Consider the following 112,002-nt stretch of genomic DNA (forward strand, 5'->3'; position numbering starts at 1 on the left):
TACAGAAGCAGGTTCCCGGCGAGAGGATGCCGCAAAAAGGGATTGACTAACCAAGGCCCGTTACAGAAGCCCGGATGGAGCGAAGCGTAATCCGGGGCCGCTATCGCTTGGGGCAAGACCCGGATTGCGCTGCGCTCCACCCGGGCTACGAAGCGGGCTAGAATACTGCCAGATATTTCAGCAGCGAGACGATGCCGATGATGATGACGACCACCCGCGCGATCTGCTTGGCGCGGCCGTCCATCGGCAGCATGTTGATGAGGTAAAGTACGAGAATGACGACGAGAAAGGTGACGAGGACGCCGACCAACATTGCTAGGACCCCCCTTTTAGGCAGTTGCTGACGCTCTCTTAACGCACAACTCTCGTGCCGGTTCCATTGAGGCAACCCTCTGCAACTTCTAGTAATTCCGTACTTCTACCGTCAGTCGGCCTGCCTAAAACTTTACCCTTTTCCTTTCAGATGCAGTCGCCGTTTGGGCCCTGAGCCACAAACGGCATGCGATTGCCTGGTCTTGCGTGCCCCTTTTTCCGATGTTGCCGGGGGCGACTTCACGAACTTTTTAATGGGAATTGGGGACTTCGATGCTGAATCGTCTGACCGTATCCGCGCTGCTGAAGGCGGTGATCGCGATCACATCGATCTGCGTGGTGATCGCACTCTCGCTCACCGCCTACGAGTCCTGGGATCGCCTGAAGACCGCCAACCGCATCTCGCAGATCGCCGTCACATCCGCCGATCTGTTCAAGGCGATGCACAATCTGCGCACCGATCGCTCGACCACGGTCCGCCTCCTGAACGCGACCGAGCCGATGGACGGCGAGATCGAGAAATATCTGCGCGCCCTGCGCGATGCCCAAATGCCTGCCATGGCGCGCGCGATCGAGCTGCTGCCGGCCATGGACTTTCCGCAATCGGGTACGCTGGTGCCGGAGCTCGCGCGTCTATTCAAATTGCTGACCGAAGAGCAGAAGCAGTTCTGGGAGGATGTGGCCAAGCCGAAGGACCAGCGCCGCGCCGGCCTGCCCAAGGAATACATGGAGACGACGCAGGGCCTGCTCGACACGCTCGACAAGCTCTCGAACACGTTGGCAGCCACGGTCAATCACCTGGACGCCACGATCGACCAGCTCCTGTCGATCAAGCAGAATGCCTGGCTGCTCCGCAATACCGCAGGCGAGGCGTCGCTGATCGTCTCGACCGGGCTTGCCGCCGGCAAGGTCACGCCGGAAGGCCGCTACGCCTATACCCAGCATGTCGGCGGCACGAGCGCAATGTGGAAGGCGCTGGAGTTGTCGACGTCCGGCATGCAGTTGCCGGCGGGGCTCGCCTCCGCGATGGCCTCCGCCAAGACCTCCTATTTCGAGCCGCAATATCTGGCCTTGCGCGACCGTCTCGCGGACGCGCTGGTCAAGGGTGAAAAGCCCGAGATGACGGCGAACCAATGGAGCCCGCTCACGGTCGGCCGCATGGCGAGTGCGGTCGCAGTGGCAGAAGGTGCGCTCGATGCTGCCAAGATCCACACGCAGGAGCAGCGCGGCACCGCACAGCGCGCACTGATCGTGCAGCTGACGCTGCTGGCGCTCGCCGTGGGGCTTGCCGTCGGCGCGATCATGCTGGTCAGCCGCCGCGTCATCACTCCGCTCAACACCATTCGGGACGCCATGCTGAAGGTCGCTGGCGGCGACCTTGCCGTCGACAGCGGCTATCTCGATCGCAACGACGAGATCGGCGCGCTTGCCGGCGCGCTGGAGACCTTCAAGCAGCAGGCCAACGAGAAGCTCACGATCGAGGCGCAGGAGCGCGAACGCAATGCGGGCGCCTCCGCGCGCCAGCGCGCGGTCGAGACCTATGTCGGCGAGTTCGAGGGCGCGGTGCGCAAGACGCTCGGCGAATTGAGCGAAGCCTCCGGCGAAATGCGCAAGACCTCGGGCGATCTCTCCGCGGTGTCGCGGCAGACCAACGACCGCGTGCAGGTCGCAGGCAAGGCCTCCAATGACGCCTCTATGAGCGTCGACAGCGTCGCCGCCGCCGCGGAAGAGCTCAGCGCCTCGATCAACGACATCAGCCAGCAGGCCGCGCATGCCGCAGGCATCGCCAGCCGCGCCGTGACCCAGGCGCGCGAGACCGACGGCACGGTGCAGGGACTTCAGAAATCGGCCGGCCGCATCGGCGAGGTCGTCGGTCTGATCAACACCATTGCGCAGCAGACCAATTTGCTCGCGCTCAACGCCACGATCGAGGCGGCCCGCGCCGGCGAAGCCGGTCGCGGCTTTGCCGTGGTCGCCTCCGAGGTGAAGTCGCTGGCGAGCCAGACGGCCAAGGCGACCGAGGAGATCTCCGAGCAGATCGCCGACATCCAGAAGGTCGCGGGCGACGCCATCAGCGCGATCCAGACCATCGGCGGCATCATCGGCGAAGTGAACGAGGTCGCAACCGCAATTGCCGCCGCCGTGCAGGAGCAGGGAGCGGCCACGCAAGAAATCACCCGCAGCACCCAGTTTGCGGCGCAGGGCACCAAGAACGTCTCGGACAACATCACCGGCGTCAAATCCGATGCGGACGCTGCTGCCGCTGCCGCCGACAACGTGAAGCACGCCTCCGAGATGCTGGAGAACCAAAGCCGCCAGCTCGGCCATGAGGTCAGCGACTTCCTCGGCAAGATCCGCGCGGCATAGGGCGGGTATCTAGAGCCACACAGGCTTCGGTGTCGTCCTGGCGAAAGCCAGGACCCATAGCCACCGCACTCTGCAAGGGGCAGGCCGGTGGTTAGCCGTGTGGGGGCAAGATCGGCATTTGGGGCAATGGGTCCTGGCTTCCGCCAGGACGACGTTGACGCTACTCCTTCGCCACCACCGGCACCTGGCGGAATCTTGCGCGCACCGAATCGGGCAGCGGGGAGAAATTCATCGCGACGCCGCGGCGGTCGTTGGCACTGCGGCTGGCGACCACCAAGCCGTCGGCGCCCGCAACGATGTCCCCCTTGCGCAAGGTGGGATCGTCGTCGACCTTGACCTGAGCGAGCCCGACCGGATCCTTGCCGTTGCAGGTGCAGCCTGCGACAATCTCATTGCGATAGCGGAACGCGTTCGGCAGGTCGGAATAGGATTTCCCCTTGTCCGTCGTCGCGTCGTCGATGTTGCCACCGTAGACCAGGGAGGTCTCCGAGGCCGGGCAGAAGCTCTTGCAGGATTGCGCCTTGCTCTCGGAATCGTTTCCCTGCGCCGGGAAATACCGTCCGTCGCAGCCGCGCACGCAATAGGCCGTGCCGCCGCCATAGGAGGCCCGCTGGCGCGGCGTGTCATAGCGCGGCGTGTCGTAGCGCGGCGCGTCATCGGTCTGGAACGGCATGCGGATCTCGGGCGCCGCCCGCCCGCGGAAGCCGCCGAACAGGGCCGAGAAAAAGTCCTCCGCATGGGCAGATGGCGTAAGCGCGAGGCCGAAGGAGGCAACGGCGACGAATGCCGCCACGCCACCGGCGAGTTTGCCGATCGAACGTCTCTTCATGTGACCTCACTCAACTTAGTTCACGGCGGAATTCGAAATGTTCAGCGCCTGCCGGCCCGAGGGCAGCGCCGTCACAGCCGGACGCTTGCGCACGGAATCCCCGCCTTTTGCCATCAGCGGCGCGTTCTTCGGCAGCACAACGACCTTTGCACCGACATTGACGCGGTTGAACAGGTCGGTGACGTCCTCATTGGTCATGCGGATGCAGCCGGACGAAACGAACTTGCCGATCGTCGTGGGATCGTTGGTGCCATGGATGCGGTATTCGCTCGATCCGAGATACATCGCACGCGCGCCGAGCGGATTGCCGGGGCCACCAGCGACGAAGCGAGGCAGATAGGGTTGGCGCGCGATCATCTGGGCCGGCGGATGCCAGTCCGGCCACTCCGCCTTGCGGCTGACGCTCTGCACACCCGACCAGGTGAAACCTTCGCGCCCGACGCCGACGCCATAACGGATGGCGCGGCCTTGGCCGAGTACGTAGTAGAGATAAGTATTGTTGGTATCGATGACGATGGTACCGGCCGGCTCGCTGCGGTCGAAACTGACAATCTGCTTGCGCAGGCGATCGGGTAGCGCGGCATCCTCGTCGGCGGCCTGCGCGTTTTGGCTTGCGTAGCCTTGGTTCGCATAGCCTGGGCTCGCATAGCCCTGCGAATAGCCCTGGCCCTGCGGGTAGGTCTGATCCTGCGGATAGGTGTAGCCCAGCGTCTGTGCGCTTGCGGCGCCAAACGGCACTGCCAGCAAAGCGGTTGCGAAGGCGAATGCGGTGATGCGGCGCGGCGATAAGCGGCGTCGGACTGCAGAGAACTTTGTCATGTGCTGCCCCGTTGAATGCCCGCATCTGGGTGATGCGCTGTGTCGATCAACGCGGCCGAGCCGATACAAGTTCCGCGCAGCGATGCAGCAGCGACGTCACAGTCAAGCGAGCATTTCTTCACGAAGCCGCGATGGAACCCGGAGGGTGCTTGGACGTTCTCCCCTCGTCATGGGCGCGCGGACCGAAGACTCCGTGCCGGAGAGGTATTGTGCGCGTCCTTCCCAGTGAACGTATGACTTCCGGCAACGGCGAAGGCACTCCGCTTCCCGAGAGCCACGGCGAACTTCCGCCGGTGATCCGCCGCACCGAACTCGTCGCCCTCTCGCTCGCCGGACTGCTCCTCATCGCCATCGTCGCGGTGCTCTATGTCGGCAAGGCGTTCTTCCTGCCGGTCGTGATGGCGTTCGTCACCGGCACGATGCTCTCGCCGGCAGCGACCTTCCTGGAGAAACGGAAAGTGCCGCGGAGCCTCGCGGCCGCGCTGATCGTGTTCGCGGTGACCGCCGTAGTCGGGTTCATCGTAGCGCTCATTGCTTCGCCAGCGATGGAATGGAGCTCGCGCCTGCCCGAACTCGGCGCGCAGTTGAAAGACAAAGTCCACGTGTTCGACCGGCCGCTGGCGCTGTGGCGAGAGCTGCAGATGATGCTCGGCGGCTCGGAGGGATTGCCAAGCTTCCAGATGCCGAAGTTCGACTGGGTGCAGCCGACGATCGAATTCCTGTCACCGACCTTTACCGAATTCCTGCTGTTCTTCGTCACCCTGATCCTGTTCATCGCCAGCTGGCGAGACCTGCGACGGGCGATGATCATGACCTTCAGCGATCATGAGGCACGGCTGCGCACCCTTCGCATCCTCAACGAGATCGAGGTCCATCTCGGCAACTATCTCTTGACCGTGACCCTCATCAATGTCGGCGTCGGCGTCGCCGCCGGCCTCGTTTGCGCCCTCACCGGAATGCCCAATCCGGCTGGCCTCGGCGCGCTCGCGGCCACCCTCAATTTCATTCCGATCATCGGACCGGTCGCCATGTTCGCCATTCTGGTCGTGGTGGGACTGGTCACCTTCCCGACCGTCAGCGGCGGCCTGATGGCGGCGCTCGCCTTTGGCGGCATCACCTTCCTGGAGGGACATTTCGTTACGCCCACCATCATCGGCCGGCGGCTGGCGCTCAATGCGCTGGCGGTGCTGCTGGCGCTGGCGTTCTGGACCTGGCTGTGGGGCCCGATGGGCGCGTTCCTGTCGTCGCCGCTGCTGATCGTCGCCCTGATCCTGAAGGAGCATCTGTTGCCGCAGGATTCGCCGCAGCTCCCGCAGGACTGAGCGGTTTCCGTGAACGGAACTTACCCGACGACGAAACGTTTCCCGGCTGTCTCAACCGTCAACAGCTCGGAGCCCCTGATGTCCACCACCAACGCCGAAGCCGGGATGAGAGACTGGACCGACAAAGCCACCCGAGAACGCCTCGAGAAGGATGTAGCAGCCGTGAAAAGCGATATCGCCGCCCTCACCGATCAGATCACCGACGCGCTCAATACTTTTGCCAACTCCTCCGGCAAGCAGGCCCGCCGCGGCTATCGCCAGGCGCGCGAGAACGTGGATTCCGCGATCGACGACATGTCGGAGCGCGGCAGCGCGATGATGGACGCCGCACAGGAGGCCTACGGCTCGATCGAGGAGACGCTGGAGGACGCGATCAGCCAGCGGCCGCTCGCGACCGTCGGGCTCGCGCTCGGCATCGGCTTCCTGATCGGCGCGGCCTGGCGCCGCTGAGGTCGCGAACTTGTATCGAGACGGTGGCGCAGCGGCGCCGCCGGTGCCGGCTTGTGGGGATCTGAGGAGCAAGACCATGTTTCAGCGCATCATCGACGGGATCAGTGCATCCACCGGCACCACCGTGCGGCTGACCTCGCTGGCAGCAGGCGCGGCGTTCGCGCTCTTCATCACCACCTGCTTCCTGTGCGCGGCGGCATTCATTTCGGTGCTCAACAAATATGGTCCGGTGCAGGCCTGCCTCGCCGGTGCAGGCATTTTCTTTCTGCTGACCCTGACCGCGGCGGTAAGCTATTGGGTCTACAAACGGCAGCTGCGCAAGCAAGCTCATATCGTAGCCGAGCGCGCCACGAAGTCGGCGGCCTCGAACATGCTCGCGGACCCCATGCTGCTCGCCACCGGACTCCAGATCGTTCGCGCCGTCGGGATCAAGCGGCTGTTGCCGATCCTGGCGATCGGCGGCGTCGCGCTCGGAATCATGGCGAGCCGCGCCGGCGCACCCGACGAGGCCTCGGCCGAACCTGCCGAGTAGCAGCTACCGCGGGTTAGAATATTTCGTCAGAAGTCGCGCGAACGCATCTATCGAATAGGTACCGGCGGCCCGGCGTCAGATTTGGCGCCGTCCGGCCGTTTGCCTGCGCCATCACGCAAACGCTACTCGGACAGGCAGGCGGTTGCCGCTAAAAGCAGCGCCCCTGATTCCAAAAGCCATTTTCTCGATGAAACCGTCCGTCCAGGCGAACCTCGCCGCATTCCATCATGACCCCCGGCTCTATTTGACGCTCGGTATCGCCAACTGGTCGGTTTTCGTCGACCACATCCCGAACAACGTCGTCAATTTGCTGACGCTGCGCAACTTCGGCTTCAGCGGCGCCGCAGACTTGTTCGTGTTCGTGGTGGGCTATGGCGTCGCGATTATTCACGGCAGGATCGCACTGGAGCGCGGCTACGTCGTCGCGGCGACGCGCATCTTTCGCCGCGTCTGGCGGCTGTATGCCGCCTATGTCGTGCTGTTCGTGATCTATATCGACACCATCGCCTATGTCGCCTCGCAATCGATGGCGCCCGAGATCATCCACGAATACAACATATCGGGAATTCTCGAGCACCCGCTGCGCATCCTGGTGCGTGGCCTCGTGCTCCAGGAGGAGCCGCTGAATCTCGACCTGTTGCAGCTGATGATCCCGCTGATGGCCTTCTTTCCGTTCGCGCTGTGGGGGCTGTTGCGGCGGCCGAACCTGACGCTTGCGGCATCGGTCGCGCTCTACGTTGCGGCGCGCTGGTTCGACTGGAATTTCCGGGTCTATCCGGACCAGGAGTGGACCTTCAACCCGTTCTGCTGGCAGATGCTGATGGTGCTGGGCGGCTGGTTTGCCGTGACGGGTGCGTCGGGCCGCGCGCTGCACGGCTTGTCCTGGCTGCGCGTGCTTGCGGGCGCCTATCTCGTATTCGCACTGGCGATCACGCTAATGCGCCACTCGCCGGCGCTTGCCGCCTACCTGCCGGACATCGTGCTGGACAATATCACGCCGACCGACAAGGAAAACCTCGCACCCTATCGCGTGGTCCACTTCCTCGCGCTCGCTTTCATCGCTACACATCTCGTCCCGGCCGATCATCCCGGCCTGCAATGGAGATCGCTACGGGCGGTCATCCGATGCGGCGAGGAGTGGCTCGCGGTGTTCTGCGTCGGCGTGTTCCTGTCACTTGCTGGCCATCTCATCCTGATTACCGGCGCGAATCTGGTGGTGATGCAGATCGCCGTGAGTCTGGCGGGCTTCGCGGCGATGGCCGCGGTCGCATATTACATCGCCTGGTCGAAGCGGCAGGACCTGCCCGCGGCCTTGCGGCAGCAGGCCTAACCCCGCACCTTCCGATTCCGCTAGGCCGGCCATCACGGCTGGGCTATGCGGAGCGGCAGCGGATTGCGCGAGGAGGCCGGGCGTGGTGATGGCGAATGGCGGGAGTGAGGGAGCCGACAGCGCGCCCCGGCGCGGCCGGCCAAGGTCGATCGAGACCACCAACGCCATTCTCCAAAGCGCCTATGCGCTGATGGCCACCACCGGGCTTGCCGCCACCACCATCGACGCGATCGCACGCCACTCCAGCGTCTCCAAGATGACGATCTACAAATGGTGGCCGTCCCGCGAAGCCTTGCTGATCGACGCCTTCCTTCACCATGCCGCGCAGATGCTGCCGCTGCCGCCTGCAAGCTCGGGCAGCCCCGCCGCGCGCGCACGCCGCCATGCCGCGGCCTATGCCGAAGCGCTCCAGGGCGAGTTCGGCAAAGTCCAGCTCGCCGTCATCTCCGAATGCATCTCCAAGACCGGCTCGGCGGAGCTGTTCTACGCCCGTTATCTGCAATTCCGGCGCGACGCGCTGATCGAGATGATCGCCGCGGGCCAGAGCGACGGCAGCATTCTGGCGGAAGCTCCGCCCCAGGATCTCTACGACGCGATCTATGGCGGCCTGTTCTACCGCTACGTCTTCGGCATCGCGCCGATCACGCCGGCTTACGCGCGGACTCTGGTTGACCTCGTGCTGCGGCCGAAGAGCTAGGCGTTTTCGAGCGAACTCCAGCCTCGAATTACCGCGCCGGCCGGATCGGTGCTGACAGCTTGTCGGTACGGTCGCGCTCGGTCATGTCCTCTACCGTCTCCATCGGCGCGGTCAGCTCGTAGACATAGGAGACGTCGGTGAAATAGCGCTTGGCGGTGCCGCCGAGCGCCTCGGGCGCGACGCGGTCGAGCAGGATCAGGCCGAAATCGGAATCGGGGCGGCGCGTCGCTTCGCTGGTGTTGAACTCCTCCCAGCGGAAATAGAAGACCTCGCCGGCCCCCTCGTTGGTCACCGTCCAATTGGCAGTGATGTGCGGATGCTTGCCGACCAGCGATAGGCCCTCGTCGGAGTGCGAGGCGAGCTCGAAGAACAGCAGCGACAGGCTCTGCGCCGCGCGCGCGCTGACTGCGATGTCAGGACCGGTAACGGCGATGCGGTCGGCATGCGGGATGGCGCGCGCCTCGAACAGGCCCTTCAGCTTGACGCCCTGCCACTGGCTCTCGCTGAGCAGCGAGACGACGTTGGACATGGCATGGATGCGGCCGATCAGGAGCTCGCGCGCGACATCGATGTCGGAGCCATGGCGCAGCGTACGGGTCACGATCGACTGGATCACCGCCAGGATGTTTTTGACCCGGTGGTTGAGCTCGTCGATGACAGCCGTCAGCCGGCGCTCGAAGCCGATTCTGACCTGGATTTCCCGGCTGAGCCGCAAATTGTTGTAGGCGACATAGCCGAACAGGCCGCACACCATCGCGGTGATCGCAAGGCCGATTGCCGCCACGATGATCGCAGTCTGCTCGGCGCGGCGCGCCGAATTGGTCTTGGCGTAATAGCCGAGCTGCCAGTCGCGACCACCGAAGCTCACCGTGCGCGTCGCCGACGGGGCCGGCCCATCGGCCGCCGTCGTGCGGGCCGAGACCACGCCTTGATCGTTGGCGACGAGCTCACCACCCTCGCGGCGCGGATCCTTCAACGCGACCGCGAACAACGACATGTCGTCGTTGGTCAGCATCAGGGAGGAAAGCTCGTAGGAAAATGTGATGAAGCCCGCCGGCTCCGTCGCGCCCTCTGGGATGACGGGAGCGGCCACAATGATGCCGATCGGGCCGCCGCTACGCAGGAGGGCAACCGGTTCCGAGGCAACCGACCTCTTCTCCACTCTGGCGCGCGCCAGCATGGCGCCGCGCACTTGGTCCTGGTCGTAACTGCGGCCGGGCAGCCCTTTGGTCTCGTTGCTGCGCGGCTCGAGATCCATCAGCACGTCGATCGGCTGGGTAACACCTGCCGGATCGATCGGCTTGTCGTCATAGCTGCGGATTCGCGGATTGGGAAAGCCGGCGCTCGCGATGGCGGCCTGCGCTGCGGCAAGCTCGTTCGGCTTCAGGCGGGCGACCCAGCCCGCCACCACGAAATCGGTCTTGAAGGCGTAGATGGCCGAGCGCAGCGGCTCGAGCATGTTAGGCTTGAGCACCGACGGCGCCCGGAACAGGCCGGAGGCAACCCGCGCGAGCAGTTCGCGCTCGGTGAGCCGGTCCTGGACCAGGCTTGCATGGACATCGATCGCGCGCGCCAGCGCGATCCGGTCCAGCGCCAGCTCCTGGTCGTGGACGCGATAAGCCGCGAGCCCGGAGAGCAGGGCTCCGAGAAGAGCAATGAAGCCGATGATGAAACCCAGCCGGACCACGCGACTACTCAGGCGAAAGCTGGAGGTCGGCAATAAACACGGAGCATATGGACGCCGCTCGAACGGGCACGTGCCGAAACAGGGTGGACCCCAATGGCCGGGATAATGAAGGAGGAGGCATCGGTACGCAACTTGGTCGCCTGAGAAGCTTAAATCGGCCCGCCGATGGTCGGGCCGGGTGGATTTGCTCCGGGCACCGGAGGTAATCAATTGCCGTGACCGAAATTTGTTCCGCGGACACGGCTCTGCCCAACGCGTTAACGGGGGAAACGCCTGCGTTAGGTCGTCGCGCCGGTCAGCCGGCCCGTTTCAAGCCGCCTTTGGCCTCAATGAAGCCGATGATGTGGTCCAGCCCCTGGCTCTTCTTCAGGTTGGTCATGACGAACGGCCGCTCGCCCCGCATGCGCCTGGCGTCCGTCTCCATCTTTTCCAGGGAGGCGCCGACATAGGGCGCCAGGTCGATCTTGTTGATCACAAGGAGGTCGGACCGGGTGATGCCTGGCCCGCCCTTGGACGGGATCTTGTCGCCGGCCGCCACGTCGATGACGTAAACGGTGAGATCGGCGAGCTCCGGGGAAAAAGTGGCAGCGAGGTTATCACCGCCGGATTCGATCAGCACGAGATCGAGCCCCGGAAACTTGGCGCGCATATCCGCCACCGCGGCGAGATTCATCGAGGCGTCCTCGCGGATCGCGGTGTGCGGGCAGCCGCCGGTCTCGACTCCGGCAATGCGATCCGGCGTCAGCGAGCCCGAGCGCACGAGGAATTCCGCATCCCATTTGGTGTAGATGTCGTTGGTGATCGCGGCGATGTCGTAGCGCTCGCGCATGGTCTTGCAGAGCAGGTCCATCAGCGCGGTCTTGCCCGATCCGACCGGACCGCCGATGCCGACACGCAAGGGGCCGTGAGAAGTAGGCATTGAGTCTTTCCTATCGTCGTCCTGGCGAAAGCCAGGACCCATTACCACTGAACCCGATTGTCACGGTACGCTGCAGCCACATCTGTGCACAGCCACGCGCACTCGTGGTTATGGGTCCTGGCTTTCGCCAGGACGACGGCGGAAAGCAGCTCACCCTGCTCATGACCGAAACAGCCGCGTATATTGCGTCTCGTGCCGCAGGCTGGCGAGGTCGGCGCGAAACGTCGCGCCACCGAGATGGTCCAACATCGCACCCAGCGCACGATTCGCCGTCGCGGCAACCGCGGCTTCCAGCCTCACCAGCACGCGCTGGCTGTCGGTCTGGCCGAGCGGAATGAGCCGGCTGGCCGCGGAGATCCAGTTCGAGACAAGCGCATGCAGGAAGGCGTGCAGCGTCGGCCCCAGCGGCACGCCGTGCACCGCGGCGACCACGCCAACGGCAACGGGATAGACCAGCGGCGTGCGGCATGCCGCAACCATGCCGTCCAGCCCGTCGGCATCCCATGCGGCGCGGGCGATATCGATAAAGGCACGGCCCTGCGACGTCGTCTCCAGCTGCCGCTCGCGCGACGGCACGAAGGCCGCGGCGAGCTCGGCGATATCGCTCAAGGTGTCGCCCTCGCCCGCTTCAGTGGCGCGATAGGCGTGGACCAGAAACGTCGCATCGCAGAAGCCGGAGCCATCGCGAAGCATCGCGTCGAGCCAGTCCGCCAGCGACGCGGTCTCGGTGATGTCGCCGGCCTCGACCGCCCATTCGATGCCGCTGGAGTAGGAAAAGCCGCCGACGGGAAACGCGGGTGACAGCCAGGTCATCAGCCGGTACAGCGCCGCCGCCTCGCGCTCCGCGAGGTCGCGGGCCGCGACCGGCTCATTTGTGGTCATGAGCATGCTTGTGGCCATGGTGATGGTCGGGGTGATCGCAATGCTCGTCGTGGTGATGGTGATCGTGACCGTCGCCATGTGCGGCATGATCATGGTGGTGATCATGACCATGATGATCATGATGATCATCATGGTCATGATCGTGATGCGCGTGGTCGTCATGTCCATGCGCACGACCGGCATCGGCATAGGCGCCGCCCTCGGGATCGAACGGCGCCTCGATCTCGATCACGCGCGCGCCGAGGCCCTTCACCATGGCTGCGATGACGTGGTCGCGGCGGATGCGCAGGCCCTTGGCCATGATCTGCGTCGGCAGGTGGCGATTGCCGAGATGCCAGCCGACGCGAATAAGGTGGTGCGGATCGTGGCCGCGGATCTCGAGCAGCGGCTCGGGCGCTGCGACCACCTCGACCAGCCGGCCGTCCTCCAACACCAGCGCATCGCCGCCGCGCAGTGCGACGGCATTCTCCAGGTCGAGCAGGAACTCGAGCCCCCGCGTTCCCGTCATCGCCATGCGGCGGCGGTGTCGATCGTCGAAATCGAGCACGACCGTATCCGCCGGCGCTTCCGCGAAACGGTGTTGTCCCCTGACCTGCGTCGCCCGGATCATGCGCTTTTTACCCCGTTACCGTGTCTCGACCTTCTCGGGCGTGATCACTTCGATCTTTGGCGGCGCCGTAAAACACTTCACCGCAACGCGGCCGAACGTCTTCATGTGCTCCATGGCGCGATGCGGCACCAGCGCCTCGGCATTCTCCCACTGCTCCACGAACACCATCTTGGCGGGATCGGTGACGCTCTCATGCAGATCATAGGCGATATTGCCGGGCTCTTTCCGCGTCTCCTTGATGCAGGCGGTGGCGGCTGCAATGAATTCGGCGCGCGTTTCAGGCTTGATGGTCAAGGTGGCGACGACATAGATCACGAGAAATCCTCCCGGCTTTTCTTCTGGGCTTCAGATACCCGGCGGGACCTTAGACCAGGCGGGATCGAACGCAAAACCGGAAAAGCTGTCTCCGATATGCGACCACGACATGGTCCTGGGACATGCGTTGAGGCGCTATTTCAGTACATGAAATATCGCTGCGCCATCGGCAGCACCTCGGCGGGGGCGCAGGTCAAAAGCTCGCCGTCGGCACGGACCTCATAGGTCTCCGGATCGACCTCGATATTGGGCGTGGCGTCGTTGTGGATCATGCTCTTCTTCGAGATCCTGCCGCGGGTGTTCTGGACCGCATAGAGCTTCTTGTCGATGCCGAGCTTGCGCGCGAGGCCGCCGGTGATCGCGGCCTTCGAGGTGAACACCACGGAGGACGCGGTCATCGCCTTGCCGAAGGCGCCGAACATCGGCTGGTAATGCACCGGCTGCGGGGTCGGGATCGAGGCGTTGGGATCGCCCATGGGAGCCGCGACGATCATGCCGCCCTTGACGACGCAGTCCGGCTTGACACCGAAGAAGGCCGGCGACCACAGCACGAGATCGGCGAGCTTGCCCTTCTCGACCGAGCCGATCAGCTTCGAAACGCCATGCGCGATCGCGGGATTGATCGTGTATTTGGCAATGTAGCGCTTGACGCGGAAATTGTCGTTGTCCTTGCCCTTGTCCTGCGGCAGCGACCCGCGCTGCTTCTTCATCTTGTCGGCGGTCTGCCAGGTCCGGATGATGACCTCGCCGAGGCGGCCCATGGCCTGGGAGTCCGAGGAGATCATGGAGAGCGCGCCGAGATCATGCAGGATGTCCTCGGCCGCGATGGTCTCCTTGCGGATGCGGCTTTCGGCGAACGCCAGATCTTCCGCGATCGAGGGATCGAGGTGGTGGCACACCATCAGCATGTCCAGATGCTCGTCGATGGTGTTGCGCGTGAAGGGCCGCGTCGGGTTGGTCGAGGACGGCAGCACGTTCTTCAGCCCTGCGACCTTGATGATATCAGGGGCATGACCGCCGCCGGCGCCCTCGGTGTGGAAGGCGTGGATCGTGCGGCCTTTGAACGCCTTGATCGTATCCTCGACGAAGCCGGATTCGTTGAGCGTGTCGGTGTGGATCATCACCTGGATGTCGTAGTCGTCGGCGACCGACAGGCAGGTGTCGATCGCAGCCGGCGTGGTGCCCCAGTCCTCGTGCAGCTTCAGCGCACAGGCGCCGGCCTTGATCATCTCGACCAGCGCGGCGGGCCGCGAGGCGTTGCCCTTGCCGGAGATGCCGAGATTGACCGGGAAGGCGTCGAACGACTGGATCATCCGCCCCATGTGCCAAGGCCCCGGCGTGCAGGTGGTGGCGAACGTACCATGCGAGGGACCGGTGCCGCCCCCCAGCATCGAGGTGACGCCCGACATCAGCGCGTGCTCGATCTGCTGCGGGCAGATGAAATGGATGTGGCTGTCGAAGCCGCCGGCGGTGAGGATCTTGCCTTCACCCGCGATCACGTCGGTGCCGGGGCCGATGATGATGGTGACACCCGGCTGGATGTCGGGATTGCCGGCCTTGCCGATCCCGGCGATCATGCCGTCCTTGATCGCGACGTCGGCCTTCACGATGCCCCAATGATCGACGATCAGCGCATTGGTGATGACGGTGTCGGCCGCGCCCTGCTTGTTGGTGACCTGCGACTGCCCCATGCCGTCGCGGATCACCTTGCCGCCGCCGAACTTCACTTCCTCGCCGTAGGTGGTGAAATCCTTCTCGACCTCGATGATGAGGTCGGTGTCGGCCAGCCGCACCTTGTCGCCGGTGGTCGGGCCGAACATGTCGGCATAGACGGAACGCTTTATTTTGACGGACATCACAAGCCCCGTTTGCGTTTGAATTCTGGATCGGTGTTCACAGCGAGGTCCTCGCTGTGAGCACCATGTCGTCGAATGTCGTATCGAGCCAAGAGTTGCCGCCGCGGCAACCGGCGACAACCTGCTCGGCCCAGTCGGTGTAATCGACCAGGTCGTCACGTTCCTCGGCCGTCGGATCGGAATGCACGCGCGCGCCGATATTGCTGATCTTGTCGGCGATCTTGATCAGCCTGGCGCCAGCCGATTTTTCCGGTGCGTCGAGCACCTGGCGCCGCCGCCGCTCCGGCTTCGGCAGGCTCATATCGTCGGTGCATTCCTCGACAAGCGACGCGACACGGTCGGAGAATTTTTGCACGAGCTCCTCGCGCGTGGTGTCGGTGTCCTCGATCGCATCATGCAGCCAGCCGGCGGCAACGAGTTCGGCGTCGGCGCCGTCGGTCGCGATCGCAAGCAGGTTCGCGACCTCGGCGAGGTGGTTGATGTAAGGCTCATGACCGCGGCCCTTGCGCGCCATGCCGTTGTGGCGGCGCGCGGCGAGTTCGGCGGCTTCGGAGACGAGGCGGACAGGTGACAGCATGGCAAAGTCCTCCGTTTTCGCCTCAACCGTGGCGCGCCACGCTCGTTCCTGTGGATTTCACAGCTTCCCCATCACGTCGCCGCGGAAGCCGTAGATGGTCTTCTTGCCGGCCACCGCGACGAGCTGGACGTCGCGGGTCTGGCCCGGCTCGAAGCGGACCGCGGTGCCGGCGGCGATGTCGAGGCGCATGCCGCGGGCTTTCTTGCGATCGAACTTCAGCGCCGGGTTGGTCTCGAAGAAATGATAGTGCGAGCCGACCTGGATCGGGCGGTCGCCGGTGTTGGCGACCGTCAGCGTCACGGTCTTGCGGCCGGCATTGAGCTCGATCTCGCCGTCCTGGATGAAGAGTTCGCCGGGGATCATGCTTCTCTCCTACCTGATCGGCTCGTGCACAGTGACGAGCTTGGTCCCGTCCGGAAAGGTCGCCTCGACCTGGATGTCGTGGATCATCTCGGGAATGCCCGGCATCACCTGCTCGCGGGTGAGAACCTGCGCACCCGATTGCATCAACTCGGCGACGGTGCGGCCGTCCCGTGCGCCTTCGAGGATGAAATCGGAGATGAGCGCGATCGCCTCCGGATGGTTGAGCTTGACGCCGCGATCCAGCCGGCGGCGGGCCACGATCGCCGCCATCGAGATCAGAAGCTTGTCCTTTTCGCGCGGAGACAGGTTCATACGAAATCTCTTCCGTTCACTTCGTCAATTCAGCCAGAGCCGCGGCAGCGCCGCACCGGTGCGCGCCAATACGGCCATCATGTCGCCGCGCAACCGCGCCGCATCTTGGGCACAGAACCGCGCCATTGCAAAGCCATTCCAGGCGGATATCCCGACCTCGCCGGCGAAGGATTCCGAGACCTCGCGGAGACGCTCGATCAGGGCCTCGTCGCCGGGCACGATCAGCGCCGTGCCGATCGCAGCGCCGCCCTTGGCCACCGCCGATCGCGCAAGCTTTGCGCCGATATTGCCGTCGAGCCTGACGGTCTCGGCGAATACTAGCTTGCCCCCGCGACGCAGCCGCCAGCGGTCGACGAACTCGCCCTGCTCCATCCGTTCGCCCATCGCGGTACGGCCGAACACCACGATCTCGCACAGCAGGAGCGAGGCAGTCGCATCGAGGTCTATGTCGAAGCGGCGCTGCACGCGCGCCCGGTTGAACAGGATCGTCTCCTGCGGCAGCCAGCCGAGATGCGCGCCTGCAGCAACCTTCAGCGCTATATTGAGCTCCGCCGCCTGCCCTGGCGCGCGGTAGACCTTTTCCGCGGCCGCCGTGGTCAGCGTCAGCTTCGCACGATCCGCGGCCGCGATCTCGATGTCGAAGCGATCGCCGCCGGCGACACCGCCGGCGGTGTTGACGAACACGCCGGAGAGCCCTTCGTCCTCCGGCGAAGGGAAGCGTACGCGCAGGGAGCCGGACTCATGCAAGATCCCGCGACGCGTCACACCGTCGCGCGCGTGGACCTCGAAGCGCACCGCGCCGCGGGCCCGGTTGGCGTCGAACACTGAAGATGTCGCTGAAACGTCGCTGCGCATCCGCCTCCCCAGCCGGTCGCGGCAGAATGGCCTACAGCGCCATCTGGCGGCTGATTTCGCTCGCGTCGAGATTGGAGCGGTCGCAGGTGAACTTCACCGCGCCGCGATCCATCACCGCAAAACTGTCGCCGAGTTCGCAGGCAAAGTCGAGATATTGTTCGACCAGCACGATGGCGATGTTGCCGAGGTTGCGCAGGTACGAGATGGCTCGGCCGATGTCCTTGATGATCGAGGGCTGGATGCCCTCCGTCGGCTCGTCGAGCAGCAGCAGCTTTGGTCGCATCACCAGCGCGCGCCCGATCGCGAGCTGTTGCTGCTGACCGCCGGAGAGGTCGCCGCCGCGCCGGCCGAGCATGGATTGCAGCACCGGGAACAGTGAGTACACGTCGTCCGGAATGTGCTTGTCCTCGCGCCTGAGCGGGCCGAAGCCGGTCTTGAGATTTTCCTCGACGGTCAGAAGCGGAAATATCTCGCGCCCCTGCGGCACGAAGCCGATGCCCTTGCGCGCACGCTCATAGGGCTTCAGGCCGGTGATATCGCTGCCGTCGAGCACGATCGCGCCCGAGGAAATCGGGTACTGCCCGACCATGGCGCGCAGGAGCGAGGTCTTGCCGACGCCGTTGCGCCCGAGCACACAGGTGACCTTGCCGGGCTCGGCCGCGATCGACACGCCGCGCAGCGCCTGCGCCGCGCCGTAGAACAGGTTGATGTCCTTGACCTCAAGCATCGCTCACCGCCCCAAATACACTTCGATGACCCGCTCGTTGGACGAGACCTGGTCGATGGTGCCTTCAGCGAGCACGGTACCCTCGTGCAGGCAAGTGACCTTGACGCCGAGCTCGCGCACGAACGTCATGTCGTGCTCGACCACCATCACGGTGTGGGTCTTGTTGATTTCCTTGAGCAGCTCGGCGGTGAGATGCGTCTCGACGTCGGTCATGCCAGCAACGGGCTCGTCGACGAGGAGCAGTTTCGGATCCTGCGCCAGCAGCATTCCGATCTCGAGCCACTGCTTCTGGCCGTGGCTGAGGCTGCCGGCGAGACGGTGGCGGGCATCGGTGAGGCGGATCGTCTCCAGCACCTTGTCGATCTGTTCGGATTCCGCCCGGCTGCCGCGCCAGAACAGCGTACCCTTGACGCTGTGGTCGACATTGAGCGCGAGCAGCAAATTGTCCTGCACGGTCTGGCTCTCGAACACGGTCGGCTTCTGGAATTTGCGGCCGATGCCGAGCTCGGCGATACGGGTTTCGTCCAGCCGCGTCAGATCGGTGACGCCGTCGAACAGCACGGTGCCTTCATCGGGCTTGGTCTTGCCGGTGATGATGTCCATCATCGTGGTCTTGCCGGCGCCGTTCGGGCCGATGATGGCGCGCATCTCGCCGGGCTCGAGCGTCAGCGAGAGGTTGTTGATGGCGTGGAAGCCGTCGAACGAGACGTGCACGCCGTCGAGATACAGCATTGCGGAGGTCGCGCGGGTGTCCATGACGTTCATTGCACCTCCTCCGCCATTTTGGGTTCGGCGACGCCGTCTTCGGCCGCGGCACTCGCAACGGTCGCGGCGTCGCGCCTTTCCTTCGACGAGTCCCACCAGGCGTTGAAAGTGCCCACGATGCCCTTGGGCAGCAGCAGCGTTACCAGGATGAACATGGCACCCAACATGAACAGCCAGTAGGGCGCGAGCATGCCGGAGGTGAAGAACGTCTTTGCGTAGTTGACGACGACGGCACCGAGCGCAGCGCCGACCAGCGTACCGCGGCCGCCGACCGCTACCCAGATTACCGCCTCGATCGAATTGCCCGGTGCGAATTCGCTCGGGTTGATGATGCCGACCTGCGGCACATAGAGCGCGCCGGCGACGCCGGCCATGCAGGCCGACACCGTGAACACGAACAGCTTGTAGGATTCGACGCGGTAGCCGAGGAAGCGCGTGCGCGATTCCGCATCGCGCACCGCGATCAGCACCTTGCCGAGCTTGGACGAGACGATGGCGCGGCAGATCAGGAAGCCGGCGATCAGCGCCAGGCAGCTCAGCGCGAACAGCGCAGCACGCGTGCCCTCGGCCTGCACGTTGAACCCCAAAATGTCCTTGAAGTCGGTCATGCCGTTGTTGCCGCCGAAGCCGAAATCGTTGCGGAAGAAGGCAAGCAGCAGTGCATAGGTCATCGCCTGGGTGATGATCGACAGATACACTCCCGTGACGCGGGAGCGGAAGGCGAGCCAGCCGAAGCAGAAGGCGAGCAGCCCCGGCACGATCAGCACCATCAGCGCGGCAAACCAGAACATGTCGAAGCCGTACCAGTACCAGGGCAGCTTCGAATAGTTCAGGAACACCATGAAGTCGGGCAGGATCGGGTTGCCGTAGACGCCGCGGCTGCCGATCTGCCGCATCAGGTACATGCCCATCGCGTAGCCACCGAGCGCGAAGAAGGCACCGTGGCCGAGCGAGAGGATGCCGCAATAGCCCCAGATCAGGTCGATCGAGAGCGCCAGGATGGCGTAGCAGACATATTTGCCCCAGAGCGCGACGAGATAGGTCGGCACCTGCAGGAACGAGCCCGCGGGCAGCAGCAGGTTGGAGAGCGGGATGAGGATGCCGCAGGCCACGACGACGGCAAGGAAGATCGTGGCGCCGCGGTCCAGCGATCGCGTCAGCATGTGAGGGGTCATGCTTCCACCGCACGGCCCTTGAGCGCGAACAGGCCGCGCGGCCGCTTTTGAATGAACAGGATGATGAGAACGAGGATGGCGATCTTGCCGAGCACGGCGCCGGCGACCGGCTCCAGGAATTTATTGGCGATGCCGAGCGTGAAGGCGCCGACCAGCGTGCCCCAGAGATTGCCGACGCCGCCGAACACCACGACCATGAAGCTGTCGATGATGTAGCTCTGGCCGAGATTGGGGCTGACATTGTCGATCTGCGACAGCGCCACACCGGCGATGCCGGCAATGCCCGAGCCGAGGCCGAAGGTGAGCGCGTCGACGCGCGAAGTCGCGATGCCCATCGAGGCCGCCATGCGGCGGTTCTGCGTCACCGCGCGCATCTCCAGCCCGAGCGCCGTGTAGCGCAGCATCGCGAGCAGAATGACGAACACCGCGAGCGTGAAGACCAGGATCCAGAGCCGGTTATAGGTAATGGTGATCTGGCCGAGCTCGAACGCGCCGCTCATCCAGGAGGGGTTGCCGACCTCGCGGTTGGTCGGGCCGAACATGGTGCGCACCGCCTGCTGGAGCACCAGCGACAGGCCCCAGGTCGCCAGCAGCGTCTCCAGCGGACGGCCATAGAGAAAGCGGATGATGCTGCGCTCGATCACGACGCCGAGCGCGCCCGCCACCAGGAAGGCAAGCGGCACCGCGATCAGCAGCGAATAGTCGAACAGGCCGGGATAACGGGTGCGGATCACCTCCTGCACCACGAAGGTGGTGTAGGCCCCGATCATCACCATCTCGCCATGGGCCATGTTGATGACGCCCATCACGCCGAAAGTGATGGCAAGGCCGATTGCGGCAAGCAGCAGCACCGAACCGAGCGAAAGGCCATACCAGGCATTCTGCACCATCGACCAGACCGCGAGCGAACTCTGGATCGAGCCGATTGCGCTCGCAGCAGCCTTGGTCACCGAGGCCGGCTGGTCGCCCATGCCCGTCAGCAGCGCCATCGCCTCCTGGTCACCGCGCGCCTTGATGGTGGCAACGGCTTCGAGCTTCTCGATCTCGGTGGCATCAGGCTTGAACAACAGGATCGCCGCGCGGGCGTCGCCCAGCGCAGCCTTGACGGATCGGTTGGTTTCCTTGGCGAGCGCGCCATCGACGGCTTCGAGCGATGTCTCCTCATGCGACTTGAAGACGGATTGCGCGGCCTGAAGACGTGCTCCGATATCGGGTGACTGCAGCGTCAGGCTGCCGATCGCGGCATCGACGCTGCGGCGCAGGCGGTTGTTGAGGCGGACCGCGCTCGCACTGTCGGGCACGCTGGCCACGGCCTGACCGGTCGCGGCATCGATCGACTTGCCGTCGGTGCCGGTGACGTAAACCTTCTTGCTGTCAGGATCGGCCATGAGGCGGCCGTCCTGGAGCGCGCTGATGATCGGAAAGGCCAGCGTATTGCCGCTGCTTGCGACCACGCCGATCGCCTCTTCCGTGTCGGAATAATCGTCGTTGGCGAATTTTGCGACCGCATCCTCGAACGGGCCGGCCAAGGCCGGCATTGCGAACGCGATCAGGAACAACGAGAGCACGAGCGAACAAAGGCGGGCGGACAAATTGGCTGGCACTGTGAAAGACCCCGGCAGAAAAGGGTGGAGAAGGCGGCGGGATCGCCGCCTTCTCCGATCGTGCAATGGAGCGTCAGATCCGGATCAGGAGCCCGAACCGAGGCACTTGTTGGTCTTGGTGTTGAAGTTACCGCACTTCTTGCCGACCCAGTCGCCGACCAGGTCCTTGGAACCGTCGAGCTCCTTCGACCAGGCGTCGCCCGCGACAAGACCCGGGGTCTTCCACACCACGTCGAACTGGCCGTTGGCTTTGATTTCGCCAATGAACACCGGCTTGGTGATGTGATGGTTCGGAAGCATCTTGGAGGTGCCGCCGGTCAGGTTCTTGGCTTCGATGCCCGGGAGCGCATCGATCACCTTGTCCGGATCGGTCGACTTCACCTTCTCGACCGCCTTGACCCACATGTCGAAGCCGATCACGTGCGCTTCCATCGGATCGTTGGTCACGCGCTTCGGATTCTTGGTGTAGGTCTGCCACGCCTTGATGAACTTCTCGTTCTCCGGCGACTTGATCGACTGGAAGTAGTTCCAGGCGGCGAGATGGCCGAGCAGCGGCTTGGTGTCGATGCCGGCGAGTTCTTCCTCACCCACCGAGAACGCGACGACCGGAATGTCCTTCGCCTTGATGCCCTGGTTGCCGAGCTCCTTGTAGAAGGGAACGTTGGCGTCGCCGTTGATGGTCGAGACCACTGCGGTCTTCTTGCCGGCCGAGCCGAACTTCTTGATGTCGGCCACGATCGTCTGCCAATCGGAATGACCGAACGGCGTGTAGTTGATCATGATGTCTTCCTGGGCGACACCTTTGGACTTCAGATAGGCTTCCAGGATCTTGTTGGTGGTGCGCGGATAGACGTAGTCAGTGCCCGCGAGCACCCAGCGCTTCACCTTCTCGTCCTTCATCAGATAGTCGACGGCGGGGATCGCCTGCTGGTTCGGCGCGGCGCCGGTGTAGAACACGTTGCGCTCGCTCTCCTCGCCCTCGTACTGCACGGGGTAGAACAGGATACTGTTCAGCTCCTTGAACACCGGGAGCACCGACTTGCGTGACACCGAGGTCCAGCAGCCGAACACGACCGAAACCTTGTCCTTGGTGATGAGCTCGCGCGCCTTCTCGGCGAACAGCGGCCAGTTGGAAGCGGGATCGACGACGACGGCTTCGAGCTTCTTGCCGTTGACGCCGCCCTTCTTGTTCTGCTCGTCGATCAGGAAGAGGATAGTGTCCTTCAGCGTGGTCTCGCTGATGGCCATGGTGCCGGAGAGGGAATGAAGTACGCCGACCTTGATGGTGTCGTCCGCGGCCTTCGCACCAGAAATGGAAGCCAGACCAAGCATCAGTCCGGCGGTCGCGGCGAGAACGCCACGGCGGCTAAATGGCGCCGCTATATCGTGAGTGGATTTGCTATGCATGAGTGTCTCATCTCCCTGACGCAGACGTGAAAAACGCTGCGAAACGGCCCCAACGGCCGCCTGCGATTAACGGATTCGCAAGAACCGTGCCATGGATTTGACACCTACTAAGCACTTGAGTGTGTTGAAGAAATAGACGGAAAACGAAGTGTCGCCACGACGGTACCGCCTAAACATTGAGCAATTCAAATGTATGCGAATGCGGCAGGCAGGTTATTTTCTGAGCAAATTTCTCCCTCTGGCTAAATTTCCGGCATAACTATTTCTGCACCGCGATCGCCGTTTGTGTGGGGCGTGCCTTGAAAGCGCCGCCTCAATGTTCCATATGGGGGCTGAGGTCTCTTGCGAATCAGGCGACCGTTGCGAGCCGCGTGTTCTTAAGCCCTTACGGGCGTCTGGCTTGCCCCATCCCATCAAGCCATCCGACACCCCAAACACGCAGGTGTCCCTCTCGACACCCTTTTGCGCGCGCCGCGCCGAATGCGCCGGGCGCCCGCTTTTGACATGGAAAGAACCCATCTTTTGACTTCGTTTCAGGATTTCGGCCTCGCCGAGCCCATCGCCCGTGCTCTCACCGAAGAGAACTACGTCACCCCCACCCCCATCCAGGCCCAGACGATTCCGACCGCGCTGACCGGCCGCGACGTCGTCGGCATCGCCCAAACCGGAACCGGCAAGACTGCGTCCTTCGCGCTGCCGATCCTGCACCGCCTGCTCGAGAATCGCATCAAGCCGCAGCCGAAGACGGCCCGCGTCCTGGTGCTGTCGCCGACCCGCGAGCTGTCCGGCCAGATCCTCGACAGCTTCAACGCCTATGGCCGCCACATCCGCCTGTCCTCGACCCTCGCCATCGGCGGCGTGCCGATGGGCCGTCAGGTCCGCTCGCTGATGCAGGGCGTCGAGGTGCTGGTCGCCACCCCCGGCCGTTTGCTCGACCTCGTGCAGAGCAACGGACTGAAGCTTGGCAGCGTCGAATTCCTCGTGCTCGACGAAGCCGACCGCATGCTCGACATGGGCTTCATCAACGACATCCGCAAAATCGTCGCCAAGCTGCCGATCAAGCGGCAGACGCTGTTCTTCTCGGCCACCATGCCGAAGGACATCGCCGAGCTGGCCGACGCCATGCTGCGCGACCCCGCCCGCGTCGCAGTAACCCCGGTCTCCTCGACCGTGGAGCGCATCCAGCAGCGGATCATTCAGGTCGATTTCTCCGCCAAGCCGGCGTTCCTCGCCCAGCTGTTGAAGCAGGAGCAGGTCAATCGCGCACTGGTTTTCACCCGCACGAAGCACGGCGCAGACAAAGTGGTGAAGACGCTCGAGAAGGCCGGCATACCCGCCAGCGCCATCCACGGCAACAAGTCGCAGAACCATCGCGAACGGACGCTTGCCCAGTTCCGCACCGGTGAAATCCGCACGCTGGTCGCCACCGATATCGCCGCGCGCGGCATCGATGTCGACGGCATCACCCATGTCATCAATTTCGACCTGCCCAACGTGCCGGAGACCTATGTGCATCGCATCGGCCGCACCGCGCGCGCGGGTGCCGAGGGCACCGCGATCTCGCTGGTCGCAGGCGGCGAGGAACTCAGCTATCTCCGCGACATCGAGCGGCTGATCAAAGTGGCGCTGCCGCGTGAGGATCGCCGCACCGACGCCGGGCGCCGCGATGCGGGCCCTCCCCCGCAGCAGCAACGACAGGGTCGGCCGGGCCGTCCGGGCCAGCGTCAGCAAGGCGCAAGGCATGGTGAGGGACGCCACGGTGACGCTCGACGTGCCGACGAAAGGCATGCGGACGGGCGCCACCACAGTGCCGCCAAGCAGGGCGACGGAAGGCCCGGCAGCGGCCCGAAGGCAGCTCCTCGCGGCCGCTCCGGAGGCAAGGCGCATTCTTCGCCAAACGGCCGTCCGGAACAGCGTTCCGCGCATAGCGCCGGAGCGTCTGATGGGATACAAGGCGTTGCCTTTTTACGCCGCGAGAGTCGGCCGAATGGCCAACCGAACCGCAAACCCCATTCGCACTAGCCGTCCACGACCTGGAGAAATTCATGGCTAAGGAAGAGCTGATCCAGTTCGAAGGACTGGTCACCGAAATCCTCCCCGACGCGCGCTACCGCGTGCAGCTCGACGCCGGACACGAGATCGTCGCCTACACCGCCGGCAAGATGAAGAAGAACCGCATCAAGACTCTGGCGGGCGACCGCGTGACGGTGGAGATGTCGCCCTATGACCTCGAAAAGGGCCGACTGATTTTCCGCCACAAGGACGAACGTCCGAGCGGGATGGGCGGACCTCCGCGTCCCGGGCAGCGTGGCGGGCAGTTCCGCCGCCGCTAGTCGGGGCTCAGCGCGCGAGCGCAGACCCGAAATTCCGACCTGTATGCTGATCCGCCGTGAGCATCACGGCGGATCAAAAAATCGTGCACGTCAGCATTGTTTTGGGGGTCTGTTTCCAATAAAATGAATTAATCGATTTTCGGCCGGACGACATTAGCATCCACCGGTACAGCCGGTTCAGACACGCTGACGACCCTTCCAAAAATTCGATCTAACCTGTCCGCGCAAGCGGGCTCTGACATTGTGTTATCTGAGAAGGGACTACCCCCATGAGCATGGGAACCGTGAAGTGGTTTAACGCGACCAAAGGCTTCGGCTTCATCCAGCCCGACGATGGCGGCCAAGACGTGTTCGTTCACATCAGTGCTGTGGAGCGTGCAGGCCTCGGCACGCTGCGCGAAGGTCAGAAGATCTCGTACGAGATCGTGGCCGACCGCCGTTCCGGCAAGTCGGCAGCGGACAACCTTCGCTCCGCCGGCTGAGCCTACCGCTTACGGGCCCCGATCGGCTCGAGCGAACAAATAACAAAAAGGCCGGGCGCGATGCCCGGCCTTTTTCATTCCGCTATTTGCTCGCAGATCTCAACACGCTGCATTGTTGTAACGAACGCAGGTGACCTGGCGCGGCCGCGTGTAGGAGACATCGCTCAGCGTGATGCCCGACTTCAGGACGAACTTGACAGAAGGTGTGTACACGTAGCTCGCCTGGCTGAAAATGAGGTAGGTGGACGCGATCAAGAGCGTTGGCGGAATCATCGAGGTGACCGTGGTACCAGGTGTCAGAGTCGGAGGCGGAGCCGTCAGCGTGGCCTGCGTCGCCCCGTTCGCAATGGTGGCGGACTTGCTCCATTGAATCTTGGCGACTTTGCTTGAGTCGATTTGGATCTGAAGGACCGTGCCGTTCACGAGCGTGGCGTCGTACGGCATGATCATCGATATGCTTGCCGTGAACGTGTCCTGCATGGCAGGATCGTCGACCCCCGTCGACTGCGACGTCAAATCGGACAGAGTCCGTGCAATCATTGTGACTTTGCGATTGATCGCGACGGCCGATGAAAACTCGACGGTCCCGAAGAACATCACCAGCATTAGCGGCACGATGACCGCGAACTCGGTCGCCGCGATCGCACGCCTGTCGGCGACGAAGTCGCGCACGGAGCTACGGGCATTCCTCCAGATATTCGCGATCGCCTGCATCTGTCCACTCGGGTCCATCTGTCTCAGAAGGGTTCATTCTTGAAGGCCGCGGTCGCAATCAGCAGCCGCTTGTTGCCGCAGCCCATGTTGAAGCCAAGGCCAGTGACGAAGAGCGGCCACTGATAGAACAGCCGCACCACGACGACCTGGTTAGCGGCCCCGGCACTGTACTGCACGCCGGTTGGATTGAAGTTGCAGGAATTGCCATAATTGGTGAGGCTTAGCGCTCCGAACGAGTTTGTACTCACGACGTCGACGTAGAGCTTGCTGCAATCAAACAGAGCCGGGATCTGGCTGCAGACGTAAGCCTTGAACGTGGTTTGCGAGCAGGGTGTGCTGACGCCGGAGACCGCGCAAGCCGTTAGCGTGCCGCCTTGCGCCTGCCCGGTCAGCAGCACGCGCGCAGAATTCTGCGAGGCACTCTCGAGCACCTGGCTCGCCAAGAACATCAGCGCCGACTCGATGATGGCGAACAGCAACGCGAAGAACATCGGCGCGACGAGCGCGAACTCGACGGCTGCGGAGCCGCGGCGGCTGACGCGAAACCGACGCAGCATGGCGAGGAGCGTGAATCTCGTAGGTGCAGGCGAAGGCATCAAATTCCCCAGCAGCAGCAGCAATCATCTGCCATGTTCAATAGCGGAAACTGATTGTTTAAGTGTTTCAGGCGATCCGCACCCGGCGGCCCGGGCCGTTAAGGGCGGGTTAACCGCAAACGACCCAGGCCATGGCGGCGAGGACATGCAGACGAGGGCATGGAGACGAGGACACGGAGAGTGAGACTCGCGCGCGTGCGCCGGGTGGGGACGATCCTTGTCCCGCCAAACCCGCAAATCAAACTCGCTGGCTGGTCTTGGTCAGTTCGTCTTGGTCAATTCGTCTTGGCACCCGCACCGGCACTGCCGCTGGCCGAGCTGCTCAACGAACCGGCCTGGCTCATCGCGCTGTTGAAGTAGGTGTCGCTGTCGCCGAGCGTCACGCGGCGCTGGCAAAGCGGCGCGCAGCTATAGGACTCGCGCTCGATGCCGCGATAGACGGTAACGAGCCGATCGGTCGGACCTTCGACCTGGATCTGGCGGTCGACCAGGATCTCGCCGCCCCGGTCGAGCGCGATGAAATTGGTGGCGCCATAGCCCTTTCCGGTGACGACGATCATGCCGCCGGGCTGGAGCGTGACGTCGGCGATCAGGGGATTGCCGACCACGATAGTTGCCACCTTGCCAGGCAACCGCACCAGCTTGGCCTGGTCGACATTGACGGCGATGGTATCGGCGGACTCGGCAACGACGGCAGCCGGCGATGCCAGCACCGCGGCTGCAACCAGAAGACAGACGCGCGCATGACGGCGCAGCAATTGTTTACGCATACTCTTACCCCCGGGACGTCACAAACCGGCAGAAGCGATCAGATAACAGCCGAGCCGGTGCCCGACCCGGCTAACCTGCCCGCAATTCGTGAACGTTCCGCAAATTCGCCGACTATTGTTTGAACGGACTGGCGTTTCGCGGCCCTCGAGAACCTAGCGGCGGAACGGATAGGCAAGCTGCCCTCCGATTTCCTTCGGCATGGTGGCTTCATCCTTGCCGTAATCCTGCGGCAGTTGCCCCTCGGGCATGCGGAAAGTGCCGAACAGCAAGTCCCAGATCGGGAACGTGCCGGCAAAATTGGTGTCGCCGCCCTCTGCTAGCGCGGTGTGGTGCCAACGGTGGAACACCGGCGTCGCCAGCACATATTTGAACGGCCCGAAGGTCCAGTTCAGGTTGGCGTGCACGAAGGCCGAATGGAAGGTCGTGAACGGGGCGAGCCAGACCATGGCGTTCGGCGAAATGCCGGCCATCAGAAGCACGACGTCAACCGCGATGGTACCGAGCACGAGATTGACGGGATGGAAGCGGGCCGCAGAAATCCAGCTGATCTCCTCCGAGGAGTGATGGATCGCGTGGTATTTCCAGAACCCGCCGCCGTGGAACAGCCGGTGCAGCCAGTACAGCATGAAATCAGACAGCACCAGGAACAGCATGGCCTGGACCCAGAGGGGCAATAGCGCCAGCGGGCCGTGGCCATTGTCGTAGAAGGCGATGAGCCCGTCGGCATCATGGATGTTGAAGACGAAGCTCGCACCGACGATCAGAAGGCTGATCCGCATGACGCGTGCGAACACCGGAACGACAAACCAGTAGCAGATGTCCGTGACGATCTCCCGCTTGCGCCACCAGGGCACGCCGGGATTGCAGGCCCAGACATGCTCGAGCACGGTGAAGACCACCGCGAGCGCGAAGGTCGTGGGGATCACCTTCGCGATGGTCTCGCCGAGCATCAGGGCGATTTCCATGGGCAGGCTCGACATTGTCGCCTCTCTTGCGAATTGCTGGTCCCGCCTACGCGTACTCCCCCAAATTTAAGGGACGGTGAAGCCGGTGCTGAGCCTGCTGCACATCCGGAACCGGAACAAATTGCAGCTGGCTGCCTTAAGGCGAAATTCACTCTGGCCGGCGGCAAGCGGGTTTGCCCGATCGAATTAACTCTCCCGAAAGAGCTCGGATCTCATGGTCGTTGCGTCAAGCACACGCCGAACGAGGCGATCCCACCCCAGATGGAGTTTTGTTCATGAAGAACCTGATTGCGCGTTTCGCGAAAGATGAATCCGGCGCCACCGCCATCGAATACGGTCTGATCGCCGCCGGCATCGCGCTGGCCATCATCACCGTCGTCAACAATCTCGGCACCACGCTGAACGCCAAGTTCACCTCGATCAGCAGCTCGCTGAAGTAAGCCATCGACGAACGACGGCAAAAGCCCCGGGTCTCCGGGGCCTTTGTTTTTCAGACGGCGAGTTCCAGTGGCGTTCAGCAAGTACAGAACCGATGCCGCAGTCGCGGCAAACGCGGCGGAGGCCGCGCAGACCGGCTCGCCGGCTTACTGGGTCTGTCTGGCCCTGCTGCTTGCAACGGTCGCGCTCGCCGCACGCATCGCGTTCCTCTGGTGAGCACGCCTTCGGCTGGTTCCGCCCATCGGGACCGCTGCCGCCGTTTTCGGTTTGTTTAGCACTGCCGGCTAGAATCCGGCGACGCCAGCTCCGCGGCAAACCTCAAGACGCAGCCCATGATCCTCGACCTTGCGCGCCTTCTGCTCTTCCCGGCCCTGATGGCGTTTGCCGCCGCGAGCGATCTCTTCACGATGACAATCTCGAACCGCGTATCGCTGGCGCTGGTCGCCGGCTTTTTCGCGCTCGCTCTCGCCGGTGGCATGGCACCTTACGACATGCTGAGCCATGTCGGGGCCGGCGCGCTCGTCCTGGTCGTGGCCTTCACCTGTTTTGCGATGGGCTGGGTTGGCGGCGGCGATGCCAAGGTAGCGGCCTCCGTCGCACTCTGGCTCGGGTTCCCACAGCTGATGAACTTCCTGCTCTACGCCTCGCTGATTGGCGGGGCGCTGACGCTGCTCCTGCTCCAGTTCCGGCAGTGGCCGCTGCCTTACGGTCTGGCCGGCCAGACCTGGCTGGCGCGACTGCACGCCAAGGAGAGCGGCATTCCCTACGGCATCGCGCTCGCACTGAGCGCGCTGATGGTCTACCCGGAGACCGAATGGGTGAAGGCGATCGATCTCGCTCACCTCGCATTGCGCTGAACGCATCGGGTCAACCCGGCGTTAAGGCGATTTAGATACGCCTCATTAACCATGCTTTGACGAATAGCTGGTCAACTGCCGATTACGGCGGCGTCAGCGTCGCGGCGTTTGTTGGAAAGTGAAGCGTATGAATAGGGCACGCATTGTCGTCCTGACGGTCGCCATCTGCGCCGGCGGTGTCGCCGCGTATCTGGCGAGCGGTTCGGACAATTCTGCACCGCCTCCGGCTCCAGTCGCGCAGCTTCCCACCGTCGACGTCCTGGTCGCCAAGAACGACATCGGCCTCGGCCAGACAGTCAAGCCGGAAGACGTGCAATGGCAGACTTGGCCGTCCGCGACCGCCAGCACCACCTTCATCCGCCGCAACGAGCGCCCCGAGGGGGTAACCCAGGTCACCGGCTCGATCGCACGATCCCCCTTCATCCAGGGTGAGCCGATCCGTGACCAGAAGCTGGTCAAGGCCGAAGGCTCCGGCTTCATGGCGGCAATCCTGCCCACCGGCATGCGGGCGATCTCGACCGAGATCTCGCCAGAAACCGGCGCAGGCGGCTTCATCCTCCCCAACGATCGCGTCGACGTGCTTCTGACGCGCCGTCTCAAGAACCCGGACCAGAGCAGCGGCGCTCCTGATGTCATCACGTCCGAGATCATCCTGGCCAATATCCGCGTCCTGGCCATCGACCAGGCTCCCAAGGAGAAGGACGGCCAGAACGCGGTGGTTGGCAAGACCGTCACCCTCGAGCTCAATCCCGCGCAGACTGCGACGCTCTCCTCCGCACGTCAGAGCGGCACGCTGTCGCTCGCGTTGCGCAGCATCGTCGACGTCAAGCTGAGCGAGATCACGCTCGATGATTCCACGCAGAAGCGCGATGGCATCTCGATCATTCGGTACGGTATCCCAAGCTCGACGGCGAAGGCACGATGAGGACTGTCGACATGAAATGCAGGGCGAATTTGGCGACGATGCGAACCCCTGTGGTCCGCGCCCTGTCGTTTTCGGCCGCCGTCGCGCTCGCGCTCAACCCGGTGCTGACCCCTGTGGTCGCCGCCGACTATCGCCCGGTGGCGCAGGCTGCGGCCGACGGTCAGATGAACGCGCGATTCCTCTCGCTCGGCATCGGCAAGTCGATCGTGATCGACCTTCCGCGCGACATCAAGGACGTGCTTGTCGCCGATCCTAAGATCGCCAATGCAGTCGTCCGCTCGGCGCAGCGCGCCTACATCATCGGCGCCTCGATCGGGCAGACCAACATCGTGTTCTTCGATTCCGCCGGCCAGCAGATCGCGGCCTATGACATCGCGGTCAAGCGCGACCTCAACGGCGTGCGGGCCGCGCTGAAACAGGTCCTGCCGAACTCGGACATCCAGATCGACGGGCTAGGCGACGGTATCATCTTGACCGGCTCGGCCGCGAATCCAGCCGAAGCCCAGCAGGCCAACGACCTCGCCGTGCGCCTCGCGGGCGGCCCCGAGAAGGTCGTGAACTCGATCGTGGTCCGCGGCCGCGACCAGGTCATGCTCAAGGTGACTGTCGCCGAAGTGCAGCGCAGCATCGTCAAGCAGCTCGGAATCGACCTCACCGCCAACCTCAGCTACGGCACCTCGGTCGTCAGCTTCAGCAACTCCAATCCGTTCACGGCTCTCGGCCACAACCTCGTCGACGGCAATAACCTGACCACGAAGTTCGGCGGGGCCCCGTCGGTGCAGGCCACGCTGCGTGCGATGGAGACCGCGGGCGTGATCCGAACGCTGGCCGAACCGAACCTGACCGCGATCTCCGGTGAATCGGCAACGTTCATCGCCGGCGGTGAATTCCCGGTGCCTGCGGGCTATGCGTGCGACCCCACCACGCACGTCTGTACCACCCAGATCAGCTTCAAGAAGTTCGGCATCTCGCTCAACTTCACCCCCGTCGTTCTCACCGAAGGCAAGATCAGCCTGCGGGTGATGACCGAGGTGTCCGAGCTCTCGAACGAAAACGCGATCACGCTGTCCCAGGCCGTGACCTCGACCTCGGTCAACTCGCTCACGGTGCCCTCGATCAAGACCCGCCGCGCAGAAACGTCGCTGGAAATTCCCTCAGGCGGCGCGATGGCGATGGCCGGCCTGATCCAGCAGCAGACCAAGCAGGCGGTCAGCGGACTGCCGGGTCTGATGCAGCTCCCGGTCCTCGGCACGCTGTTCCGTAGCCGCGACTTCGTCAACAACGCGAGCGAGCTGGTCGTGATCGTGACGCCCTACATCGTTCGCGCAGTTGCACAAAAGGATCTGTCGCGGCCGGATGATGGCTTCTCCGCGCCCGCGGATCCGCAGGCCGAGCTGCTCGGCAACATCAACCGCATCTACGGCGTGCCCGGCCGGACCGAACCGACCAAGAACTACCGCGGCACCTACGGCTTCATCACCGACTGAGGCGGAACGGGGACTTCATGAAGATCACTAGACCACCCCAGATTCGCAGACGCGCCATCCACCTCGGCGGCGCGCTCGTCGGCATGGCGCTCGCCCTTGGCGGTTGCCAGCACGACGAAGCGGTCACGGCCTCCATTCCCGACGACTACAAGCAGCGCCATCCGATCGCGATCGAGGAGCAGAATCGCTCCATCGTCGTCTTCGTCGGCCATACCCGCGGCGGCTTGACCGCGGCCCAGCGCGCCGACGTGATGGGCGTCGCGTCGGCCTGGATGCACGAAGGCACCGGCGCGATCCGGATCGACGTACCGTCCGGCACGCCCAACGCGCGTCCGGTCGCGGACACCATGCGCGAAATCCAGGCAATGCTGTCGGCGGCGGGCGTTCCGCCGCGCGGTATCAGCGCCCGCTCTTACCAACCGGAAGACAAGCGATTCCTGCCGCCGATCCGGCTCACCTATTCCAAGATCGCCGCGGTCGCGGGTCCCTGCGGCCTGTGGCCGGAAGACATCGGCCCTTCGATGAAGAACAAGAGCTGGTTCGAGAACAAGGACTATTACAATTACGGCTGCGCTTATCAGCGCAACCTTGCGGCGATGGTCGACAATCCGTCGGATCTCGAGCAGCCGCGGCCCGAAACGCCGTCCTACACGCCGCGGCGCACCGCCGCGTTCGAGAAGTATCGCAAGGGAATGCCGACGGCGGTCGCCTATCCTGAGGCCGACAGGGCCAAACTCAGCGACACCGGCAAATGATCAGCTACGCTCGCCAGCCCCAAGAAGAACAGTCCGAGGCATCGCTCCCGCCGGTCGAGGAGCATATTGCGCCTGCGCCCCGCGTTTCCGTCCAGGCTTTCTGCGAGACCGTGGAAACGGCGGCCGCCGTGCAGTCGGCCGGCGAAGATCGCCGTCTCGGCAAGGCCCATCTGAAGATCCAGATGGGCGGTATGGCGGCTGCGGTGGAAGCCTACCGCTCGGCACCCACGCCGAACGTGATCGTGCTCGAAAGCGACGGCCGCAACGACCTCCTGGGCGGGCTCGACCATCTCGCGACCGTCTGCGACGCCGGCACCCGCGTGGTCGTGATCGGCCGCATCAACGACGTCATGCTCTACCGCGAGCTGGTGCGCCGCGGCGTCAGCGACTACGTGCTCGCGCCGGTCGGCGCGATCGACGTCGTGCGCTCGATCTGCAACCTGTTCTCGGCGCCGGAAGCCAAGGCCGTCGGCCGTATCATCGCCGTGGTCGGCGCCAAGGGCGGCGTCGGCGCGTCAACCATTTCCCACAACGTCGCATGGGCGATCGCCCGCGATCTCGCGATGGACGCGGTCGTCGCCGACCTCGACCTCGCCTTCGGCACTGCCGGGCTCGACTATAACCAGGATCCGCCACAGGGTATTGCCGATGCCGTGTTCTCGCCGGATCGCGTCGATACCGCCTTCATCGACCGCCTGCTGTCGAAATGCACCGACCACCTCAGCCTGCTGGCGGCGCCGGCGACGCTCGACCGGGTCTATGATTTCGGCGCCGATGCCTTCGATGCCGTGTTCGACACGCTGCGCTCCACCATGCCCTGCATCGTGCTCGACGTTCCGCACCAATGGTCGGGCTGGACAAAACGCGCCCTGATCGGAGCGGACGACATCCTGATCGTGGCGGCGCCCGACCTCGCCAATTTGCGCAACACCAAGAACATGTTCGATCTCCTGAAGGCCGCGCGCCCCAACGACCGGCCGCCGCTCTACTGCCTGAACCAGGTCGGCGTGCCGAAACGGCCCGAAATCGCCGCGGCGGAGTTCGCCAAGGCGATCGAGAGCCAGCCGGTCGTCTCGATCCCGTTCGAGCCGCAGATCTTCGGCTCGGCGGCCAATAACGGCCAGATGATCGCGGAGATCTCGGCCAACCATAAGTCGATCGAGATGTTCCTTCAGATCGCCCAGCGCCTGACCGGCCGCAGCGAAACGAAGAAGCAAAAGTCGTCTCTGCTTTCACCCCTGATTGACAAGTTGCGGGGAAAATAGGTCGCCGCATGGAGTTTTTAAGTGTTCGGTAAGCGTAGCGGAACAGACGCCGACACCCGGGCCCCAAAGCCCGGTGCCGTGTCGCCAGAGCCTGCCCAGGCTCCGGCGCCCGCCGTGTCGCGCGTGCCGCCGCCGCCGGCAGTCTCCTCGCCGCCGCTCGCCCCGGCGAGGCCTGCGCCGACCATGGAAGCCCGCCGCTCGGACAATTATTACGAGGTCAAGGCGACCATCTTCGGCGCGCTGATCGAGGCCATCGATCTCGCCCAGCTCGCCAAGCTCGATTCGGAGTCCGCGCGCGAGGAAATCCGGGACATCGTCAACGAGATCATCGCGATCAAGAACATCGTGATGTCGATCGCCGAGCAGGAAGAGCTGCTCGACGACATCTGCAACGACGTCCTCGGCTACGGTCCGCTGGAGCCGCTGTTGTCGCGCGACGATATTGCCGACATCATGGTCAACGGCGCCGACACCGTCTATATCGAGGTTGCCGGCAAGATCCAACGCACCGGTATCCGCTTCCGCGACAATCAGCAGCTCCTCAACATCTGCCAGCGTATCGTCAGCCAGGTCGGCCGACGCGTCGACGAATCCTCGCCGATCTGCGACGCGCGCCTGGCCGACGGCTCCCGCGTCAATGCCATCGTGCCGCCGCTGTCGATCGACGGCCCCACGCTCACGATCCGCAAGTTCAAGAAGGACAAGCTGACGCTCGATCAGCTCGTCAAGTTCGGCGCAATCTCGCCGGAGGGCGCGGAAATCCTCCAGATCATCGGCCGCGTTCGCTGCAACGTGCTGATCTCCGGTGGTACCGGCTCGGGCAAGACCACGTTGCTCAACTGCCTGACCAACTACATCGAACACGACGAGCGCGTCATCACCTGCGAAGACGCCGCCGAACTCCAGCTCCAGCAGCCGCACGTGGTGCGACTGGAAACCCGCCCGCCCAACATCGAGGGCGAGGGCCAGGTCACCATGCGCGAGCTGGTGCGCAACTGCCTGCGTATGCGTCCCGAGCGCATCATCGTCGGCGAAGTCCGCGGACCCGAGGCGTTCGACCTGCTCCAGGCCATGAATACCGGCCATGACGGGTCGATGGGCACGCTGCACGCCAACAATCCCCGCGAGGCGCTATCGCGCTGCGAATCCATGATCACGATGGGCGGCTTCTCCCTGCCTTCACGCACCATCCGCGAGATGATCTGCGCCTCGATCGACGTCATCGTCCAGGCCGCACGCCTGCGCGACGGTTCACGCCGCATCACCCACATCACCGAAGTGATGGGCATGGAAGGCGACACCATTATCACCCAGGACGTCTTCCTCTACGACATGGTCGGCGAGGACGCCAACGGCAAGATCATCGGCCGGCACCGGTCGACCGGAATCGGCCGCCCGAAATTCTGGGAACGCGCCCGCTATTACGGCGAAGAGAAGCGCCTTGCCGCGGCGCTAGACGCCGCGGAAGTGGCGCCCCCGACGTGAGCAGGTCAGCGCAGCCATGAACATGCAAGTCCTTGCCCTCGCCTTCCTTGCCACCGCCACCGTCGGCGGCCTCGCCTGGGTCTTCCTTTATCCAATGCTGTCCGGGGAACGGAAGGCCGAGAGCCGCCGCGCCTCGATCTCGCGGGCCGAGGCGCCCACGGCCCGCGCGGCCGAGAAGACGCAGCGCTCGCGGCGCGAGCAGGTCGAAACCTCGCTCAAGGATCTCGAGGCGCGGCGCCAGCAGGAGAAGAGCGTACCGCTCAGTGTTCGCCTGTCGCAGGCCGGCCTCGACTGGACGCCGCAGAAATTCTGGATCGTGTCCGCCGTCGTGGCGGGCGTGCTGTTTGCAGTCGCCTTGTTCGTCGGCGGTGGCCTGCTCGGTGCCGCCGGCTTCGCCTTTGCCGGCGGCTTGGGTCTGCCCCGCTGGGCGCTCGGGTTCCTGAAGAAGCGCCGCGAGGCCAAATTCCTGAAGGCGCTGCCCGACGCTGTCGACGTGATCGTCCGCGGCATCAAGGCGGGCCTGCCGCTGTTCGAATCGATCAAGGTCGTCGCCGCCGACGCGCCAGAGCCGCTGCGCTCCGAATTTCTGTCCATCATCGAGACGCAGGCGATCGGCATGCCGCTCGGCGAGGCCTGCACGCGACTCTACGATCGCATGCCGCTGCCCGAGGCCAATTTCTTCGGCATCGTCATCTCGATCCAGCAGAAATCGGGCGGCAACCTCTCCGAAGCGCTCGGTAACCTCTCCAAAGTGCTGCGCGACCGCAAGAAGATGAAAGAGAAGATCCAGGCGATGTCGATGGAAGCCAAGGCCTCGGCCGGCATCATCGGCTCGCTGCCGCCGATCGTGATGTTCCTCGTCTACCTCACGACGCCGGGATACATCTCGACGCTTTGGACTCATCCCACCGGCCAGCTCATGCTGGTCGGCTGCGTCGTCTGGATGTCGATCGGCATCATGGTGATGAAGAAGATGATCAATTTCGACTTCTGATGGTGCCTCAATGGTAGAGTTCCTCGTTGCGAAACTTCACGACGTCCACTTCATGACGATGCTGCTGGCGGCCATTGCCGCCAGTGCCACCGTCTATACACTGGTGATGCCGCTGTTCGCCGGCGAAGGCCTTTCCAAGCGCATGAAGGCGGTGGCGAACGAACGTGAGCGCATTCGGCAGCGCGAGCGCGAGCGCCTCCACAAGAGTGAAAAAGTCTCGCTGCGTCAGACGCCGAAGCAGCTCGTCTCGAAGGTCGTCGATGACTTCAACCTGACCAAATGGCTCGCGCAGGAAGCTGCGCGGGACAAGCTCATCATGGCGGGCTATCGAGGCCAGGCGCCCTACATCACCTTCCTGTTTGCCCGCCTGGTTGCCCCGATCGTGCTGTTCGTCGGTTCGGTCGTCTACGTGTTCCTGATCGCGCATATGCAGCAGTCGATGCCGATCAAGATCGGCATCTGCGTCGGTGCGGCCTATCTCGGACTTCAGGCCCCTATGCTGTTCCTCAGGAACGCGATCTCCAAGCGCCAACTCTCGATCAAGCGCGCCTTTCCCGATGCGCTCGACCTGCTCCTGATCTGCATCGAATCCGGCATGTCAGTCGAAATGGCGTTCCGGAAGGTCGCGGTCGAAATCGTGAGCCAGTCGATCGCGCTGTCCGAGGAGTTCACCCTGACCACGGCCGAGCTGTCCTATTTGCAGGATCGCAAGGTCGCCTACGAGAACCTCGCGCGGCGCACCGGACTCGAGGGCGTCAAGTCGGTATGTCTCGCGCTCCAGCAGGCGGAGCGTTACGGCACCCCGCTCGGCCACTCCTTGCGGGTGATGGCGCAGGAAAACCGCGACATGCGCATGAACGAAGCCGAGAAGAAGGCAGCTGCACTGCCGCCGAAGCTGACGGTACCGATGATCCTGTTCTTCCTGCCGGTGCTGTTCGTCGTCATTCTCGGACCGACCGGCATCAAGGTCACCGAGATGCAATGACATTAGACGTGGACCGCATACGGTCCGCGGCTGCCCTCAAGATTGGACGATCACGTCTGATCAGTCGGACTGGCCGAGCGAGGCGACCGGGGTCCGCTTCGGCGCACCCCGCCTGACGTCGCTGCGGGTCAGCATTTCCTTGAGATAGGCGACATTGGCCGCAGCCTGGTCGGGCGGTAGGTCCGCCTTCACGATGGTCTCGGCTTCGGCGAAGCGGCCCTGGAGACCGACGACCAGACCGAGATTCTGCCGCACCCGCGCGCTTGCGTGCGGCGAGGCATAGGCTTGCCGCAGCGCGTCTTCGGCCTTCGGCAGATCTCTCGACAACATGTAGGACAGGCCGAGATTGGAGAGCACGCCGGGATCGCCAGGCGCGATCTTGAGGGCACTCGCATAATAGGAGCGCGCTTCCTCGTGACGGCCCATCTGATCGAGCGCGGTACCCTGCACCGAGAGCAGGCGCCAATCCGGGTTATCGGGCGAATGCGCCTTCGACAGCACGTCGAAGGCTTGCTGGAAATTGCCGTTGTCGGAGAGCGCGCGGCCGTATTGGGCCATCAGCGCCTTGTTGCCGGGATTGGCGATGGTCGCCTGCTCGAGCACGGCGGCGGCTTGGGCGCGCTGGCCGTTGGCGCGTAGCGCTTGGCCGTAGGCGAGCGCCGCGTCGGCGTCCTTGGGATTGGCACGATAGCGCTCGCCATAGACTTCGGCAGCCCGCGCGGGATCGGTGGGAGCGGCTTCCGCCCGCGGCCCGACCGAGCCGGTAACGTCGGAGAGTTTCGACATCGCCGTGCAGCCGCCGAGGCCCATGGCCACCGCCGCCACCAGCGACGTGGACGCAAGAAGCCGTCCAAGGCTGAGCCTTCCAAGGCTGAGCCGTCCAAGACTGAACCGTTCACGACTGAACCGTTGACGCATGACGCTTTGACTCTCGAGCCGATTGATCGAGCCGAACGCGCCAGCAATAGACTGTTAACCCTAACGGCCGGTTAATGCTCCCGACCCGCGCCCGTCACTGCGGCGTCTGCGGCGGCATCTCGCCGCCGAGACCCGGATCGAGGCCGAGCGCCTTCGCCTGCTCGTTGAGGTCCCGCAGCAATTGCAGTCGTTGCCGCGTCTCGATCTCGACATCGATGCCCGGGCGCACGACCCTCGGCAATTCGCGCAGAAGATCGTCCCGATTGACCAGACGCCTCGCGCGGAGCTCGTCGATCTGAAACTCGTCGTGCATATCTCGAGAACTTGCTTTCGAGATCCTCCCAGGCGTGAGAGGTCGCGACGTGGAGCAAATCGGCCCAATCCACCTCGCCATCGGCATAGAAGGCGCCGCGCAGCAGGAGCCGGCGGGCGAATGCCGCGACCTGATCCCGTTTCAGCGTCGTGCATACGTCGATCTCGATGCCCGACTGGATGGCCGGATCTCGGGAAAGATCCCGCCCGGCCGGCAGCCCGACGACGCCGTGCGACAGGTTTGAATCGAGCGGCCTGAAGACACCATCCTTGCGCGGACGTGAGTAGCGGGCGATCGCGAAGCGAAACTCGGTGCGGCGCCATGGGACATCAGGTGGGACATCGGTCCGAAAATGGATGACGTTGAAGCCGGCGTCGTCACCGGCCTGCCCGGTCGATGACGGACAGGACAAGACGTAGATCGTGCGCCAGAATGCTTCATCGCTCTCGCTCGATGTGGCGCGCGGGTCGGGAATCGAATAGCGCGTCAGCCCTTCAACATGCCGGTGTCCGTGCAGAACCAGATCGACGTTGAGCGATGTCGCCGCTTCGAGGAAGGTCGCGGGCGCGGCGAGCTACATCAGCGGCTCGTCGGGTACGCCGAGAAACCGGTTTCCTTCTCCGGTCGCCTGCGGCAGTGGATGATGGTGCAGCGCCAGAACGCGCACGAGGTTTTCCGCCGGTTCGGCATAATCGGCGCGGCCGCCCGACCCGAGGCTGCCCGCGAGTTCGACGCTCAGCCGCGCGGAATCCGAAACCATGGCGCTATAGGCGCTCCGGTCGACGTTGCCGCTCGCGAGCGTCGTGAGGCTCGCGCGGTTCGAATCCAGCAGCACCAGATCGAGGCCGGCCTGACGGTAGTAGACGCTCTTCGAGGTCTGCGGCAAATGCAGGTAATCATAGACGTCGTGGCGGCCTGCACGCTGGCTCGGTCGCTTGACGTCGTGATTGTCGGCAATTGCCTGGATGTCGGTGAACAGCCCGGTCTGCCGGAAGGACGCAATGACGGCGAGCGCTTCCTCGAGCGCAGGCGGCGTCGGGTCGTCCACGATATCGCCGGTGATCAGCAGGATGCGATCGGGAATGCCCGCGAAGTCCGCCATCCTCTCGCGAATTGCGGCATTGAGCGTCTCGATCGTCGCAAGCAGCCGACCCGACCCGTCCAGATGCAGGTCGGGAATCTGTACGATGACGAACGATCTATCCATTTTGCGTCGCTTATTTGCGAATGCCGCGCCGCGCAAACGATGAGAGAAATGCCTTCGACGATAAGGTTCAGACCGGTATCAGCCCGCGACGAGATGAGCTGGGGTAAGAATAGACTCTCGCCACGTGCAGAACCGCACGACACAATCTAAAATATTGGCCAATAATGCCACAACCGCAACGCTAGAAAAGCCCTGCGGCTGCTCGCGTGAACGGCAGCTCTCAGCATGAGATACGGAGCCTTCCCGATGATGGTTTCGCTCACCCGATCAATATTCGATGGCGAGCCGCTTGCGGATTTCGTCAATGCGCTTGTCTAAAGCATCGAACCGCGCGTGAACGGAGCGGTCGTGGAGATAGAAGACGTAACCACCGGCAAGGAACGCGAATATCCAATGATGATGCTCGACATAGCCAAAAATCGCCTCCACCGCCTGGCCGATGAATGTGACCACGCTCCACACAAATTCCATTGCATTTCCTCCCAGCCGGCTTTGTCGTCGGAGATCTTCGCACCGACGGCCGTCGCCGGAACCTAGCATGGCCCCTTTGCTGCGAGTAGCGGATCACTGAACGATGGCAGCAAAGCGGATTGCAGCGGCGGCAAAACTCTGCGAAATCTCGTCCGTTCGTATGACCCGCTCGATCTGACGATCCGGACCCGCCAATGCCTTCTGTCTTCGAGACGTCGACTACCGCCATTCCGATCACCTTCGTCACCAAGTCGAGCTGGGATCAGGTCGCCGGGCGGCTACCCGCGGTGCAACGCCAGTTCGCCACTGCGAGCGCCTTTACCGCAAAGCCGGGCGGCTATCTCGCGCTGCCCGCGCCCGATGGCGCGATCGCGCAAGTGCTGTTCGGACTCGAGGACGAGGGTGCAAGATCGCGCGACCTGTTCCGACCGGGCGCCCTGCCCGGCCTGCTGCCGCCGGGCATTTATCGCTTCGCCAATGCGCCGCACGATGCACGGCTCGCCGCACTCGCCTTCGCGCTCGGCAGCTACCGCTTCGCCCGGTACCGCAAGGCCGATCGCCCCGAGGTCCGGCTCGTGCCGCCCGACGGCGTCGACGCGACCGAGATCAACCGCATCGCGGACGCCGCGATGCTGGCGCGCGACCTCATCAACACGCCGGCCAACGACATGGGGCCGGAGGAGCTGGCCGCAACCGCGAAGGATCTCGCCGCCGAATTCGGCGCAAGCTTTGCCTGCACCATCGGTGACGACTTGAAGACGAATTTTCCGCTGATCCACGCCGTCGGGATGGCCTCGGACCGCGCGCCGCGGCTGATCGACATGGGCTGGGGCGACCCGGCTCATCCCAAGGTGACGCTGGTCGGCAAGGGCGTCTGCTTCGACACCGGTGGGCTCGACCTGAAGCCGTCGAGCGGCATGCTGATCATGAAGAAGGACATGGGAGGCGCCGCCAACGTGCTGGCGCTGGCGCGCATGGTGATGGATGCGAAGCTGAAGGTGCGACTGCGTGTGCTGATACCGGCCGTGGAGAACGCGGTCGCGGGCAATGCCTTCCGCCCGCTCGACATCTTCACCTCGCGCAAGGGCATCACGGTCGAGATCGGCAATACGGACGCGGAGGGGCGGCTGGTGCTCGCCGACGCGCTGGCGCTTGCGGACGAGGAAAAGCCGGACCTGCTGATCGATCTCGGCACGTTGACGGGAGCGGCACGCGTCGCGCTGGGGCCGGATTTACCGCCGTTTTACACCAGTGATGAGACGCTTGCCGCCGACGTCGCACGATGCGCGGTGAGCGAGAACGATCCGTTGTGGCGCATGCCGCTGTGGCCGCCTTACGATGCGTGGCTGGACTCCAAGACGGCCACCATCACCAACGCACCATCCGGCGGCTTTGCCGGCTCGATCATCTGCGCGCTGTTCCTGCAACGCTTCGTCGAGCACGCCAGGAGCTGGCTGCATGTCGACATCTACGGCTGGACGCCGTCGGCGAAGCCCGCACGCCCCGAGGGCGGCGAGTGCCAGGCCGCGCGCGCGATCTACACATTGCTGAGCGAGCGCTATGCGTGATCCGGGACTCGATTCGAGGCTGACACCGGCGCGCGGCGACCTTGCCGCAAAGTATCTCGAAGGCAAGGTGCAGGCGGATCGCTTCGTCACGGGCGAGGAATTCGAGATAATCGAGGCGATCGCGCCCGTGCGCGAACAGCCGTCGCCGAATGCGATGCTGATGACGCAAGCGTTGTGCGGCGAGCGCGTCACGATCTACGACCGCAACGGCGAAGGCTGGGCGTGGGGTCAGCTCTCCCTTGACGGCTATGTCGGCTGGCTGCCGGATGCAGCGCTGATGAAGCCCGCGGCCGCGCCGACCCACATGGTCAGTGCGCTACGAACCTTTGCCTTCCCCGGTCCCTCGATCAAGCTGCCGCCGGCAGACGCGCTGGTGATGGGATCGAAGGTCGCGGTTGCACGCGAGGACGGCAGCTTCGCCGTGACACGCGACGGACAATATCTGCCCAAGGCCCATCTCACCCCGCTTGGTCATCGCGAGTCGGATTTCGTCGCAGTCGCCGAGCGTTTCGTCGGCACGCCCTATCTCTGGGGTGGCAAGAGCAGCCTCGGCGTCGATTGCTCCGGCCTCGTCCAGGTCTCGCTGACATCAGCGGGCATCGGCTGCCCGCGCGACAGCGACATGCAGCAGGCCGGCCTCGGTCGCGCGCTGGAGCCGCATGAGCAGACTAGCTTGCTGCGCGGCGATCTCATTTTCTGGAAGGGGCATGTCGCCATCGTCCGCAATGGCAGCACCATGGTTCACGCCAATGCGCATCACATGGCGACGGTGGTCGAGCCGATCGAGCCGGCGATTGCACGGATTAAGCAAGCCGGCAGCGAGGTCACCGCGATCAAGCGACTCTGACGGAGGCTACGTCGCCGCCGACCCGTTCCCCGCCGTCTCCAGCCGGAACGCCGCCGCAAACAGCGCGCGCGTGTAATCCGTCTTCGGGTTCTTGAAGAGCTCGGCGGCCTGGCCTTCTTCAACCACCTTGCCGCCACGCATCACGATCAGATGGCTGGCAAGCGAGGCGACGACGCGCAGATCGTGCGAGATGAACATGTAGGTGAGATCGCGGCGGCGCTGCAGTTCACGCAGCAGATCGACCATTTGCGCCTGAATCAGCATGTCGAGCGCACTGGTCGGCTCGTCAAGCACGACGAAATCCGGCTCCAGCACCACCGCCCGCGCGATGCTGATGCGCTGGCGCTGGCCGCCGGAGAATTCATGCGGATAACGGTGGCGGGTATCCGGCTTCAGTCCGACGTCCTCGAGCGCCTTGACGACGCGCTCCTCACGCTCGCCGCGCGAGAGCTGCGGCTGATGCACGGTGAGGCCTTCGGCGACGATGTCGGCGACCGACATGCGCGGGCTGAGCGAGCCGAACGGATCCTGGAACACGATCTGCATGTCGCGCCGGAACGGCCGCATCTCCTTGAAGCGCAGGCCCTGGATATCCTTTCCCAGGAACACGATGCGTCCGTTCGAGGAGATCAATCGCAGCAATGCGAGCCCCAGCGTGGTCTTGCCCGAGCCGGACTCGCCGACGACGCCGAGCGTCTCGCCCTTGCGCACGGCGATGCTGACACCGTCGACCGCCTTGATGTGGCCGACCGTCTTGCGCATCAACCCGCGCTTGATCGGGAACCAGACTTTCAGGTCGTCGGCCGACATCACCACCGGCGCATCCGGCTGCGGCGGCGCTGGATCGGGCTTCGGTTCCGCGGCGAGCAGGTCGCGCGTATAGGGATGCTTCGGGCTCTTGAAGACCTGCTCGACCGGCCCCTGCTCGACGATCTCGCCGCCTTTCATGACACAGACCTGGTCGGCGATGCGACGCACGATGCCGAGATCGTGGGTGATGAAGAGCAGGCTCATGCCGAGCCGGCCGCGGATCTCCGCAAGCAGCGTCAGAATCTGCGCCTGCACGGTGACGTCGAGCGCCGTCGTCGGCTCGTCCGCGATCAGCAGGTCCGGCTCGTTGGCGAGCGCCATCGCGATCATCACGCGCTGGCGCTGGCCGCCGGAGAGCTGGTGCGGATAGCTCTTCAGCCGCGTTTCAGGCTCGGGAATGCCGACCTGCGTCAGCAGTTCCAGGGTCCGCCTGCGCGCCTCGGCATTGCTGGTCGGATTGTGCAGCTGGATGATTTCGCCGATCTGCGCCTCGATCGTGTGCAGGGGGTTGAGCGAGGTCATCGGCTCCTGGAAGATGATGGAGATGTCGCTGCCGCGAATCACCCGCATCTCCTGCTCCGACCGGTCGATCAGTTCCTGTCCCTTGAAGCGGATGCTGCCCGAGGGATGCGAGGCGTTCGGATAGGGCAAGAGCTTGAGGATCGAGAGCGCGCTGACCGACTTGCCGGAGCCGGACTCGCCGACCAGCGACACGCACTCGCCGCGCCTGATCTGGAACGAGACCTTGTCGACCGCGAGCGTGGTGGCGCCACCCTGGTGGAAGGCCACCGAGAGCTCGCGCACGCTGAGCAGGGGTTGGTTGATCGCGTCCATTGGCTTACCTGAACGTCTTGCGCGGATCGAACGCGTCGCGCACGGCCTCGCCGATGAAAATCAAGAGCGAAAGCATGATTGCGACCGAGAAGAAGCCTGAGAAGCCGAGCCAGGGCGCCTGCACGTTGGACTTGCCCTGCGACAGCAGCTCGCCGAGCGACGGCGAGCCGGGCGGCAGTCCGAACCCGAGGAAATCGAGCGCCGTCAGCGTCATCACCGAACTCGACACGATGAACGGCAGGAACGTCATCGTCGCGACCATCGCGTTCGGCAACAGATGCCGGAACATGATGACCTTGTTCGACACGCCGAGCGCCCGCGCCGCCTGGATATACTCGAAATTGCGCCCACGCAGAAATTCCGCGCGCACGAGTCCGACCAGCGACACCCAGGAAAACAGCAGCAGGATGCCGAGAAGCACGAAGAAGCCGGGCACGAGCACCGAGGACAGGATCAGCAGCAGATAGAGCGAAGGGATCGCAGTCCATATCTCGATGAAACGCTGGAATAACAGGTCGATCCAGCCGCCGAAATAGCCCTGCACCGCGCCGGCCGCGATGCCGACGACGGAGGAGACGATGGTCAGGCAGAGGCCGAACAGCACCGAGATGCGGAAGCCGTAGATCAGCCGCGCCACCACGTCGCGGCCCTGATCGTCGGTGCCGAGCCAGTTGTATTCGAGATCGCGGCAGCTCTTGAGGCCTTTCTTTTCGACGACAGGCTTGCATTGCGCTTCCGTCAGCATCCAGGTCGGCTTCGACGGCGCCGGCGTCGGAAGATCGAGATTGTGGGTATCGTAGGAATAGCGGATCAGCGGCCAGACGATGCTGCCGCCCTTGTCCCTGATCAACTTCTGCAGATAGGGATCGCGATAGTCGGCTGCCGTTTCGAAGTCGCCGCCGAAAGTGGTTTCCGAATAGGTGACGACGGACGGCCAATAGAGGTGGCCATCATATTTGATCAGGAATGGCCTATCATTGGCGATCAGCTCGGCGAACAGCGACACCACAAACAGGATCAGGAAGATCCAGAACGACCAATAGCCGCGCCGGTTCGCCTTGAAATTCTGCCAGCGGCGCCTGTTGAGCGGCGATGGCACGAACGGTTTGCGCGTGATCGGCACGGCATTGCCGAGCGGCGACTTCGCAGTGGTTTCGATCGGCGTGGTGGGGGCGGCCAGCGTCATCAGACCTCCCGCGCCTCGAAATCGATCCGCGGATCGATCCACATATAGGTCAGGTCAGAGATCAGGTTGATCACGAGGCCGACGAGCGAAAAGATGAAGAGCGTGCCGAACACCACGGGGTAGTCGCGGTTGAGAACGCTCTCGAAACTGAGCAGCCCCAGCCCGTCCAGCGAGAAGATGGTCTCGATCAGAAGCGAGCCCGAGAAGAAGGCGTGAATGAAGGTGCTGGGAAAGCCGGCGATGACGATCAGCATCGCGTTGCGGAAGACGTGACCATAGAGCACCCGATTCTCGCTGCAGCCCTTCGCGCGCGCGGTCATCACGTATTGCTTGCGGATCTCGTCCAAAAACGAGTTCTTGGTCAGGAACGTCATGGTGGTGAACGCGCCAAGCCCCATGGCAATCAGCGGCAGCGCCAAATGCCAGAAGTAATCGATGATCTTCCAGTACCACGGAAACTGCGACCAGCCGTCTGATGTCAGTCCGCGTAGCGGGAACCAGTTGAAGAACGAACCGCCGGCAAACAGGATGATCAGGAGGATCGCGAACAGGAAGCCGGGTATGGCATAGCCGAGCACGAGCACGCTCGACGTCCAGGTGTCGAAGCGCGTCCCGTCCCTGACCGCCTTGCGGATGCCGAGCGGAATTGAGATCAGGTAGGTGAGCAGCGTCAGCCAGATGCCGAGCGAGATCGAGACCGGCAACTTCTCCTTGACGAGCTGCAGGACGCTGACGTCGCGAAAATAGCTCTTGCCGAAATCGAAGCGGGCGAAATTCCAGACCATCAGCGCGAAGCGCTCCGGGGCCGGCTTGTCGAAGCCGAACTGCACTTCCAGCTTCTTGATGAAATCGGGATCGAGGCCTTGCGCGCCGCGATATTTCGAGTTGATGGCATCACCACCGGCCCCTAGCTGCCCAGGGGCGCGCTGCGCAAAGTCGCTGCCGCCCGAGATGCGCGAGGTCCCGCCGGTATCGGCGCCCGAGAGCTGCGCGATCACGCGCTCGACCGGCCCGCCCGGCGCGAACTGTACGACGATGAAGGAGACGAAGAGGATCCCGAGCAAGGTCGGGATCATCAGCAGGATGCGGCGGGCGATATAGGCGCTCATGGCTGTTTCGCCTGCTCGAGCTTGGCGGCCTTGCCGCCATCGTACCACCAGATGTCGGGGGCGCCGACGCCGTTGGCATAACGCGGCAGCTTCTGCGGACGGCCGAATTGGTCCCAATAAGCAAGCCGGTGCGTCTTGTTATACCATTGCGGCACCCAATAACGGCCGGCGCGGAACAGGCGATCGAAGGCGCGGCAGGCGACGGTCAAATCCTCGCGGTTGTCGGCCGCCATGATCTTCTCGATCATGGCATCGATCGCCGGGCTGGCGACGCCCGCGAGATTGTACGAGCCCTTCGTTGCCGCGACCTGCGAGGAAAAGAACGCGCGCATGGCGTCGCCCGGCGTTGCCGACATGCTGAAGCGCTGGATCGTGATGTCGAAGTCGAAATCTTCCTGGCGCGCCTTGTGTTGCACGGCATCGACGAGGCGCACGCTCGCTTCGATGCCGAGCGTCGCGAGATTCTTGATGTAGGGCGCATGGTGGGGCTGAAACGAAGGCTCGTCCAGCAGGAACTCGATCCTGAATATCTCACCGTTCGGCAGCACCCGCTTGCCGTCCTTGATCGGCAGGCCGGCGTCGCTGAGCAGTTGCTGCGCCTTGCGCAACAGGCTGCGGTCCTGCCCGGAGCCGTCCGAGACCGGCGGCGTGAACGGCGCGACGAACACCTCGTTGGGAACCTGGCCGCGAAACGGCTCCAGCAGCTTCAGCTCTTCCGGCGGCGGAGGCCCGTCGCTCGCCATGAGGTCCGAGTTCTGAAATGGCGACACCGTGCGGGCATAAGCACCGTACATGATGGTCTTGTTGGTCCACTCGAAGTCGAAGGCGTCGATCAGTGCCTCACGCACGCGAGGATCCCTGAACTTGTCGCGCCGCGTGTTGATGAACCACCCTTGCGCGCCAGACGGCGTGTCGTCGGGCACGACTTCCATCTTGACGCGACCGTCCTTCACCGCAGGGAAGTCATATCGCGTCGCCCAGATGCGAGAGGTGAACTCCTCGCGGTAGAGATAGTTCTTGCCGGTAAAACCTTCGAAGGCGACATCCCGGTCGCGGTAGAATTCGTAGCGCACGACGTCGAAATTGTAGCTGCCACGACAGGGGGGCAGATCGGCAGCCCACCAGTCCTTCACCCGCTCGAACTCGATGTAGCGGTTGACCTCGAACTTTCCGACCTTGTACGGGCCCGAACCCAACGGAATATCAAGCGACGTTTCATCGAACGGACGGGAGGCATAGTAGGCTTTCGAGAAGATCGGCAGGCTCGCCACATAGAGCGGCACGTCGCGCGCGCGTCCCTTGGCGAAGGTGACGACCAGCGTCGCATCGTCGACGGCTTCCGCGCTGACCATGTCGCGCATCTGCACGATGATCAGCGGATGGCCCTTGGCCTTCAGCGCCGTCAGCGAAAACGCCGCGTCGTGCGCGGTGAGCTTGGTGCCGTCATGGAATTTCGCCTCGGACCGCATGCTGAAGCGATAGACCAGCCTGTCTGCCGATATAGTTACAGACTTGGCGGCAAGCCCATACATCCCGTCCGGTTCGTCATTGGCTCGCACCATCAGCGGCGCAAAGGTCATGTCCATGCCCTGCGCGCCATCGCCTTTGAGGATGAAGGCATTGAGCGAGTTGAAGGTCTGGTAGGACTGGTTGTAGGCGCGCACCGACGGGATCAGCGAGAAGGTACCGCCCTTCGGCGCGTCGACATTGACGTAGTCGAAGTGATTGAAGTCGGCGGGATATTTGAGGTCGCCGAAGGCCGACATGCCGTGGGCGTCGGCGGGCATCTCGGACGCTGTCGCGCCCCGGAGCCAGACGGCGCTGAACGCGCCACCGGCACCCAAGGCTAGCACATGCCGGCGTGAAAGCTGCGCCATGCGAGAAATGTCCCTCACGACTTCTTTGCGATCCGCGCCGCCTTGTCCGCGTCGTACCACCAGATGAACGGGAAGCCGGACTGGCCGTATTTAGGCAATTCCGCCGGCCGACCGAAACGATCCCAGCGCGCGGTGCGCACCTTCGTATAAGTCCACTGCGGCACGACGTAGTGATTCCACAACAGCACGCGGTCGAGTGCCTTGGTTGCCGCGACGAGATCGTCGCGCCCCTTGGCGTAGATCACCCGCTCGATCAGCTTGTCGACCGCCGGATTCTTGATGCCGGTAATATTGCGTGAACCCGCGATGTCGGCCGTCTTCGACGACCAGAATTCGCGCTGCTCGTTGCCCGGCGACTGCGACTCGCCCCAGGAGTTGGTGACGATGTCGAAATCCCACTCGCGCGTCCTGTTCTCGTACTGGGTCGGATCCACTGTCCGCACGCTGACGGCAATGCCGAGCCGTTCCAGCGAGGGCTTGTAGAACAGCGTGATTCGCTCGAAGCTCGGATCCGAGTTCAGCAATTCCAGCGAGAACTGGGTGCCGGTCTTGACGTCGACAAGCTTGCGGTCGCGCACCTCGTAACCGGCCTCCTTGAACAGGCGCAGCGCCTCGCGCAGATTGTCGCGCACGGCTTCCGGACTGCCGCCGACTGGATTGCTGTAGGCCGTGGTGAAGACTTCGGGCGGGACTTCGGCGCGGACCGTGTCGAGGATCTCGAGCTCTTTTCCCTGCGGCAAACCGGTCGCCATCAGCTCATCGATGCCGTCGAAATAACTGCTGATACGTTTGTACTGGCCGTAGAAGATCTGCTTGTTCATCTCCTCGAAGTCGAACGCGTAATTGAGCGCACGTCGCACGCGCGGATCTTTGAACTTGGCGCGGCGCAGGTTTGGCACGAAGGCCTGCATGACGCCCGAGCTGCGATTGGCGAACTCCTCGAGGATCACGCGCTTTTCGGTGACCGCCGGGAAGTCGTAGGCTGTCGCCCAATTCTTTGCGCTGTTCTCGGTGCGCCAATCGACCTGATCGGCCTTGAAAGCCTCGATCGCCACGGTGGCGTCGCGGAAATACTCGTAGCGCAGCTCGTCGAAGTTATTTCGGCCCACATTGGCGGCGAGATCGCGCCCCCAATAATCCTTGACGCGCTCCAGCGCGATCGACCGCCCGGCAACGAATTCCTTGACCCTGTAGGGGCCCGAACCCAGCGGCACTTCGAGCGTGGTGGCGGAGACATCGCGCTTGCGGCCCTGCGCGTCGGTGCCCTCCCACCAATGCTTCGGCAGGACCGTGAGCTGCCCGACGATCTGCGGCAGTTCGCGGTTGCCCGGCGCGTCGAACACGAATTTCACCTCGCGCTCGCCGACCTTCTCGGCCTTCACCACATGGCTGTAATAGGCCGAGTACATCGGGTGGTGCTTCTTGAAGGAATCGAGCGAGAAGATCACGTCATCCGCGGTAACCGGCTTGCCGTCGTGCCATTTGGCTTGCGGCCGCAAGCGGTAAGTCACGAAGGAGAAATCATCCGGATGGCTGACGGCCTCGGCCAGCGCGCCGTACTCGGTCGAGACTTCGTCGAGCGAGGCCGTCGTGAGGGATTCGTAGATGAATGCCACGGCACCGGCGACTTGCCCCTTCACACCGGAGACGACGATGTTGAAATTGTCGAATGTGCCGACGGCGATCTGCCGCGCGACGCCGCCCTTGGGCGCTTCCGGATTGACGTAGTCGAAGCGCTTGAAGTCCGCGGGGTACTTCACCTGTCCGAACAGCGACAGCGCGTGCCGCCAGGTGGGCTCGCTGGCGGATTGCGCGCGTGCCACGCCGACGCCAGGAAGGCCCCCTACGGAACCAAGGGCGGGGAGCGCTGCGGCAGCGGTACCAGTGAGCAGGAGATCGCGTCGGGTAAGGGCCAAATCAACATTCCTGTCTTGAAGGAGGCTACTCCTTTAAGGTCCCAATATAGGCGAGGTTTCGACGGAATATGTTGCTTTTTCCTCATCTTGGAAGGCCGGCTGGCCGATCGCTGCGGCCAAACGCCCCGATAACAACGCCGCGAGGCCCGGATAAGCAAACGGCCAGGCTTTTCAGCCTGGCCGCGTACTAAGATCGAAGTCGATAGGCCTTACTTGGCCGCGGTGGGCAGCGGCTTCGGGCTGTCGGAAAGGCTGTTCAGGTAAGCGATCACGTCGGCGCGCTCGCTATCCTTCGGGATGCCTGCAAAGCCCATCGCGGTGCCCGGGACAGCCGCCTTGGGATTGGCGATGAACTTGTTGAGCGCATCGAAGTCCCAGGTGCCGCCCTTGGCCTTCATCGCGGCCGAGAAGTTGAAGCCGCCGCGGCCCTCGCCAACATGGTCGCCGACGACGCCGTAGAGGTTCGGACCGACGCGGTTCGGGCCGCCCTTCTCGAAGGTGTGGCAAGCGCCGCACTTCTTGGCGGCGGCAGCGCCCTTCTCGACCGAGGCGGTCTGGAGCAGCTTTTCGATCGGCTCGGCGGCCGCGGGAGCAGCGCCGCCTTCCTTGCCGTGGCCGGCGTCTTCCTTCACTGCGATCTCGAAGCCCGGCTTTTCCGGCATCTTGGGCGAGAACAACGCCTGGGCGGTGAAGCTTGTCACCAGCAGAAGGAGACAGGTGCCGAGCACGGCACCGAGAATCTTGTTTAGTTCGAAAGAGTCCATTTCCGGCCAGGCCCCACACCGCAAGAAGGATCGAGCGGCCCAATGCGGCCGCCAGGACGAGCCTCGGAGAATCAACGTTCCTGACTGTTTCCCCGAGTTTTGCCATTGAGATATCGGTTTGCCCGGGGTCTGGCAACCCGTATAAGCGAGCGGGCTTCACGCCCGTCCCCACCCCATTTCTCGGCGCGGAAAACGCCCCGTTTCCAGGCCCTTGAACGATGATCGATCCCCGCATCCTGGTGCTGATTCCAGCCCGCATGGCCGCCACCCGCCTGCCCGGCAAGCCGCTCGCCGATATCGCGGGGCAGCCGATGATCGTGCACGTGATGCGCCGCGCGGAGGCGGCCGGGATAGGCCGGGTGGCGGTCGCAACCGACACCGCGGAGATCGCGTCCGTCGTGACCGCCCATGGCGGCGAGGCCGTGATGACCCGCCCGGAGCACCCGTCCGGCTCCGACCGCATCCACGAGGCCATGCAAAAGCTCGATCCGGACGGCAAGGCCGAGATCGTGGTCAATCTGCAGGGCGATTTCCCGACCATCACGATCGACAACATCCGCGAGGTGTTGCCGCCGCTGCAAGACCCCGTCGTGGACATCGCAACGCTGGCTTCGCAGATCCACACCGAGGAGGAGGACCTCGCGCCGAGCGTCGTGAAGGCGATCGGGACCTCGCTCGGTGGCAGGCGCATGCGCGCACTTTATTTCACCCGCGCAACCGCGCCGACCGGCGATGGGCCCCGTTACCACCATATCGGCCTCTACGCCTATCGCCGCGCCGCGCTGGAGCGCTACGTCCGGCTTCCGCCTTCGCCGCTGGAATTGCAGGAGAAGCTCGAGCAGCTCCGGGCGCTCGAGGCCGGAATGCGCATCGACTTCACCATTGTCGATACCGTGCCCCGCGGGGTCGACACGCCGGCGGACCTGGAAACCGCCCGCAGCATCCTTTCCAAATCCTGAGCCGCTGTTACAAGGCCGAGCATGAGCAAGCTGAAAATCGCATTCCAGGGCGAGCCTGGCGCCAATTCCCACATCGCCATCGTCGAGGCCTATCCCGACGCGGAGCCGATGCCCTGCGCCACCTTCGAGGACGCCTTGTCGGCGATCTCGTCGGGCGAAGCCGACCTCGGCATGATCCCGATCGAGAATTCGGTCGCGGGCCGCGTCGCCGACATCCATCATTTGCTGCCGGCCTCCGGCCTTTTCATCATCGGCGAATGGTTTCTGCCGGTCCGGCATCAGCTGATGGCGGTGAAGGGCACCCGGCTCGAAGACATCAAGAGCGTCGAGAGCCATGTGCACGCGCTCGGCCAATGCCGGCGCATCATTCGCAAGCTTGGCATCAAGCCGATCGTGCACGCCGATACCGCCGGCAGCGCCCGCGACATTTCCGAGCGTAACGACAGGTCCGTCGCCGCGATCGCCTCGCGCCTCGCCGCGCAGATCTACGGACTCGACATCCTTGCGGAGGACATCGAGGACGAGGCCCACAACACCACGCGCTTCGTGGTGCTCGCGCGCGAACCGAAATGGGCCGCACAGGGCTCCGGTCCGCTGGTCACGACTTTTGTATTCCGGGTGCGCAATTTGCCGGCCGCGCTCTACAAGGCGCTCGGCGGCTTTGCCACCAACGGCGTCAACATGACCAAGCTCGAGAGCTACATGGTCGACGGCAATTTCTTCGCTACCCAGTTTTACGCCGACGTCGACGGCCACCCCGAAGACAAGGGTCTCGCGTTCGCGATCGAGGAGCTGAAATTCTTCTCGCGCGAATTCCGCATCGTCGGCGTGTATCCGGGGCATCCGTTCCGCGCGACGATGGAGTAGTTTTGTGTCCCGGACGCGCGAAGCGCGAGCCGGGATCGAGACGCTGCTCAGCGCAGAGGCGTGAGAGCCTTATCCGACCGCCTTAAGCCCGAACGCCTCTGCCAGCAGCGAATACGATTTCTTGCGCGCTTCGTGATCGTACACGGCGGTGATCACCATCAACTCGTCCGGCTTGCTCGCATCGATCAGCGGCTGAAGCGTCTCCTGCACGGTCGCCGGGTTACCGACGAACAGGCGCGAGCGGTTGCGCCGGATCGAGATGCGCTCCGAATCGGTATAGGGATAGGCCAGCGCCTCTTCGACGCTCGGCAACGGAAGATACTGGCCGCGGTCGCGGCGCAGGCGGTTGAGGTCGAAAGACGCGGCGAGCTTTTCGGCTTCCTCATCCGTGTCGGCCGTAATGACGGCGACCGCGAGGATCGCGCGCGGGCTCGCACTCCAGGCCGAGGGCTGAAAGCGATTGCGATAATGCACCATCGCGTCGATCGCATCGTGGGACGCAAAATGATGGGCGAATGCGAAGCCCATGCCGACTTGCGCGGCGAGCTCCGACGAATAATCGCTGGAGCCGAGCAGCCAGATCGGCGGCAACGGCGTATCGTCGGGCATCGCGACGACGTTGTGATAGGGATGGCCCGAGGGGAATTCCCGGGTCTGCCACAGGATCAATTCGTGCAGCCGCTCGAGGAAATCGTCGCCTTCGCGGCGGTCGAGCCGGCTGCGCAGCGCATAGGCCGTAGCGCCGTCAGTGCCGGGCGCGCGGCCGAGGCCGAGATCGATACGGCCGGGAAACAACGCCTCCAGCATCTTGAAGCGCTCGGCTACGACCAATGGTGCGTGATTGGGCAGCATCACACCACCGGAGCCGACGCGGATGTGCTTGGTCACCGCCGCGATCTGCCCGATCATCACGTCGGGCGCAGGACTCGCGACGGAGGCGAGGTTGTGATGTTCGGCGAGCCAGTAGCGGACATAGCCGAGCCCGTCGACATGGCGCGCCAGGTCGATGCTGTTGCGCAGCGCCGCGGCGGGCTTTGTGCCAGTTGTGACGACGGAGAGATCGAGGACTGAGAGCGGGATCATGGCGCGCTAACGTAGCGGAGGGCGGCGCAGCGGCAATGGGCAGGGCGCGCAGGTCTGACGTGCAGGCGGCCGCCTCGCGCGACTTCACCGCAGCGTTGGGACAGTTACCGCGCTGATAGTATGACTTTCATATTGCCCACGGACAAATTTGCATCGAACAAGTCTCCATCTTCTGTTATCTACCTGATGTAACATATGATTTATCCTAGATCGTCTTCCCACCTCGACCTCTGACCTAACACGATTTTTAATCGATGTGCAGAAAGTGGGCAATTTCCCATCTCTGATGGGCTGTCGAGTGCGGCCGTTTTGGCTTATCTTAGCCTCTCCCAATCTAGACCTGACCGCCGAACCGCCAACGACCCGGCGAGCCCTTGGAGTGAGTGGTGCCCATGACTGACGTGACGACGCCTGCCCATACCAACGGGCAAGACGGGTACCTGAAGCGGCCTGCGATCTCATTCGAGTTCTTTCCGCCCAAGACGGAAGATATGGAGCGCAATCTCTGGGATACCATCAACCGGCTGGCCCCGCTCGACCCGAAATTCGTCTCGGTCACCTATGGCGCCGGCGGCTCGACCCGTGAGCGCACCCACGCGACCATCTCGCGCATCCTGAAAGAAACCGCGCTGCTGCCGGCCGCGCATCTGACCTGCGTCGGCGCCTCGCGCGGGGAGATCGACGAGATCGTCGATCGCTATCACGAGGTCGGCGTCCGCCACATCGTGGCCTTGCGCGGCGATCCCGCCGGCGGCATCGGCACGGCCTATTCCAGCCATCCCGAGGGCTACCAGAGCTCCGCCGACCTCGTCGCCGGCATCAGGAAGCGGCACGGCGATATCGAGGTGTCGGTCTCGGCGTACCCCGAGAAGCATCCCGAGGCGCGCGACTTCGATGATGACATCGACACGCTGCAGGCCAAGGTCGATGCGGGTGCGACCCGCGCGATCACGCAGGTGTTCTTTGATAACGACCTCTACTTCCGTTATCTCGACCGCGTGCGCGCGCGGGGGATCAACATCCCGATCGTGCCGGGCATCATGCCCATGCATAATTTCAAGCAGGCTCGCAATTTCGTCACCCGCAACGGCACCTCCGTGCCGGACTGGATCGCCGCGAAGTTCGAGGGCCTCGATGAAGACGCCGAGACCCGCAAGCTGGTGGCGGCGACGGTCGCCGCGGGCCAGGTGCAGAAGCTCGCCAAGCACGGCGTCGACACCTTCCATTTCTACACCATGAACCGCGCCGATCTCGTGTTCGCGATCAGCCATTTGCTCGGCATCCGCGCCAAGAGCGCGCAGAAGGCGGCTTGAGACACCATGATCGTATCCACTTCTCCCAAGCGAACCGCCCTGCTCGACGCCGCGCGCGAGCGCATTCTCGTGCTCGACGGCGCCATGGGCACGATGATCCAGAACCTCCAGTTCGACGAGGCCGCCTTCCGCGGCGAGCGCTTCAAGAACTTCCATCGCGATTTGCGCGGCAACAACGACCTCCTGATCCTGACCCAGCCGCAGGCGATCGAGGACATCCACGCCGCCTATTTGCGTGCCGGCGCCGACATCGTCGCCACCAACACCTTCTCCACGACCTCGATTGCCCAGGCCGATTACGATCTCGCCGACATCGTCTATGAGATGGCGCGCGAAGGCGCCCGCCTCGCCGGCAACGCCGCACGCCGCGTCGAGGCCGAGGACGGCAAGCCGCGCTTCGTGGCCGGCGCGATCGGACCGACCAACCGCACCGCCTCGATCTCGCCCGACGTGTCCAATCCCGGCTACCGCGCCGTCACGTTCGACGATCTGCGCAAATCCTATGGCGAGCAGATCAACGGCATGCTCGACGGCGGCGTCGATCTGCTGCTGGTCGAGACCATCTTCGACACGCTGAACGCCAAGGCTGCGCTCTACGCGATCGCCGAGATCACCGAGGAGCGCGGCATCGACATGCCCGTGATGGTGTCGGGCACCATCACCGACAAGTCCGGCCGCCTGCTGTCCGGCCAGTTGCCGGAAGCGTTCTGGCATTCGGTGCAGCATGCGAAGCCCGTTACCATCGGCTTCAACTGCGCGCTCGGCGCGGAAGATCTGCGCGCGCATATCGCCGATATCGGGCGGGTCGCCGACACGCTTGTTTGTGCCTATCCCAATGCCGGCCTGCCCAACGAGTTCGGCCAGTATGACGAGACCCCGGAATACATGGCCCGGCTGGTCGGCGAGTTCGCGCGTGATGGTTTGGTCAACATCGTCGGCGGCTGCTGCGGCACCACGCCGGACCATATCGCGGCGATTGCGGCTGCGGTCGCGCCGCACAAGCCGCGCATCGTGCCGGAGATCGAACCTCGCCTGCGGCTCTCCGGCCTCGAGCCGTTCATCCTGACCGACGCCATTCCTTTCGTGAACGTCGGCGAGCGCACCAACGTCACCGGCTCCGCCCGCTTCCGCAAGCTGGTCACCGCCGGCGACTACACCGCCGCGTTGCAGGTAGCTCGCGACCAGGTCGAGAACGGCGCACAGATCATCGACGTCAACATGGACGAGGGTCTCCTGGACTCGGAAGCCGCGATGGTGACCTTCCTCAACCTCGTCGCCGCCGAGCCCGACATCGCCCGCGTGCCCGTGATGGTCGACAGCTCGAAATTCTCCGTGATCGAGGCCGGCCTGAAATGCGTGCAGGGCAAGCCCGTCGTCAATTCGATCTCGATGAAGGAAGGCGAGGACAAGTTCATTCACGAGGCCAAGATCGCCCGCCGCCACGGCGCGGCCGTCGTGGTGATGGCGTTCGACGAGGTCGGCCAGGCCGACACGTTCGCCCGCAAGACCGAGATCTGCAAGCGCGCCTACGACATTTTGGTGAACCGCGTCGGCTTGCCGCCGGAAGACATCATCTTCGATCCGAATATTTTCGCGATCGCAACCGGCATCGAGGAGCACAACAATTACGGCGTCGACTTCATCGAGGCGACGCGCTGGATCCGCAAGAATCTGCCGGGCGCGCACATTTCTGGCGGCGTGTCCAATCTGTCGTTCTCGTTCCGCGGCAACGAGCCGGTGCGCGAGGCCATGCACTCGGTGTTCCTGTATCACGCCATCAAGGCCGGCATGGACATGGGCATCGTCAATGCCGGGCAGATGATCGTCTATGACGACATCGATCCCGAATTGCGCCAGGTGTGCGAGGACGTCATCCTCAATCGCGACCCCGGCGCGTCCGAGCGTCTGCTGGCGCTCGCGGAAAGATTCCGCGGTAACAAGACCCAGACCAAGGAAGCCGATCTCGCCTGGCGCGAATGGCCGGTGGCGAAGCGGCTGTCGCATTCGCTTGTGCACGGCATCACCGAATTCATCGAGCAGGATACCGAAGAGGCCCGCAAGGCTTCGAAGCGGCCGCTCGACGTGATCGAGGGACCGCTGATGGCGGGCATGAACGTGGTCGGCGATCTCTTCGGCGACGGCAAGATGTTCCTGCCGCAGGTGGTGAAGTCGGCACGCGTGATGAAGCAGGCTGTCGCCTGGCTGATGCCGTTCATGGAAGAGGAGAAGGCGCGCAACCTCGCCAACGGCATCGGCACGGAAGGCTCCTCGTCCGCCGGCAAGATCGTGCTCGCGACCGTCAAGGGCGACGTCCACGACATCGGCAAGAACATCGTCGGCATCGTGCTCCAGTGCAACAACTACGAGGTGATCGACCTCGGCGTCATGGTGCCCGCGGCCAAGATCGTCGAGACCGTGAAGGCGGAGAAGGCCGACATCGTCGGGCTGTCCGGCCTGATCACGCCCTCGCTCGACGAGATGGCGTTCTTCGCCGGCGAATTGCAGCGCGAAGGCCTCAAGCTGCCGCTGCTGATCGGCGGCGCCACGACGAGCCGCGTGCATACGGCGGTGAAGATCGACCCGAGCTATCGCGCAGGCCCCGTGGTGCATGTCAACGACGCCAGTCGCGCGGTGGGTGTTGCATCTGCTCTGCTGTCGCCCGAGAGGCGCGAGGCCTATGCCGCCGAAGTCCGGGCCGAATACGCAAAGATCTCGGATGCGCATATGCGCGCCCAGGCCGACAAGAAGCGGCTGAAGCTGGCGACCGCCCGCGCCAACCGCGTGCCGGTCGACTTTGCCGCGAACAAACCGGTGAAGCCGACCTTCCTCGGCACCAGGAGCTTTGACGACTACGATATCGCCGAGCTGGTGCCCTATATCGACTGGACGCCGTTCTTCCAGACTTGGGAGCTCGCCGGGCGCTTCCCCGCCATCCTTAGCGATGCCAAGGTCGGCGAAGTCGCGCGCTCGCTCTACGAGGACGCGCGCAAGATGCTCGACCTGATCGTCAAGGAGAAATGGTTCCGCGCGCGGGCCACCGTCGGCTTCTGGCCGGCCAATGCGCAGGGCGACGACATCGTGCTCTACGCCGACGAGAGCCGGACCAGGACGATCGCGACGCTGCACACGCTGCGCCAGCAGCTCGAGAAGCGCGAGGGCCGTTTCAATGCGGCGCTGTCCGACTTCGTCGCGCCTGTAGGCACCGGCGTGCCCGATTATGTCGGCGGCTTCGTCGTCACCGCCGGCATCGGCGAGGATGTGGTCGCCGACCGCTTCAAGATGGCCAATGACGACTACTCCTCGATCCTGTGCAAGGCGCTGGCCGACCGCCTTGCGGAGGCCTTCGCCGAGCGCATGCATGCGCGCGTGCGCCGCGAGTTCTGGGCCTATGCGCCGGATGAGGCGTTCTCGACCGACGATCTGATCCTCGAAAAGTACCAAGGCATCCGTCCCGCCCCCGGCTATCCCGCGCAGCCCGATCACACCGAGAAGGCCACGCTGTTCGACCTGCTCGACGCCGAGAACACTGCCGGCGTGAAGCTGACCGAGAGCTTCGCGATGTGGCCGGGCTCTTCCGTGTCGGGGCTCTATCTCGCGAATACCGAGAGCTATTACTTCGGCGTTGGCAAGATCGAGCGCGATCAGGTCGAGGATTATGCCGCGCGCAAGGGCATGAGCGTCGCCGAGACCGAGCGCTGGCTCGCACCGATCCTGAACTACATCCCGGCGCGAGAGAGCGCGAGCGACAAGGCGACCTTCGTGGCAACACCGGCCAACGACGAAACGTCGGAGGAGCTTGCCTCGCATCCGCCGGGCTGCACCTGCGCCGTGCACCTGGTCTGGCAGAAGAAGCGCGCGGGCGCGGGCTAGGCGCCCTCCAAACACAAAACGAGAAATCAACCCCATGCACAGTAGGCATGGGGTTGAAAAAGCACGATAAATTCGGCCTTACCGAAATTGCTTGCGGCGTCGGGCAAAACACCTGTAACATTTCGTCATCGCCGACCGTGTCCGTTTGATACTCGCTGCCCCGACCGCCGCGATCATGGGCGCATGCCAGACGTTCGATGTCGTCCTGGCGAAAGCCAGGATTCATACCGCGTCCATCGGTGACCATCGCTGGCACTCCCGAACGACCAATCCTCGCCAAATGACCCGCTGGGGTCATGGGTCCTGGCTTTCGCCAGGACGACATTGGTGAAGCAACGCCTGGCATGTGCCGGGCAACGCGCAGCATCGAACGCAACGCGTGTTCGCTGCGACCAATGCCGGTCGCCGCCGAAGCGCAGGGGAATCGGATGCTGAACGCCCAACAATTGATGTGGACCCAGATTGCCGCCGGCATCGCCGTGCTGCTGTTTGGATTGACGCTGTTCAATCTGGTCCGCATGCGCGGCCGGATGGTGGCGGCGCGGAGCTGGGACAAGGTCGAGGGCATCATCACGGTCTCGCGGGTCGACCAGCCGGCGGCGCATTCCTCGGACGACCGGAACGACGCCAAGCCCATCATCCGCTACCGCTATCAGGCCGGCGGCCAGGAGCTGGAAGGCGACAAGGTCTTTGTCGGCGGCACCGTCATCACCACGAGGGTCCTGGCCGCAAAACTGACCGGACGTTATCCGGTCGGCGCCCATGTCGACGTCCATGTCGATCCCAAGCAGCCGACCGAGGCGCTGCTGGAGCCCGCCGCCGCGCAGAACGTCGCGGCACTGGTGGCGTTCACAATGGTGTTCGGCATCATCGCCGCCACCCTGACCGCGCATTCGTTCGCAGGCCACGTGCTCTACGCCGACAAGGGCGTCCCGCTATTCGCGTTCGCGGTGCCGATCATCGTGCTCGTGGGCGGGGTGTTCCTCGCCGCCGATTATGTCCGGACGCGCCGGCTGGCGAGCGCCAGCCTGCGCTGGCCGACCGCGTCGGGCAGGGTCATCCATTGCGACGTGATCGAGGAAATCATCGAAGAGAAGACCGAGCACGACAATCGACCGACGACGTCAAAGCTCGTCCACCGCTATCAGGTCGACCTGCGCTACGCCTACAGGGTCGGCAAGCGCGACTTCATCGGCACCGAAGTCGATTGGAACGGCACCATGATCTCCGGCCTGCGCGAGGTCGCCGAAGAGGCCGCGGCGAAATATCGGCCCGGGAAGAGCGTCCAGGTCTATTACGATCCGGACCAGCCGGGGCAGGCTGTGCTGGAGCCCGCAAGCCGGAAAGGCGCGCTGGGGCCGCTGATCGGTGCCGCGGTCTGCGCGGTCGTCGGCGGCCTGTTCCTGATGATCCTGATCAAAATCGGGTTTGCGTAGCGGCGCTTCTCCTCGCCTGCACAGCACGATCGCATATGGCGTGCACGATGCAACAGCATCGGCAGTGGGCTCCCTCTCCCACTTGCGGGGAGGGCTGGGGTGGGGGTGTCTCCGCGTTGGGGTTGTCGAGAATTACGGAGGATGTCCCCCGTGTGGTGAGAGCCCTCACCCGCCGCGCGCGGGACGATGCTTCGCATCGCCCGGGGCGCGTCGGCCTCTCCCGCAAGCGGGAGAGGCGGAGCAAGCCGCGCCGTCCTCGTGAAATCCCTGCAATTGCGGGAGAGCCTGAAAACGGCTCACCCCTTCGGCGGTGCCAGCGGCTGCACGATCTCCTTCAACGGCGCCAGCGCCTCGCAAGCGGCGGCATGCGCCGACAGCGCCGGATACCGCGACGGCTCGAACAATTGAGGGTGCGCCTCGCGGGTGAAGCGGACGACGCAGGCCACCGCGATGTCGGCGTGACCGATGCGATCACCTAACCAGTACGGCGTGGTCACCTTGGCGCGCTCGGCCTCCAACGCTTTCAGCACGTCCGCGATCTGCGCCTCGCAACGCTCCACCCACAGCGCAAGCTGCTCCTTCCGCAGTACCCGCTCGTAGAGCAGGCTCACCGCCTTGTCGCCGAGGCCGGAAGCGAGCGCGCAGATGCGCAAATGACGCCGGCGCTCGGCGCCGGAGCGCGGCAGCATCGCCTTCTCCGGCCCGACCAACTCGTCGAGATAATCGAGGATGACCGTGCTCTCGATCAGCGCCTCGCCGTCGTCGAGCACCAGCGTCGGCACGCGTCGCAGCGGGTTATAGGGCGCGATCTTCTCGGCATCGCCGAAGGTCGACCACGGCTTGTGCTCGAAGGCGAGGCCGTAAAGCCGCAGCGCGATCGCGACACGGCGGACAAAGGGGGAATCATATTGGCCGATCAGGAACATGTTTTGCGCTCTTCTGGCTTTGGACAAGGCAGGGCCAATCAGTTTCCACGGCAAGGCCGCAGTGGCGCAAGCAAAATCACGGAAGTGGAGCATTGCGCCGGATGCAACGGCACCGCGACAGTGTCCGCCGGATGCGCTATCAAGGACGGCATCATGACAGCAACAATGGACATCAATCGGGAGCGGATCGCGGCGACTGAGGCCGTCATCCGCCCGCACATGCGGCGCACGCCGCTCGTCCAGCCGATCTCGCTGATTTTGGCCTGCCGTCCGCACCGGCCATTTTCAAGCTCGAGCTGTTGCAGCATTCCGGACCGTTCAAGGCGCGCGGTGCCTTTGCCAATCTGCTGTTGCGCCAGCGGCGAGCGGGTCACGGTGCTGGTTTGCGGCGCCAACACCAATGCGGTGAATTTCAACGGCTAACGAGGGTCGTGATGCCGGCACTCCGTCATTGCGAGCACAGCGAAGCAATCCAGGATCTCTCGGCGGAGACAGTCTGGATTGCTTCGTCGCAAGGGCTCCTCGCAATGACGGTGGGGAGGCAGCTGCGCACTAGCCGATAATCGGCACATGCTTTGCCGCCGTCCGCGGCGCGGTGCCATTGAGACGCGGGTCGTCGGCGACCTCGATCTGGCACCGAAATGCACGGAAGCCTGAGCGCTGGTAGAATGCGACGGCCGACGGATGATCGAAGGTGCAGGTGTGCACCCAGACGCGGGACAGATCGTGTGACCATGCCATCTCAAGCGCGCGGTTCATCATAAAGCGGGCGGCACCGCTGCCGATCAGTTTCGCGGTGACACCGAAATACACGAGCTCGCACTGGCCGGCCTCCCGAAAGTCCAGCTCCAGCAGGCCTTCATCGTGGCTGTCCACGGCAAGCGCATAGACCTCGACGCCCGGTGCGTGGACGATTGCGGCGAGCTCGGCGTCGTTCATGCGCGCGCGCGAAAACCACAACCACTCTTCGCCCACGCGGCGATGGAGGTCGCGATACCAATGAAGCGCGGGGGTATCGACCTTGCGAAGGGTCCAGGCGCCGGGAGGATCGTCACGCGGCGCCGGGCGCGCGGTCATCTCGAGATGCGTGACGACGGCAGCGATCTTGCCGGCGGGAATGTCGGAATAGCCGTCGGGGAGGATCATGGGATGCGTCCCTTTGAAGCTGAACGCCGGCCACACCTTCCGTGTCGTCCTGGCGAAAGCCAGGACCCATTACCACAGCTGGTCGCGGTTGCGGCAGGTTGGGGCGACCAGCGGTCCAAGGCAACTTAGCTCGGTGGTTATGGGTCCTGGCTTTCGCCAGGACGACGGCGGAGTTTGTGGATACGCCTCATTCACCGCGGCGTCAGGGTAATCGCTTCTGGAGACACCCGGATTTCGCTGCGCTCCATCCGGACTACGAGACCGGCCTAACCCTCGCCCTCGTCGCTTGCCAGCACGCCCTTCACCGCCCTCGCCCAGCCCGCGAGCTTCCGCTCGCGCGTGGCCTGGCTCATGTTCGGCTTGAAGCGATGCTCGAGGCGCCAGTTGTCGGCGAACTTCGTCGGCTCGGGATAGACGCCGGCCTGGAGGCCCGCGAGATAGGCGGCGCCCAGTGCCGTCGTCTCCTGGATCACGGGGCGATCGACCGGCGCGTCGAGCAGGTCGGCGAGGCGCTGCATGGTCCAGTCGGATGCGGTCATGCCGCCATCGACGCGGAGCACCACGCTGGCGGTTTCCGAGCTCGGCCAGTCCGCGCGCATCGCGGCCCAGAGGTCAAACGTCTGGTAACAGACGCTTTCCAGCGCGGCATGGGCAAGCTCGCCCGGGCCGGTGTTGCGGGTGAGGCCGAACAGCGCGCCGCGCACGCGCGGATTCCAGTACGGCGCGCCCATGCCGACGAAGGCCGGGACGAGATAGACGCTCTGCATCGAATCCGATTGATCGGCGAGAGGTCCGGTCTCGGCGGCATGCTTGATGATGCCGAGGCCGTCGCGCAGCCATTGCACCGCGCTGCCTGCGACGAAGATCGAGCCTTCGAGCGCGTAGGTGCGCTTGCCGCCGAGCTGGTAGGCGATGGTGGTGAGCAGCTTGTTCTTCGAGGCCACGGGCGTCGTGCCGGTGTTGAGCAGGGCGAAGCAGCCGGTGCCGTAGGTGGATTTCATCATGCCTGGACGGAAGCAGGCCTGGCCGATGGTCGCGGCCTGCTGGTCGCCGGCGATGCCGGAGATCGCAATCGCGCCGCCGAACAGGTCCGGCGTGCTCTCGCCGAAGCGGGCGGAGGAATCCTTCACCTCGGGCAGCATCGAGCGCGGCACGCCGATGATCTCCAAGAGCTCGTCGTCCCACTGGCCGGTGTGGATATTGAACAGCAGCGTGCGCGAGGCGTTGGTGGCGTCGGTGGCATGCACCTTGCCGCCGGTGAGGCGCCACAGCAGATAGCAATCGACGGTGCCGAACATCAATTCGCCGCGCGCGGCGCGCGCCCGCGCGCCGGGGACGTGGTCGAGAATCCAGGCGACCTTGGTGCCGGAGAAATAGGGATCGATGATGAGGCCGGTCTTCTGCGAGATCACGGGCTCGCGGCCGTCGGCTTTCAGCTTGGCGCAGATGTCGGCGGTGCGGCGGTCCTGCCAGACGATGGCGCGGTGCACGGCCTGCCCGGTGGCGCGATCCCACACCACGGTGGTCTCGCGCTGGTTGGTGATCCCGATCGCGGCGATGTCCTTTGCGCTGATGCCGGCCTGCGCGATCGCGTCGCGGCAGACCGTCACGGTCGAGGTCCAGATGTCCTCAGGCTCGTGCTCGACCCAGCCCGAGGCGGGGAAATGCTGCGGAAACTCGGCCTGCGCCTTCGCCGCAATGGAAATGTCGCCGCGAAACACGATCGCGCGCGAGGAGGTGGTGCCCTGGTCGATGGCGAGGACGAAAGACATGGCGGCTTGCCCTTGGCGTGTTCCCGTGAGGAGGGGTTGTTGTGTTGGGGCAGAGAAAACGGGATTGCCGGCAGCAGGTCAAGGCGCGGGCGTTGATCCTCCCCTGGGGGGTGCGGCGGCATCGGCAGTGCGCTCCCTCCCCCGCTTGCGGGGGAGGGCTGGGGTGAGGGCTGTCTCCGCAATGGGATGTCGAGAATTGCGGAGGGAATCCCCACGGGGTGAGAGCCCTCACCCGCCGCGCGCGGACGATGCTTCGCATCGCCCGGGGCGCGTCGGCCTCTCCCGCAAGCGGGCGAGGCGGAGCAAGCGGCGCGGTCATGCCACTTCCCTGGAGCGGGGGAGGACACCGGGCTAGGACAGAGAATGCGAAAATGCTACATGCCGGGCCGGCAAATGGGGCGGCATGACCTTCACTTCTTTTCAGTTCGGCATCTTCGTCGCGATCGTGTTCGGCGTCTATTACCTGCCTTCCCTGCGCGGCTTCCAGGTCCCGCTGCTCGTCCTCGCAAGCGTGTTCTTCTATGGCTTCGGCCAGCCGGAGCTGCTGCCGCTGCTGCTCGTCGCGGTGCTCGGCACCCATCTCTGCCTGGTGCTTGCGTTCGATAATCGAGCTTTCTGGATGCCGGCCGGCATCGTCTTCAATCTCGGCCTGCTGGCGTTCTTCAAATACAAGTTCCTGTTCGTTGACGCCGCCGCGACCCATCTCACCGGCACCGCGCCGATTGACTTCCTGCTGCGGCTGCCGCTGCCGATCGGCATCTCGTTCTTCGTGTTCCACAACATCAGCCTGCTGGTCGACCTGACGCGCGAGAAGCGCACCGTGCGCTTGCGCGAGGTGTTCCTCTACATCATCTTCTTTCCGCAGCTGGTGTCCGGCCCGATCACGCGCGCGGCCCAGTTCATGCCGCAGATCGTTCCCAAGCGGATCGGTGACGTTGCCTTCGTCGAGGCCGCGAAATGGATCCTGGTCGGCTATTTCTTCAAGCTGTATGTGGCGAACAATCTCAACGAGATGACGTCCTATATGGACTTCCCGCTCTACGAGACGCTGCGCACGCAGGACCGCTGGCTGCTGGTGTTCCTCTACAGCTACCAGATCTACGCCGACTTCTTCGGCTACTCGGCGATCGCGCTCGGCCTCGGCCTGCTGTTCGGCTATCGCCTGCCCGTGAACTTCAACCTGCCCTACATCTCGACCTCGTTCTCGGAGTTCTGGACACGTTGGCACATCTCGTTGTCGAGCTGGCTCAAGACCTATTTGTACATTCCGCTCGGCGGCAACCGTCATGGACCGGCTCGAACCTGCCTCAACCTCATGATCGTGATGACGCTTGGTGGACTCTGGCATGGTGCCAGCCTGAGCTACGCCCTGTGGGGCATGGCGCACGGAATCCTGCTCGTGATCGAACGACCGTTCCTGAAGCTCCTGGGCGATCGAAGCCCGGCGGTGCGGGTGATCCGGATGGGCATTGTGTTCTTCTGCGTCACGATGCTCTGGATCTTCTTCAAGCTGCCGAACTTCGACCACGCGCTCAGCTACCTCAAGGGAATGTTCATCGCGACGGACACGCCCAATCCGCCAAAACTGTTCACCAACCTCGCTTTGCTCTATGCCTTGCCGGTTATCATCCAGCATGTCGGCATCGGCGCGCTGGTCGAAGGCCGGTTGCGGCGATGGGAGCCGTATCTCTATGGCGCGCTCGCGGCGCTCGCCTGTCTCGAGGCGGGGCCCGACAGCACCTTCATCTACTTCCAGTTCTGACATGCAGCAGAATTTAACGCTTTCATGGCTGATCAAGTGCGCGGCGGCTGCAGCCGCGCTGCTGCTGGCCTGCGCCTTCACGACGGCGCGCTTCGGCTCGGCCCTGCAGCAGCCGGCGGTCACGACCCGCGGCGGCAGCCTGATCAGTCTCAACCGCTATGTGCGGGATCCCACGCCTGAAGTCGTGGTGGTCGGCAGCTCGGTCGCCTGGCGCCTCAAGGAGGAGTATTTCTCGCCGCCGCGCGTCCGCAATCTTTAGTTGGCGGGCGGCTCGCCGGTGACAGGTCTCGAGATCGTCGCGAACCGGCCGAACCCGCCGAAGATCGTGCTGATCGAGACGAATGTCCTGACGCGCGAGTCGGACAGCGCGCTGATCGAGAAATTTTCCGGCGGCGCGGGCACGGAAGCGCTGCTGTTGCGCCCGGTGCGAACAGCGGTCGCGGGCTATGAAACGTGGAAGCACGGTGAACCCGATCCCGCCCGGGCGCGCGCCGAGCGGGATCGCCTGCTCAGCCAGCCGCCGGGCACGTTCGACAACAAGGTCTATCTCGACCGTGCGCTGGAGCAGATGAACGAAGCTGACCCGACCGTGCCGGTACGCGCGAATGTGGTCCGCGTCAGGCAGCTCATCGACGAGCTGCAGCGGCGCGGCACCCGCGTGTTTCTGATTCACGTTCCGTTTGCGCCGGAGATCGAAGGCTCCCGCATGGTCCGGATCACCAACGAGATCGTCAACGAAGCCTTCCCGGATCGCGCGCTTTGGCTGCCGATCGATCCGCCGCGACGCGAGCTGCGTTGGGACGACGGCGTGCATCTCGACGAACGCTCGGCCCTGATCGTCGTCCGCGCCATCGAAAGCGCCATCGAACGCACCTTGGCCGAGCGCCGCCCGTAGCGGACGAGCGGCGACTACGGCGCCGCCGTGGTCACGCCCCCGTCGATGACGATGGTCTGTCCGGTCATGAAGCTCGACGCATCCGAGGCGAGGTAGGCGACTGCGCCCGCGATTTCGTCGGGTTCGCCGATGCGGCGAAGCGGCGTGGTGGCGGTGCGGCGCTTCAGATTCGCTTCGTCTTCCCACAGCGCGCGGGCGAAGTCGGTCTTGACCAGGCCGGGCGCGATGCAGTTGACGCGGACGCCTTTCGGGCCCCATTCGCCGGCGAGCGAACGACACAGCGCGAAGTCGGCGGCTTTCGAGATGCCGTAGGCGCCGATCACGGTCGAACCGCGCAGGCCGCCGATCGAGGAGATGATGACGACGGAGCCGTTGCCGCGCTCGGCCATCTGCGGGATCGCCAGCGCGGAGAGCCAGATGTTGCTCTTGACGTTGCTGCCCATGATCTTGTCGAAAGCTTCGTCGGTGATGTCGAGCAGCGGGCCGTAATACGGGTTGACGGCGGCGTTGCAGACCAGGATGTCGATCTTGCCGTAATGCTTGGTCGCGCCCGCGATCAGCGCCTCGACCTCCTGCTTGCGCGCGATGTTGCAGGGGATGACGGTGGCGTCACCACCGGCCGCCCTGATGCCATCGACGACCTCCTGGCACGCGTCGGCCTTGCGCGAGGAGACCACCACTTTGGCGCCGAGTTTTGCGAGCAGCTCGGCGGAGGAGCGGCCGATGCCGCGGCTGGAGCCGGTGACCACGGCGACCTTGCCGGTGAGATCGAACGGGGTGTTTTTCATTGTTGTTGCTCCGTTGAGGCCACTTGTTCAGTCGTCATCGCCCGGCTTGACCGGGCGATCCCGTACGCCGCGGCTGAAGCTGTGTGAACGAACAGCCGCCGCGGAGTACTGGATGCCCCGGTCAAGCCGGGGCATGACAGTCTTCGTGTGGCCGGCTCAGTTCAGATCAACCCGCCACCATCCGCCACGCGGCGCTGGTGGTAGTCGGTGTCACCGAACGAGTTCTCAATCATGGTCAGGCGTTTGAAATAGTGGCCGATCTTCGCCTCCATGGTCATGCCGATGCCGCCGTGGAGCTGGATCGCCTGCTGTCCGACGAACTTCAGCGATTTGCCGATCTGCACCTTGGCCGCCGCAACGGCGTTGCTGCGCTCCTTGGCGTCCTCGAAATCAGCAGCCATGGTCGCGAACATCGACATCGATCGCGCCTGCTCGGCGGCGACGAACATGTCGGAGGCGCGGTGCTGCAGCGACTGGAACGAACCGATCGGCACGCCGAACTGCTTGCGCGTCTTAATGTACTCGACCGTGGTCTTCAGCGACTCGTCCATCAGGCCGACCGCTTCGGCGCAAAGCGCGATGCGAGCTTCGTCGACCACACGCTCGATCAGCGCGAGCGAGTCGTCGGGATTGCCGAGCGCCGCATCGGCACCGATTTCGACGCCGGTGAAGGTGATGTCGGCGGCATGCAGGCCGTCCTGGGTCGGGTACGACTTCTTGGCGACGCCCTTGGCGTCGGCCGGCACCAGGAACAAACCGATGCCGCTCTTGTCGCGGCGCTCGCCCTTGGTGCGCGCGGTCACGATGAGGGTGTCGGCGTTCTCGCCGTTGAGCACGACGAACTTCTCGCCGTCGATGACCCAACCGTCGCCCTTCTTCTTCGCCGTCGTGGTGACGTCGAAGAGATCGTAGCGCGAGTTCTTCTCGAGCTGGGCAAAGGCGAGCGTCTTGCTGCCGTCGACGATGCCGGGCACATGCGCGGCCTTCTGCGCATCGCTGCCCGCATGGCGCAGGAAGCCGCCGCCGATCACGACGGTCGCGAGATAAGGCTCGAGCACCAGCGCCTTGCCGAGCGCCTCCATCACGATCATGGTCTCGACGCCGCCGCCGCCAAAGCCGCCATCGGCCTCCGCGAAGGGCAGACCGAGCAGGCCCTGCTCGGCGAGCTTGCCCCAGACGGTTTTGCTCCAGCCGCCCTTCTCCTTCATGTACTTCTTGCGGCTCTCGAAATCGTAGGAATCGGTCAAGAGGCCGTCGATGCTTTCCTTGAGAAGCCGTTGCTCCTCGTTCAGATCAAAATCCATGTTCTTTGTTCTCCGGTATCGATGTCGTCATGCCCGGCCTTGTGCCGGGCATCCACGTTCTTTCGTAGCGCTAGGCGTGGATGGCCGGGTCAAGCCCGGCCATGACGGTGAGTGCGTGTTGATAGTGTACGATCAAAGCCCCAGCACCGCCTTGGCGATGATGTTGCGCTGGATCTCGTTGGAGCCGCCGTAGATCGAGACCTTGCGGTTGTTGAAATAGCTCGGCGCGATCTGGGCGGTCCAGTCCATGGCTTCGTTCGAGCCGTCATCGCCGTGCACATCGTAGGGTGCCGCGAACGGGCCGATCACTTCCATCAGCAGCTCGGTGGTGGTCTGCTGAATCTCGGAGCCCTTGATCTTCAACACTGACGACGCCGGATTGGGCTTGCCCTTGCCATGCTTGCCTTCGTCGGCGACGACGCGGAGCTGGGTGAGTTCGAGCGCCTTGAGCTCGATCTCGCAGGCCGCGAGCTTGTCGCGGAAGGCCGCGTCCTGGATGATCGGCTTGCCGCCGGATTCGACCTTGCCGGCGAGATCGCGGATGCGGCGGAGCCGCTCCTTGGAGACGCCGACGCGGGCTATGCCGGTGCGCTCATTGCCGAGCAGGAATTTCGCGTAGTCCCAGCCCTTGTTCTCCTCGCCGATCAGGTTCTCGATGGGCACTTCGACGTCGTCGAAGAACACCTCGTTGACCTCGGCGCCGCCGTCGATGGTCTGGATCGGGCGCACAGTGACGCCCTTGGACTTCATCGAGAACACGATGAAGGAGATGCCCATCTGCTTCTTGGCGGAGGGGTCGGTGCGGCAGAGACAGAAGATCATGTCGGCGTGCTGGGCGAGCGTGGTCCAGGTCTTCTGGCCGTTGATGATCCATTTGTCGCCCTTGCGCTCGGCCTTGGTCTTGAGCGAGGCGAGGTCGGAGCCGGAGCCGGGCTCGGAGAAGCCCTGGCACCACCAATCGTCGACATTGGCGATGCGGGGCAGATACTGCTTCTTCTGCTCTTCATTGCCGAAGGTGTAGATGACGGGGCCGACCATGCTGACGCCGAAGGCGAGCGGCTGCGGCGCCGGGTAGGACTGCAGCTCCTCGTTGAAGATGTAGTGCTGCACGGAGGTCCAGCCGGTGCCGCCATATTGCTTGGGCCAGTGGCTGACGCCCCAGCCCTTCTTGTTGAGGATGCGCCACCACGTCACCATCTCGTCCTTCGAGAGGTGGCGGCCCTCGACCAGCTTGCGCCGCGTATCCGGCGGCACGTTGTCGCGGAAGAATGATCGCACTTCCTCGCGAAACGCCTGCTCTTCTTTCGTGAATGCGAGATCCATCGGATCCTCCTGTGAATGTGTCGTCCCGGCGAAAGCCGGGACCCATAACCACCGACCTTCGTTGTCTTGCGAAGGCCATTGTTGTTCGTGCGCCAAACTCCTGCTGCGGAGTATGGGTCCCGGCTTTCGCCGGGACGACGGCTACTGGACCAGAACTACTGCAACACCTCGAAAAGCCCCGCCGCGCCCATGCCGCCACCGACGCACATGGTGACGACCGCGTACTTCGCCTTGCGGCGGCGGCCTTCGATCAGAGCGTGGCCGGTGAGACGCGCGCCCGACATGCCGTAGGGATGGCCCACCGTGATCGCGCCGCCGTCGAAAATCACCGAACGTGCGGCGAGCGCGATCGCCTGCAGGCCCGAGGCGCATTGCCGGTCGATGGTGGTGCCGGCGACGGTGACGGGGAGACCGGCACGGAGCAGCGCCTTGCGCGCGATGTTGCCGCCGGTCGCGCCCTGTTGCAGCGCAGCGCCCATCACGACGTCCTCGACCTCCTTGGGGTCGACCTTGGCGCGCGCGACGGCTTCGCCGATGGCGTGGCCGAGCAGGGTTGCGCCCTCGGTGGCGTTGAGCGCGCCGCGATAGGCCTTGCCAATCGGGGTGCGAGCGGTGGAAACGATGACGGCGTCGGTCAAGAGCGATCTCCTGATGCAAGTCGGGTGGCAAGTTGGGCGGATTGTGATGGTTTCTGCTGCTGGCGCAACTCATGGCGCGACAGCTTTCCGACCGGCGTGCGCGGCAGATCGTCGACGAATTCGACCTCCGCCGGCAATTCGTGCTTGCCGAGCTTGCCGGTGAGCTGCGCGCGCAGTTCGCCGAGCGAGAACGGATTTGCGCCGGGCCTGAGCTTGATGAAGGCTTTTGCGGCCTCGCCGCGATAGGAGTCGGGAATGCCGAGCACGATCACCTCGTGCACGCCTGGTAGGGTGTAGATCGCCTGCTCGATCATCTGCGGGTAGACGTTGAAGCCGCCGGAGATAATCATGTCCTTCTTGCGGTCGACCAGGAAGAAATAGCCGTCGGTGTCGACATAGCCGATGTCGCCGGTGACGAAGCGGCCGTCGACGAAGGCCTCCGCGGACCCCTCGGGCCTGTTCCAGTAGCCCCTGGTGACGTTCGGGCCCTTGATCCGGATCTCGCCGACTTCGCCCGGCGGCAATACGCGTGTCGGATCGTCCAGCGCGACGACGTCGAGTTCGATGCCGGGCAGCATCAGGCCGATCGAGCCCGGCTTGTCGGGACCGGTGGGCGGATGGCCGGTGCCGGGCGAGCAGGTCTCGGTCATGCCCCAGCCGCTGCGGAGCTTCTTGCCGACCTTGCGTTCGAAGAAATTTGCGACCTCCACCGGCAGCGGCGCACCGCCGGAGCCGATGGTGGCGAGCGAGGAGAAGTCGCGCTTGTCGAGATCTGGGAGCGCGGCGATCGCGATCCACATCGTCGGCACGCCGGGGAAATAAGTCGCGCGCTTGATTTCGATGTCGCGCATCACCGCTTCGACGTCAAAACGCTGATGCAGCGAGATCAGATAGCCGCGGCTGAGCGAGGACAGCAGCACGACAGTGAGCGCATAAATGTGGAACAGTGGCAGCACGCAGATCACGCGCTCGACGACGTCGCCGCGCGTCGCGCGCGACGGCTTGCCCCAGACGTCGTAGATCGACACGGCCGAGGTGAGGTTGCCGTGGGTCAGCATCGCGCCTTTGGGCAGGCCGGTGGTGCCGCCGGTATATTGCAGCAGCGCGACATCGTCGGCGTTCACTTGCGGCCACTCTGCCGGCGCGGTTGCGCCCTCGACAAATGCCTTGAAGGTGACGATCCGGGGATCGCTGGGGATCGCAGCCTGCGGTGTGCCGACCTTGCCCCAGTTGTCGTCCTCGCAGACGACGAGGCGGTCGATCAGGCCCTTCTCCAGGAATTTCAGCGCGGTCGGCAGCAGCGCCGCGAGGTTGGTGGTGACGAGCAGGCGCGAACCGGAATCGGAGACCTTGTGCGTCAGCGCGATCTCGCCGTCGAGCGGCGACAGATGCGCGACACGGGCGCCTGCCTTCAGTGCGCCGAAGAAATTGACGGGATGATCGGGCGTGTTGCCGAGGAACAGGGCGATGGAAGTGTTCTTGCCGCAGCCGGCGCGCAGGAACGCGGCAGCCGCACGCTCCGCCATCGCGGCGAGTTCGGTGTAGGTGATCGGACGATCCCGGAATTCCAGCGCGGTGCGCGGGCCGTACTCCGCGGCGGCTTTTGCCAGCAGGTCAGGCAGCGTGCCTTGGACGATGGTGTCGTCCCAGCGCACGCCTTCGGGATAAAACTGTTCGCCGGGATGGGTCATTAAGGGTCGTTACTCTGCAGACGTGAGGCGGGCACGGACAGACGGGCTCCCTTCCCCCTTGTGGGGAAGGGTTGGGGAAGGCGGTGGCCACAAGCGCCGGCGCCCGGGGCTACCCCCCTCCCTGACCCTCCCCCACAAGGGGGGAGGGAACGGAGAGAGCGTTGCTCGGGGCGAGACATCACAGCCACCCCAATACCATCACGCCGCTTTCGAGCCCGCCGCGAGCGAGGCGAAGGTCTTGCCCTCCTCCGCGAGCTTCTTCAGCAGTGGCGCGGGCTCGAGGCTGGGGTCATTGGTCTCCTTCGCATAGAAGGAGAGACGATCGGCGATGTGCTTGAGGCCGACGGTGTCGGCCCAGAACATCGGGCCGCCGCGGTAGATCGGCCAGCCATAGCCATAGAGCCAGACCACGTCGATATCGGAGGGGCGCGCGGCGATGCCTTCTTCCAGGATCTTCGCGCCCTCGTTGATCATCGGATACATCATGCGCTCGAGGATCTCGTCGTCGCTGACGACGCGTTTCTTGCGGCCCAAACGCAGCAGCGTCTCGTCGATCAGCTTCTCGACTTCCGGATCCGGTAGCGCCGAACGGGAGCCGGCTTCGTATTTGTAATAGCCCTTGCCGGTCTTCTGGCCGAAGCGGCCGGCTTCGCAGAGCGCGTCCGCGATCTCCGACTTGATGCCGCGGTCCTTGCGCGAGCGCCAGCCGATGTCGAGGCCGGCGAGGTCACCCATCGCGAACGGCCCCATCGGCATGCCGAATTTCGTCACGACGGCGTCGACCTGCTGCGGCAAGGCACCTTCGAACAGCAACTTCTCCGACTGCTTGCCGCGCTGGGCCAGCATGCGGTTGCCGACAAAGCCGTCGCAGACGCCGACCACGGCCGGCACTTTTGCGATTTTCCGTGCGATGTTGACCGCGGTCACGAGGGCATCCGGCGCGGTCTTGTCGGCGCGCACGATCTCACACAGTTTCATGACGTTGGCGGGCGAGAAGAAGTGCATGCCGAGCACGTCCTGCGGACGCTTGGTCGACTTCGCGATCTCGTCGATGTTCAGGTAGGAGGTGTTGGAGGCGAGCACGGCGCCCGGCTTGACGTATTGGTCGAGCTTGCCGAACACTTCCTTCTTCACTGCCATGGTCTCGAACACGGCTTCGATGACGAGGTCGGCATCGCCGACGTTCTCGATGCCCACGACGCCGTTGATCAGCGCCATGCGCTTGGCGGGCGCATCCGCCGGGATGCCCCCGCGCGCCGCGGTCGCTTCCCAGTTCTTCTGCATGATGCCCATGCCGCGCTTGAGCTGCTCCTCGCCGGTCTCGATCAGGGTGACGGGAACGCCGGCATTGGCAAAGGACATCGCGATGCCGCCGCCCATCGTGCCGGCGCCGAGGATGGCGACGCGGTTCACGGGTCGCGGCTTGGTTCCCTCGGGAACGCCGGCGATCTTGCTGGCCTCGCGCTCGGCGAAGAAGGCATAACGCTGCGCCTTGGACTGATCGCTGGCGACGAGCTTCAGGAAGCCCTCGCGCTCCTTCTTGAGGCCCTCGTCGAACGGCAGGTCGATGGCGTAGCCGACGGCGTCGGCCGCCGCGAACGGCGCTTCCAGGCCGCGCGCCTTCTTGGTCATGGCGGCAACCGCATTGGTGAAGATCGAGCGATCGGCCTTGGCCGCCGCGATCTTGGAGTCGTCGTCACGCAGGCGGCGCAGCGGACGCTTTTCAGCCAGCAACTTTCGTACGAAGGCTTCGCCTCCGGCGGCCGGGCCCTCGACGATCTCCTCGATCAGGCCGTTCTTCAGCGCTTCCGCCGCACCGATCGGATCACCGCCGACGATCATCTTGACCGCGAGCTCCGGTCCGACCGCGCGCGGCAGGCGCTGGGTGCCGCCGGCGCCCGGCAGCAGGCCGAGCTTCACCTCGGGCAGGCCGAGCTTGGCTTCCTTCACCGCGACGCGGAAATGACAGGCGAGCGCGACCTCGAGGCCGCCGCCGAGCGCGGTGCCGTGGATCGCGGCCACGACCGGCTTTGGTGAATTCTCGATCTCGGAAAGCACATCGTTAAGGCCGGGTGCCTTCGGCGGCTTGCCGAATTCAGTGATGTCGGCGCCTGCGATGAAGGTCCGGCCGGCACAGGTCAGCACGATGCCCTTGATGGCGGGATCGGCGACCGCGGCCTTGATGCATTCCAGAATTCCGCCGCGAACCGCGGCGCTCAGCGCGTTGACCGGAGGGCTGTCGACCGTGACGATCCCGACTTCGTCATGACGCTCAAGCTTGACCACTTCGCTCACGGTGTCCCTCCTTGGTGGGGTAACTTTTGTTCAATTTCGCATTGCGGAATTTAATTCCGCATCTTGACGGCAGGGTTATTTTGAAGCACGTGGCTTGTCAACGACTCCGCGCAAGAAGCAGATCAGGGATGAAGCGTACAGGAAAGAAGACAGCGACCGATCGGAATTTCGTCGTCGCGCTTTCCCGCGGACTCGACGTATTGCGCGCATTCCAGCCCAGCGACGGACTTCTTGGCAATCAGGAAATCGCGGCCCGCACCAATTTGCCCAAACCGACCGTTTCGCGGCTGACCTATACCTTGACCAAGCTCGGCTATCTGACGCCGGTTCCCCGCTTCGAGAAATATCAGCTTGCGCCGGCCGCGATGGCACTCGGCTACGCCGCTTTGTCCAATCTCGGCGTTCGGCATTTGTCCGAACCGTTCCGCGAGGAAATGATGCGCGCGACCGGGGGAGCCGTTGCCGTCGGCGGCCGCGACCGTCACAGCATGATCTATTTCGGGCAAAGCCGCGGCAGCGAGACGGTCGGCGTTCAACTTGACGTCGGCTCCCGCGTGCCGATTGCAACCAGCGCGATGGGCCGCGCCTATTTCTGGGCGCTCGAGGAGAGCGATCGCGCGGAACTGTCCCGTGTCTTGCGCGAACATTACGGCAGCCGCTGGCCGAAGATGCGCGACGGGCTGGAACGTTCCGGCGAGACCGTCGCGAAATACGGATTTGCGATTTCGGTCGGCGACTGGCACGACGACATCGGCGCCGCCGGCGTCGCGCTCAGGCTCAACGACGGAACCGGCCCTTACGCATTCAATTGCGGCGCGCCGGCATTCCGCTTCACGGAAGAGCGTTTGATCAACGACATTGGACCGCGTCTGCTTGCGATGGTAAGGAACATCGAAGCGGCACTTGGGGGTCTGATGCCGCATTCCAAAAAAGACGTCAGCAAAAAGCTGAAATCAGGAGGGAAAGTTGCGCGTGTGGCCGAGGGGATCAGATAGCCTTTGTCATCATCGGGAGTGGTTCACATCGCTCCTTCGCTCACCGAACAGAGTGGGCGAGACGAGATGACGCAGGCACAGCTCGCGCAGGGGACATCGCCCCTGCTCGCGGTTCGCGACGTCAGCGTCGTGTTCGGCGGCATCATTGCGCTCAACGGCGTGTCCTTTGACATGCACAAGGGCCAGATCCTCGGCTTGATCGGCCCCAACGGCGCCGGCAAGACCACGCTCTTCAACTGCCTCTCGCGGCTGTACCAGCCGTCGTCCGGCGACATTCTGATGGAGGGCGCGAGCATCCTGACGCGCCCGCCGCACCGGATCGCGGAGATCGGCATCGGCCGCACCTTCCAGAACGTGGCGCTGTTTCCGAATTTGTCGGTGATGGACAATGTCCGCGTCGGCACCCATGCCCGCACCTCCAGCGACATCATCAGCGACTCGCTGCGGCTGGCCTGGGTTCGCCGCAGCGAGAGCGACGTCAACAAGAAGGTGCATGAGATCCTCGCCTATCTCGACCTCGAGGACGTCGCCCACACCGTCGTGTCGGGCCTGCCGTTCGGCACGCAGAAGCGCGTCGAGCTGGCGCGCGCGCTCGCTGCCGATCCGAAGATCCTGCTGCTCGACGAGCCCGCCGGCGGCCTCAACCACGAGGAAGTCTACGTGCTCGGCGACCTCATCCGCCGTATCCGCGACGAACGCCACATGACCGTGCTGCTGGTCGAGCATCACATGGGCCTCGTGATGTCGATCGCCGACCACGTCGTCGCGCTGAATTTCGGCAAGAAGCTCGCGGAAGGCACGCCCGCCCAGGTGCAGGCGGATCCCGACGTCATCAAGGCCTATCTCGGGAGCAAGGACCAATGACGACACTGCTCAACGTCAAGGACCTGCGCGCCTATTACGGCCAGGTCCAGGCGCTCCACGGCCTGTCCTTCTCGCTTAGCGAGGGATCGCTGACCACGCTGCTCGGGGCCAACGGCGCCGGCAAGACCACCACGCTGCGCGCGATCTGCAACATGGTGCGCTCGACCGGCGGCATCGAGTTCGACGGCAAGCCGCTGAACAACCGCTCCACCGAAAGCATCGTGCGGTTCGGCATCGCCCATGTGCCGCAGGGCCGCGGCACCTTCACCACCATGACGGTGGAGGAAAACCTCCAGCTCGGCGCCATCACCCGCAAGGACAGCGCCGGCATCGTCTCCGACATCGAGCGCATGTATGCGCATTTCCCGGTGCTCAAGCAGCGCCATACCCAGCAGGCCGGCACGCTCTCGGGCGGCGAGCAGCAGATGCTCGCGGTCGCCCGCGCCCTGATGCTGCGGCCGCGGCTGATGCTGCTGGACGAACCTTCGTTCGGCCTGGCGCCGCTGGTCGTGCGCGACCTGTTCGGCATCCTCGGCAAGATCAATCGCGAGGACAAGGTGTCGATCCTGGTGGTCGAGCAGAACGCCCAGCTCGCGCTCGAGCTCGCCGACCAGGCCTATGTGATCGAGACCGGACGCATCGTGATGTCGGGCAACGCCAAGGACATCGCGAACAACGAAGAAATCCGCAAATCCTATCTGGGTTACTGAGGAGCCGGCAGATGGAGCTGTTCACCAACCAAGTGCTGGCCGGCATCGCCACGGGCGCGATCTACGCCTGCATGGCGCTCGCCGTGGTCATGATCTACCAGGCGATCGACCATCTCAACTTCGCGCAGGGCGAGATGGCGATGTTCTCGACCTTCATCTCCTGGCAGCTGATGCAATGGGGCATCCCCTATTGGGCCGCCTTCGTGATCACGCTGGCATTGTCCTTTGTCGGCGGCATCGCGATCGAGCGCATCCTGTTCAAGCCGCTCGCCAAGGCGCCGGTGCTGACCAACGTCGCCGGCTTCATCGCGCTGTTCGCGATCATCAACTCCTCCGCCGGCCTGATCTGGGACTTCACCATCAAGCAGTATCCGACCCCGTTCGGCTCCTCGCCGTTCCTCGGCAGCCAGCTGATCTCGACCCACCAGGCCGGCATGATCGGCGTCACGGTGCTGCTGCTGCTCGGCCTCTACTTCTTCTTCCAGTACACCAAGATCGGCCTCGCCATGCGCGCGGCCGCCTCCGTGCCTGAATCGGCCCGGCTGGTCGGCATCAACACCAGCTGGATGATCGCGCTGGGCTGGGGCATGGCGTCCGCGATCGGTGCGATCGCCGGCATGCTGATCGCACCGGTCGTGTTCCTCGAGCCCAACATGATGGGCGGCGTGCTGATCTACGGCTTCGCCGCGGCGGTGCTCGGCGGACTGACCAGCCCGTTCGGCGCCGTGGTCGGCGGCTTCCTGGTCGGTGTCTTCGAAAACCTCGCCGGCACCTACATTCCCGGCGTCGGCAACGAGCTGAAGCTCCCGATCGCGCTCGCGCTGATCATTTCCGTCCTGGTCGTCAAACCCGCTGGCCTGTTCGGCCGGCAAATCGTCAAGCGAGTTTGATCATGAGCGCTGCAGAAGACGTCGTCACGGAAGCCCCGGCCGTCGAGGCGGTTCCGAAGCGGGCGATGACGCTGGGCACGGGCACCTCCCTGTTGGTGCTGGCGGTGCTGTTGGTCGTGCCGGTGTTCGTCAAGAACTTCATCATCTTCCAGATGACGATGCTCCTGATCTACGGGCTCGCGGTGCTGGCCTTGAACATCCTGACGGGCGGCTCCGGCCAGTTCTCGCTGGGCCAGAGCGCCTTCTACGCCGTGGGCGCTTATACGTCGGCGGTGCTGATGGAGTACTTCAACGTCAACTATGCGCTGACAATTCCGGTTTCCGCGGCGGTCTGCTTCGCATTCGGCTACCTGTTCGGCAAGCCGGCGCTGCGGCTGTCGGGCGTCTATCTCGCGCTCGCGACCTTTGCGCTTGCCACCGCGATGCCGCAGCTGCTGAAGCTGAACTTCCTCGAGCACTGGACGGGCGGCGTGCAGGGCCTCGTCGTCACCAAGCCCGACGCGCCGTTCGGGCTGCCGATGTCGCAGGACACGTGGCTCTACTACTTCTCGCTCGCCGTCGTGCTCGCGATCTACATCTTCTCGGTCAATCTGCTGCGCTCCCGCTCGGGCCGCGCCTTCATGGCGATCCGCGACAACGAGATCGCGGCCTCCTCGATGGGCGTCAACGTCGCACTGTACAAGACGCTGGCCTTCGGCGTGTCCGCCGGCATCACCGGCGTTGCCGGCTCGCTTGGCGCCATCGCCGTGCAGTTCGTCGCGCCCGACAGCTACACGATCACGCTGGCGATCTCGCTGTTCCTCGGCATGGTCGTCGGTGGCGTCGGCTGGCTGCCCGGCTCGTTCGTCGGCGCAGCCTTCATCATCTTCGTGCCGAACATGGCGGAGGGCATCTCCAAGGGCCTCTCCGGCGCCGTATTCGGCGTACTCCTGTTCGCCGTCATCTATCTCGTGCCGCACGGCGCGAGGCAGATCGCGATCATGGGCCAGCAACTCGTCGGCCGGCTCAGAAAGAACTGACAACCCGTTGATTAAGCCAAGGAGACCCGAATTGCTTTTTGAAAGAACACTGCGAACCGCTGCGCTGGTAACGGCAACGGCGGTCATCACTCTCACCTCCGGCGCCGCATTCGCCCAGAAGAAATACGACACCGGCGCATCCGATACCGAGATCAAGATCGGCAACATCATGCCGTACAGCGGTCCGGCCTCGGCCTATGGCATCATCGGCAAGACCGAAGAAGCCTATTTCAAGATGATCAACGACAAGGGCGGCATCAACGGCCGCAAGATCAACTTCGTCACCTATGACGACGGCTATTCGCCGCCGAAGGCCGTCGAGCAGGTCCGCAAGCTGGTCGAGAGCGACGAGGTGATCGTCGTGTTCAACCCGCTGGGCACGCCCTCGAACAGCGCGATCCAGAAGTATTTGAACGCCAAGAAGATCCCGCAGCTGTTCGTCGCCACCGGCGCCACCAAGTGGAACGACCCGAAGAACTTCCCCTGGACCATGGGCTGGCAGCCCTCCTACCAGAGCGAAGCGCAGATCTACGCGAAATGGCTGTTGAAGGAGAAGCCGGACGCCAAGGTCGCGATCCTTTATCAGAACGACGATTTCGGCAAAGACTACCTCAAGGGCACCAAGGACGGCCTGGGCGCCAAGGGCGCGTCCATGATCATCATGGAAGAAAGCTACGAGGTGTCCGAGCCCTCGATCGACGGTCACATCGTCAAGATCAAGGCGGCCAATCCCGACGTCCTGCTGATCTACGCGACGCCGAAGTTCGCGGCCCAGACCATCAAGAAGACCGCCGAGCTGAGCTGGAAGCCGCTGCAGATCCTCACCAACGTGTCGATCTCGGTCGGCAGCGTGATGAAGCCGGCCGGCTTCGAGGCCGCGCAGGGCGTGCTGTCGGCCGCCTATGCCAAGGACTCCACGGACCCGCAGTGGGCCAACGACCCCGGCATGAAGAAGTGGAACGAGTTCGTCGACAAGTACATGCCGGGTGCCGACAAGTCCGACACCAGCATGGTCTACGGCTACGGCGCCGCGTCGACGCTCGCCAAGGTCCTGGAGATGTGCGGCGACGATCTGACCCGGGCCAACATCATGAAGCAGGCGGCCTCGTTGAAGGATTTTGCACCGGACACCTTGCTGCCCGGCGTCAAGATCAACACCGGACCCACCGACTTCGCCCCGATCGCGCAGCTTCAGATGCAGCGCTTCAAGGGCGAGAAGTGGGAACTCTTCGGCGAGATCATCAGCGGCGACATCGCCACCGAGTGACACCTTGACGCAATAGTCCGACACATCGAGAAGCCCCCGCGGACGATCGCGGGGGCTTTTTGTTGACGTCCCGCATCAATCTTGTTCAATGCGGCGGCGATCCGTTCCGGGTGGAGAAAGATGACTGCCGTTCGATTTCAGGTTGCGGGCGTTCTGGCCGCACTCGCGTTGTGCACTGCGATGGGCAGCCCGGCACTGGCGCAAAAGAAATACGACAGCGGCGCCTCCGATACCGAGATCAAGATCGGCAACATCATGCCCTATAGCGGCCCGGCCTCCGCCTATGCGGCGATCGGCAAGGCCGAGGAAGCCTATTTCAACAAGATCAATGCCGAGGGCGGCATCGGCGGCCGCAAGATCAAGTTCATCTCCTACGACGACGGCTATTCGCCGCCGAAGACGGTGGAGCAGGCCCGCAAGCTGGTCGAGAGCGACGGGGTGCTGCTGATCTTCGGCTCGCTCGGCACCTCCACCAACGGCGCCATTCGCAAATACATGAACGAGAAGAAGGTGCCGCAATTGTTCGTGGCGAGCGGCGCTTCGAAGTGGAACGATCCAAAGCAATATCCCTGGACCATGGGCTGGCAGCCGAGCTACGCCAGCGAGGCGCGCATCTACGCCAAGTACATCATGAAGGAGAAGCCGGACGGCAGGATCGGCGTGCTCTATCAGAACGACGATTTCGGCAAGGACTATCTCAAGGGGCTGAAGGACGGCCTTGGGCCAAAGGCCTCGATGATCGTGCTGGAAGACGGCTACGACACTTCGGAGCCGGCAATTGACGAGCACGTCGTGAAATTGAAAGCCTCCGGCGCCGACATCTTCGTCAGCATCACCACGCCGAAATTTGCAGCGCAAGCGATCAAGAAGGCGGCCGAGATCGGTTGGCATCCGGTCCACATCATCTCCAACGTCTCGGCCTCGGTCGGCGGCGTGCTCGAGCCGGCCGGGCTCGAGATCTCGCAAGGCATCCTGTCGGCGAGCTACACCAAGGACGGCTCCGACCCGCAATGGAATGCCGATGACGGCATGAAGAAGTTCTACAACTTCCTCGCCAAATACGATCCCAAGGCCAACAAGCTCGATGCCGGCGTAGTGTTCGGCTACGCCGCAGCCCAAACCATGGTGAAGGTGCTGCAGATGTGCGGCGACGATCTCACCCGCGAGAACGTCATGAAGCAGGCGGCAAGCCTGAAGGATTTCGAGCCCGACACCCTGTTGCCCGGCATCAAGATCAACACCGCGGCCGATAATTTCGCCCCGATCGAGCAGCTCCAGATGATGCGGTTCAAGGGCCGGAAATGGGAGCTGTTCGGCGACGTCATCTCGAGCGAGCTCGGCCACTGAAGCCGCGCAACTCAAACTCGCTCCCGATGGGTTCATCAACTCAGACGGATGCACCTTCTCGCAGTCGCACACGAACGCACGCCCGTCCCTGACTACTAAAGAAGCAGCCCCTGCGACCCCGCCGCAGGGGCTTTCTGTTGTAGGCATCAGGTAAATCGTATTGAATTGCGGCCGCGTCACCAAAAACGAGCAACACAAGAAAAGGGACGCACACACACCAAGAAAATAGGGAGATAGGAATGCCCGCTGTCACCGGCAAACTTGCGGCCGCGTCACTTGCGCTCGCGCTCATTGCGGCCTCGGCCTCCACGGCATCGGCCCAGAAGAAATACGATACCGGCGCGACCGATACCGAGATCAAGATCGGCAACATCATGCCCTACAGCGGACCGGCCTCCGCCTACGGCATCATCGGGCGGACCGAAGCCGCCTATTTCAAGAAGATCAACGACGAAGGCGGCATCAACGGCCGCAAGATCAACTTCATCTCCTATGACGACGCTTACTCGCCGCCGAAGACGGTGGAGCAGGCGCGCAAGCTGGTCGAGAGCGACGAGGTGCTGTTTATCTTCAACTCGCTCGGCACGCCGCCGAACTCGGCGATCCACAAATACATGAACTCGAAGAAGGTGCCGCAGCTGTTCGTCGCCACCGGCGCCACCAAGTGGAATGACCCGAAGGATTTCCCCTGGACCATGGGCTGGCAGCCCAACTACCAGAGCGAGACGCAGATCTACGCGAAATGGCTGCTCAAGAACAAGCCGGATGCCAAGATCGCCGTGCTGTTCCAGAACGACGATTACGGCAAGGATTATCTCAAGGGCCTGAAGGACGGCCTCGGCGCCAAGGCTGCGTCGATGATCGTCATGGAGGAGAGCTATGAGACCTCCGAGCCGACCATCGACAACCACATCGTCAAGCTGAAGTCGACGGGCGCCGACGTCTTCATGAACATCACGACGCCGAAATTCGCGGCGCAGGCGATCAAGAAGAATGCCGAGATCGGCTGGAAGCCGCTGCACTTCCTCAACAACGTCTCGGCCTCCGTCGGCAGCGTGCTCAAGCCCGCCGGGTTCGAGAACTCGCAGGACATCATCTCCGCCGACTACCTGAAGGACATTTCGGATCCGGCGTGGAACAGCGACCCCGGCATGAAAGACTTCGTTGCGTTCATGAACAAGTACTTTCCCGACGGCGACAAGCTCGACCACGGCACCATCGTCGGCTATGGCGTGGCGCAGACCCTGGTCCAAGTGCTCAAGCAGTGCGGTGACGATCTCACGCGCGCGAACGTCATGAAGCAGGCCGCCAGCCTGAAGAACTTCCGCACCGAAGTGCTGCTGCCGGGCGTGCAGATCAACACCTCCCCGACCGACTTCGCGCCGATCAGCCAGCTCCAGCTCGAGAAGTTCAAGGGCGACAAGTGGGAGCTGTTCGGCGACGTGATCAGCGCCGACGTCGGCGGCTAGCCGCCTGATACCCGCGACGATGAAAACCCCCTGCGCTGGCCGCGCAGGGGGTTTTTGCTTGCGCAGCGATTATGATCACGCGATTGCACAATCGAATGACGGCAAAGCCGGCTTACGCTTTGGCGCATGATGCGGTAGGCAGGTGAGCGGCGCGCGTTTGCCGCCAGTCTTTTCTGTCCGCTCAAGGCCTTTCGTCATGACCGACCGACGCCCCCTGCTCCGTGCGCTCTACGACGCCGCCGTTGCCGCCGCTCATCCGAGCACGATTCTGGCGCCGCACCTGCGGCCCGCGCCAAGGGGACGCGTGATCTGCCTCGCCGCCGGCAAGGGCGCGGCCGCGATGGCCGCCGCCGCCGAGCGGCATTATCTCGACACGCTCGGGCTCGCCCCGGAGCGCCTCGTCGGCATCGCCACCACGCGTCACGGCTACGGCGTACCGACCCGCCGCATCCGCGTGGTCGAGGCCGGTCATCCCGTGCCTGACGAAGCCGGCCTGAAGGGCGCGGCCGATACGCTCGCGCTCGCGGCCGAGGCTAGGCCAGACGATTTGCTCCTGGTGCTGCTCACCGGCGGCGGCTCGGCGAACTGGATCGCGCCCGTCAACGGCATCAGCTTCGCGCAGAAGCAGGCGGTCAACAAGGCGCTGCTCCGCTCCGGCGCGCCGATCGGCGAGATGAATGTCGTGCGCAAGCATCTGTCGCGGATCAAGGGCGGCCGGCTGGCGCGCGCGGGCAAGAATGCCGCCGAGATCGTGACGCTTGCGATCTCCGACGTGCCGCATGACGACCCCTCCGCGATCGCCTCCGGTCCGACCGTGCCTGATCCGACCACGCTCAATGATGCGCGCGCGATCGTCGCCAGGTACAAGCTCGACATCGACGATGCCGTCCGCCGCGCGCTGGACGACCCCGCCAACGAGAGCTGCAAGCCCGGTGATGCCGCGTTCGCGCGCGCGCATTTCGAATTGATCGCGCGTCCGAAGCAATCGCTCGACGCTGCGGTGAAGCTGGCGCATGAGGCCGGTTACGAGACGATCGATCTCGGCGCCGACCTCGAAGGCGAAGCCCGCGAAATTGCCGCCGATCACGCCAGGCTGGCGCTTCAGGCTCGCGCGCAGGGCAAGCGCGTCGCGATCCTCTCCGGCGGCGAGCTCACGGTCACCGTGCGCGGCAATGGCCGCGGCGGCCCGAACCAGGAATATGCGCTGGCGCTCGCCGGCCTCTTGAAGGGCACGCCTGACATCTCCGCGCTCGCTGGCGACACCGACGGCGCCGATGGCGGTGCCGGCAATCCCACCGACCCCGCCGGCGCACTGATCGATGCGGCGACGTTCGCGAAGATGGCGGCGCAGGGACTGCAGCCGCAGGCCTATCTCGACAACAACGACGCGACGACGTTCTTCGAGGCGACGGGCGACCTGTTGCTGCCGGGTCCCACGCTGACCAATGTCAACGATATCAGGGTGATCCTGGTCGACTGACACGGCGGCATCGCTATCCCGCCGGCTCCGTGCGTTCGGCGCGACGGCATGGTTAACGATCTCTTAATTCTCGTCGGCATCCTCTTTTCCAGGGCCGGGCATCGCCGCCCTTAACCTCGCGTTCGCCGCAGTTTCAGGAACATGTCCCGAATTGGGCGAATTGTTGGGCTCATTCACCACCGCCTGCTCTAATCGCGTCGTCCCGGGGGCAACGTGCATGGCGGAAAGTGATCAGGAGGTCGCAAGCATTGATCCGCTCGTGCTCGGCGAGCTGCTCAAGTGCGCCGCCAACAATCTGTGGCTCGGGATCATCCTCTTTGGCAGCGACCGCAGGGTCATTTTCTGCAATCCGCGCTACCGCGAGATGTACGCGCTCTCGCCCGACCAGGTGCACCCGGGCACGCCGATCAAGGACCTGATCGAGCATCGGCTCAAACTGGGCCTGAACGTCGGCGGAGAAGCCGGCGCCTATGTCCGTGCCCGCACCGAGGGTTCGGTCGTCAGCGAGCAGACGGTCCAGCAGTTCGCCGACGGACGAATCATCGCCTACACCATCCATCCCCTGCCCGATGGCGGCGGCATGGCGACGCACGAGGACATTACAGAGCGCGAAGAGCTCAGTGCGCGGCTACAGGAACGCAATTTCCAGTTCGACGTCGCAATCAACAACATGTCACAGGGACTTTGCTTCTTCAGCGCCGACCATCGGCTGCTGGTCTGCAACACGCACTATATCGAAATGTACGGCCTGCCGCCCGACCGCGTTCGTCCGGGCACGCCGCTCCAGGAGATCCTCGACCTGCGCTTCGAAGCCGGCAGCGTGCCGACCATGACGCGGGAGGAATACGCCACATGGCGGACCGATGTCGCAACGTCTGCCGAGGCCATGGACAGCATCGTCGAGATGCGGAACGGGCGAACCTTCAAGATCAGGCACCGACCGATGCCCGATCTCGGGTGGGTCGCGACCCACGAAGACATCACCGAGCAGCGCAAGGCGGAATTGCAGATCGCGCATATGGCGCACCACGACGCGCTGACGGATCTCGCCAATCGCGCCCTGCTCGGTCAGCGCCTCAAGCAGGCGCTCGCACAGGGCGGGATGTTCGCGATCCACCACATCGATCTCGACAAGTTCAAGGCCGTCAACGACACCCTGGGCCACCAGGCCGGCGACATGCTGCTGCAGGATGTCAGCCGCCGCCTCAAGCAGCTCGCCCGCGACAGCGATACGATCGCGCGCATGGGTGGCGATGAATTCGTCATCCTCCAATCGCCGATTTCCGATTCGCGCGAAGCGGATACGCTGGCGCGTGATGTTGTCAGCACCCTGAGTGCTCCGTTCGGGCTCGACGGACATCAGGCTCTTGTGGGCGCGAGCATCGGAATCGCCATCGCGCCCGGCGACGGCTCGACGCCCGAGCAACTCCTGCACAATGCCGATCTGGCACTGTATCGCGCCAAAAGCGACGGTCGCGGCATGCACTGCTTCTTCGAACCGGCCATGGGCGAAGCGGCCCAAAGCCGTCGCGCGCTGGAGCAGGACCTGCGCAACGGACTTGCCGCCGGCGAGTTCGAACTGCACTACCAGCCGGTCGTGAAGACCGACGGCGGCGACATCAGCGGCTTCGAAGCCTTGATCCGTTGGCGACATCCACGGCGCGGACTGGTCGCGCCGAACAGCTTTGTCCCGCTTGCGGAAGAGATCGGCCTGATCGTGCCGATCGGCGAATGGGTGATCCGGCAGGCCTGTGCCACTGCAAGCCGGTGGCCGGACCATCTGCACGTCGCCGTCAACATCTCGGCGGTGCAATTCCGCCAGCCGGGCCTGACGGAGGTGATCGTCGGCGCGCTCGCGGCCTCCGGCCTCGATCCGCGGCGGCTGGAGATCGAGATCACGGAAAGCGTTTTGCTGCAGGACAGGAACGGGACGCTGACGACGCTGCACCAGCTCCGCGCGCTGGGCATCAAGGTCGCCATGGACGATTTCGGCACCGGTTATTCGTCACTGACCTATCTGCAATGCTTCCCCTTCGACAAGATCAAGATCGACCGGTCTTTCGTCAGTGGCGTGGAAAACAATGCGGCATCCCTCAGCATCGTGCGGGCGGTGGCGGCACTGGCGCGCGGGATGGGCATGACGACGACGGCGGAGGGCGTGGAGACCGAGGAGCAACGGGACCGGATCGCAGCGGAGGGCTGCACGGAAATGCAGGGCTATCTGTTCAGCCCGCCGTTGCCCGCCGCTGAAATCGAGCGGCGTTTCCTGTCCGCGGAAGCACCTGCCATGCCCGACCGGTTCGCTGCGGCATAACCGCCAGCCCGCCCGGGATGCCGGGTTCGATGCTCCGTCTTCGGAGCAATGGACCCGTCAGAACTCGTTGGCGATCTTCGAGAGCATCCCGAGCAGGGCTTCGCGGTTGGACGGCCCGAGCACCTCGTTCAGCCGGGCCTCGTGCTTGGTGGCGACGAGCTTCTTGGCGCGGGCCAGCACGGCCTTGCCTTTGTCGGTCAGCACCAGGATGTGCGAGCGGCGGTCGTTGGTGGAGCGGATCCGCGCGCAAAGATCCCGGCTCTCGAGATTGTCGAGCATGGCGACGAAATTCGGGCGCAGGATGCCGAGGGTGGAGGCGATCTCGGTCTGGTTACGGCCCGGGTTTTTCTCGACCAGCAGCAGCACGGAGAACTGCGCCGGCGTGAGCTGGAGCGAGGCCACGCAGCGGAGGAAATTCTCGAACACCTTGAGCTGTGCGCGCTTCAGGACATAGCCGAGCTGCTCCGAGAGCTCGCCGAGCTGGAGGGCTTCGCCAGGCCCGTCGGGCGCGTCCTTGCGGCCCTTGGCGGTCTCGGCGGGTTTTTCAGAGGACTTTTCAGCGGTTTTGGAAACGGTCATCGCCTCATGCTCGCAATCCCGTTAAGTTCGGGAGGATCGTTCGCCACTCTTGATGTTATATTTGATAATTGTTATGGACCATATCAAATATCGTCAGCGCTGTTCAATGGCTGTGAGCGGGCCGTCCACCACAATCAGGTGACCGGTCCTGAATCTTTGAGGGGGAGCGTCCGGTCTTGAATACCACCATCATGCTGTTCCTGCTGCAGGACGGCATTACCAATGGCGCGATCTATGCGCTGCTCGGCCTGGCGCTGGTGCTGGTGTTCGCCGTCACCCGCGTCATCCTCATCCCCCAAGGCGAATTCGTCACCTATGGCGCGCTGACCTATGCCTCGCTGGCCGCGGGCCAGATGCCAGGGACCGCGAAACTCGCGCTCGCCCTCGGCATTGGCGCCTTCGCGTTCGACCTGTTCGCCGCGCGCAAGGCGTTGCACGGGCGCCTGGTCCTGCGCAGCATCCTGACCAACATCGTGCTGCCGGCCGTCGTGCTGGCGCTGACCGTCTACTACGCCGCTCAGAAGCCGCCGGTTGCGGTCTGCATCGCGCTGTCGCTGGCGATCGTGGCGATGATCGGCCTGTTTCTCTACCGCATCGCATTCCAGCCGCTGGCGCACACTTCGGTGCTGGTGCTGCTGATCGCCTCGGTGGGCGTCCACCTCGCACTTCAGGGTTTGGGCCTTTTGTTCTTCGGCGCCGAAGGCCAGCGCGGACCTGCCGTGCTGTCCGGCTCTTTCACCACCGGCGCGCTGCGCTTCACCGGCCAGAGCATCACGGTCTATGGCATTACCATCGCCTTCATCGTTGGGCTGTGGCTGTTTTTCGGGCTGACACTTTACGGCAAGGCGCTGCGCGCGACCGCCGTGAACCGGCTCGGTGCCCGGCTCGTCGGCATCCGCACCACGCTGTCCGGGCAGATCGCCTTCCTGCTGGCGTCGGTCATCGGCGCACTGTCGGGCATCATGATCGTGCCGATCACGACGCTCTATTACGACTCGGGCTTCCTGATCGGCCTGAAAGGCTTTGTCGCCGCCATCATCGGCGGGCTTGTCAGCTATCCCCTCACCGCGGTCGCGGCGCTGGTCGTCGGCATCGTCGAGGCGTTCTCGTCCTTCTATGCCTCCAACTACAAGGAGGTGATCGTTTTCATGCTCTTGATTCCCGTGCTGCTGCTGCGCTCGCTCGCGGCGCCTGCGGTCGAGGAAGAAAAGGACTGACGCCAAGATGCAGAGCCGGCTCCCCATCCTCATCTTCGCAGCTGTCGTGGCGGCGATCCCGTTTGTTCCGGGCATGCCCCCGTTCTGGATCGTGCTGCTCGACAATATCGGCCTCGCGGCCCTGGTCGCGATGGGTCTCGTGTTGCTGACCGGCGTCGGCGGCCTGACCTCGTTTGGACAAGCGGCCTTCGTCGGCTTCGGCGCCTACACCACCGCGGTGCTGTCGACGGCCTACGGCATGTCGCCCTGGCTGACACTGCCGCTGTCGCTGGTGGTCAGCGGATTGCTGGCGGTGCTGCTCGGCCTCGTCACGGTCCGTCTCTCCGGCCATTATCTGCCGCTCGGCACGCTGGCCTGGGGACTCGGCTTGTTCTATCTCTTCAGCAAGCTGGAATTTTTGGGAAGAAACGACGGCATCTCGGCGATCCCGCCGCTGTCGATCGGCTCGTTCAAAATGCTCTCGCCCGGCTCGATCTACTACGCGATCTGGGTTGCCGTGATCCTCTCGGCGCTGCTCACGATGAACCTGCTGGACTCCCGCACCGGCCGCGCCATCCGCGCGCTCCGGCGCGGCCATGTCGCGGCCGAGGCGTTCGGCGTGCACACGCCGCGGGCCAAGATGCTGGTGTTCATCCATGCCGCCGTGCTCGCCGGTCTCTCCGGCTGGCTCTACGCCCATCTTCAACGCGCGGTGAATCCGACGCCGTTCGGCGCGCAGGCCGGCATCGAATATCTCTTCATCGCCGTGGTCGGCGGCGCCGGCTATGTCTGGGGCGGTGTCCTCGGTGCGGCGCTCGTCGTGGTCCTGAAGGAAGTGCTGCAGAGTTACCTGCCGCTGATCTTGCCCGGCTCCGGCCAAGTCGAGACCATCGTGTTCGGCATCATGCTGGTGGCGCTGCTCCAGCTCGCACCCGGCGGCGTCTGGCCCTGGCTGATGTCGTTCCTGCCCCAGCGCACCAATGGCAAGAAGCCGGACACTTCGTTGAAACTGGAGCAGCGCACCCGCTCCCCCGGCCAATCCAGCGTCCTGCTTCAGGTCGAGAAGGCGCGGAAGCAATTTGGCGGCGTGGTCGCGGTAAACAACGTCTCCTTCGACGTTCAGGCTCGCGAGATCGTCGCGCTGATCGGCCCCAACGGCGCAGGCAAGAGCACCACCTTCAACCTGATCACCGGCGTGCTGTCGGCCAGCTCGGGCTCGATCTCCGTGCTCGGCAACAAGGTGGACAGGGCGCCGCCGCAGGAGATCGTCAAGCTCGGCATCTCCCGCACCTTCCAGCACGTCAAGCTGGTGCCTGACATGACCGTGCTGGAAAACGTCGCAATCGGCGCGCATCTGCGCGGCCATTCGGGGCCGATCTCCTCGATGCTGCGGCTCGACCGCACTGATGAGGCAAAGCTGCTCGCCGAAGCCGCTCGCCAGATCGAGCGCGTCGGACTGGGCGAGCAGATGCATCAGCTCGCGGGCTCGCTCTCGCTGGGACAGCAACGGATCGTCGAGATCGCTCGTGCGTTGTGCGTCGATCCGATGCTGCTGCTGCTCGACGAGCCGGCCGCCGGCCTGCGCCACATGGAGAAGCAGCGGCTCGCGAGCCTGCTGCGGGAGCTGCGCGACGGCGGCATGAGCGTCTTGCTGGTCGAGCACGACATGGGCTTCGTCATGAACCTTGCCGACCGCATCGTGGTGCTCGATTTCGGCACCAAGATCGCGGAAGGAACGCCGGCGACGATCAAGACCAATCCCGAAGTGATCAAGGCCTATCTCGGAGTGGCGGCATGAGCGCGCTGTTGTCCGTCGCCGACGCCCATGTCGCCTATGGCAAGGTCGAGGCCGTGCGCTCGGTCTCGCTCGAAGTTGGCCAGAACCAGATCGTCACCATCGTAGGCGCCAACGGCGCCGGCAAGACCACGCTGCTCTCCGCCATCATGGGCATCTTGCCGCTAAAGGGGCGCGTTTCATTCGCAGGTCAGGATCTGTCGCGGCTCGACATCGAGGACCGCGTCGCAATGGGACTTGGCCTCGTTCCCGAGCACCGCGAATTGTTCGTGACCATGAATGTCGAGGACAATCTCGAGTTGGGGGCCTTCCGCATCGAGAGAAGCAAGGCGAAAACCTCGATGGAGCGGGTCTACACGCTGTTTCCGCGGCTCAAGGAGCGGCGCAAGCAGCTCGCCGGCACGCTCTCCGGCGGCGAGCAGCAGATGCTCGCAATGGGCCGCGCACTGATGGGCGAGCCCAAGCTCCTGATGCTGGACGAGCCGAGCCTCGGCCTCGCCCCGATCATCGTCGCCGACATTTTCCGCATCGTCACCGAACTGCGCGCCGCCGGCGTCTCCGTGCTGCTGGTCGAGCAGAACGCGCAGGCCGCGCTCAAGATCGCGGATCAGGCCTATGTCATGGAGCTCGGCGAGTTCGTGCTCAGTGGCAAGGCCAGCGACATCGCGGCAAACGAGCGCGTTGCCGCCAGCTATCTCGGCTTCCAGCACGAAGCCACGAGCGGGCTGTAGTCCTTTCTCAAACTCACCTGTCATCGTCCGCCTGCTGCGCAATTGCGCACAGGGGCGGATGATCCAGTATTCCAGAGGCCGCTGTGATTGAACCGAGACGCCGCGGCGTACTGGATGCCCCGCCTTCGCGGGGCGTGACACCGGAGGATGTCGGGAGAGGCGAAGACAGTGCCTAGCTTGCCCCCTTCTCCCCCTTCAGCGCCGCGACCTCCGCTTCCAGCTCCGCGATTTTCGCGTCCCTCGCCGCCAGCGCCGCTGCCACATCCCCCGCGTCGAACTTCTGCGGGATGTGCTGCGGGCAATTCGTGTCCCACGCTTCGATCTTGAACAGGATCACCTGCTCCGGCCGCGCGCGATAGCCTTTCGGCATCAGCGATGTCGTCAGCGCCTCGTCGTCCTCGACCACCCGCGCCTCGCCCCAGATCTTCACCCGGCGGCGATGGGCGTAGTCCATCACGAAGATGTAGGCCTTGGGATTTTCGGACAGATTTCCCTGCGTGATGTATTGCCGATTGCCGGCGTAGTCCGTGAAAGCCAGCGTTTGCTTGTCCAGCACCTTCAAAAAGCCCTTCGGGCCGCCGCGATGCTGGATGTAGGGCTGGCCGTCGGCCGAGGCGGTCGCAAGATAAAAGCTGTTGGCGTCGGCCAGGAATGCCGCGAGGTTCTCATCGACCTCGGTGCGCCAGCCGCGCTGCTCGGCATGCGCATAGCCTTCGCGTGATCCCTTTCGGGTCTGGATTGACTTCACGGCCGGCGTGAATGCCACATCGCTGGCGTAAGTGTGAGTTGCCGTCATCGGACCATCTCCTGAAATCCCGGCGCGTCCTTGCGTCTTCGCCATCTAAGATGGACTTTTCGCCCGCTAAAACAATCGACCCGCTTGACACTTCATCATTGCGTTATATGCAATAACGCCATGAACCGCCTCGAAGCCATGCATGTTTTCGTCACCGTCGCCGATTTGCGCGGCTTCGCGCCGGCGGCACGAAAACTGCGGCTGTCCCCCTCCGCGGTGACGCGGCTGATCGCGGCGCTGGAGGAGCATCTCGGCGCGCGGCTGCTGCAGCGGACCACCCGTCAGGTCACCCTGACCGACGTCGGCACGCGCTATCTGGAGCGCGCGCGTCGCATCCTCGCAGATGTCGAGGAAGCCGATGGCTCGGCACGGGAGGAGCGCAACCGGCCGAGCGGGCGGCTGGTGGTGTCGGCGCCGGTCGGCTTCGGCCGGCTCCATGTCGGGCCTGTCATGATCGCCTACCTCAAGCGCTATCCCGAGGTCGCCTGCGAATTGCGGCTGTCGGACAACTTGGTCAATCTCGTGGAAGACGCCGTCGACGTCGCGGTGCGGATCGGACATCTCGCCGACTCTTCGCTCGTCGCGCGCCAGGTCGGCGAGATGCGGCGGATCGCGGTGGCGACGCCGGGCTATCTGAAGCGCCATGGCGAGCCGAAGACGCCGGAGGCACTGCTTACGCACGAGACCATCGCCTTCGGTCCATCCGCCAGCTGGCGCTTCGTGCAGGACGGCCGCGACATCGAGGTGGCGCCGAATCCCCGCTTCGCCAGCAACAGCGCTGACGCCGCCCTGCAATATGCCGAGGCTGGCGGCGGTGTGACCCGGGTGCTGGCCTATCAGGCCGCCGAGGGCTTGCGGCGCGGGCGGCTCAGAATCGTGTTGGCGAAATACGAGCAGCCGGCGCTGCCGATCCACATCGTGTACCCGACCTCGCGCCTGCTCTCCGCCAAGGTGCGCGCCTTCGTCGATCTCGTGGTGGAGACCGCGGAGTGGAGGTTTGGTTAAGCTTCGTGTCCCGGACGCGCCGCACCGCGTCCGGGACACCAGACCGATCACCCCTTTTTCGGCACGACGCGAAAGGTGCCGCTGGCGCGCGCGATCACGGCGCCGTCGGCCTTCGCGAGGCACTGCGCGAAGCAGATCGTGCTCCCGGTCTTGATCGCCTCACCCTCGACCGCGAGCCATTGGCCGATCTCGCCGGCGCCGACATAGTCGACCGACAGCGAGATCGTGACCAAGGAGGTCGTCCAGCCCGTCGCCTGCGCGCAGCTGTAGCCCATGGCGGCATCGGCCAGCGCCGCGATCAGGCCGCCATGGATCAGCCCGCGCGCGTTGGTGTGCGGTGTTGCGAGCCGCAATCCCACGGTGACGCCATTGTCGGTCTTCCTGGAGTAAAGCGGCTCCCAGGGGTCGGTGAGCGGGGCTTGGCGGAAATGCGGCTCGAAGCCGGCGGGAATGTCGGTGCTGGTCATGTCTGTCTCGCATTGGTGGCTGCGGCCATTGAACGCGAGGGACGTGACGGTTGCATCACCTACAAAGTTTTAAACGGCATTTGCGCGGGTGTTTGAAAGGAGTGGCGCCGACGCGAGCACTCGTAGGGTAGGCAAAGGTGCGCAGCGCCGTGCCCACCATCTCGCGCGGAAGACTACGGTGGTGGGCACGCTTCGCTTTACCCACCCTACGGCTCCGTCCTAAAACGGCAGCCCCACGTAATTCTCCGACAGCGAGGTCATCGCGGCCTGCGACTGCGTGACGTAGTCGAGCTCGGCGAGCTGGATGCGCGCGCCGATGGTGCCGGTGTCGGGGAATTTGTGCAGCATCGAGGTCATCCACCAGGAGAAGCGCACGGCCTTCCAGACCCGCGCCAGTGCCTCCGCCGAATAGCCATCAATGCCGGCGCTGGATTTTTCATCGTAGAACTCGCGGAACGCACTCGACAGATAATGCGCGTCGCTCGCGGCCAGGTTCAGCCCCTTGGCGCCGGTCGGCGGCACGATATGGGCGGCGTCGCCGCACAGGAACAACTTGCCGAAACGCATCGGCTCGGCGACGAAGCTGCGCAGCGGCGCAATGCTCTTCTCGATCGAGGGGCCCGTGATGAGGCTGTCCGCGGCGTCCTGGTCGAGCCGGCGCTTGAGCTCGTCCCAGAAACGATCGTCCGGCCATTGGTCGACATGGTCGTCGAGCGCGCACTGCACATAGTAGCGGCTGCGTCTGGTCGAGCGCATGGTGCACAGCGCAAAGCCGCGGGCGTGGTTGGAATAGATCAGCTCGTGGCTGACCGGTGGCGTCTCGGAGAGGATGCCGAGCCAGCCGAACGGGTAGATGCGCTCGAACTCCTCGATCGCCGAAGCCGGAACGCTGGCGCGGCTGACGCCGTGAAACCCGTCGCAGCCGGCGATGAAATCGCAATCGATCGTGTGGGTGACGCCATCTTTCACGTAGGTTACGCGCGGGTGACCGCCGTCGAAATCCTGCGGCTGCACGTCCCTGGCCTCGTAGACCGAGGTGAGACCGGCGGCCGTGCGGGCGTTCATCAGGTCGAGCGTGACCTCGGTCTGGCCGTAGATCATGACCGTCTTGCCGGTCGAAGCCTTCATGTCGATGCGATGACGGCGACCGGAGAAGGCGAGCTCGATCCCTTCGTGCACCAGCCCTTCGGCATGCGCCCGCGCGCCGGCGCCGATCTGGTCGAGCAGCGCGACGGTCCCCTCCTCCAGCAGTCCGGCACGGATGCGGCCGAGCACATAGTCCGGGCTCTGCCGCTCCAGAATGACATTGTCGATGCCGTAACGGTGCAGCAGTTGCCCAAGCAACAATCCAGCCGGCCCTGCCCCGATGATTGCGACTTTTGTCCGCAATACTTGCTCCTCCCGATCCTGTAGGCTTTCGGCGCGGCTCGCTTGTCGCAGCCGTCCGCCCACGATAATTATATCATATAACGGTTGAGCAGAAAGGAGTGCGCGGCGGCACGCCGCGCCAGTTCCGGCTTGAACGCGCCGGCCAATTAGATAACATGTTAATTAACGAGACCGGGCCATCGAAGCCCGCCGTCAAAAGAGGGAGAGACGCGTAATGAGGAAAGCCTGTCTGGCGTTGCTGCTGGCAGCAAGCGTGAGCCCTGCGTTCGCGCAGGACAAAACCTTCGATTTGAAGATCTCGCACTGGGTGCCGGCCTCGCATCCGCTGCAGAAATCGCTGGAGGACTGGGCCGCCGCGGTCGAGAAGGATTCCGGCGGCACCATCAAGGGCAAGGTGTTTCCGGCCCAGCAGATGGGTAAGGCCTTCGACCATTACGACATGGCGCGCGACGGCATCGCCGACGTCACCTATGTCAATCCCGGCTACCAGCCCGGCCGCTTCCCGATCATCGGCGCCGGCGAATTGCCGTTCCTGATCTCGGATGCCAAGGGCGGCTCGATGGGGCTCGACGCCTGGTACCGCAAATACGCCGAGAAGGAGATGAAGGACGTCAAATACTGTCTCGCCTTCGTCCACTCGCCGTCTTCCTTCCACTCCCGCACCAAGAAGATCGTGATGCCGGAGGACGTGAAGGGCCTGAAGATCCGCCCCGCCCACGCCACCATGGCGAATTTCGTCACCTCGCTCGGCGGCACCAATGTGCAGTCCTCCGCGCCCGAAGTGCGCGACATCATCGAGCGCGGCGTTGCCGACGGCGTCACCTTTCCCTGGGGCTCGCTGGTGCTGTTCGGCATCGACAAGGTCACCAAATACGACATGGAGGCGCCGCTCTACACCACGACCTTCGTGTTCGTCATGAACAAGGACAAGTACAATGCGATGTCCGATAAGCAGAAGGCCGCGATCGACAAGAATTGCACAGTCGAGATGGCAGGCGTCGTCGGCGAGCACTGGGGCAAGTTCGAGGATGCCGGCATCGACAAGGTCAAGGCGGAGTCCGGTCACGAGGTCTATAAGCTGACGCCCGAGCAGACCGCCGCCTGGAAGAAAGCCGCCGAACCGCTGGTGAAGACCTGGAGTGACGGCGCGAAGAAGGCCGGCGCGGATCCGGACGCGGCGCTTAGCGAGCTGAAGGCATCTCTGAAGAAGTACAACGCGCTAGCGGAGTAGCGCGAGGGCGGGCTCTTCTTCCCGCTCTCCCCGTTCTTACGGGGAGAGGGTTGGGGTGAGGGGCCGGTTCCGCAAAAATAGTGACAAACGGACTCGCGGAGAGCCCCCCTCACCCGCCTCGCATCTTGCGATGCGACGCGGCCTCTCCCCGCGCGCGGGGAGAGGCGAAGGACCACCGCCGGAGTCGACAACGAGAATGACAATGCGCAGGACACTCCCATGAAGCGCAGCTGGATGGATCGCGTGATCGATTCGATCGAATGGATCGCAGCGGCCTTTGTCGGCATCGTCGCGCTCGACATCTTTCTGTCGGTGCTGCTGCGTAACACGCTGAACTATTCGATCCCCGATAGTTTCGACATCGGCCGCATGTTGCTCGGGATTCTCATCTTCTGGGGCATCGCCGCGACCTCCTATCGCGGCACCCACATCACGGTCGATCTGGTCTGGGGCAATGTCGGGCCGCGCTACCAACGCTGGATCGACGTGTTCGCGACACTGGTGCTGCTGTTCGTCGTGACGGTGCAGACCTGGACGCTGTTCGACAAGGTGCGCGGCACCTACAACGACAACGTCCAGACCTTCGACATGCACATGCCGACCTGGCCGTTCTTCGCGATCGCCTGGATCGGCGACGTCTCGGCCGTGCTGCTGATCGCGATCCGTACCTACCGGTTGATCTTCCATCCCGAAGAGATGCACGACCCCAAACTGAAGGCGACGGAGTGATCATGAGCACCGATGCCGTCGCCGTTATCGGCTTTGTTTCCCTGTTTGCCCTGATGCTGCTGCGCGTGCCGGTCGGCATGGCCATGGGCCTTGTCGGCGTCTCCGGCTTCTCCTATCTCGTCGGCGCCACGCCGGCGCTGAAGCTGGTCGGCCAGACCTCGATGCGCACGGTGACCGACTACACCTTCGGCGTCATTCCGATGTTTCTTCTGATGGGCTCCTTCGTCAGCAATTCCGGCATGAGCCGCGAGCTGTTCCGCGCCGCCAACGGCTTTGTCGGCCATTTGCGCGGCGGGCTCGGCATCGCCACCGTCGGTGCCTGCGGCGGCTTTGCCGCGATCTGCGGCTCTTCGGTCGCAACCGCAGCGACCTTCTCCGCGGTCGCTTACCCCGAGATGCGCCGCTTCGGCTATCCGCAATCGTTTGCGACCGGCGTGATCGCGGCCGGCGGCACGCTGGGCGCGATGCTGCCGCCGTCCACCGTGCTCGCCGTCTACGGCATCATCACCGAGCAGGACATCGGCAAGCTGTTCATCGCCGGCATCATCCCGGGCATCCTGGCGATGACCATGTACATGATCACGATCTTCCTGATCGGCTATTTCCGGCCCGACTTTTTGCCCAAGGGCAAGGTGCTGCCGTGGCGCGAGCGCTTCGCCGGCCTGAAGGACATCTGGGCGCCGGTGCTGCTGTTCGTGTTCGTGATCGGCGGCCTTTACGGCCTGCCCTATTTGCCGCGCTTCACGCCGACGGAAGCGGGCGGCGTCGGCGCTGCCGGCGCCTTCATCATCGGCGTGGCGACTGGCCGGCTCGATCGCGAGAAAATTCTGGCATCGCTGCTCCAGGCGACGCGCACGGCTGCCGCCGTGTTCACCGTGCTGATCGGCGCCTTGATCTTCGGCTATTTCCTCACGGTGACGCAGACCCCGCAGAAGGTGACGGAATTCCTCACCGGCCTCGGTCTCGGCCCCTACGGCGTGTTGGCGCTGATCATGGTGATGTATCTCGTCCTCGGCTGCCTGATGGACGCCATGGCGATGATCATCCTCACCGTGCCGATCATCTTCCCCGTGATCATGCATCTCGGTTTCGACCCGATCTGGTTCGGCGTCATCATCGTCATGACCGTCGAACTCGGCCTGATCCATCCGCCGGTGGGCATGAACGTCTTTGTCATCAAGAGCGTGGTGAAGGACGTCTCCTTCTCCACCATCTTCAGGGGCGTGATTCCGTTCGTGGCGACAGACCTGGCGCGCCTGGTGATCCTGATCGCCTTCCCGCTGCTGGCGACATGGCTGCCGACGCGGATGATGGCGCATTGAGGAGGTGAAGCGATGACCACGCCGACGCTGGAAACCAAATACGTCTTCACCGTTACCGCACGCATCGGCGACGTCGTCACCGCCGGCGAGACCGGCATCGGCATTCGCCGCATCATCCCGATCATCGGCGGCGAGGTGACGGGCGCGATCACCGGCAAGGTGCTGCCGTTCGGCGCCGACTTCCAGACCATCCGCCCGAACGAGCTGATCGATCTCGAAGCGAAGTACGCGTTCGAAACCGACGACGGCGCCATCGTCTATGTCGAGAACAAGGGCATGCGCTTCGGCCCGGTCGAGCTGTTGCAAAAGCTCAAGCGCGGCGAGCCGGTGGATCCGAAGCTGATCTATTTCCGCACCGTGCCGAAATTCGAGACCGGCCATGAGAAATACCGCTGGCTGATGCAGCACATCTTCGTCGGTTCAGCAGCGCGGCATGCGGATCGCGTGGTGATCGACGTGCATCAGGTGATGTGAACGCTTCAGTGCCCTTCGCGTCGTTCCGGCGAAGGCCGGGACCCATACCGCGTGATCTGTCGATCGCGGATAGTCGGAGTACCGAACGACTTGTCTTCGCCAAACTTCTCCCTGTGGTTATGGATCCCGGCCTTCGCCGGGACGACACCGCGTTTGGAAGGCGCCTTTTGCCCGCCTGACTGGCCCAAGAGGCGCCCAGCCCCTTGTTGACTCCCCCGGAATTCGTTATACAACATAACTATTCTGACAAGGACGCAAATGACACAGGGAAACGCCGAGACCGCTGACGCGGGCGCCTCCGGGCTTTTGAAGATCGAGCGGGCGGACCGGGTTTTGACCGTCGGCCTGAATCGGCCGGCCAAGCGCAATGCGCTCAACGACGGCATCATCCTGGAAATCGGCGAGTGTTTTGCGTCCCTGCCCGAGGATATCGGCGCGGTCGTCATCCACGGCATCGGCGACCACTTCTCCAGCGGTCTCGATCTTTCCGAACTGACCGACCATGACGCCACCGGCGGCCTTCTCCATTCCCAGATGTGGCACCGGGTGTTCGACCGTATCCAGTACAGCCGCGTGCCCGTGATCGCGGCGCTCAGGGGCGCCGTGATCGGCGGCGGACTGGAGCTCGCCTGCGCGGCCCATATCCGTGTCGCCGAGCCCTCGACCTATTTCGCGCTGCCGGAGGGGCAGCGCGGCATCTTCGTCGGTGGCGGCGGTTCGGTGCGCCTGCCGCGGCTGATCGGCGTTGCCAGAATGATGGACATGATGCTGACCGGCCGCGTCTATTCCGCGACCGAAGGCACCTCCTACGGCTTTGCGCAATATGTCACGGAAGCCGGCAACGGCCTCGGCAAGGCGATGGAGCTTGCGACCAAGGTCGCCTCCAACGCGCCGCTGACGAATTTCGCCGTCCTGCAGGCACTGCCGATGATCGCGGAGGCCAATCCGCAGACCGGCCTGTTGATGGAATCGCTGATGGCAACGGTGGCGCAGAGCGACAAGGAAGCCAAGCGCAGGATCCGCGAGTTCCTCGAACACAAGACCGCAAAGGTGAAGCCGAAATCATGAGCGCGCAGCCGTCGTCCTCTTCCAGCATGGAGCGCGGCGCGAGCACTTCCCCGCTGCGGCCCATTTCATTCGGCGATCCCGTCGTGAATATCGAGCGGCGCGACGACGGCACGATTTATCTGCGGCCCCAACAGCCGCTCGGAGACTATCCGGCCCGCATCACCGACCGCCTGCATCACTGGGCGAGCGCGACGCCGGATCGCGTCTTCATGGCCGAGCGCGAAGGTGGCCGCTTCTGGCGCAAGATCAGCTACGCCGAGCTGCTCGCCGCGAGCCGGCACATCGCCTCAGGGCTCATTGCGCGCGGGCTGTCGGCGGAGCGGCCGGTTGTCATCCTCTCCGGCAATTCGATCGACCACGCATTGCTGGCGTTCGGCGCGTTCTATGCCGGCATTCCGTTCTGCCCGGTGTCGCCGGCCTATTCGCTGGTATCCAAGGATTACGGCAAGCTCTCCTACCTGATGAAGCTGCTGACGCCCGGCCTAGTCTTCGCCGAGGACGCCGACAAGTTCGCCGACGCGCTCGCGGCCAACGTCTCGCTCGGCACCGAGATCGCGGCGTCCTACGGCCGCGTGCCGGGCCGCGACGTCACCTTGCTCGCCGACCTCATGGCAACGCCGATCCGCGGCGATCTGGACGAGGTCCACGGCAAGATCGGCCCCGACACCATCGCGAAATTCCTGCTGACCTCTGGCTCGACCGGCAACCCCAAGGCGGTCATCAACACCCAGCGCATGATCTGCGCAAACCAGGTGATGCTGCGCGAGACGCTCGCCTTCCTCAAGGACGAGCCGCCCGTCATCATCGACTGGCTGCCCTGGAACCACACTTTTGGCGGCAACCACAATATCGGGCTGACGCTCTACAATGGCGGCTCGATGTATCTCGACGCCGGCAAGCCGGTGCCTGGAGGCATCGAGGAAACCGTGCGCAATCTCCAGGAGATATCGCCGACGGTCTATTTCAACGTCCCCAAGGGCTACGAGTCGCTGCTGCCTTATCTGCGCGACGACCAGGGCCTGCGCGCAAAATTCTTCGACCGGCTGCACGCGATGTTCTTCTCGGGCGCGGCGCTGTCGCCGTTCGTCTGGAACAGCCTCGACGAGCTCGCGGTGAAGGAAAAAGGCTACCGCGTGCCGATGCTGACCGGCCTCGGTGCGACCGAGACCGCGCCGTTCTTCATGTCGGTCAACCCGCGCACCAGCCGCTCCGGCCATGTCGGGCTTCCCGTATCCGGCAACGACGCCAAGCTGGTGCCGAACAACGGCAAGCTGGAAGTTCGTTGCAAGGGGCCGAACGTGATGCCCGGCTACTGGCGCCAGCCCGACATCACCACAAATTCGTTCGACGAAGAAGGCTTCTACAAGCTCGGCGATGCACTCAAGCCCGTCGATCCCGATGATCTCAATAGCGGCTTCGATTTCGACGGCCGCATCGGTGAGGATTTCAAGCTCGGCAGCGGCACCTGGGTCAGCGTCGGCCCGTTGCGCGCGCGCTTCGTTGCGGCCTGCGCACCGCTGGTGCGCGACGTCGTCATCGCCGGCATCAACCGTGACGAGGTCTCCGCGCTCGTCGTGCTCGATCTCGACGGCTGCCGGCTGATCAACCCGACGCTGCCGACCGACGACCTCGTCGTCGCGACCCGCGACCGGTTGGTGCGCGAGGCATTTCGCGAACGGCTGACCCGCTTTCTCGGCGCGGCCACCGGATCCTCGACGCGGATCACGCGCGCGATCCTCTTGGACACGCCACTCTCGATCGACAAGGGCGAGGTCACCGACAAGGGCTCGATCAACCAGCGCGCGGTGCTCGAGCATCGCAGCCTCCTGATCGAGGAGCTCTACGCTGCCAATCCATCGGACCGTGTGATATCGGTCGGCTAAGAAAACATCGCTACAGGGAGAACGCCATGTTGTTGAAGGATCAGGCAGTCATCGTCACCGGCGGCGCATCGGGACTGGGCGCGGCGACCGCGCGAAAGCTGGCGGCGCAGGGCGCCAGGGTCGCGGTGTTCGATCTCAATGCCAAGCTCGCGGAAACCGTGGCCGCCGAGATCAAGGGCGTCGCCGTGACCTGCGATGTTTCCGATGCGGCTTCCGCTGAGGCTGCGATCGCCCAGGCGACGAAGTCCCATGGACCTGCGCGCGTGCTGGTCAATTGCGCCGGCATCGGCGTTGCCAAGCGCGTCGTCGGCCGCGACGGCCCGATGGCGCTCGCGGATTTCGACAAGGTGATCAAGGTCAACCTGATCGGCACCTTCAACATGCTCCGCCTTGCCGCAAACGAGATGTCCAAGCTCGAGCCGCAGGCCACCGGCGAGCGCGGCGTCATCATCAACACGGCTTCCGTTGCCGCTTATGACGGCCAGATCGGGCAATCGGCCTATTCGGCCTCGAAGGGCGGCATCGTCGGCATGACGCTGCCGATCGCGCGCGAGCTGGCGCAGTTCGGCGTCCGCGTGCTGACGATCGCGCCCGGCCTGTTCCTCACCCCGCTGCTCGCCAACCTGCCGCAGGAAGCCCAGGACTCGCTAGCCGCCGCAATCCCGTTCCCGCGCCGGCTCGGCCACGCCGACGAGTTCGCGGCACTCGCCCTGCACATGGTCGAGAATTCCTACCTCAACGGCGAAGTGGTGCGCCTCGACGGCTCGCTGCGCATGGCGCCGAAATAGGGCGCGACATATGTTCGTGAACCGGCGCGACGTCCAGATCCAGTGGGGTGACTGCGACCCCGCCAACATCGTCTATTACCCGCGCTATTTCGCGATGTTCGACGATTCGACGTCGACCCTGTTCGAAGTCGCCGGCTTCTCAAAGCAGGACCTGGTCCGCAAATACGGCCTGGTCGGCATTCCCATGGTCGACACCCGTGCCAAGTTCTACATCCCCTCGACTTACGGCGACTGGATCACCATCGAAACGAAGGTCGAGAGCATCAAGCGCTCGAGCTTCGAGGTGAAGCACAACGTCTACAAGGGCGAGGCGCTGGCGATCGAGGGTTTCGAGACCCGCGTCCTTGTCGGCCGCGACCCCGTTAACCCCGACAAACTGAAATCGGCACCATTTCCCGCGGAAATGGTAGCCAAATTCACCGGGAGCGAGGCCCGAAGCTAAATCGCCACATCACCAAAAGAGGGGGCTGAATTACCCCCCGATTTCTGCTTTCAAAGAAACACATAAAGGGAGGAATAGATGAAACGCTTTTACCTGACTGCCGCCGTGACCGCGGCCGCGCTTGCGCTGCCGGCCGTGCCCGCGCTGGCCCAGACCGCCGAGATCACCATCGGCATCACCACGACCACGACCGGCCCGGGCGCAGCGCTGGGCATTCCCGAGCGCAATGCGCTGGAGTTCGTGCCGAAGGAGATCGGCGGCGTGCCGCTGAAGGTGATCGTGCTCGACGACGGCGGCGATCCCACCACTGCGACCACCAACGCCCGCCGCTTCGTGACCGAATCCAAGGCCGATATCATCATGGGCTCGGCGCTGACGCCGCCGACCATCGCGGTGTCCAACGTCGCCAACGAAGTCGGCATTCCACATTTCGGCCTGGCGCCCTTCCCGATCACGCCGGAGCGCATGAAGTGGTCGGTGGCGATGCCGCAGCCGATTCCGATCATGGGCAAGGTGCTCTACGAGCACATGAAGTCGAAGGGCGTGAAGACGGTCGGCTATATCGGCTATTCCGACTCCTATGGCGACCTCTGGTTCAACGACTTCAAGGCCCAGGGCGTGCCGATGGGAATGACCATCGCCGACGAGGAGCGCTTCGCTCGCCCCGACACGTCGGTGACCGGTCAAGTGCTCAAGCTCGTCGCCGCCAATCCGGACGCCATCCTGATCGGCGCTTCCGGCACTGCGGCCGCACTGCCGCAGACCGAGCTGCGGGAACGTGGCTACCAAGGCCTGATCTACCAGACCCATGGTGCCGCCAGCATGGACTTCATCCGCATCGCGGGTAAGGCCGCCGAGGGCGTGTTGATGGCCGCCGGTCCCGTGATGGATCCGGAAGACCAGCCGGACGAGGCCGCCACCAAGAAGCCCGGCCTCGCGCTCAACGCCGCCTATGAAGGCAAATACGGGCCGAGCAGCCGCAGCCAGTTCGCCGGCCATTCCTACGACGCCTTCGAGATCCTCAAGCGCGTCATCCCGGCGGCACTCAAGACGGCGAAGCCCGGCACGCCGGAATTCCGCGAGGCGATTCGCCAGGCGCTGCTGTCGGAGAAGGAGCTAGCCGCCAGCCAGGGCGTCTACAATTTCACCGAAAAGGATCGCTACGGCCTCGACGACCGCTCGCGCATCCTCCTCACCGTGAAGAACGGCAAGTACGTGCTGGTGAAATAGACGCAGCGGCAGGATTGAGACGACGAGAGCCGGCCCGATGGGCCGGCTCTTTTGTTTTGGGTTTGTGATTGGCGAGCGTGGCGTCAAATAGAGTTCGGCCAGCAGCAGCACTCTCTCCGTTCCCTCCCCCCTTGTGGGGGAGGGGCAGGGAGGGGGGGTGCCACACGGGGATTTTTTCGGTCGCGCACCGACCAGTGCATCGTCGGCAACGAGTACCTTTTCCTGGGCTACCCCTCTCCCTAGCCCTCCCCCACAAGGGGGGAGGGAACGCACCTTTCTCGCGGCGCTAGATGAGTCTCATTCCATCAGGCATCAGGCCGCCTGCCGCAGCGGGGTCCAGGCGAACTCCGGATAGTAAGTGTCCATCATCCGATCGACATAAGCGGTGAGGTTCGGAAATCCTTCGGCGCGACTGCGCAGGGCGGATTCGAAGAACGGCGTCAGGATCCCGGCGAGTGCACCGAAGGCGGTGGCATCGACGCCGCAGGGCTTGTTGCCCATCAGATAGGACTTGTCGCCGAGCTGCACCGAGAGCGCAAACAGCGAGCGCACGGCGAGATCGACGTCGTCATCGGGCGCGTGCCGTCCGAGCCCGGAGAGCAAATAGTTCTCGGCGACGCGGAATTGCGCATCCTCGCGCAACTTCTCGCGATTATGCTCCGGCGCGCCGTCGAAGAAATGCGCAGGCCCCTTGGCGAAGTTGACCGGGTCGACCCAGCGCGCCCCGACCAGCGCAAAATAAACGTGATGCTCGATCATGCGCTCGAATGCCCAAGCCTGCGCGCGCTCGGCAAGCGACAGACCGGCGTCGAAATCGAAGCCGTAGCGGCGCTCGATATGGGCGCGGATGAAGGTGGAATCGGCCACCGCCTCTCCGCCATCGTCGATGAAAGGCAGCTGCCCTTTGGGAGAGGCGGGCGGCATCGCCCGCTCCTTCCGGTACGGCAAGCCCGCCATCTTGAGCTGCACCTCCGTCTTGGTGACGAAGGGGCTGATTTCCGGCAGGCCGAAGCCGGGGCCAAAGCCATAAAGCGTGATCATGAAGGCTCTCCTGAAACGACCGAAAGAGTTGAGGGAACTTAGCCGCGGGCTGCTGCCACCATGGTGGCAGCAGCCGTGATATCTTCTGCGAAACGGGCCCCCCGCCAGGCGCGGGCCATGACATGACGGACCAGCGCGTCCGCGGCCTGGACCAGGAAGCGAGCCACCACGGTCGCGAGCGCAAGGCGAAGGTCGAGGACCATGAGATCAAGGGATACGAGGCGGCCGAACGCCCATGCGGACCAAGCTCGGACTCGCAAACGCAGGACTTGCGATCGCAGGACTTGCAAAGGCGGGACTCGTAGAGGCTGGCTCCGCCACAGCGCAGTGGCCGGGCCGAAATGAGTTGGAATGATCATGGACAAATCCTCTTCAGTCGACGTGTTGACCCGGTATAGAACTCCCCTGCTGCCAACATCCTGTCAGCAGCCGCGCGCCACCCTCTGAAAAACCAGCGACAAGAGACCCGTCATGAGACGCGCCGACCGGCTGTTTCAAATCATCCAGGTGCTGAGGCGCACGCGTAAGCCGCTGACGGCGGACGCCATCGCGGCCGAGCTCGAGACCTCGAAGCGCACGATCTATCGCGACATCGCCACGCTGATCGGCCAGCGCGTGCCGATCCGCGGTGAAGCCGGCATGGGGTACATCCTGGAAAAGGGTTTTGACCTGCCGCCTTTGATGCTGACACCCGACGAGATCGAGGCGGCGGTGCTGGGCGCGCAATGGGTCGCCGGCCATGCCGATCCCGCGCTGGCGCGCGCGGCTGAAGACTTGATGGCCAAGATCGCCGACACTGTCCCTGAGCGCCTGCGTCCCTTCGTGCTGGAGCCGGCAAGCCGGGCCCGGCCGAGCTGGAACAGGGAACCGGACCGCCTGGACATGGCACGCACGCGCACCCAGATCCACGAAGGCAAGAAGATCATGCTGCGCTATCGCGACGAGCAGGGCCGCGCCAGCGAGCGCATGATCTGGCCGATTTCGATCGGCTATCTCGAAGCCGTGCGCCTGCTCGCGGCCTGGTGCGAGCTGCGCGGCGATTTCCGCAGCTTCCGCACCGACCGCGTGGTGGATGCGAGCTATCCCGACGAGAGATATCCTGAAAGGCGCGACGTGCTGCGCGCGAAATGGCGGCAGAGCCTGGTCTGGGGCCCGCCCAAGGATACGTGAAGGACACGTGACGATGGATGAGAACGCCCCCATCGACCTGTCGAGCTGTTGCCAGAGTTGCGGCGCCTGCTGCGGCTATTCGGCGAACTGGCCGCGCTTCTCGATCGAGAGCGACGAGGAGCTCGCCGCGATTCCCGAAGCGCTCGTCAACGCGCGCCAATCCGGCATGCGCTGCGAAGGCGATCGCTGTTCGGCGTTGCAGGGGGACATCGGAAAAGCGACCGCGTGCGGCATCTACGCAGTGCGGCCGGAGGTGTGCCGCACGTGCATGCCGGGCGATGCCGAATGCGCGATGGCGCGACGGAAATTCGGGCTGCCGATTATCGCGAGCGTTTAGGCCGGGACGGCTTCGCTGATCTCGTCGTCGATCTCGTCGTCCAGCGGCGCGAGCACCGAGAGCGGCTTGGTCGACAGCGTGATCGGCTTGCGGCCACCGGACAGCGACGGCGAGGATTTCGCCGCGCCTTCGCGCGCAAGCGCATAGAGCGTCGAACCGACACGGCCGCCGTTCTCGATCAGGTCGCGCTCATTACAGCTGCCGGCGATCGCGACCGCCAGCGAGTGCAGATGGCTGCGGCGATAGCAGAACAGCGCCAGCCTGGCGCGCGCGTCAGGGGAAACACTTTCAACCAGCCTCGGCAGGCCACTCTCGCTGGCGCGGTACATCTCGCCAAGGAGCTCGTCGCGGACCGGGCAGAAATCGCTTTCAAAGGTATCGCGGCTTGAAAACATTGCAGTTCTCCCTCGTGGGGGAAGATGCAGTGCAATTCTCTAATGAAAGGTTAACCACGCTGCCCGGTAGTCACCCGGGGTGCTTGCACGTGGGCCACGAATCAATGGGCTGGAAAGGGTTTTCTCTGTGGCCATCCTTCGAGACGCCCGCCTTCGGCGGGCCCTCAGGATGAGGTCTGCTTCTGCTGAAAGACTCTCACCCCTCATGGTGAGGAGGCGCAAAGCGCCGTCTCGAACCATGCAGGCCCGGCCGCCACTCCACCAGGGCCGCCGTCCCTCAGTTCGCCGCCATGAAGATGGAGAGGCCGAAGCCGGTCAGATGGTGCAGGGCCTGGTCGACACCGATCAGCGTCCAGAACCAGGGATGCGCAAGATCGACGCCGAAATTGGCCGAGACGAGGCCCTTGGCGCGGTCGATCGTGATGTGGATCACGAAATCGATCAACGCCACAAACCAGAATTTCGGCGCCACGATCAGGATCAGCGGCAGCGCAACCGCAAGGTGAACCAGGCAGTGCACCAGGAGCGGCAGGGCCCAGCCGTGCTTCTGGTCCTTGCCGTGGGCCATCCAGGCGGTCTGGAGGACGAAATCGGCGATGATGTGCTTGAACGTCAGCAGCAACATCCAACCAATGAGGGCTTCGACCGGAACCGCCGATGACAGGGGTGGAAACGACAAGGCGCCCTCGTTGACGTGACAAGAAGAATTGGAGCGTTCAGCGCAATCTCTTCCTGGACCGGTCAAATCGCCGGGACTTGCGATTTATGACATCTCCCGCGACGGAATGCAGCCGGGGGGAACCGGAAAATCGCCAACTGTGGCTAACTGGTGATAGGATGACCAATCGCCAGGGCCGGGTTGAGTAAGGTTACCTTCGGCTCGGAATTTGCATTCCGCGGCCTGCGCGCTATCATCGTCAGTAGAGAATATCGTTCTTTTTTCAGACGTTTACGAATTGCAGGGCGACCGCAGCGATCACATCCGCAAGCCGCCCGCCACCGGAAGCATAAGGCCAGAGTGCTGCCATGAGTACTGAGGGCCCGACCTCATCGCCGATCGAGCCACCGCCCCGGCGCCCCAAGGTGATCAAGACCAACCAGCAGCAGGTCTTTCTCTACGTCGTGCTGACCCTGCTGTTGTCGCTTGCCACCGTCTGGGGCGGCCGCATGCTGGTGCACAATTCGGAGACGCTGACCTTTGCCGTCGGCACCCCCAACAGCGACGAGGCCCTGTTCGCAGCCAAGCTCGCCGCCGTCCTGAAGAACAACGCCTCGCGCTTCCGGATCAGAATCGTCAACAACGCCGACAACGCCAAGGCGATCGCCCAGTTCGACCGCAAGCAGGCCGACCTCGCGGTGCTGCGCACCGACGCCAAGGTGCCGCTGCGGGCACGCACGCTCGCGATCCTCGAGCACGATCTCGTGCTGCTGCTCGGGCCCGGAAACAAGAAGATCAAGTCGCTCGCCGAACTGAAGAAGAAGAAGGTGGCCGTCCTGGCCGAGAACGAATCCGCGCTCGCCTTCGTCCGCGGCATCCTCGACATTCCCGACGGCGCGGACGCAGCGAAAATCCAGATGGCGCCGCCGGGCGCAACACTCGACAAGCTGTTCGCGCCGGCAAGCGGCTTTGGCGCGGTCGTCGCCATCGTCCACGCCTCCAGGGCGGTGCGAGACAAGGCGTATGAGCAGGTCGCCAGGCGCGGCGGCTTCACGCTGAACGCGATTGACGAGGCGAAGGCGCTGGCGCGCAAGATCCCTGGCATTTCCAACGAGACGCTGACTGCTGGCACGCTGTCTGCATCGCCGGAAATTCCCGACGACGATCTCGACACGATCGGGCTCGAATGGTTGCTGGTCGCCCAATCCAGGATGTCGCCGACGGCGGCCGGGGAGCTCGCGCGCACCGTCTACGAGAACAAGTCCGCGCTCGGGCTCGACGGCGGCTTTGCCAGCAGAATCGAGCCCGCCTCCGTCGAGAAGGACGCCTTCGTGATGGCGCATCAAGGGGCGGCCGACTACATCAATGACGACACCAAGTCGTTCATGGATAAGTACAGCGACCTGATGTATCTGGGCGCTGCCGCGCTCAGCGTTATCGGCTCGATCTTCGCCGCGATCTACGCCAAGATCACCCGGATCGCGCCGGAGAAGGCCAGCGAGCTCTCCACCGCCATTCTCGACATCGGCGAGCGGATCGAACACGCGCATTCGCTCGACCAGCTCGAATGCCTCCAGGACGAGCTGGAAGGCATCTTGCGCGGCGCGGTCATCGGCTTGCGAGACGGCACGATCAGTACCGACGGGCTCGACACCTTCAAGCTCGGCTACGAATTCGTCCGCGACGAGATCGGCATGCGCCGCGACTACCTCAAGCGCCATGCGGGCGAGAGCGAGAAGACCGCGCACGATGTGGCCCCTGCCCAGCACGACGAAAGTAATATCGTGGTGGTGAAGACAGCTCAGAGTGCCTGACCTATCGGTTTGAGTATCGGCGGCAACGCCTGGCCGGCACGTCTGCGAACGACCGGGGACCCTGGTCCGGGAACCGTCCCCGTCCACAACCGTTTGCTCCCGAATACAACCGGAGACCGCGCATGCGTGCACTCCTCATCATCTTCCTGCTGGGAATGTTGGCCGCGGTTGGCTATTTCGCTTATTCCGCGATGGCGGTCGAGGGCGAGCCGATTCCGACGGAAGGCTATGTGGCGCTGGCGCTGGGGGCCGGTTTTTCCGTTCTCGTCGGCATCGGCTTGATGGTGCTGCTGTTCTTCAGCAGCCGTCGCGGCTACGACGAGCCGCCGCATTTCAAGTAGCGGCGTGAGGTACGGCGGCCGCGCCCGTCGTTGACGGCCTCGGCCCGGGCAGGCACTTTGGCACCGAGGTTCCAGCCGGGACCGCAAAAGACAAAACCGAGCCGCCCTTCCGCATGTCCAAGCCGCTGATCTCCGCTCTGGCCCAGTTCGCGGCCGCCACGGCCGGCCGCAACATGACCAGGGCGGCCTATGTGGCCGTCGCCGTCGGCGTGCTCGCCATGGTGCTCCTGACGGTCAACCCGGCCTATGAGACAGCGCATCGCTGGGTCGATGCCCTGCTTTGGGCCTGCCTCGTCTACTTCGTGTTCGAATGGGTGGTCCGGCTGCGCCATATGGCGCGACAGGGGCGCCTCGCACTCTACATGTCCTCCTCCGCCGGGCTGGTCGACGCGGTCGGCGCGTTGGCCGTGCCGGCCGCGCTGATTCTCGGGATCGAGCCCAGAACGGCGTGGCTGCTCAGCGTGCTCTGGGTGCTGAAGGTGGTACCGGGCATTCCCGGCCTGCGGCAGCTCCGCCGCGTGCTGGTGCTCGAATCGGGGCCGCTGCTCAGCGTGCTCGTGATCTTCCTGATGGTGGTCTTCCTGGCCTCGGTCGCCGAATATTTCCTGGAGCGGGACGTGCAGCCGCAGACGTTCGGCAGCGTGCCGGCCGCGCTGTGGTGGGCCGTCGCAACCCTGACGACGACGGGCTATGGCGACGTCGTGCCGGTGACGCCGCTCGGCCGCATGGTGGCCGCGCTGGTGATGATCTCCGGCCTCGGCGTGTTCGGCCTCTGGACCGGTATTTTGGCGACCGGCTTTGCCGCGGAGACCCGGCGCGACAATTTCCTCAAGACCTGGGAATCCGTCAGCAAGGTGCCGTTCTTCGCGGCGCTGGGACCGGCCGCCATCGCCGACGTCACCCACATGCTGCGGACCATGGAGCTGCCGGCGCGCACCATGATCATCCGCAAGGGTACGCAGGGCGACTGCATGTATTTCATCGCCGCCGGCGAGGTCGAGGTCGACCTGCCCGGCAAGAAGGTGCAGCTCGGCGATGGCGCCTTCTTCGGCGAGATGGCCTTGCTCGGCAACAATTTGCGCGGTGCCAATGTCTCCACCACCAAGGTGTCGCG

109 protein-coding genes (1 of these 109 only partly in view) are annotated in these 112,002 nt (G+C 64.1%); 58 read left to right on the plus strand and 51 right to left on the minus strand.

Features of this window, described 5'->3' with window-relative positions; translation table 11 throughout:
* Positions 1-157: 157 nt before the first annotated feature.
* Positions 158-313 (minus strand): Thivi_2564 family membrane protein, encoded by a 156-nt coding sequence (locus AC0L3S_RS13285; RefSeq protein WP_007599832.1) that lies wholly within the window; start codon positions 311-313, stop codon positions 158-160.
* 272 nt (positions 314-585) lie between these two features.
* Between AC0L3S_RS13285 and AC0L3S_RS13290 the strand changes: the two genes are divergently transcribed.
* Positions 586-2,679 (plus strand): methyl-accepting chemotaxis protein, encoded by a 2,094-nt coding sequence (locus tag AC0L3S_RS13290; RefSeq protein WP_473264591.1) that lies wholly within the window; start codon positions 586-588, stop codon positions 2,677-2,679.
* A 160-nt stretch (positions 2,680-2,839) separates the two neighbouring features.
* Here AC0L3S_RS13290 and AC0L3S_RS13295 read toward each other — a convergent pair whose 3' ends face one another.
* The gene (locus AC0L3S_RS13295) at positions 2,840-3,508 is read right to left on the minus strand and encodes a DUF2865 domain-containing protein (protein WP_473264590.1); all 669 of its coding nucleotides are present in this window, start codon (positions 3,506-3,508) and stop codon (positions 2,840-2,842) included.
* A 15-nt stretch (positions 3,509-3,523) separates the two neighbouring features.
* Positions 3,524-4,327, minus strand: coding sequence for a L,D-transpeptidase (locus AC0L3S_RS13300; protein ID WP_473279377.1), 804 nt, complete (start codon positions 4,325-4,327; stop codon positions 3,524-3,526).
* Between the two features lie 209 nt (positions 4,328-4,536).
* On the opposite strand from AC0L3S_RS13300, the gene AC0L3S_RS13305 reads away from it, so the two are divergent.
* From AC0L3S_RS13305 to AC0L3S_RS13325, 5 genes are all read left to right on the plus strand, one after another.
* A complete protein-coding gene (locus tag AC0L3S_RS13305; protein WP_473279378.1) occupies positions 4,537-5,649 on the plus strand; it encodes an AI-2E family transporter in 1,113 nt (370 codons plus the stop codon).
* 78 nt (positions 5,650-5,727) lie between these two features.
* Positions 5,728-6,099, plus strand: coding sequence for an ElaB/YgaM/YqjD family protein (locus AC0L3S_RS13310; protein WP_473264586.1), 372 nt, complete (start codon positions 5,728-5,730; stop codon positions 6,097-6,099).
* Between the two features lie 76 nt (positions 6,100-6,175).
* Complete coding sequence (locus AC0L3S_RS13315) at positions 6,176-6,631, plus strand: hypothetical protein (RefSeq protein ID WP_473279379.1); 456 nt, start codon at positions 6,176-6,178, stop codon at positions 6,629-6,631.
* A 187-nt stretch (positions 6,632-6,818) separates the two neighbouring features.
* A complete protein-coding gene (locus tag AC0L3S_RS13320) occupies positions 6,819-7,961 on the plus strand; it encodes an OpgC domain-containing protein (RefSeq protein ID WP_473264584.1) in 1,143 nt (380 codons plus the stop codon).
* Between the two features lie 88 nt (positions 7,962-8,049).
* A complete protein-coding gene (locus AC0L3S_RS13325) occupies positions 8,050-8,658 on the plus strand; it encodes a TetR/AcrR family transcriptional regulator (RefSeq protein ID WP_473279472.1) in 609 nt (202 codons plus the stop codon).
* A 28-nt stretch (positions 8,659-8,686) separates the two neighbouring features.
* Here AC0L3S_RS13325 and AC0L3S_RS13330 read toward each other — a convergent pair whose 3' ends face one another.
* From AC0L3S_RS13330 to urtA, 15 genes are all read right to left on the minus strand, one after another.
* Positions 8,687-10,345 carry a CHASE domain-containing protein gene (locus AC0L3S_RS13330; protein ID WP_473264583.1) on the minus strand — a complete coding sequence of 553 codons (1,659 nt, stop codon included), beginning with the start codon at positions 10,343-10,345 and terminating at the stop codon, positions 8,687-8,689.
* A gap of 295 nt (positions 10,346-10,640) precedes the next feature.
* A complete protein-coding gene (gene ureG / locus AC0L3S_RS13335; protein WP_473279380.1) occupies positions 10,641-11,264 on the minus strand; it encodes an urease accessory protein UreG in 624 nt (207 codons plus the stop codon).
* Between the two features lie 159 nt (positions 11,265-11,423).
* The gene (locus AC0L3S_RS13340; protein ID WP_473279473.1) at positions 11,424-12,152 is read right to left on the minus strand and encodes an urease accessory protein UreF; all 729 of its coding nucleotides are present in this window, start codon (positions 12,150-12,152) and stop codon (positions 11,424-11,426) included.
* The gene (locus AC0L3S_RS13345; RefSeq protein WP_473279381.1) at positions 12,133-12,756 is read right to left on the minus strand and encodes an urease accessory protein UreE; all 624 of its coding nucleotides are present in this window, start codon (positions 12,754-12,756) and stop codon (positions 12,133-12,135) included. The genes AC0L3S_RS13340 and AC0L3S_RS13345 overlap by 20 nt, the downstream gene beginning before the upstream one ends.
* Before the next feature lie 15 nt (positions 12,757-12,771).
* On the minus strand, positions 12,772-13,071 hold the full coding sequence (locus AC0L3S_RS13350; RefSeq protein WP_007599815.1) for a putative quinol monooxygenase: 300 nt from the start codon (positions 13,069-13,071) through the stop codon (positions 12,772-12,774).
* A 140-nt stretch (positions 13,072-13,211) separates the two neighbouring features.
* Complete coding sequence (gene ureC / locus AC0L3S_RS13355) at positions 13,212-14,927, minus strand: urease subunit alpha (protein ID WP_473264580.1); 1,716 nt, start codon at positions 14,925-14,927, stop codon at positions 13,212-13,214.
* A 37-nt stretch (positions 14,928-14,964) separates the two neighbouring features.
* On the minus strand, positions 14,965-15,504 hold the full coding sequence (locus AC0L3S_RS13360) for an HD domain-containing protein (RefSeq protein ID WP_473279382.1): 540 nt from the start codon (positions 15,502-15,504) through the stop codon (positions 14,965-14,967).
* A 57-nt stretch (positions 15,505-15,561) separates the two neighbouring features.
* The gene (locus AC0L3S_RS13365) at positions 15,562-15,867 is read right to left on the minus strand and encodes an urease subunit beta (protein WP_007599812.1); all 306 of its coding nucleotides are present in this window, start codon (positions 15,865-15,867) and stop codon (positions 15,562-15,564) included.
* A gap of 9 nt (positions 15,868-15,876) precedes the next feature.
* Entirely contained in the window at positions 15,877-16,179 is a 303-nt protein-coding gene (locus tag AC0L3S_RS13370; protein ID WP_473264578.1) for an urease subunit gamma, read from the minus strand.
* A 24-nt stretch (positions 16,180-16,203) separates the two neighbouring features.
* Positions 16,204-17,034, minus strand: a complete 831-nt coding sequence (locus AC0L3S_RS13375) for an urease accessory protein UreD (protein WP_473264577.1) — start codon at positions 17,032-17,034, stop codon at positions 16,204-16,206.
* Between the two features lie 31 nt (positions 17,035-17,065).
* Complete coding sequence (gene urtE / locus AC0L3S_RS13380) at positions 17,066-17,761, minus strand: urea ABC transporter ATP-binding subunit UrtE (RefSeq protein ID WP_007605420.1); 696 nt, start codon at positions 17,759-17,761, stop codon at positions 17,066-17,068.
* A gap of 3 nt (positions 17,762-17,764) precedes the next feature.
* Positions 17,765-18,526, minus strand: a complete 762-nt coding sequence (gene urtD, locus AC0L3S_RS13385; RefSeq protein ID WP_473264573.1) for an urea ABC transporter ATP-binding protein UrtD — start codon at positions 18,524-18,526, stop codon at positions 17,765-17,767.
* Positions 18,523-19,701, minus strand: coding sequence for an urea ABC transporter permease subunit UrtC (gene urtC, locus AC0L3S_RS13390; protein WP_473264572.1), 1,179 nt, complete (start codon positions 19,699-19,701; stop codon positions 18,523-18,525). Before urtC ends, urtD begins: the two co-directional genes overlap by 4 nt.
* Positions 19,698-21,305: an urea ABC transporter permease subunit UrtB gene (gene urtB / locus AC0L3S_RS13395; RefSeq protein ID WP_473279383.1), complete on the minus strand. Its 1,608-nt coding sequence runs from the start codon at positions 21,303-21,305 to the stop codon at positions 19,698-19,700. Before urtB ends, urtC begins: the two co-directional genes overlap by 4 nt.
* An 84-nt stretch (positions 21,306-21,389) precedes the next feature.
* Positions 21,390-22,712 carry an urea ABC transporter substrate-binding protein gene (gene urtA / locus AC0L3S_RS13400; RefSeq protein WP_007599797.1) on the minus strand — a complete coding sequence of 441 codons (1,323 nt, stop codon included), beginning with the start codon at positions 22,710-22,712 and terminating at the stop codon, positions 21,390-21,392.
* Between the two features lie 480 nt (positions 22,713-23,192).
* Here urtA and AC0L3S_RS13405 point away from each other — a divergent pair, with 480 nt between their 5' ends.
* From AC0L3S_RS13405 to AC0L3S_RS13415, 3 genes are all read left to right on the plus strand, one after another.
* Complete coding sequence (locus AC0L3S_RS13405; protein WP_473264570.1) at positions 23,193-24,734, plus strand: DEAD/DEAH box helicase; 1,542 nt, start codon at positions 23,193-23,195, stop codon at positions 24,732-24,734.
* A 23-nt stretch (positions 24,735-24,757) separates the two neighbouring features.
* Complete coding sequence (gene infA / locus AC0L3S_RS13410; RefSeq protein WP_007599789.1) at positions 24,758-25,045, plus strand: translation initiation factor IF-1; 288 nt, start codon at positions 24,758-24,760, stop codon at positions 25,043-25,045.
* A 269-nt stretch (positions 25,046-25,314) separates the two neighbouring features.
* Positions 25,315-25,527: a cold-shock protein gene (locus tag AC0L3S_RS13415; protein ID WP_007599788.1), complete on the plus strand. Its 213-nt coding sequence runs from the start codon at positions 25,315-25,317 to the stop codon at positions 25,525-25,527.
* Between the two features lie 99 nt (positions 25,528-25,626).
* Here AC0L3S_RS13415 and AC0L3S_RS13420 read toward each other — a convergent pair whose 3' ends face one another.
* From AC0L3S_RS13420 to AC0L3S_RS13435, 4 genes are all read right to left on the minus strand, one after another.
* Complete coding sequence (locus AC0L3S_RS13420; protein WP_473264569.1) at positions 25,627-26,241, minus strand: TadE/TadG family type IV pilus assembly protein; 615 nt, start codon at positions 26,239-26,241, stop codon at positions 25,627-25,629.
* A gap of 23 nt (positions 26,242-26,264) precedes the next feature.
* On the minus strand, positions 26,265-26,837 hold the full coding sequence (locus tag AC0L3S_RS13425; protein WP_473279384.1) for a TadE/TadG family type IV pilus assembly protein: 573 nt from the start codon (positions 26,835-26,837) through the stop codon (positions 26,265-26,267).
* Positions 26,838-27,112: 275 nt separating this feature from the next.
* Positions 27,113-27,607, minus strand: a complete 495-nt coding sequence (locus AC0L3S_RS13430) for a pilus assembly protein N-terminal domain-containing protein (RefSeq protein WP_473264566.1) — start codon at positions 27,605-27,607, stop codon at positions 27,113-27,115.
* A gap of 153 nt (positions 27,608-27,760) precedes the next feature.
* The gene (locus AC0L3S_RS13435; protein WP_473264565.1) at positions 27,761-28,588 is read right to left on the minus strand and encodes a sterol desaturase family protein; all 828 of its coding nucleotides are present in this window, start codon (positions 28,586-28,588) and stop codon (positions 27,761-27,763) included.
* Positions 28,589-28,848: 260 nt separating this feature from the next.
* Here AC0L3S_RS13435 and AC0L3S_RS13440 point away from each other — a divergent pair, with 260 nt between their 5' ends.
* The 10 genes from AC0L3S_RS13440 (at position 28,849) to AC0L3S_RS13485 (ending at position 37,764) form a co-directional block, all read left to right on the plus strand.
* Positions 28,849-29,013: a Flp family type IVb pilin gene (locus tag AC0L3S_RS13440; protein WP_007599783.1), complete on the plus strand. Its 165-nt coding sequence runs from the start codon at positions 28,849-28,851 to the stop codon at positions 29,011-29,013.
* A 67-nt stretch (positions 29,014-29,080) separates the two neighbouring features.
* The gene (locus AC0L3S_RS13445) at positions 29,081-29,227 is read left to right on the plus strand and encodes a hypothetical protein (protein ID WP_473264564.1); all 147 of its coding nucleotides are present in this window, start codon (positions 29,081-29,083) and stop codon (positions 29,225-29,227) included.
* A gap of 116 nt (positions 29,228-29,343) precedes the next feature.
* Positions 29,344-29,868, plus strand: coding sequence for an A24 family peptidase (locus AC0L3S_RS13450; protein ID WP_473279385.1), 525 nt, complete (start codon positions 29,344-29,346; stop codon positions 29,866-29,868).
* 127 nt (positions 29,869-29,995) lie between these two features.
* Positions 29,996-30,793: a Flp pilus assembly protein CpaB gene (gene cpaB / locus AC0L3S_RS13455; protein WP_473264561.1), complete on the plus strand. Its 798-nt coding sequence runs from the start codon at positions 29,996-29,998 to the stop codon at positions 30,791-30,793.
* Positions 30,794-30,804: 11 nt separating this feature from the next.
* The gene (locus AC0L3S_RS13460) at positions 30,805-32,280 is read left to right on the plus strand and encodes a type II and III secretion system protein family protein (protein ID WP_473264611.1); all 1,476 of its coding nucleotides are present in this window, start codon (positions 30,805-30,807) and stop codon (positions 32,278-32,280) included.
* 17 nt (positions 32,281-32,297) lie between these two features.
* Positions 32,298-33,035 (plus strand): CpaD family pilus assembly protein, encoded by a 738-nt coding sequence (locus AC0L3S_RS13465; RefSeq protein WP_473279386.1) that lies wholly within the window; start codon positions 32,298-32,300, stop codon positions 33,033-33,035.
* A complete protein-coding gene (locus AC0L3S_RS13470; protein WP_007605389.1) occupies positions 33,032-34,300 on the plus strand; it encodes a CpaE/TadZ family protein in 1,269 nt (422 codons plus the stop codon). The genes AC0L3S_RS13465 and AC0L3S_RS13470 overlap by 4 nt, the downstream gene beginning before the upstream one ends.
* 21 nt (positions 34,301-34,321) lie before the next feature.
* A complete protein-coding gene (locus AC0L3S_RS13475; protein WP_473264559.1) occupies positions 34,322-35,785 on the plus strand; it encodes a CpaF family protein in 1,464 nt (487 codons plus the stop codon).
* 16 nt (positions 35,786-35,801) lie between these two features.
* A complete protein-coding gene (locus AC0L3S_RS13480; RefSeq protein WP_473279387.1) occupies positions 35,802-36,779 on the plus strand; it encodes a type II secretion system F family protein in 978 nt (325 codons plus the stop codon).
* A 10-nt stretch (positions 36,780-36,789) separates the two neighbouring features.
* Complete coding sequence (locus tag AC0L3S_RS13485; protein ID WP_473264558.1) at positions 36,790-37,764, plus strand: type II secretion system F family protein; 975 nt, start codon at positions 36,790-36,792, stop codon at positions 37,762-37,764.
* 60 nt (positions 37,765-37,824) lie between these two features.
* Here the strand turns inward: AC0L3S_RS13485 and AC0L3S_RS13490 are convergent, their stop codons facing one another.
* Together AC0L3S_RS13490 and AC0L3S_RS13495 are read right to left on the minus strand one after the other, a co-directional pair.
* Positions 37,825-38,574 carry a tetratricopeptide repeat protein gene (locus AC0L3S_RS13490; protein ID WP_473279474.1) on the minus strand — a complete coding sequence of 250 codons (750 nt, stop codon included), beginning with the start codon at positions 38,572-38,574 and terminating at the stop codon, positions 37,825-37,827.
* Positions 38,575-38,776: 202 nt separating this feature from the next.
* Positions 38,777-38,995: a hypothetical protein gene (locus tag AC0L3S_RS13495; RefSeq protein ID WP_473279388.1), complete on the minus strand. Its 219-nt coding sequence runs from the start codon at positions 38,993-38,995 to the stop codon at positions 38,777-38,779.
* 49 nt (positions 38,996-39,044) lie between these two features.
* Here AC0L3S_RS13495 and AC0L3S_RS13500 point away from each other — a divergent pair, with 49 nt between their 5' ends.
* On the plus strand, positions 39,045-39,239 hold the full coding sequence (locus tag AC0L3S_RS13500) for a hypothetical protein (protein ID WP_473264556.1): 195 nt from the start codon (positions 39,045-39,047) through the stop codon (positions 39,237-39,239).
* Between the two features lie 330 nt (positions 39,240-39,569).
* Here the strand turns inward: AC0L3S_RS13500 and AC0L3S_RS13505 are convergent, their stop codons facing one another.
* Both AC0L3S_RS13505 and AC0L3S_RS13510 read right to left on the minus strand, forming a co-directional pair.
* Positions 39,570-40,202, minus strand: coding sequence for a metallophosphoesterase family protein (locus tag AC0L3S_RS13505; RefSeq protein ID WP_473279389.1), 633 nt, complete (start codon positions 40,200-40,202; stop codon positions 39,570-39,572).
* A gap of 267 nt (positions 40,203-40,469) precedes the next feature.
* Positions 40,470-40,673: a hypothetical protein gene (locus AC0L3S_RS13510; protein ID WP_018454690.1), complete on the minus strand. Its 204-nt coding sequence runs from the start codon at positions 40,671-40,673 to the stop codon at positions 40,470-40,472.
* Between the two features lie 194 nt (positions 40,674-40,867).
* On the opposite strand from AC0L3S_RS13510, the gene AC0L3S_RS13515 reads away from it, so the two are divergent.
* Entirely contained in the window at positions 40,868-42,241 is a 1,374-nt protein-coding gene (locus AC0L3S_RS13515) for a leucyl aminopeptidase family protein (protein WP_473279390.1), read from the plus strand.
* Positions 42,234-43,088: a C40 family peptidase gene (locus AC0L3S_RS13520; protein WP_473279391.1), complete on the plus strand. Its 855-nt coding sequence runs from the start codon at positions 42,234-42,236 to the stop codon at positions 43,086-43,088. Before AC0L3S_RS13515 ends, AC0L3S_RS13520 begins: the two co-directional genes overlap by 8 nt.
* Positions 43,089-43,094: 6 nt before the next feature.
* Here the strand turns inward: AC0L3S_RS13520 and AC0L3S_RS13525 are convergent, their stop codons facing one another.
* The 6 genes from AC0L3S_RS13525 to AC0L3S_RS13550 form a co-directional block, all read right to left on the minus strand.
* Positions 43,095-44,732, minus strand: a complete 1,638-nt coding sequence (locus tag AC0L3S_RS13525) for an ABC transporter ATP-binding protein (protein WP_473279392.1) — start codon at positions 44,730-44,732, stop codon at positions 43,095-43,097.
* Between the two features lie 4 nt (positions 44,733-44,736).
* Positions 44,737-45,918, minus strand: coding sequence for an ABC transporter permease (locus AC0L3S_RS13530; RefSeq protein WP_473264548.1), 1,182 nt, complete (start codon positions 45,916-45,918; stop codon positions 44,737-44,739).
* On the minus strand, positions 45,918-47,027 hold the full coding sequence (locus AC0L3S_RS13535) for a microcin C ABC transporter permease YejB (protein WP_473264547.1): 1,110 nt from the start codon (positions 47,025-47,027) through the stop codon (positions 45,918-45,920). Before AC0L3S_RS13535 ends, AC0L3S_RS13530 begins: the two co-directional genes overlap by 1 nt.
* Positions 47,024-48,904: an extracellular solute-binding protein gene (locus AC0L3S_RS13540; protein ID WP_473279393.1), complete on the minus strand. Its 1,881-nt coding sequence runs from the start codon at positions 48,902-48,904 to the stop codon at positions 47,024-47,026. Before AC0L3S_RS13540 ends, AC0L3S_RS13535 begins: the two co-directional genes overlap by 4 nt.
* Positions 48,905-48,918: 14 nt before the next feature.
* Positions 48,919-50,820: an extracellular solute-binding protein gene (locus AC0L3S_RS13545; protein WP_473279394.1), complete on the minus strand. Its 1,902-nt coding sequence runs from the start codon at positions 50,818-50,820 to the stop codon at positions 48,919-48,921.
* Between the two features lie 209 nt (positions 50,821-51,029).
* Positions 51,030-51,584 carry a c-type cytochrome gene (locus AC0L3S_RS13550; RefSeq protein ID WP_007599749.1) on the minus strand — a complete coding sequence of 185 codons (555 nt, stop codon included), beginning with the start codon at positions 51,582-51,584 and terminating at the stop codon, positions 51,030-51,032.
* Positions 51,585-51,802: 218 nt separating this feature from the next.
* On the opposite strand from AC0L3S_RS13550, the gene AC0L3S_RS13555 reads away from it, so the two are divergent.
* Together AC0L3S_RS13555 and AC0L3S_RS13560 are read left to right on the plus strand one after the other, a co-directional pair.
* Complete coding sequence (locus tag AC0L3S_RS13555) at positions 51,803-52,543, plus strand: 3-deoxy-manno-octulosonate cytidylyltransferase (RefSeq protein WP_247406244.1); 741 nt, start codon at positions 51,803-51,805, stop codon at positions 52,541-52,543.
* Between the two features lie 21 nt (positions 52,544-52,564).
* On the plus strand, positions 52,565-53,410 hold the full coding sequence (locus AC0L3S_RS13560; protein WP_473279395.1) for a prephenate dehydratase: 846 nt from the start codon (positions 52,565-52,567) through the stop codon (positions 53,408-53,410).
* Between the two features lie 69 nt (positions 53,411-53,479).
* Here the strand turns inward: AC0L3S_RS13560 and AC0L3S_RS13565 are convergent, their stop codons facing one another.
* Complete coding sequence (locus tag AC0L3S_RS13565) at positions 53,480-54,493, minus strand: LLM class flavin-dependent oxidoreductase (protein WP_473279396.1); 1,014 nt, start codon at positions 54,491-54,493, stop codon at positions 53,480-53,482.
* Between the two features lie 392 nt (positions 54,494-54,885).
* Between AC0L3S_RS13565 and metF the strand changes: the two genes are divergently transcribed.
* The 3 genes from metF (at position 54,886) to AC0L3S_RS13580 (ending at position 61,112) form a co-directional block, all read left to right on the plus strand.
* Positions 54,886-55,806: a methylenetetrahydrofolate reductase [NAD(P)H] gene (metF, locus tag AC0L3S_RS13570; RefSeq protein ID WP_473279475.1), complete on the plus strand. Its 921-nt coding sequence runs from the start codon at positions 54,886-54,888 to the stop codon at positions 55,804-55,806.
* A gap of 6 nt (positions 55,807-55,812) precedes the next feature.
* A complete protein-coding gene (metH, locus tag AC0L3S_RS13575; RefSeq protein ID WP_473279397.1) occupies positions 55,813-59,676 on the plus strand; it encodes a methionine synthase in 3,864 nt (1,287 codons plus the stop codon).
* A gap of 428 nt (positions 59,677-60,104) precedes the next feature.
* Positions 60,105-61,112, plus strand: coding sequence for a DUF3592 domain-containing protein (locus AC0L3S_RS13580; RefSeq protein ID WP_473279398.1), 1,008 nt, complete (start codon positions 60,105-60,107; stop codon positions 61,110-61,112).
* Between the two features lie 296 nt (positions 61,113-61,408).
* Here AC0L3S_RS13580 and AC0L3S_RS13585 read toward each other — a convergent pair whose 3' ends face one another.
* The 4 genes from AC0L3S_RS13585 to glpK all read right to left on the minus strand — a co-directional run bounded on the left by AC0L3S_RS13585 (position 61,409) and on the right by glpK (position 64,956).
* Positions 61,409-62,038 (minus strand): glutathione S-transferase family protein, encoded by a 630-nt coding sequence (locus AC0L3S_RS13585; protein ID WP_473279399.1) that lies wholly within the window; start codon positions 62,036-62,038, stop codon positions 61,409-61,411.
* A gap of 38 nt (positions 62,039-62,076) precedes the next feature.
* Positions 62,077-62,454, minus strand: coding sequence for a hypothetical protein (locus AC0L3S_RS13590; RefSeq protein WP_473279400.1), 378 nt, complete (start codon positions 62,452-62,454; stop codon positions 62,077-62,079).
* A gap of 136 nt (positions 62,455-62,590) precedes the next feature.
* On the minus strand, positions 62,591-63,184 hold the full coding sequence (locus tag AC0L3S_RS13595; protein WP_473279401.1) for a GNAT family N-acetyltransferase: 594 nt from the start codon (positions 63,182-63,184) through the stop codon (positions 62,591-62,593).
* A 266-nt stretch (positions 63,185-63,450) separates the two neighbouring features.
* Positions 63,451-64,956 carry a glycerol kinase GlpK gene (gene glpK, locus AC0L3S_RS13600; RefSeq protein ID WP_473279402.1) on the minus strand — a complete coding sequence of 502 codons (1,506 nt, stop codon included), beginning with the start codon at positions 64,954-64,956 and terminating at the stop codon, positions 63,451-63,453.
* A 403-nt stretch (positions 64,957-65,359) separates the two neighbouring features.
* Between glpK and AC0L3S_RS13605 the strand changes: the two genes are divergently transcribed.
* The 3 genes from AC0L3S_RS13605 to AC0L3S_RS13615 are packed head-to-tail and all read left to right on the plus strand — an operon-like array spanning position 65,360 to position 67,613.
* Positions 65,360-66,718, plus strand: a complete 1,359-nt coding sequence (locus AC0L3S_RS13605) for an MBOAT family O-acyltransferase (protein ID WP_473279403.1) — start codon at positions 65,360-65,362, stop codon at positions 66,716-66,718.
* Between the two features lies 1 nt (position 66,719).
* A complete protein-coding gene (locus AC0L3S_RS13610; RefSeq protein WP_473279404.1) occupies positions 66,720-66,977 on the plus strand; it encodes a hypothetical protein in 258 nt (85 codons plus the stop codon).
* Between the two features lie 18 nt (positions 66,978-66,995).
* The gene (locus AC0L3S_RS13615) at positions 66,996-67,613 is read left to right on the plus strand and encodes a hypothetical protein (protein WP_473279405.1); all 618 of its coding nucleotides are present in this window, start codon (positions 66,996-66,998) and stop codon (positions 67,611-67,613) included.
* A gap of 14 nt (positions 67,614-67,627) precedes the next feature.
* Here AC0L3S_RS13615 and AC0L3S_RS13620 read toward each other — a convergent pair whose 3' ends face one another.
* The 6 genes from AC0L3S_RS13620 to AC0L3S_RS13645 all read right to left on the minus strand — a co-directional run bounded on the left by AC0L3S_RS13620 (position 67,628) and on the right by AC0L3S_RS13645 (position 75,652).
* Entirely contained in the window at positions 67,628-68,401 is a 774-nt protein-coding gene (locus tag AC0L3S_RS13620; RefSeq protein WP_473279406.1) for an SDR family NAD(P)-dependent oxidoreductase, read from the minus strand.
* A 161-nt stretch (positions 68,402-68,562) separates the two neighbouring features.
* On the minus strand, positions 68,563-69,705 hold the full coding sequence (pimD, locus tag AC0L3S_RS13625; RefSeq protein WP_473264529.1) for a pimeloyl-CoA dehydrogenase small subunit: 1,143 nt from the start codon (positions 69,703-69,705) through the stop codon (positions 68,563-68,565).
* Positions 69,706-69,837: 132 nt separating this feature from the next.
* Positions 69,838-71,028, minus strand: a complete 1,191-nt coding sequence (pimC, locus tag AC0L3S_RS13630; RefSeq protein WP_085351714.1) for a pimeloyl-CoA dehydrogenase large subunit — start codon at positions 71,026-71,028, stop codon at positions 69,838-69,840.
* A gap of 155 nt (positions 71,029-71,183) precedes the next feature.
* Positions 71,184-71,666, minus strand: a complete 483-nt coding sequence (locus AC0L3S_RS13635; RefSeq protein WP_473279407.1) for a thiolase family protein — start codon at positions 71,664-71,666, stop codon at positions 71,184-71,186.
* Positions 71,663-73,357 carry a dicarboxylate--CoA ligase PimA gene (gene pimA, locus AC0L3S_RS13640; protein WP_473279408.1) on the minus strand — a complete coding sequence of 565 codons (1,695 nt, stop codon included), beginning with the start codon at positions 73,355-73,357 and terminating at the stop codon, positions 71,663-71,665. The genes AC0L3S_RS13635 and pimA overlap by 4 nt, the downstream gene beginning before the upstream one ends.
* Before the next feature lie 198 nt (positions 73,358-73,555).
* The gene (locus AC0L3S_RS13645; protein WP_473279409.1) at positions 73,556-75,652 is read right to left on the minus strand and encodes a 3-hydroxyacyl-CoA dehydrogenase NAD-binding domain-containing protein; all 2,097 of its coding nucleotides are present in this window, start codon (positions 75,650-75,652) and stop codon (positions 73,556-73,558) included.
* A gap of 128 nt (positions 75,653-75,780) precedes the next feature.
* Between AC0L3S_RS13645 and AC0L3S_RS13650 the strand changes: the two genes are divergently transcribed.
* The 10 genes from AC0L3S_RS13650 to AC0L3S_RS13695 all read left to right on the plus strand — a co-directional run bounded on the left by AC0L3S_RS13650 (position 75,781) and on the right by AC0L3S_RS13695 (position 88,007).
* Complete coding sequence (locus AC0L3S_RS13650; RefSeq protein ID WP_473279410.1) at positions 75,781-76,647, plus strand: IclR family transcriptional regulator; 867 nt, start codon at positions 75,781-75,783, stop codon at positions 76,645-76,647.
* 66 nt (positions 76,648-76,713) lie between these two features.
* Positions 76,714-77,511 carry an ABC transporter ATP-binding protein gene (locus AC0L3S_RS13655; RefSeq protein WP_473264524.1) on the plus strand — a complete coding sequence of 266 codons (798 nt, stop codon included), beginning with the start codon at positions 76,714-76,716 and terminating at the stop codon, positions 77,509-77,511.
* Complete coding sequence (locus AC0L3S_RS13660; protein ID WP_007599709.1) at positions 77,508-78,221, plus strand: ABC transporter ATP-binding protein; 714 nt, start codon at positions 77,508-77,510, stop codon at positions 78,219-78,221. The genes AC0L3S_RS13655 and AC0L3S_RS13660 overlap by 4 nt, the downstream gene beginning before the upstream one ends.
* A gap of 11 nt (positions 78,222-78,232) precedes the next feature.
* Positions 78,233-79,111, plus strand: coding sequence for a branched-chain amino acid ABC transporter permease (locus AC0L3S_RS13665; protein ID WP_007599708.1), 879 nt, complete (start codon positions 78,233-78,235; stop codon positions 79,109-79,111).
* Positions 79,112-79,113: 2 nt separating this feature from the next.
* The gene (locus AC0L3S_RS13670; protein WP_473264522.1) at positions 79,114-80,130 is read left to right on the plus strand and encodes a branched-chain amino acid ABC transporter permease; all 1,017 of its coding nucleotides are present in this window, start codon (positions 79,114-79,116) and stop codon (positions 80,128-80,130) included.
* Positions 80,131-80,161: 31 nt separating this feature from the next.
* On the plus strand, positions 80,162-81,397 hold the full coding sequence (locus AC0L3S_RS13675; protein ID WP_473279411.1) for an ABC transporter substrate-binding protein: 1,236 nt from the start codon (positions 80,162-80,164) through the stop codon (positions 81,395-81,397).
* A gap of 120 nt (positions 81,398-81,517) precedes the next feature.
* Complete coding sequence (locus AC0L3S_RS13680; RefSeq protein WP_473264520.1) at positions 81,518-82,744, plus strand: ABC transporter substrate-binding protein; 1,227 nt, start codon at positions 81,518-81,520, stop codon at positions 82,742-82,744.
* A gap of 239 nt (positions 82,745-82,983) precedes the next feature.
* Positions 82,984-84,213 (plus strand): ABC transporter substrate-binding protein, encoded by a 1,230-nt coding sequence (locus tag AC0L3S_RS13685; RefSeq protein WP_007599704.1) that lies wholly within the window; start codon positions 82,984-82,986, stop codon positions 84,211-84,213.
* A 196-nt stretch (positions 84,214-84,409) separates the two neighbouring features.
* Positions 84,410-85,693, plus strand: a complete 1,284-nt coding sequence (locus AC0L3S_RS13690; protein ID WP_473279412.1) for a glycerate kinase type-2 family protein — start codon at positions 84,410-84,412, stop codon at positions 85,691-85,693.
* Between the two features lie 217 nt (positions 85,694-85,910).
* Positions 85,911-88,007, plus strand: coding sequence for a putative bifunctional diguanylate cyclase/phosphodiesterase (locus AC0L3S_RS13695; protein ID WP_473279413.1), 2,097 nt, complete (start codon positions 85,911-85,913; stop codon positions 88,005-88,007).
* 57 nt (positions 88,008-88,064) lie between these two features.
* Here the strand turns inward: AC0L3S_RS13695 and AC0L3S_RS13700 are convergent, their stop codons facing one another.
* Positions 88,065-88,586, minus strand: coding sequence for a MarR family winged helix-turn-helix transcriptional regulator (locus AC0L3S_RS13700; RefSeq protein ID WP_473279414.1), 522 nt, complete (start codon positions 88,584-88,586; stop codon positions 88,065-88,067).
* Positions 88,587-88,762: 176 nt separating this feature from the next.
* Between AC0L3S_RS13700 and AC0L3S_RS13705 the strand changes: the two genes are divergently transcribed.
* Genes AC0L3S_RS13705 through AC0L3S_RS13715 form a run of 3 tightly spaced genes read left to right on the plus strand, consistent with a single transcriptional unit; the run spans position 88,763 to position 92,308 of the window.
* Positions 88,763-89,803, plus strand: a complete 1,041-nt coding sequence (locus AC0L3S_RS13705; protein ID WP_473279415.1) for a branched-chain amino acid ABC transporter permease — start codon at positions 88,763-88,765, stop codon at positions 89,801-89,803.
* Between the two features lie 7 nt (positions 89,804-89,810).
* Entirely contained in the window at positions 89,811-91,580 is a 1,770-nt protein-coding gene (locus AC0L3S_RS13710; protein ID WP_473279416.1) for a branched-chain amino acid ABC transporter ATP-binding protein/permease, read from the plus strand.
* Entirely contained in the window at positions 91,577-92,308 is a 732-nt protein-coding gene (locus tag AC0L3S_RS13715) for an ABC transporter ATP-binding protein (RefSeq protein WP_473279417.1), read from the plus strand. Before AC0L3S_RS13710 ends, AC0L3S_RS13715 begins: the two co-directional genes overlap by 4 nt.
* A 172-nt stretch (positions 92,309-92,480) precedes the next feature.
* On the opposite strand, the gene AC0L3S_RS13720 is transcribed toward AC0L3S_RS13715, so the two are convergent.
* Positions 92,481-93,104 (minus strand): pyridoxamine 5'-phosphate oxidase family protein, encoded by a 624-nt coding sequence (locus tag AC0L3S_RS13720; RefSeq protein WP_085361639.1) that lies wholly within the window; start codon positions 93,102-93,104, stop codon positions 92,481-92,483.
* A 120-nt stretch (positions 93,105-93,224) separates the two neighbouring features.
* Between AC0L3S_RS13720 and AC0L3S_RS13725 the strand changes: the two genes are divergently transcribed.
* The gene (locus AC0L3S_RS13725; protein WP_473279418.1) at positions 93,225-94,109 is read left to right on the plus strand and encodes a LysR family transcriptional regulator; all 885 of its coding nucleotides are present in this window, start codon (positions 93,225-93,227) and stop codon (positions 94,107-94,109) included.
* Positions 94,110-94,156: 47 nt separating this feature from the next.
* On the opposite strand, the gene AC0L3S_RS13730 is transcribed toward AC0L3S_RS13725, so the two are convergent.
* Both AC0L3S_RS13730 and pobA read right to left on the minus strand, forming a co-directional pair.
* Complete coding sequence (locus AC0L3S_RS13730) at positions 94,157-94,576, minus strand: PaaI family thioesterase (RefSeq protein WP_473279419.1); 420 nt, start codon at positions 94,574-94,576, stop codon at positions 94,157-94,159.
* Positions 94,577-94,795: 219 nt separating this feature from the next.
* A complete protein-coding gene (gene pobA, locus AC0L3S_RS13735) occupies positions 94,796-95,965 on the minus strand; it encodes a 4-hydroxybenzoate 3-monooxygenase (RefSeq protein ID WP_473279420.1) in 1,170 nt (389 codons plus the stop codon).
* A gap of 214 nt (positions 95,966-96,179) precedes the next feature.
* Between pobA and AC0L3S_RS13740 the strand changes: the two genes are divergently transcribed.
* The 9 genes from AC0L3S_RS13740 to AC0L3S_RS13780 all read left to right on the plus strand — a co-directional run bounded on the left by AC0L3S_RS13740 (position 96,180) and on the right by AC0L3S_RS13780 (position 105,132).
* Complete coding sequence (locus AC0L3S_RS13740) at positions 96,180-97,196, plus strand: TRAP transporter substrate-binding protein (protein WP_473279421.1); 1,017 nt, start codon at positions 96,180-96,182, stop codon at positions 97,194-97,196.
* Positions 97,197-97,415: 219 nt separating this feature from the next.
* On the plus strand, positions 97,416-97,925 hold the full coding sequence (locus AC0L3S_RS13745) for a TRAP transporter small permease (RefSeq protein ID WP_007605289.1): 510 nt from the start codon (positions 97,416-97,418) through the stop codon (positions 97,923-97,925).
* Between the two features lie 2 nt (positions 97,926-97,927).
* Complete coding sequence (locus tag AC0L3S_RS13750; RefSeq protein ID WP_473279422.1) at positions 97,928-99,247, plus strand: TRAP transporter large permease; 1,320 nt, start codon at positions 97,928-97,930, stop codon at positions 99,245-99,247.
* A gap of 12 nt (positions 99,248-99,259) precedes the next feature.
* On the plus strand, positions 99,260-99,721 hold the full coding sequence (locus AC0L3S_RS13755; RefSeq protein WP_473279423.1) for a DUF3237 domain-containing protein: 462 nt from the start codon (positions 99,260-99,262) through the stop codon (positions 99,719-99,721).
* 258 nt (positions 99,722-99,979) lie between these two features.
* Complete coding sequence (locus AC0L3S_RS13760; protein ID WP_007605285.1) at positions 99,980-100,789, plus strand: crotonase/enoyl-CoA hydratase family protein; 810 nt, start codon at positions 99,980-99,982, stop codon at positions 100,787-100,789.
* Complete coding sequence (locus AC0L3S_RS13765) at positions 100,786-102,672, plus strand: feruloyl-CoA synthase (RefSeq protein WP_473279424.1); 1,887 nt, start codon at positions 100,786-100,788, stop codon at positions 102,670-102,672. Before AC0L3S_RS13760 ends, AC0L3S_RS13765 begins: the two co-directional genes overlap by 4 nt.
* Before the next feature lie 26 nt (positions 102,673-102,698).
* The gene (locus AC0L3S_RS13770) at positions 102,699-103,460 is read left to right on the plus strand and encodes an SDR family NAD(P)-dependent oxidoreductase (RefSeq protein ID WP_473264500.1); all 762 of its coding nucleotides are present in this window, start codon (positions 102,699-102,701) and stop codon (positions 103,458-103,460) included.
* A gap of 10 nt (positions 103,461-103,470) precedes the next feature.
* Positions 103,471-103,902 (plus strand): acyl-CoA thioesterase, encoded by a 432-nt coding sequence (locus AC0L3S_RS13775; protein ID WP_473279425.1) that lies wholly within the window; start codon positions 103,471-103,473, stop codon positions 103,900-103,902.
* A gap of 78 nt (positions 103,903-103,980) precedes the next feature.
* Positions 103,981-105,132: an ABC transporter substrate-binding protein gene (locus AC0L3S_RS13780; RefSeq protein WP_473264499.1), complete on the plus strand. Its 1,152-nt coding sequence runs from the start codon at positions 103,981-103,983 to the stop codon at positions 105,130-105,132.
* Positions 105,133-105,444: 312 nt separating this feature from the next.
* Here AC0L3S_RS13780 and AC0L3S_RS13785 read toward each other — a convergent pair whose 3' ends face one another.
* A complete protein-coding gene (locus tag AC0L3S_RS13785; RefSeq protein WP_473279426.1) occupies positions 105,445-106,173 on the minus strand; it encodes a glutathione S-transferase family protein in 729 nt (242 codons plus the stop codon).
* Positions 106,174-106,211: 38 nt separating this feature from the next.
* Complete coding sequence (locus AC0L3S_RS13790; protein WP_473279427.1) at positions 106,212-106,532, minus strand: hypothetical protein; 321 nt, start codon at positions 106,530-106,532, stop codon at positions 106,212-106,214.
* 112 nt (positions 106,533-106,644) lie between these two features.
* Here AC0L3S_RS13790 and AC0L3S_RS13795 point away from each other — a divergent pair, with 112 nt between their 5' ends.
* The gene (locus AC0L3S_RS13795) at positions 106,645-107,343 is read left to right on the plus strand and encodes a helix-turn-helix transcriptional regulator (protein ID WP_007599649.1); all 699 of its coding nucleotides are present in this window, start codon (positions 106,645-106,647) and stop codon (positions 107,341-107,343) included.
* A gap of 13 nt (positions 107,344-107,356) precedes the next feature.
* Positions 107,357-107,680, plus strand: coding sequence for a YkgJ family cysteine cluster protein (locus AC0L3S_RS13800; protein ID WP_473266794.1), 324 nt, complete (start codon positions 107,357-107,359; stop codon positions 107,678-107,680).
* Here AC0L3S_RS13800 and AC0L3S_RS13805 read toward each other — a convergent pair.
* Both AC0L3S_RS13805 and AC0L3S_RS13810 read right to left on the minus strand, forming a co-directional pair.
* Positions 107,677-108,075 carry a hypothetical protein gene (locus AC0L3S_RS13805; protein WP_473266796.1) on the minus strand — a complete coding sequence of 133 codons (399 nt, stop codon included), beginning with the start codon at positions 108,073-108,075 and terminating at the stop codon, positions 107,677-107,679. The genes AC0L3S_RS13800 and AC0L3S_RS13805 overlap by 4 nt on opposite strands.
* Before the next feature lie 277 nt (positions 108,076-108,352).
* Positions 108,353-108,700 carry a DUF3307 domain-containing protein gene (locus tag AC0L3S_RS13810; RefSeq protein WP_018458457.1) on the minus strand — a complete coding sequence of 116 codons (348 nt, stop codon included), beginning with the start codon at positions 108,698-108,700 and terminating at the stop codon, positions 108,353-108,355.
* A gap of 401 nt (positions 108,701-109,101) precedes the next feature.
* Between AC0L3S_RS13810 and AC0L3S_RS13815 the strand changes: the two genes are divergently transcribed.
* From AC0L3S_RS13815 to AC0L3S_RS13825, 3 genes are all read left to right on the plus strand, one after another.
* On the plus strand, positions 109,102-110,547 hold the full coding sequence (locus tag AC0L3S_RS13815) for a TAXI family TRAP transporter solute-binding subunit (protein WP_473279428.1): 1,446 nt from the start codon (positions 109,102-109,104) through the stop codon (positions 110,545-110,547).
* Between the two features lie 122 nt (positions 110,548-110,669).
* Positions 110,670-110,888 (plus strand): hypothetical protein, encoded by a 219-nt coding sequence (locus AC0L3S_RS13820; RefSeq protein ID WP_007605264.1) that lies wholly within the window; start codon positions 110,670-110,672, stop codon positions 110,886-110,888.
* A 113-nt stretch (positions 110,889-111,001) separates the two neighbouring features.
* On the plus strand, positions 111,002-112,002 hold the 5' portion of the coding sequence (locus AC0L3S_RS13825; RefSeq protein ID WP_473279429.1) for a cyclic nucleotide-gated ion channel. Its footprint extends 109 nt past the window's final position; the window shows 1,001 of its 1,110 coding nt (coding positions 1-1,001); it begins with the start codon at positions 111,002-111,004; the stop codon falls past the right edge of the window.

This window comes from Bradyrhizobium sp. Ken01, assembly GCF_055807355.1.

What these genes read in the sequence shown, in the direction of transcription:
- AC0L3S_RS13325 (WP_473279472.1), top strand. Translation starts at nt 8,050, where the DNA reads ATGGCGAATGGCGGGAGTGAGGGAGCCGACAGCGCGCCCCGGCGCGGC.
- AC0L3S_RS13620 (WP_473279406.1), bottom strand. Translation starts at nt 68,401, where the DNA reads ATGAAAAACACCCCGTTCGATCTCACCGGCAAGGTCGCCGTGGTCACC.
- AC0L3S_RS13430 (WP_473264566.1), bottom strand. Translation starts at nt 27,607, where the DNA reads ATGCGTAAACAATTGCTGCGCCGTCATGCGCGCGTCTGTCTTCTGGTT.
- AC0L3S_RS13345 (WP_473279381.1), bottom strand. Translation starts at nt 12,756, where the DNA reads ATGATCCGGGCGACGCAGGTCAGGGGACAACACCGTTTCGCGGAAGCG.
- AC0L3S_RS13700 (WP_473279414.1), bottom strand. Translation starts at nt 88,586, where the DNA reads ATGACCGTTTCCAAAACCGCTGAAAAGTCCTCTGAAAAACCCGCCGAG.
- AC0L3S_RS13580 (WP_473279398.1), top strand. Translation starts at nt 60,105, where the DNA reads ATGCTGAACGCCCAACAATTGATGTGGACCCAGATTGCCGCCGGCATC.
- AC0L3S_RS13740 (WP_473279421.1), top strand. Translation starts at nt 96,180, where the DNA reads ATGAGGAAAGCCTGTCTGGCGTTGCTGCTGGCAGCAAGCGTGAGCCCT.
- AC0L3S_RS13560 (WP_473279395.1), top strand. Translation starts at nt 52,565, where the DNA reads ATGAGCAAGCTGAAAATCGCATTCCAGGGCGAGCCTGGCGCCAATTCC.
- AC0L3S_RS13680 (WP_473264520.1), top strand. Translation starts at nt 81,518, where the DNA reads ATGACTGCCGTTCGATTTCAGGTTGCGGGCGTTCTGGCCGCACTCGCG.
- AC0L3S_RS13300 (WP_473279377.1), bottom strand. Translation starts at nt 4,327, where the DNA reads ATGACAAAGTTCTCTGCAGTCCGACGCCGCTTATCGCCGCGCCGCATC.
- AC0L3S_RS13780 (WP_473264499.1), top strand. Translation starts at nt 103,981, where the DNA reads ATGAAACGCTTTTACCTGACTGCCGCCGTGACCGCGGCCGCGCTTGCG.
- AC0L3S_RS13420 (WP_473264569.1), bottom strand. Translation starts at nt 26,241, where the DNA reads ATGCAGGCGATCGCGAATATCTGGAGGAATGCCCGTAGCTCCGTGCGC.
- infA (WP_007599789.1), top strand. Translation starts at nt 24,758, where the DNA reads ATGGCTAAGGAAGAGCTGATCCAGTTCGAAGGACTGGTCACCGAAATC.
- AC0L3S_RS13725 (WP_473279418.1), top strand. Translation starts at nt 93,225, where the DNA reads ATGAACCGCCTCGAAGCCATGCATGTTTTCGTCACCGTCGCCGATTTG.
- AC0L3S_RS13775 (WP_473279425.1), top strand. Translation starts at nt 103,471, where the DNA reads ATGTTCGTGAACCGGCGCGACGTCCAGATCCAGTGGGGTGACTGCGAC.
- metH (WP_473279397.1), top strand. Translation starts at nt 55,813, where the DNA reads ATGATCGTATCCACTTCTCCCAAGCGAACCGCCCTGCTCGACGCCGCG.
- AC0L3S_RS13650 (WP_473279410.1), top strand. Translation starts at nt 75,781, where the DNA reads ATGAAGCGTACAGGAAAGAAGACAGCGACCGATCGGAATTTCGTCGTC.
- AC0L3S_RS13770 (WP_473264500.1), top strand. Translation starts at nt 102,699, where the DNA reads ATGTTGTTGAAGGATCAGGCAGTCATCGTCACCGGCGGCGCATCGGGA.
- AC0L3S_RS13790 (WP_473279427.1), bottom strand. Translation starts at nt 106,532, where the DNA reads ATGATCATTCCAACTCATTTCGGCCCGGCCACTGCGCTGTGGCGGAGC.
- AC0L3S_RS13360 (WP_473279382.1), bottom strand. Translation starts at nt 15,504, where the DNA reads ATGCTGTCACCTGTCCGCCTCGTCTCCGAAGCCGCCGAACTCGCCGCG.
- AC0L3S_RS13530 (WP_473264548.1), bottom strand. Translation starts at nt 45,918, where the DNA reads ATGACGCTGGCCGCCCCCACCACGCCGATCGAAACCACTGCGAAGTCG.
- urtE (WP_007605420.1), bottom strand. Translation starts at nt 17,761, where the DNA reads ATGCTTGAGGTCAAGGACATCAACCTGTTCTACGGCGCGGCGCAGGCG.
- AC0L3S_RS13690 (WP_473279412.1), top strand. Translation starts at nt 84,410, where the DNA reads ATGACCGACCGACGCCCCCTGCTCCGTGCGCTCTACGACGCCGCCGTT.
- AC0L3S_RS13310 (WP_473264586.1), top strand. Translation starts at nt 5,728, where the DNA reads ATGTCCACCACCAACGCCGAAGCCGGGATGAGAGACTGGACCGACAAA.
- AC0L3S_RS13595 (WP_473279401.1), bottom strand. Translation starts at nt 63,184, where the DNA reads ATGATCCTCCCCGACGGCTATTCCGACATTCCCGCCGGCAAGATCGCT.
- AC0L3S_RS13505 (WP_473279389.1), bottom strand. Translation starts at nt 40,202, where the DNA reads ATGGATAGATCGTTCGTCATCGTACAGATTCCCGACCTGCATCTGGAC.
- AC0L3S_RS13565 (WP_473279396.1), bottom strand. Translation starts at nt 54,493, where the DNA reads ATGATCCCGCTCTCAGTCCTCGATCTCTCCGTCGTCACAACTGGCACA.
- AC0L3S_RS13605 (WP_473279403.1), top strand. Translation starts at nt 65,360, where the DNA reads ATGACCTTCACTTCTTTTCAGTTCGGCATCTTCGTCGCGATCGTGTTC.
- AC0L3S_RS13495 (WP_473279388.1), bottom strand. Translation starts at nt 38,995, where the DNA reads ATGCACGACGAGTTTCAGATCGACGAGCTCCGCGCGAGGCGTCTGGTC.
- AC0L3S_RS13525 (WP_473279392.1), bottom strand. Translation starts at nt 44,732, where the DNA reads ATGGACGCGATCAACCAACCCCTGCTCAGCGTGCGCGAGCTCTCGGTG.
- AC0L3S_RS13820 (WP_007605264.1), top strand. Translation starts at nt 110,670, where the DNA reads ATGCGTGCACTCCTCATCATCTTCCTGCTGGGAATGTTGGCCGCGGTT.
- AC0L3S_RS13800 (WP_473266794.1), top strand. Translation starts at nt 107,357, where the DNA reads ATGGATGAGAACGCCCCCATCGACCTGTCGAGCTGTTGCCAGAGTTGC.
- metF (WP_473279475.1), top strand. Translation starts at nt 54,886, where the DNA reads ATGACTGACGTGACGACGCCTGCCCATACCAACGGGCAAGACGGGTAC.
- AC0L3S_RS13375 (WP_473264577.1), bottom strand. Translation starts at nt 17,034, where the DNA reads ATGCGCAGCGACGTTTCAGCGACATCTTCAGTGTTCGACGCCAACCGG.
- AC0L3S_RS13470 (WP_007605389.1), top strand. Translation starts at nt 33,032, where the DNA reads ATGATCAGCTACGCTCGCCAGCCCCAAGAAGAACAGTCCGAGGCATCG.
- urtC (WP_473264572.1), bottom strand. Translation starts at nt 19,701, where the DNA reads ATGACCCCTCACATGCTGACGCGATCGCTGGACCGCGGCGCCACGATC.
- AC0L3S_RS13760 (WP_007605285.1), top strand. Translation starts at nt 99,980, where the DNA reads ATGACACAGGGAAACGCCGAGACCGCTGACGCGGGCGCCTCCGGGCTT.
- AC0L3S_RS13320 (WP_473264584.1), top strand. Translation starts at nt 6,819, where the DNA reads ATGAAACCGTCCGTCCAGGCGAACCTCGCCGCATTCCATCATGACCCC.
- AC0L3S_RS13815 (WP_473279428.1), top strand. Translation starts at nt 109,102, where the DNA reads ATGAGTACTGAGGGCCCGACCTCATCGCCGATCGAGCCACCGCCCCGG.
- AC0L3S_RS13660 (WP_007599709.1), top strand. Translation starts at nt 77,508, where the DNA reads ATGACGACACTGCTCAACGTCAAGGACCTGCGCGCCTATTACGGCCAG.
- AC0L3S_RS13510 (WP_018454690.1), bottom strand. Translation starts at nt 40,673, where the DNA reads ATGGAATTTGTGTGGAGCGTGGTCACATTCATCGGCCAGGCGGTGGAG.
- AC0L3S_RS13585 (WP_473279399.1), bottom strand. Translation starts at nt 62,038, where the DNA reads ATGTTCCTGATCGGCCAATATGATTCCCCCTTTGTCCGCCGTGTCGCG.
- urtA (WP_007599797.1), bottom strand. Translation starts at nt 22,712, where the DNA reads ATGCATAGCAAATCCACTCACGATATAGCGGCGCCATTTAGCCGCCGT.
- AC0L3S_RS13315 (WP_473279379.1), top strand. Translation starts at nt 6,176, where the DNA reads ATGTTTCAGCGCATCATCGACGGGATCAGTGCATCCACCGGCACCACC.
- pimC (WP_085351714.1), bottom strand. Translation starts at nt 71,028, where the DNA reads ATGGATCTCGCATTCACGAAAGAAGAGCAGGCGTTTCGCGAGGAAGTG.
- AC0L3S_RS13720 (WP_085361639.1), bottom strand. Translation starts at nt 93,104, where the DNA reads ATGACGGCAACTCACACTTACGCCAGCGATGTGGCATTCACGCCGGCC.
- AC0L3S_RS13715 (WP_473279417.1), top strand. Translation starts at nt 91,577, where the DNA reads ATGAGCGCGCTGTTGTCCGTCGCCGACGCCCATGTCGCCTATGGCAAG.
- AC0L3S_RS13695 (WP_473279413.1), top strand. Translation starts at nt 85,911, where the DNA reads ATGGCGGAAAGTGATCAGGAGGTCGCAAGCATTGATCCGCTCGTGCTC.
- glpK (WP_473279402.1), bottom strand. Translation starts at nt 64,956, where the DNA reads ATGTCTTTCGTCCTCGCCATCGACCAGGGCACCACCTCCTCGCGCGCG.
- AC0L3S_RS13405 (WP_473264570.1), top strand. Translation starts at nt 23,193, where the DNA reads ATGCGCCGGGCGCCCGCTTTTGACATGGAAAGAACCCATCTTTTGACT.
- AC0L3S_RS13610 (WP_473279404.1), top strand. Translation starts at nt 66,720, where the DNA reads ATGCAGCAGAATTTAACGCTTTCATGGCTGATCAAGTGCGCGGCGGCT.
- AC0L3S_RS13480 (WP_473279387.1), top strand. Translation starts at nt 35,802, where the DNA reads ATGAACATGCAAGTCCTTGCCCTCGCCTTCCTTGCCACCGCCACCGTC.
- AC0L3S_RS13810 (WP_018458457.1), bottom strand. Translation starts at nt 108,700, where the DNA reads ATGTTGCTGCTGACGTTCAAGCACATCATCGCCGATTTCGTCCTCCAG.
- AC0L3S_RS13785 (WP_473279426.1), bottom strand. Translation starts at nt 106,173, where the DNA reads ATGATCACGCTTTATGGCTTTGGCCCCGGCTTCGGCCTGCCGGAAATC.
- AC0L3S_RS13805 (WP_473266796.1), bottom strand. Translation starts at nt 108,075, where the DNA reads ATGTTTTCAAGCCGCGATACCTTTGAAAGCGATTTCTGCCCGGTCCGC.
- ureC (WP_473264580.1), bottom strand. Translation starts at nt 14,927, where the DNA reads ATGTCCGTCAAAATAAAGCGTTCCGTCTATGCCGACATGTTCGGCCCG.
- AC0L3S_RS13290 (WP_473264591.1), top strand. Translation starts at nt 586, where the DNA reads ATGCTGAATCGTCTGACCGTATCCGCGCTGCTGAAGGCGGTGATCGCG.
- AC0L3S_RS13550 (WP_007599749.1), bottom strand. Translation starts at nt 51,584, where the DNA reads ATGGACTCTTTCGAACTAAACAAGATTCTCGGTGCCGTGCTCGGCACC.
- urtD (WP_473264573.1), bottom strand. Translation starts at nt 18,526, where the DNA reads ATGAACGTCATGGACACCCGCGCGACCTCCGCAATGCTGTATCTCGAC.
- AC0L3S_RS13520 (WP_473279391.1), top strand. Translation starts at nt 42,234, where the DNA reads ATGCGTGATCCGGGACTCGATTCGAGGCTGACACCGGCGCGCGGCGAC.
- ureG (WP_473279380.1), bottom strand. Translation starts at nt 11,264, where the DNA reads ATGCCTACTTCTCACGGCCCCTTGCGTGTCGGCATCGGCGGTCCGGTC.
- AC0L3S_RS13485 (WP_473264558.1), top strand. Translation starts at nt 36,790, where the DNA reads ATGGTAGAGTTCCTCGTTGCGAAACTTCACGACGTCCACTTCATGACG.
- AC0L3S_RS13365 (WP_007599812.1), bottom strand. Translation starts at nt 15,867, where the DNA reads ATGATCCCCGGCGAACTCTTCATCCAGGACGGCGAGATCGAGCTCAAT.
- AC0L3S_RS13515 (WP_473279390.1), top strand. Translation starts at nt 40,868, where the DNA reads ATGCCTTCTGTCTTCGAGACGTCGACTACCGCCATTCCGATCACCTTC.
- pimD (WP_473264529.1), bottom strand. Translation starts at nt 69,705, where the DNA reads ATGGATTTTGATCTGAACGAGGAGCAACGGCTTCTCAAGGAAAGCATC.
- AC0L3S_RS13340 (WP_473279473.1), bottom strand. Translation starts at nt 12,152, where the DNA reads ATGCTCATGACCACAAATGAGCCGGTCGCGGCCCGCGACCTCGCGGAG.
- AC0L3S_RS13710 (WP_473279416.1), top strand. Translation starts at nt 89,811, where the DNA reads ATGCAGAGCCGGCTCCCCATCCTCATCTTCGCAGCTGTCGTGGCGGCG.
- AC0L3S_RS13460 (WP_473264611.1), top strand. Translation starts at nt 30,805, where the DNA reads ATGAAATGCAGGGCGAATTTGGCGACGATGCGAACCCCTGTGGTCCGC.
- AC0L3S_RS13285 (WP_007599832.1), bottom strand. Translation starts at nt 313, where the DNA reads ATGTTGGTCGGCGTCCTCGTCACCTTTCTCGTCGTCATTCTCGTACTT.
- AC0L3S_RS13655 (WP_473264524.1), top strand. Translation starts at nt 76,714, where the DNA reads ATGACGCAGGCACAGCTCGCGCAGGGGACATCGCCCCTGCTCGCGGTT.
- AC0L3S_RS13750 (WP_473279422.1), top strand. Translation starts at nt 97,928, where the DNA reads ATGAGCACCGATGCCGTCGCCGTTATCGGCTTTGTTTCCCTGTTTGCC.
- AC0L3S_RS13490 (WP_473279474.1), bottom strand. Translation starts at nt 38,574, where the DNA reads ATGGGCCTCGGCGGCTGCACGGCGATGTCGAAACTCTCCGACGTTACC.
- AC0L3S_RS13465 (WP_473279386.1), top strand. Translation starts at nt 32,298, where the DNA reads ATGAAGATCACTAGACCACCCCAGATTCGCAGACGCGCCATCCACCTC.
- AC0L3S_RS13555 (WP_247406244.1), top strand. Translation starts at nt 51,803, where the DNA reads ATGATCGATCCCCGCATCCTGGTGCTGATTCCAGCCCGCATGGCCGCC.
- AC0L3S_RS13540 (WP_473279393.1), bottom strand. Translation starts at nt 48,904, where the DNA reads ATGGCGCAGCTTTCACGCCGGCATGTGCTAGCCTTGGGTGCCGGTGGC.
- pimA (WP_473279408.1), bottom strand. Translation starts at nt 73,357, where the DNA reads ATGACCCATCCCGGCGAACAGTTTTATCCCGAAGGCGTGCGCTGGGAC.
- AC0L3S_RS13685 (WP_007599704.1), top strand. Translation starts at nt 82,984, where the DNA reads ATGCCCGCTGTCACCGGCAAACTTGCGGCCGCGTCACTTGCGCTCGCG.
- AC0L3S_RS13450 (WP_473279385.1), top strand. Translation starts at nt 29,344, where the DNA reads ATGATCCTCGACCTTGCGCGCCTTCTGCTCTTCCCGGCCCTGATGGCG.
- AC0L3S_RS13425 (WP_473279384.1), bottom strand. Translation starts at nt 26,837, where the DNA reads ATGCCTTCGCCTGCACCTACGAGATTCACGCTCCTCGCCATGCTGCGT.
- AC0L3S_RS13535 (WP_473264547.1), bottom strand. Translation starts at nt 47,027, where the DNA reads ATGAGCGCCTATATCGCCCGCCGCATCCTGCTGATGATCCCGACCTTG.
- AC0L3S_RS13670 (WP_473264522.1), top strand. Translation starts at nt 79,114, where the DNA reads ATGAGCGCTGCAGAAGACGTCGTCACGGAAGCCCCGGCCGTCGAGGCG.
- AC0L3S_RS13745 (WP_007605289.1), top strand. Translation starts at nt 97,416, where the DNA reads ATGAAGCGCAGCTGGATGGATCGCGTGATCGATTCGATCGAATGGATC.
- AC0L3S_RS13370 (WP_473264578.1), bottom strand. Translation starts at nt 16,179, where the DNA reads ATGAACCTGTCTCCGCGCGAAAAGGACAAGCTTCTGATCTCGATGGCG.
- AC0L3S_RS13440 (WP_007599783.1), top strand. Translation starts at nt 28,849, where the DNA reads ATGAAGAACCTGATTGCGCGTTTCGCGAAAGATGAATCCGGCGCCACC.
- AC0L3S_RS13730 (WP_473279419.1), bottom strand. Translation starts at nt 94,576, where the DNA reads ATGACCAGCACCGACATTCCCGCCGGCTTCGAGCCGCATTTCCGCCAA.
- AC0L3S_RS13755 (WP_473279423.1), top strand. Translation starts at nt 99,260, where the DNA reads ATGACCACGCCGACGCTGGAAACCAAATACGTCTTCACCGTTACCGCA.
- AC0L3S_RS13435 (WP_473264565.1), bottom strand. Translation starts at nt 28,588, where the DNA reads ATGTCGAGCCTGCCCATGGAAATCGCCCTGATGCTCGGCGAGACCATC.
- AC0L3S_RS13795 (WP_007599649.1), top strand. Translation starts at nt 106,645, where the DNA reads ATGAGACGCGCCGACCGGCTGTTTCAAATCATCCAGGTGCTGAGGCGC.
- AC0L3S_RS13765 (WP_473279424.1), top strand. Translation starts at nt 100,786, where the DNA reads ATGAGCGCGCAGCCGTCGTCCTCTTCCAGCATGGAGCGCGGCGCGAGC.
- cpaB (WP_473264561.1), top strand. Translation starts at nt 29,996, where the DNA reads ATGAATAGGGCACGCATTGTCGTCCTGACGGTCGCCATCTGCGCCGGC.
- AC0L3S_RS13665 (WP_007599708.1), top strand. Translation starts at nt 78,233, where the DNA reads ATGGAGCTGTTCACCAACCAAGTGCTGGCCGGCATCGCCACGGGCGCG.
- AC0L3S_RS13415 (WP_007599788.1), top strand. Translation starts at nt 25,315, where the DNA reads ATGAGCATGGGAACCGTGAAGTGGTTTAACGCGACCAAAGGCTTCGGC.
- AC0L3S_RS13295 (WP_473264590.1), bottom strand. Translation starts at nt 3,508, where the DNA reads ATGAAGAGACGTTCGATCGGCAAACTCGCCGGTGGCGTGGCGGCATTC.